Below are 115343 nucleotides of genomic sequence, written 5' to 3'. Positions count from 1 at the left end.
TGACCGCCCGGGAGACGGAGGTGCCGAGCGCCGCCGCCGACGGCCTCTCCACCATGGAGATCGGCCGACGGCTGGTCATCACCGAAGCCACCGTGAAGACCCACCTGCTGCGGCTCTCCGCCGAACTCGGCGCCGACGACCGCACCCGCGCCGACGCCACCGCCCTCGAACGCGGCCTGCCGGAGCGGTGACCGGGCGCAGCCGGGCTCAGCGGCCGGAGAACCGCCGCGTCGGCCGCCGCCTCAGAGGACGGTGGTCAGTTCGGTGCGGGAGGTGATGTTGAGCTTGGGGTAGGCCTTGTAGAGGTGGTGGGCGACGGTGCGGGGGCTGAGGAAGAGCCGGGCGGCGATGTCGCGGTTGGTGAGGCCCTGGGCGGCGAGGCGGGCGATCTGGAGTTCCTGGGGGGTGAGGGGGGACTGCGGGGTGCCGGCGGGGGCGGCCGGGGTGGGGGCCGGGGTGCCGGTGGCGGAGAGTTCGGTGCGGGCGCGGGCGGCCCAGGGGTGGGCGGCGAGGCGGTCGAAGGTCTCCAGGGCGGCGCGCAGGTGGGGGCGGGCGTCGGTGCGGCGGCGGGTGCGGCGCAGCCATTCGCCGTAGAGGAGCGCGGTGCGGGCCTGTTCGAAGGGGCGGTGGGCCGTTGCGTGCCGGGTGAGGGCGGCGCGGTAGGCGGTCTCGGCGAGTTCGTCGGGGCCGAGCAGGGCCTGGCAGCGCAGGCGGAGTGCCTCGGCCCAGGGGCGGTCGGCGGCGGCCGCCCAGCGGGCGAAGCGCTCGTAGGGTTCGGCGGCGCGTTCGGGGGTGCCGAGGCGGACGGCGGCCTCGACCAGGTCGGGGACGGCCCGGGTGGCGCTGATGTGGTGCCGGTGCGGGCCGGTGGTGAGGGTGTGCAGCCGGTCGGCGGCGTCGCCGGCGCGGCCCTGGCCGAGGTCGAGCAGGGCGAGCGCCCACTGGACCCAGGCCAGGCCGGCCGCGGGGGCGGCGGTCTGCGGCCCGGTGGTGGCGAGGGCGGTGGCGGCGAGTTCGGTGCAGCGGTCGGTTCGGCCGTCGAGTGCGGCCAGGTAGGCGAGCAGTGCGGTGAGTTGGCTGACCCACTGGTGCTGGCCGGTGTCCCGGGCGAGGCCGAGCCCCTCGGTGGCGGTGAGTTCGGCGTCGCGGTGCCGGCCGTGGAAGAGTTCGGCCTCGGCCAGGAAGAACTGCAGGGTGGGCATCACGCCGACGGTGCCCTTGGCGCGGGCCTCGGCGACCAGTTCGGCGGCGAGTTCGACGGTTTCCTCGTCGCGCCCGAGGACCAGGGTGGCGCCGCACAGCTGGATCAGGTCGACGGGGCTCCCGGCCCCGGCCCGGCGGGCGGCCGCGGCGGCCTCCCGGACGGGCGGCAGCGGCCCGGCGGGCCGGCCGAGCGCGGGCAGGACGGCCGCGGGCAGGTGGCGGGCGAGCGGGGCGAGGGGGTCGTCGTCGGGGAGCGGCAGGACAGCCAGGCGGTCCAGGACGGCGGCCACCGGCTCCTCCCCCGCGTACCAGGCGGCGTGGAAGGCCTGGAGCAGCATCCGGGCGGCGTACGTCGGGTCGATGTCGGTGCCGGCGGCGTCGAGCAGCAGCCGGTGGGCGGTCGGGTACGCGCCGCGCCAGAAGTGCGCGGCGGCCCGGACCTGGTCGAGCAGGGCGTGCGCCAGGACGTTGTCGGTACGGCCGGCGGCCTCGTCGGCGAGCGCCTCGGCGCGGTCCAACTCGCCTTCCTCGGTGGCGGATTCGGCGGCCAGGACGAGCCGGCGGGTGGCGCTGTCGCGGTCCGGGGTGAGCCTGGCGGCGCGCTCGTACGCGGCGGCGCCGCCGTGGCCGCCTCGGCGCTCGGCGCGAACGGCGGTGCGTTCCAGCGCGTCGGCGAGGACTGCGTCGGGGGCGGTGGCGGCCAGGGCGAGGTGCCAGGTGCGGCGGTCGCCGTCGGGCAGCGCCCGGGCGACGGCCTGGTGGACTGTCACCTTCTGGTGGTGCGGTGCCCGCTGGAGGATCGCGGAGCGCAGCAGCGGGTGCCGGAAGGCGATCCGGCGGTCGGCCGTGACCGCCACCAGTCCGGACTCCTCGGCGGGCGTGAGGTGCTCGGCGGTGACGCCGAGGGCGGCCGCGGCGGGCAGGACGACGTCCAGCGCCCCGCTCTCCTCGGCTGCGGCGACCAGCAGCAGCGTCTGGGTGGCCGCGGGCAGGCCGGTGACCTGGCCGTGGAAGGCGATCAGCAGCCGGCTGGTGAGCGGCAGGCCGCCCGACGCCGGCGTCTGCGGTCCGACGGCGACCGGGAGTTCGGTGAGCGCGAGCGGGTTGCCGGCCGCGTCGGCGAGCAGCCGGTCGCGGACGGCGGCGGGCAGGTCGGGGCCGACCCGCCGGGTCAGCAGCCGGGTGGCGTCGGCCTCGGACAGGCCGGCCACCTGCCGTTCGGGCAGGCCCAGCGGGCGCTCCGCCGAGCCGCCTCCGACCCCGGTCGCGCCGCCGGTGCGGGCGGCGAGCAGCAGGGCCACCCCCTCGGCCTGGAGCCGCCGGGCGGCCAGCAGCAGCGCGTCCAGTGAGGCCCGGTCCAGCCACTGCACGTCGTCCACGACGCACAACAGCGGCTGGTCGGCCGCGAGTTCGGCGAGCAGCCCGAGTGTGGCGAGCCCGACCAGCAGCCGGTCGGCGCGCCCTTCGCCGGCGGCCCGGCCGTCGTCGGAGAGCCCGAACGCCGCCTCCAGCGCGCGCCGCTGCGGCCCAGGCAGAGCGCCCAGCCGGTCCAGGCCGGGCGCGAGCAGCAGGGTCAGTCCGGCGTACGGCAGCTCGGCCTCGTACTCGACACCGGCCGCCCGGATCACCCGGAACGCCTCCCCCGCCCGCGCGACGGCGTCGTCCAGCAGCGCGGTCTTGCCGATGCCGGCCTCACCCCGGAGCAGCAGCACCTCGCTGCGGCCGGCCCGCGCCGCGCCCAACAGCCCGTCCACGGCGGCCTGTTCGCTTTCCCTCCCGTACAGCATGCCCCGACCCTACCCATCCGGGCCGCGAACCGCCGCTGACCACGGCACCGGTACACCCCTGCGGCAGGTACGTACTGCCATGCCCATACGTGACGGATTCGCCGCCGGCCGGCCGTCCATACCTTGGTGAGCACCGGGAACGACCCGGCCAACCACCCACCGGAACACCGGAGATGACGATGACCGAGATCACCACCGCCGCCCTCCAGCAGCTCGCCGAGCGCTACCTCGCGGCGTGGAACGAGACCGACCCGGCGGCCCGCCGCAAGCTGATCGACGAGGTGTGGGCCGAGGACGGCCGCTACACCGACCCGCTGGCCGCCGTCACCGGCCGGGACGCGATCGACGCGCTGCTCGGCGCCGCCCAGGCCCAGTTCCCGGGGCTGGAGTTCACCCTCGGCCCGGTCGACGCGCACCACGACATCGCCCGCTTCACCTGGAACCTCGGCCCGGCCGGCGCGGAGCCGGTGGTGATCGGCTTCGACGTGCTGACGGCCACCCCGGACGGCCGGATCGGCGCGGTGTACGGCTTCCTCGACCGCGTGCCGGGCGCCTGAGCCGCCGCCACCGACCACCCGAGGGGCGGGCCGCTCCCCACCGCGTCCCGCCCCCGGCCCCCTGGCACCGCCCCTGACACCGGCCATCCGTCCCCCTTGAGGAGAGCCCGAGATGAGCACCGCCCTGAACACCCGGCGGCCCGCCCCGGCCGCCCCGACGGCGGTCCCCAGGGGACTGCTGCCGGTCGTCCTGACCGCCACCTTCATGACCGCCCTCGACATCTTCGTCGTCAACGTCGCCCTCCCCTCCCTCCAGGGCGACCTCGGCGCCGGCCCGGCCGCCGTCCAGTGGGTGATGGCCGGCTTCAGCCTGGCCCTCGCGGCCGGCCTGGTCACCGCCGGCCGCCTCGGCGACTGCTACGGCCGCCGCCGGGTGTTCGGGCTCGGCCTGGCCCTGTTCACCCTCGCCTCCGCCGCGTGCGGCCTCGCCCCCACGGCAGCCGCGCTGGTCGGCGCCCGGGTGGCGCAGGGCCTGGCGGCGGCGCTGATGGGTCCGCAGGTGCTGGCGATCCTGCGGACCGCGTTCAACGGCGCCGCGCAGGCGCGGGCGTTCGCCCGGTACGGGCTGACCATGGGCATCGGCGCGGTGTTCGGCCAGCTGATCGGCGGGCTGCTGATCCGCGCGGACCTCTTCGGCCTCGGCTGGCGCAGCTGCTTCCTGATCAACCTGCCGATCGGCCTGGCCGCCCTCCTGCTGGTCCGCCGCAGCCTGCCGGAGTCCCGCGCCCCGCAGCGGCCCGGTCTGGACCCGGTCGGCGTGCTGCTGGTCACCACCGCGCTGACCGGCCTGGTGCTTCCGCTGATCCAGGGCCCCCAGCTGGACTGGCCGCTGTGGACCGGGCTCTGCCTGGGCGCCTCGGTCGCCCTGCTGGCCGTGTTCGCCGTGCACCAGCACCGCGCCACCTCCGCCACCGCAACCACCCCGCTGGTCGACACCCGGCTCTTCCGCAGCCGTGCCTTCAGCGCCGGCCTGCTCGCCCAACTCGCCTTCTGGCTCGGCCAGGGCTCCTTCTTCCTGGTGCTCGCCCTGCACCTCCAGTTCGGCCGCGGCCTGGACGCGCTCGGCGCCGGACTGGTCTTCACCGCGATCGGCCTCGGCTACCTGATCACCTCCAACACCACCCACCGCGTCACCGCCCGCCTGGGCGACCGCCGCACGATCGCGCTCGGCGGGCTGCTGATGGCCCTCGGTCTCGGCCTGCTGGCCCTCACCGCGTACGACGCCTCGGACGGCAGCGTCCGGTGGCTGGCGCCCGGGCTGTTCGTGGACGGCCTCGGCATGGGCCTGGTGATCGCCCCGGTGACCTCGGTGACGCTGGCCGGCGCCGAGCCGCGGCTGGCCGGCTCCGCGGCCGGGGTGGTGTCCACCGTGCAGCAGGTCGGCGGGGCGCTCGGGATCGCGCTGATCGGCCTGGTCTACTACGGCGCCGGCGACCCGACCGCCGCCTTCGGCCGCAGCGTCCTCGCCCTGGCGGTGCTGGAGCTGGTGCTCGTGGGCCTGGTCCGGTTCCTGCCGCACGGGGCACCGCGCAAGGGCTGATCCCGACGTGCTCCCGGCGGCCGGGCCGTACCCCCGCCACGCCCCCGGCAACACCCCGGCGCACAGGGCGGGTGGGCCCGAGCCCACCCGCCCGTTCCCTTCCCTCCCCCGGATCGGGTTGGATGGTCGGATGAGCGAGGAGAAGAGCGCCGTACCGGCATGGGAGCAGCGGTTCAGGGCGGCCCGGGTGTCGTTGCCCGACTGGGCCGAGGACGCCCCCGACCGGGCGCTGTACGTGTCCAACGCGACCGGCACCTACGAGGTCTACGCCTGGGACCGCGCCACCGGCGCCCACCGTCGGGTCACCGACCGCCCGAACGGCACCACCGACGCCGAGCTGTCCCCCGACGGCGACTGGGTCTGGTGGTTCGACGACCACGACGGCGACGAGTTCGGTGTCTGGCGCCGCCAGCCCTTCGCCGGAGGCCCCGACGAGGAGGCCGTGCCCGGCCTCGCGCCCTCCTACTCGGCCGGTCTGGCCCTCGGCCGCGACGGCACCGTGGTCGTCGGGCGCTCCACCGACGAGGACGGCACCACCCTGCACCTGCGCCGCCCCGGCAGCGCCGTGCCGGTCGAGATCTACCGGCACGAGGAGTACGGCGGCATCGGCGACCTCAGCCACGACAGCACGCTGCTCGCCATCGACCACACCGAGCACGGCGACGCGATGCACTCCGCGATCCGCGTGGTGCGCATCGACGGGGACGGCGGCGTCGAGACCGTCGCCGAGCTGGACGAGGTCACCGGCCGGGACGAGCCCCGCGGCGTCGCCTGTCTGGGCTTCGCCCCGGTCGAGGGCGACACCCGCCTGCTGGTCGCCCACCAGCGCACCGGCCGCTGGGAGCCGATGATCTGGGACGTCGCCACCGGCACCGAGACCGCCCTCCCGCTGCGCGACGAGCAGGGCCGCGAGCTGCCCGGCGACGTCTCCGCACAGTGGCGCCCCGGCGCCGGGGAACTGCTGGTGGAGCACGAGTACGAGGCGCGCAGCGAAGTGTTCTCGTACGCGCTCGCCGAGGGCCGGCTGACCCGCCTGGACACCCCGCGCGGCACCGTCGGCGGCGCCACCGCCCGTCCGGACGGCACCGTCGAGTACCTGTGGTCCTCCGCCGCCGAGCCCTCCGCCGTCCGCTCCACCGCCGGGACGGTCGTGCTGCGGGCGCCCGGCGCGGTGCCGCCCGGTTCGGTGCCGGTCGAGGACGTCTGGGTGGACGGGCCCGGCGGACGGGTGCACGCCCTGGTGCAGCGGCCGGCGACGCCCGCGCAGGGCCCGTACCCGACCGTGTTCGAGATCCACGGCGGCCCGACCCACCACGACAGCGACTCCTTCGCCGCCGGGCCGGCCGCCTGGCTGGACCACGGCTTCGCGGTGGTCCGGGTCAACTACCGCGGCTCGACCGGCTACGGCCAGGCCTGGACGGACGCGCTGCACGAGCGGGTCGGCCTGATCGAGCTGGAGGACATCGCGGCGGTCCGGGCCTGGGCGATCGACAGCGGCCTCGCCGACCCGGCCCGGCTGGTGCTCGCCGGCGGCAGCTGGGGCGGCTACCTGACCCTGCTCGGCCTCGGCGTCCAGCCCGACAGCTGGGCCCTCGGCGTCGCCGCCGTGCCGGTCGCGGACTACCACACCGCGTACGCCGACGAGATGGAGGCGCTCAAGTCGCTGGACCGGACGCTCTTCGGCGGCACCCCGGAGGAGGTCCCGGAGCGCTTCACCGCCTCTTCGCCGCTGACCTACGTCGAGCAGGTGCGGGTGCCGGTGTACATCAGCGCCGGCGTCAACGACCCGCGCTGCCCGATCCGGCAGATCGAGAACTACGTCGAGCGGCTGGAGCAGCTCGGCAAGCCGCACGAGGTGTACCGCTACGACGCCGGGCACGGGTCGCTGGTGGTGGAGGAGCGGATCAGGCAGCTGCGGCTGGAGATCGACTTCGTCCGGCGGCACCTGGGCACGGCCGAGCGCACCGGAGACGGGGGAACGGCGTGAGACGCCTGCTGATGCTCGCGGGGGCGGCGGCGGTCGGGGCCCTGGTGCTCACCGGCTGCTCGGGCTCGCAGCAGAACGCGGCCTCCTGCCCTCCCCCGGCCGCCCCGCCGACGCCGAGCTCCTCGGCCGTCGTCCCCACGGGCTCCGCCGTGCCGGCCGTGCCCGCCACCGGCGCGACGCCGCTCGCCACCGCGACCAAGGCGAGCGCACCGGGCACGGGGAGCGCGGCCGACAGCGGGGACGCGGCCGACAGTGGGGGCGCGGGCACGGCCGTCCTCCTGGCGGCGTACGAGCCGACCGACCAGGACGGCACCGTCACGCTCGCCAAGGGGTCGAAGGGTTCCAGCGGTTCCTCGGGCTCGAAGGGCTCCAAGGGGTCGAAGACCGGTCGCACCGTGCACCACCACATCGACCACTACGACTCCGACGACCACAACGGCAGCGGCGACGGCAACGGCAACAGCCACTGCCACAGCGACCCGACGCCGCTGCCCACCGGCTCGTCGTCCCCGACCCTGCCGCTGCTCCCGACGCCGACTCCGACACCGCCCCCGCCGGCGGTCAAGCCGACACCGGCACCGGCCCTGCCGACCAAGCGCTGAGACGGGGTCGGACCAGCGACGCCGCCGGTCAGTCCAGGACCGGGTCCAGCCCGAGGGCCCGGTCCTGCTCCGCCTCCGCCTCACGGCGCACCAGGCGGTACCACATGAAGACCACGAACCCCGCGAAGACGAACCACTCCAGGGTGTAGCCCAGGTTCTGGAACGCGCGCAGGGTGAGCCCGTCCCCGCCCTGCGGCTGCACGGTCGGCACGGGGGCCAGTCCGGCGGGCGCATCGTCGGCGGCCACCCAGCCGTCGTACCAGCCGTCGTACTCCAGCACGTTCAGCAGCGATGCCCGGTTGATCATGCCGAGCTGCCCGGCGGGCAGGCCGCCCGCCACCGCGCCGTTGCTGCCCACGGCCTCGTTGGCCTGGAGGCGCCCGGTCACGGTCACCTGTCCGTCCGGCGGCGACCCGGCGGCGACCGGGTCCCCGGCCGCCCAGCCGCGCACCACGGCGACGGCGTGTCCGTCGGCGGTGCGCAGCGGGGTGAGCACGTAGTAGCCCTGCTTGCCGTCCACCGTCCGGTTGGGGACGAGCAGTTGGTGCTCGGTGTCGTAGCTGCCGGTCACCGTGACGGTCTTGCCGACGGTCTCCGTGCTCACCTGCGGGGTCGCCTGGTTGAGCAGCGCGTCGATCGGCCGGGCGTCACTCGAAGCAGTGACCGCCTGTTTGGTCTCCTGGTGCGTGGACACCCGGTCCTCGAACCGGCCGAGCTGCCAGGAGCCCAGCCACAGGCACACCGCCACGGCCGCCACGGCCACGACGGTGCCGCCGAGCCAGCGCGGAGTCAGGAGGAACCGGTACACACCCCCACGGTAACCACTCCTCACACCTGCCCGGTCCCCCGGGCCCCGGTCCCGGCGGCCTGCGGCCCGCTGCGCCCCTCGGGCACGAGTTCGAGGACAGGCCCCGGGTCACCCCGCCGTCGGCGAGCCCGACGGCTGCGGCGCCGGGCCGCCCAGGCCCTGGACGCCGCCGCGGTAGACGGTGCCGCTGCACGACACGGGCAGGGTCGCCGCGGCGGCCGCCGGGTTGCCGGGGGCGGGGGTGTGGGCGATGGTCACGGTGGGCGGCGCGGTGGGCGGGTTGCCGGTCGGGGTCGCGGTCGGGCTGGAGGCCGTGCTGGGGCCCGCCGACGGGGACGAGGAGGCCGGCGGGTTGGCGCTGGGCGCGTTGGTGGGGACGGAGGCCGGGGCGCCGGACTCGCCGGCGGGGACGCCCGAGCGCAGGGCCGCCTGGTTGACGCCGCTCGACGGGGTGGTCAGGGCGCCGGAGCCGCTACAGGTCTGGTCGGGGACCCAGGCGAACGACACCTGGTACCCGGCCCGCGGCGCGAGCACCGGCGGCTCCCCGTCCATCGCGGGCAGGCCGGCGGCCGGGTCGCCCGGGGCATGGTCGGCGGTGCGGATGCGGCCGCGGTCGCCGCCGCTGACGGAGGTGACCGCCACCGAGCCCGGCCCGCCGAGCCGGCAGCTGCGCCCGGAGACGTTGTAGACGGTGAACGATCCGTAGATCCGCCCGTCGCCGTCGGCCGTGCCGACCTGGGTGACGCCCTCGCCGAGGTCCGTCCGGCTGCAGAGCGGGACGATGCCGCCGTCGCCCGCGCCGGAGGTCCCGGTGGACGCGACGCCGCCGTCGGTGTGCGTCAGCCCGCCGCCAGGGGTGTGCGGGGCCGTGACCGTACCGGATGGCGGCGTGACGCCGCCGGTGTCGCTCGGGTCCGCGTGCGAGGCCGTACCGGTGCCTCCGGTGCCACCGGCGGTGCCGCTGGGGGAGGTGGCGGCCGGGCTCTTGGCGCCGGCCGAGCCGGGGCCGCCGGAGAGCCCGAGGTGCTCCCCCTGGTGCAGGACGGGCAGGCCGATCGCGACGACGAAGGCGAGCGCGGCCGCCCCGGTCCAGGCGCCGCGCCGGGCGGCCCGGCGGCGGGGCACGGCCCGCCGGATCCGCGGCAGCCCGCCGGCTGCGGGCTGGATGCCGGAGACGGCGCCGTGCAGCAGCTCGCGCACCGCCTGTTCCTCGGCGGACAGGTCCAGGAGCTCCGGGGCCCCGCCCCCGGGCGCGTCCGTGCCGGGCTCCCCGGGCGGGTTCGTTCCGGGAGCCCCGTGCACCGGTCGCCGTCGGCCGCCGTCCGTCTCAGCCATGTCCGGCCTCCATCTGGACGCGGAGGGCGGCGAGTCCGCGCGAGCCGTAGGCCTTCACCGAGCCGAGCGAGATGCCCAGGGTCTCGGCGACCTGCGCCTCCGTCATGTCCACGAAGTAACGCAGCACCAGAACCTCCCGCTGACGGCGTTGCAGAGAACGCAGCGCGGCCTTCAACTGGTCGCGCTCCAGGGCATCGTAGGCACCTTCTTCTGCACTGGCCATGTCAGGCATGGGCTTCGGCAGCAGGCGCAGCCCGAGGATGCGGCGGCGCAGGGTGGAGCGGGACAGGTTGACGACCGTCTGTCGCAGGTAGGCCAGGGTCTTCTCGGGCTCGCGCACCCGGCGCCGGGCGGCGTGCACCCGGATGAACGCCTCCTGGACGACGTCCTCGCAGGTCGAGAGGTCGTCGAGGAGCAGCGCTGCGAGCCGCAGCAGCGAGCGGTAGTGCGCCTGGTAGGTCTCGGTGAGCAGGTCCTCGCTGGTACCCGCGTCGGTACCGGCGCCGGAGTCCGCCGCACCGGGTGCGGCCGCCGTCATCTGGTCTTCTTCCGGCCTACTCGCAGGCCACGGGGCGCGCGACGGGAAGGACACCGCGGCTCTCGCCGGGATGCCCGCCCTTGCCCCCACCATCACGTTCGCCACGCCCGTTGGACACTCGATCCCCTGTCATGGTTGCCCGGCCCGGGGCCCATTCTTCCGCATCGGCGGAAGAGGCCTCCAGGGGATTCCCACGGGATTCCGGACAGATTGTGTCGAGGAGCGGACACAGGTATGGACACAGCTGTGGACACGAGCGGGCACACCGGCACGCGCGGGGGCCCGGTGGCACCCGGCGGCCCTACTGCGCCGGCTCGCCCGCCGTCAGCTCCGCGGCCACCAGCTCGGCGAGCTGCACCAGGTTGAGCGCCGCCCCCTTGCGCAGGTTGTCCCCGCACAGGAAGAGGTCCAGCGCGTCCGGCTCGTCCAGCGCCCGCCGGACCCGCCCGACCCAGACCGGGTCAGTCCCGACCACGTCGTTCGGCGTGGGGAACTCGCCCGCCGCCGGGTCGTCGTAGAGGACCACGCCGGGCGCGTCCCGCAGGATCTCCTGCGCGTGCTCCTGGGTGACCTCGCGTTCGAACCGCGCGTGCACGGCCAGCGCGTGGGTGCGGACCACCGGGATGTGGACGCAGGTCGCCGAGACCTTCAGGCCGGGCAGGCCGAGCACCTTGCGGGACTCGTCGCGGATGCCCATCTCCTCGGCGGACCAGCCGCCCTCGCGCAGCCCGCCGGTCCAGGGCACCGCGTTGAGCGCGAGCGGGGCGGCGAACGGCCCCTGATCGACGATCAGCGCGCGCAGGTCGCCGGTCTGCCGGCCGACCGCGGCGCCCGCCACCAGCCCGGTCTGCGCGCGCAGTGCCGCCTCGCCGTCGCGGCCCTCGCCGTCGGCGGCCTGGTAGGAGGCGACCACGAGCTGCGCCAGCCCGTACTCGGCGTGCAGCGCCCCGACCGCGGCGATCATCGCGAGGGTGGTGCCGGCCGGACTGGCGACGATGCCGCGCGGGCGGATCCGCAGCGCGGCCGCGTTGACCTCCGGGACGACCAGCGGCACGTCCTCGGCGGTGCGGAAGGCGGCCGAGTCGTCGATCACCACGACGCCCTTGACCGCCGCGATCGGCGCCCACTGGGCGGAGACCGGGTCGGGGACGGCGAACACCGCCACGTCGATCCCGGCGAAGGCCTCCTCGGCCAGCGGGACGACCTCGACAGTCTCCCCGCGCACCACCGCCTTGCGGCCGGCCGAGCGCGGGGAGGCGACGAGCCGGATCTCGCCCCAGATGTCCTGGCGGAGGGAGAGCAGCCCGAGCAGCACCTCGCCGACCGCGCCGGTGGCGCCGACGACGGCGAGGTTCGGACGCCGGGTCATCGCCCGGCCTCCCGGCCCGGTGCCCGGGTCATCGCCCGGTGCCCCCGCTCCGCTCCCGGGTCATCGCCCGGTGCCGCCGTAGACGACGGCCTCGTCGCTCTCGCTGTCCAGGCCGAAGGCGCTGTGCACGGCGCGGACGGCCTCCGGCACGTCCTCGGCGCGGGTGACCACGGAGATGCGGATCTCCGAGGTGGAGATCAGCTCGATGTTGACGCCCGCGGCGGACAGCGCCTCGAAGAAGGTCGCGGTGACGCCGGGGTTGGAGCGCATGCCGGCGCCGACCAGCGAGATCTTGCCGATCGCGTCGTCGTAGCGCAGCGACTCGTAGCCGATGCCCTCCTTGACCCGGCCCAGCGCGTCGATGGCCTTCTGGCCCTCGGTCTTGGGCAGGGTGAAGGAGATGTCGGTCAGGCCGGTCGACGCGGCGGAGACGTTCTGCACCACCATGTCGATGTTGACCTCGGCGTCGGCGATGGCGCGGAAGATGCGCGCCGCCTCGCCCGGCTTGTCGGGCACACCGACGACGGTGACCTTGGCCTCGGAGGTGTCGTGGGCGACTCCGGAGATGATGGCCTGCTCCATCTCGCCCCCTTCGGGCTGGTTCGGGTTGTCGTTGCTGACGATCGTCCCGGGAAGACCCGAGAAGGACGAGCGTACGTGAATCGGGATGTTGTAGCGACGGGCGTACTCAACACACCGATCGAGCAACACCTTGGAACCCGACGAGGCCAGCTCCAGCATGTCCTCGTAGGCGATCCAGTCGATCTTGCGGGCCTTCTTCACCACGCGCGGGTCGGCGGTGAACACGCCGTCCACGTCGGTGTAGATCTCGCAGACCTCGGCCCTGAGCGCGGCGGCGAGCGCCACGGCGGTGGTGTCCGAGCCGCCCCGGCCCAGCGTGGTGATGTCCTTGCTGGTCTGGGAGACGCCCTGGAAGCCGGCCACGATCGCGATGTTGCCCTGGTCCAGGGCGGTACGGATGCGGCCGGGCGTCACGTCGATGATGCGCGCCTTGTTGTGGACGGAGTCGGTGATGACACCGGCCTGGCTGCCCGTGAAGGACTGCGCCTCGTGGCCCAGGGATTTGATCGCCATGGCCAGCAGGGCCATGGAGATGCGCTCTCCAGCGGTCAGCAGCATGTCGAACTCACGGCCGGCAGGCAGCGGCGACACCTGCTCCGCGAGTTCGATGAGCTCGTCCGTCGTGTCGCCCATCGCGGACACCACGACGACGACCTCATGGCCGGCCTTCTTGGCATCAACGATTCGGCGGGCCACGCGCTTGATGCCTTCGGCATCCGCAACGGATGAGCCGCCGTACTTCTGCACGACAAGGCCCACGTGCGCTCCTCGACTCGAAGTCTTTTCCGGGGGCTACGGGCCCCCGTACCCCCCAGGGGGAGAGGGGGGTGCGGTCGTCGTCAGTCTACCGAGCAGGGGTGCCCCGACCGGCTCTTTCCATATGGTGAGACGGTAGTTTCAGCACGTGAACGGCAGTGCGGACGGCTCCGCCGTCAGGTCTGCGGGCGATTCGGCACGGCTCCGAAGAATCGGCGGATCGGGCGACGGCCACCCGGCCGGATTTCTTTTCCGGCCGGGCCGCTGAGGCATTCGTCACAATCCGGAGGCGCTGTCGCGGAATACCGCCCACCGACCACGTGCCCGGCGCCCATCGCCTGCCTATCGCCCGAGACCGAGCTCGGCCGCCATCAGGTCGCCCGCCTGCTGCTCCAGCTGCTCGTCGGTGAGCCCGTCGTCGTCCGTGTCCGCGCCGTCCGGCACCGCGCCGATCGGGCTGTCCAGCCGGACGTGGGCGATCAGCGACTGCAGGGCCCGCAGCACCGCCGTGCAGGTCGTGCCCCAGTTGGAGAGGTACGAGAACTGCCACCACCACAGCGCCTCGCTGACCCGGCCCTCGCGGTAGTGGGTCAGGCCGTGCTGGAGCTCACTGACCACGCCGGCCAGGTCGTCCGAGATCCGGAAGGCGTTGGGCTTCTCCGGCGGACCGTACGGGTCGAAGACCTCGTGGTAGACGTCGATCGGCGCGAGCAGCTCGGCGAGGCGCTCGCGCAGCTGCTCGCCGTCCGGCTCGGGACCGGCGTCGGGCTCGAAGCGGTCCTCCGGGACGACGTCCTCGATCGCACCCAGTCGGCCGCCGGCCAGCAACAGCTGCGAGACCTCCAGGAGCAGCAGCGAGACGGCGCTGCCGGGCTCGTCGCCCTTGGCGACCTCGGTGACGGCGAGCACGAAGCTCTCCACCGAGTCGGCGATCTGCACGGCGAAGTCGTCCGGCTCCGAGCCGTGGCCGTGGGTGTGCGGGGTGTGCGCCCCCGGTTCCCCGTGGGACTGCTGGTGGGGGGTGTGGGGCTGCTGGTTGATCGTCCGGTCAGACATCGAGCAGTCGTCTCCCTTCGAAGGCGCGGCCGAGAGTGACCTCGTCCGCGTACTCCAGATCCCCGCCGACGGGCAGGCCGCTCGCCAGACGGGTCACCTTCAGGCCCATCGGCTTGCAGAGCCGGGCCAGATAGGTGGCGGTCGCCTCCCCCTCCAGGTTGGGGTCGGTGGCCAGGATCAGCTCGGTGACCGTGCCGTCCGCGAGGCGCGACAGCAGCTCGCGGATGCGCAGGTCGTCCGGGCCGACGCCCTCGATGGGGCTGATCGCGCCGCCCAGCACGTGGTAGCGGCCGCGGAACTCACGGGTGCGCTCGATGGCGACGACGTCCTTGGACTCCTCGACCACGCAGATGACGCCGAGGTCGCGGCGCGGGTCCAGGCAGACCCGGCACTGCTCGGCCTCCGCGACGTTGCCGCAGACCACGCAGAAGCGGACCTTGTCCTTGACCTCCAGCAACGCGTGCGCCAGCCGGCGCACATCGGTCGGGTCGGCCTGCAACACGTGGAAGGCGATCCGCTGGGCGCTCTTGGGCCCGACGCCGGGCAGCCTGCCCAGTTCGTCGATCAGGTCCTGAACCACGCCCTCGTACAACGTCGCGCCTTCCCTCGGATGGTCGGTGATACCGGATGGCCGGTGGTACCGGGTGGTCGGTGGTGCCGGATGCCGGTGGTGCTCCGGTGCCATCATCCAACGAATCGGGCGTCGGACACAGCGCCCGACGCCCGACTCCCACATAAATCACATGGGTCTGTCGTCTGAACTTCAGACCTTCTGAACTTAAGAACCCGCCGTTAGAACGGCAGGCCGGGGATGCCGCCGCCCAGGCCCTGGGTCAGCGGGCCCATGCGCTCGGCCTGCATCTTCTGCGCGGTCTGGTTGGCGTCCCGGACAGCCGCCAGGATCAGGTCGGCCAGGGTCTCGGTGTCCTCCGGGTCCACGGCCGCCGGGGCGATGGTCAGCGCCACCAGCTCACCGGCACCGGTCACCGTCGCCTCGACCAGACCGCCACCCGCCGTACCGTTCACCTTCGTCTCGGCCAGCTCCTGCTGGGCCTTCGCGAAATCCTGCTGCATCTTCTGCGCCTGCTTCAGCAGCTGCTGCATGTTGGGCTGGCCACCACCGGGGAACACGGCTCTCTCCTTGCTGTCACGGCTGTCTTGCGGTGCTTCGTCCGTCACCGCCGAGCCTACGTGCTGCCCGCAGCTCCGGGCCCCGGATCGGGCCCGGTTCAGGGTCGGCTCAGGGGCCCGACAGCCCCGGGGCGCGGGTCAGGATCCCTGGTGGTGGATCTCCTCCAGCACCGTCGCACCCAGCTCGCGGATGATCAGCTCCTGGCCGGAGAACACGTCCTCCTTGAGATCCGGGTCGTCCGCCTCCGGAATGTCGTCCTCCGGGGCCACCGACTGCACGGAACGGGCCGGCGCCGCCACGGGCTGCGGGGCCTGCACCGGTGTGGCCGGCACGGACTGCACGGGCGGGGCCTGGACGGGCGCCGGCGCGGCCCGGACCGGCGGAGCCTGCACGGGCGCCGGGGCGGGGGCGGGCATCGACGGCACGGCGGCCGCCGGACGCGCCGGGGCTCCCCAGCCCCCACCGCCCTGGGCGCTGCCACCCGGCGCACCGCCACCCGGGCCGCCGGCGCCGCCGGACGGGTCGACGATGCACTCGATCCGCCAGTCCACGCCCAGCGCGTCGGCCAGCGCGGCGCGCAGCACGTCGTCGCTGTTGCTGCCGACGAAGCTGTCCCGGGCGCCGGCGTTGATGAAGGACACCTGGAGCACGCTGCCGTCGAACCCGGCCACCTGGCCGTTCTGGCTGAGCAGGATCCAGGTGAAGCGGCGGCGGTTCTTCACCGCCTCCAGGATCTGCGGCCACAGCTGCCGCACCTGCGCGGCGCCCTGCTGCGCGGACGCCGACGGCTGCCCGCCGGGAGCCGCCGCCGGGGCGGGGGCCGGCGCGGGCACGGGAGCAGAGGCCGGGGCCGGGGCCGGCGCCTGGGCGGCCTGCGGCTGCACCGCCGGGGGCGCCGCAGGAACCGCGGCGGGAGCACCGCCGGCGGGCGGGAAGCTGCGCGGGATCGGCCAGGCCCCCGGCGCCGGCCCGGCGGGCGCGGCGGCGGGCGGCGGGGCCTGCACGGGCTGCACGGCCACGGGCGGCACCGCAGGCGCAGCCTGGGCGGGAGCGGCCTGGCCGGGCGCGGGTGCGACCGGTACCTCGGCCACCGGCGCGACCGCCATCGGGGGGGCCGCCATCGGCGCGGCGAACCCGCCCGCCGCCGCCCGTCGCTCCAGCTTGTCCAGCCGTGCCTGCAACGACAGCTCGTCGCTGTACGCACCCGGCAGCATCACCCGGGCGCAGATCAGCTCCAGCTGCAACCGCGGCGCCGCGTTGCCGCGCATCTCGGTCAGCCCGGTGTTGACGATGTCGGCGGCCCGGCTCAGCTCGGCCGCACCGAACGCGTCCGCCTGCGCCTGCATCACCGCGACCCGGTCGGCCGGGGCGTCGATCAGCCCCTTCTCCCCCGCGTCCGGCACGGTGGCCAGGATCACCAGGTCGCGCAGCCGCTCCAGCAGGTCGGTGACGAAACGGCGCGGGTCGTGCCCGCCCTCGACCACCCGGTCGATCACCTGGAACACCGTCGCCCCGTCGTGCGCGGCGAAGGCGTCCACCACCTCGTCCAGCAGCGCGGAGTCGGTGTACCCGAGCAGCGCCGTGGCCATCTGGTATGTGACGCCGCTCTCACCGGCCCCGGCCAGCAGCTGGTCCATGACCGACATCGAGTCACGCACCGACCCGGCACCCGCCCGCACCACCAGCGGGAACACGGCGTCCTCGACCTGGATCCCCTCCCGGCCGCACACCTCCGTCAGGTAGTCGCGCAGCGTGCCGGGCGGGACCAGCCGGAACGGGTAGTGGTGCGTCCGGGACCGGATCGTCCCGATCACCTTCTCCGGCTCGGTGGTCGCGAAGATGAACTTGAGGTGCTCCGGAGGCTCCTCGACCACCTTGAGCAGCGCGTTGAAGCCGGCCGAGGTCACCATGTGCGCCTCGTCCAGGATGAAGATCTTGTACCGGCTGTGCACCGGCGCGAAGAACGCCCGTTCGCGCAGCTCGCGCGCGTCGTCCACACCACCGTGCGAAGCGGCGTCGATCTCGATCACGTCGATCGACCCGGGCCCGCCGGTCGCGAGGTCCCGGCAGGACTGGCACTCCCCGCAGGGCGTCGGCGTCGGCCCCTGCTCACAGTTGAGGCAACGGGCCAGGATGCGCGCGCTCGTCGTCTTGCCACAGCCGCGCGGCCCGCTGAACAGGTACGCGTGGTTGACCCTGTTGTTGCGCAGGGCCTGCTGGAGCGGAGCGGTCACGTGCTCCTGCCCGATGACCTCCGCGAAGGTCTCGGGGCGGTAGCGGCGGTACAGGGCTAGGGACACACCACCGACGATATCGGGACGGACCGACAAACGCGTCGCCCCTCACCCCCGGCCCGGGCCCCGGGAACGCAAAGACCCCCCGTGCACCCGCCAGAGCCCTCCTACCCTTGCTGCCTTCCGGCCCTGGGGGGGTTCAGAGAGATGACGCCACACGAGGGGCTGACCCCCACACTACCGGATCCCGGCCCCGACGATCCACAGGCCACCCCCGCCCTCCTGCCTGCGGGACAGGTGGTCGCGACCACCCCAAAACATGTACTAAGCTCTCCCTCGGAGGATTCGCCTAGAGGCCTAGGGCGCACGCTTGGAAAGCGTGTTGGGGGCAACCCCTCACGAGTTCGAATCTCGTATCCTCCGCCTTCGCCCGCCAGGGCAAACGAAGGCCCGGACCGCTCAGCGGCCCGGGCCTTCGTCGTTCCCTCCGAAGCCCGCCCCGGCATCGCTGCTCCGGCCCGCCCGGACAGCCGGCATACGACCACCGCGCCGATCGGAGCCGAGTTCCTTCCTGGTGGCGGCACCGCAGACGCCGGGCCGGCGTCCCCCACCGCTGCGGGGCCCACCGGGGAGCGGGCCGCGGGTGCGCGCAGTCCGACACCTCCGAATGGGACTCCGAGGCCACGGAACGTCACCGGGCCGCACTGTTCGACCTTCTCGACCGCACCCTGCGCGGCCGACGGCCAAGCGACCGCTCCCCAGGAGGGGCCGATACGGAGGAGTAGGCGCCGCACCGGCCCCCGCCGGCACTGGCGGGGCGGCTTCGGGGCCCGCTCCGGCTCTCCTCGGGGTGTTGCGGACATGCTCAAAACGCCCCTAGCGTGAGCGGCCGTCGATCCATTCGCGTGGAGAGGACTCCCCTTGATCATTCGTCACGTCAGAACCGCGGCACGAGCATTACTCGCAGCAGGCCTGCTCATCACCGGCGCGCTCGTCGGCGCGTCGCCGGCGGCGGCCGCTGCGGCACCGACGGACCTGACCGCGTCCGAGTACACCCTCACCGCGGACTATCACAAGTTCGACACGCTCAACTCGGCCCTCGTCACGGCACTGGGGACCTCTGCCGTGCACACGGTGATGGAGCACGCGAACCACGACCGGCAGGCACTCCCCGCGTCGTTCTCCGTCGGCGGCCTGTCCACCGGCTTCCGGTTCGACGACGGCGACAACTCCGACTGCCAGAGCTACCCGCAGGGAATCACGACGAGCCGGGACGCCGTGGGGACCGCGAACAGCGGCAACTACGACGGCCATCAGCTCGTGCTGGTGAGCTGGTACACCAAGGACGGTTGCGACGGCGCCCAGCAGCGCAGCCGGATCACCCTGGTCGACTGGGACGCCACCTACCCCAACACCTACCGCAAGATCCTTCTGGTGGAGCCGACCGGCACCGCGGCGGCGCCGGACTTCAAGGACATCCCGATCCACGCCGGCGGCGTCTCCTGGTACGGCGACTACCTCTACGTCGCCGACACCGGGCGCGGCATGCGCGTCTTCGACATGCGCAAGATCCTCAACACCGACACCGGCGGCACCGCCGGCCAGATCGGCCGCCAGTCCGACACCGTCTACTACGCCCACAACTACGCCTACGTGCTGCCCCAGATCGGCACGGTCACGTCGCAGACGACGTCCGGCAGCTCCCTGGTGTGGTCGTCGGTCTCCCTCGACCGGGTCAGCAAGTCGGTCGTGATGACGGAGTACACCTGCCAGTCGGGCTGCACCAGCTACCCCAACCGCCCGCCGAGGGCCGTCCGATTCCCGTTCGCACCCGGGGCGACGACGTTCGCCGCGACGACGACCGCCAGCCAGGCCCTCCAACTGCCCTGGTACAACCTCAACGGCGTGGCTTCCCACAACGGCCGATGGTGGTTCAACTCCTCGGGGCAGAAGAAGCTCTACTACTGGACCCCGACCGCAGGCCCCTCCACCTTCGCCTGGGTGAGCGGCGGCGAGAGCCTCTCCTACTGGGAGGACGCCACCAACCCCGACCTGCTGTGGTCGCTGCAGGAGCCCGCGGGCGGACGCAACGTCTTCGCCGTCACCCAGAGCACCTACGGCGGCGGCTGAGCACCGGACCTGCGCCCGGGGTGCGCGGCCTGCCGTTCGGCGGTATCCGGCCACGGCAAGCGGTTCGCTCCGGCGCAGGCCAGGACACCTGCGAACCTCGGCGGACTCTCCCGGGGAGCGTGTGGGGGGCAACCCCTCACGAGTTCGAAGCTCGTATCCCCCCGCCTTCACGAAGGCCCGGACCGCATCACGCGGTCCGGGCCTTCGTCGTGCCGCCGGCCCCGGCCCCTGGTCGGTCGGAGTCCGGGTCCCGGTCCGGCCGTAGGCTTGTCCCCACACTCGGGAGGGGAATTGAGCGCGGTCGTCTGTGTGCACGGGGTGAGCGGGCGGCACCCGGGCGAGGACTCGGCCTGGTGTACCGCGTCGGAGGTGCGCTGATGCGCTACCTCATCGCGGCGGGCACTCGCCACTACGTGGAGGAGCCGGAGCTGCCTCTGGTGCACGAGGACGTCGACGGAGTGGTCGGGCTCTTCGCGTCGATGGGGTACCAGCGGGTACTGGCCTCCGTCTCCCGCGATCCCGCATCGGCGGACTTCGAGGACGCCCTGTCCGACTGGTGCCGGAGCCCCGGGCTCACCGCCGATGACGTACTCGTCGTGTACTACGCCGGACACGGCTCCCGGTCCGCCACCAACCAGTACCGGCTGGCGTGTGCGGACAGCACCCACGGCCGGCCCCGCTCCTGGCTGTCCCTCCCCAACCTGGCCGAGGTCGTCGCCGAATCCCCCCTGCGCAATGTGCTGTTCATCATCGACGCCTGCCACGCCGCGGCGGCCGGGGCCGGGCTCGGTGCGGTGACCGACACCGTCGTGGCCGGTCGGGGACGCGGTGACGAACTCGGCTCGGGCACCTGGCTGCTGGCCTCCGCGCGCCATCGCGACACCGCCGTGGACGGCGCCTTCGTCTCCGAACTCGCCAAGGCCTACCACCAAGGTGACGGAGCATCGCAGCGCCACCTGTCCCCGGGCACCATCGCCGACCGGGTCAACCAGTCCTTCGTGGCGTCCGGGCTCAGGCAGCGGGCCGCCTGCTCGTCCGTGGACCAGTCGGAGCCGCCGCCGTTCTTCCCGAACCCGCTGTTCGACCCGCAGGCCGAGGTCACCGGGGAAGGGTGCACCGACGCGGGTTCCGCCGACCTCGCCTCGCACTTCGAACCGCGGGGGCGCGGCGTCGAACAGGTCTACGACTCCGGGTCGTACTTCACCGGACGAGAACGCGCCCTCCGGAGGGGACGCGACCACCTCGCCGGAGAAGAGGGCTCGGGCATCCTCGTGGTGACCGCCGATCCGGGCTCCGGCAAGTCCGCCGTACTCGGGCGGCTCGTCCTGGAAGGCTGCGCCGACGCCTCCGTCAACGCCCATCACCAGACGATGGAAGCGCTGGTCGAACGGCTCGCGGCCGCTGCCGACGTACGGGCCGCCACACCGGTGGCGCTGTTCGCGGCACTGGCCGGCCGACAGCGGCCGTTCCGCGTCATCGTCGACTCGCTCGACGAGGCCGGGTCCGGCGGCGACAAGGCCGAGGCCCGCCGCATCGCCTGGGAACTGCTGCGCCCGCTCGCCGGCGTGGCCTGCGTCCGGCTCGTCGTCGGATCGCGCCGTGAGCTGCTGTCCCACATCGGGGACCGGGTGCCGGTCATCGACCTCGACGACCGCGCGTACGCCGACGACACTGACACCGCCGAGTACGTCGCGAAGATCATCTCCGACACTGGCGCACCCTACGAGCACACCCCCGGCCTCGCACGTCAGGTGGCGGACGAGGTGGCACGCCGGGCCGGCCGCTGCTTCCTGGTCGCCCGCATGACGGCGAGCGCGCTGCTGCGCGACCGGCCCGTCGACACCTCCGTGCCGGGCTGGACGGAACAGCTCCCCTCCGATGTTGGCGGCGCCTTCGAGGCGTACCTCCAGCGGCTTCCGTCCGACCGCCACGAGCCGACGATGGCGCTGCTCACCGCCCTGGCCTTCGGGGAAGGCAGCGGCCTTCCCCGAAGGATCTGGGTGCAGGCCGCCAGGAGCCTGTCGGGCATGCCGCTCACGGAGGCGCACATCGATGTCCTCCTGGAGGAGGACGGCTCCTACCTGTCCCACGCGGTGGTGGACGGGACCAGGTACTTCCGGCTGTACCACCAGGAACTGACGGACCACATGAAGACCCGGGTGCTCGCGCGCCGGGACCTCAAGGACGTCCAGGAGTGCTTCGTCGACACGCTGATGGGCCTGGTCCCGGACCGGACCTGGTCGCGGGCCCATCCCTACGTACTGGCCCATCTCGCGACCCACGCGGCCGAGTCGGGGGCACTGGACGACCTCCTGGCGGATGCCTCGTACGTCGTCGGCGCGGAGCCTTCGACCCTGCTTCCCGCACTGCGCCACACGTTGCGCGATCCCATGCTGTCCATGGCCGTCGAACGCTACTGCTACCTCCTCACGGACGGAGTCTCCGCATCGGTCGACCGGGCCGCCCTGCTGGCGTACGTCGCGGGCACCCACGGGGAGCACGAACTCGCCCGGCAGGCCGAGGAGCTCTCCGGTTCGCTGCGGCGGATCCGGGTCGAGCCCCGTGAGATCACCCCGCACCGGGTGGTGGGGCGGCACGAGGGGGACGCATACTCGGTCAGTTCGGTGAGTCTGGACTGGATGGTCAAGGACCTCGTCCTCCCGGTCGGCAGCCGGGCCGTGCTGGCGACCAGGTCCTCGGTTCCCCATGTACACGTCTGGATGCTCGACGATCCGTCTCGGTCGACGGTCCTGCCGCACCCGGCGAACGTGGTGGGGCTCGAACTGCTCACCGAACCCACCGGCCGGACCGAGGCGGTCACACTTGACGCCAAGGGCACCGTCCGCCTCTGGAACGTGCTGGACCAGACGCTCACCCGAACGATCCCCGACACCGGGTACCGCCGCCTCTTCGACGCCGGCTTCCGGTCCGACGGCACGCCGGTCGTCGTGTGCGGGGACGCGGAACAGGTGGTGGCCCTGTCGTTGCCCGGGTGGGAACCGCTGGTCACGGTGGACTGCCCTACGCCTCCGCCACGCCTCTGGGACGATCCCAAGGCCTCGGCCTGTCTCGGCCGCGATGAGGGCGGCCGCGCCCGCCTGCTCACCTGTGACGGTGTGCGGGGGCAAGTCCTCCTGCACGCATTCGATGAACACCGCGACACTGTGGTGGTACGGGAGGGCATGGTCCGCCCTACCTTGCTGGACCGCATCCATCGAGGGCGTGGCACCGTGGCTGCCGTCGCCGAGTCCCGGGTCAGCTTGAGCCTGGTTGACGTGGGGACAGGGACGATCACGAGCATGCCGTTCGAGGGGTATTCGGAATTCAAGACCGGCTTCGCTCATGGCAGTACAGCGACGCCCGTCTTCGTGACGCTGAACAAGGAGGAGCTCCTGATCGCCCGCCTCGACGCAGCGCCACAACACGTTCCCGTGAAGGGCAAAGCGGCCAACAGCACGATGATGATGGTTCCCGTCCTGCACGCCGGTCGGATGCTCGCGGTGACGGCGACCTTCGGAATCCATCCGACCGTGGTGGACTGCGAAACGGGCGACGCCATCGGTTCGCCTCTCCGCGGCCACGAGGGCGCCGTGTGCGCCGTGCGACTCCTCGACGCGCCGGAGGCCGAGGGCCCCGACATCCTCGCCATCGGCAACGATGGCACCGCCCGACTCTGGCCATGGGCTGCCCACCACAGCGAGCCGACACCGGCTGGACACGACTCGTCCGGTGTGGGGTTCTCGGCACTTCAGGTCGAATCACTGATCCCCTGGTCCGAGGATCCGTCGGCGGTCATGTCCGTGACCCGCCATCGGATCACCATGCGCGTGCAACCGGACTTCCTGAACACAGCGGTGCCCGGAGTCGGCCGTGTTCCGGTCCCCGACATCGCGCTCGGAAGCACTCCGGATGAGGGCTACCACACCGAGGACCCCGACGGCACGCTCAACCTGCTCTCGTGGAAGTACACGGGGCACGTGGAACCCGAGAACCTCGATCCGGATTCCAAGGGTTGGCCGGTCTCCATACCCGTGTCCTTCGGCATCTGGCACCGCCTGCGCCCCGGCGAGGACGTCGTGAACACGGACCTCCCCTGGCTCCACGGCGACCGGGGCAGACTACGCGGGCGGCTCCTCCCCCCGACACGTTGGACGCCCCACACCCGTGTCGTGGGGTTCGACGCACTGCGCGGACGCGTCACGCTGGTGAATGCTCCCGATGACAGCCCGGACTGGGTGTCCCTCCCCTGGAGCATCGATCCCGTCAACGACTGCGTCCACTCGACGGCGTTCACCACGCTCTCCGGAGACACGGTGCTGATGACCGGTATCAGAAAGATCCAAGGGTGGGAGACCAGCGTGGCCGGACGATCGGCCCGTCCGTACACCGACTTCTTCGACGTCGTCGAGCCGCAGGTGCCGCAGGCGGGAGTGGCGACCGTGGGCCGGGTATGGAACATCGCCACCGGCACTCCACACCAGAGCGACGGGATCGAACTCGCCCCCGATGTACGCCTCCTGGTGCCCCACCACGGCAATTCGGGCACTCGCTGGATCGCGCAACAAGGGCTCAGCGGCGCGACGTCAGTGATCGACATGACCACCAATCGGCAGTATGCGGTGAATCTGCAACCTGAAGTCGTGACCTCGGACCTCGACGCCCGCCAGGAGGTGTCGCTCCGGCCTCTTCGCGACCTCTACTGGGTCGACCTGCCGAGCGGTACCCCCGTGCTGCTCTGCATCGCCCTTGAGGGGCGAGACAATCCCCGTCCCACCACGGCGACGGTCTGGAATCCCGCGACGCCCGACATCTCCCGGTGTCTGCCCGTCCCGGCTTTCCGCATCCTGTGGACGGGCCCCGCGCCCAACGGCGAGGCCCTGGTGGCCGTGAGCGACGAGCACGGTGTGGCCCTGTGCCATCTGCCCAGCTGCGAGAAGGTGTGGTCCGCCCCGCTGCCGGCCCTCGTCACCTCGCTCACCGTCCTTCCCGGGAGCCCGTGCCTCGACCTGGCCGTCGGCACCCAGCAGGGGGTCGTCTTCCTGCGCCCCCAGCTGCCCCCGGACTGGTGCAGGCGCCTCGGCGTCGACTGATCCGCCGATGTCCGATTCGTTCAAGACCGGGCGGGTGGGGGCGCCTAGCGTGGCGGGCATGAACAGCACACCTGCACCGCAGTTCGCCTTCGTCGGGCTGGCCGTTTCGGACATGGCCGCCTCGGTCGCCTTCTACCGGCGGTTGGGGGTGGGGTTCGCCGAGGGGGCCGAGGGTGAGGCGCACGTCGAGGCCGAGTTGCCGGGCGGGCCGCTCCTGGTGCTCGACACCGAGGCCACCATCCGGTCGTTCCACCCCGCCTGGCAGCCGCCGAGCCGCGGCACGCGGGCCGCGTTGGCGTTCCGCTGCGGGAGCCCCGCGCAGGTGGACGCGCTGTACGAGGAGCTGACCGGCGCCGGGTACCACGGGGAGTTGAAGCCGTGGGACGCCTTCTGGGGGCAGCGCTACGCCGTGGTGCACGATCCGGACGGCAACGGGGTGGACCTGCTCGCGCCCCTGTAGCAGGAGCTAGCCGAGCAGCAGTGCCGTCATCGGCATGCCCGCCAACTCCCGTACGTCGCGGGCCAGGTGGGCCTGGTCCGCATAGCCGGCCAGGGCCGCCGCCTCGGCCGTCGGAACGCCGGAGCGGGCGAGCGCCAGGGCGCGCTGCATGCGCAGGATCCGCGCGAGGGTCTTGGGACCGTAGCCGAAGGCGGCCAGTGAGCGGCGGTGGAGTTGGCGCGCGCCGAGGCCGACCGTCTCGGCCGTCGCGGCGACGGACCGTCCGGCGGCGAGCGAGGCGGCCACCACGCGGATCAGCGGCTCCTCGGGCGGGGCCTCGGCCGCCAGGCGCAGGGCCAGGGCCTCCAGTGCGGCGGCCGCATCGGGGGCCGCGTCGATGAGTTCGGTGAGGCGCCGGACTTCGGCGGCCGGCCTCAGGTCGGCCAACTCGACGCGGCGGTCCCGTAGTTCGTGCGCGGGGACGCCGAGCAGGGCGGGGGCGGCACCGGGCCGGAAGCGAACGCCCGCCCACGGGCCGCGCAGCCCGGGGCCGGGGCGGAAGGCGTGGGTGTCCGGTCCGGCGACCAGGAGCCGCCCCTGCGTCCACAGCAGGTCCATGCAGCCGTCGGGCAGAACGGGCCCGGCCTGGGCGGCGTCCGTACGCCCGAGGGCCTGCTTCGTCCACACGACCGCACCGGGCAGCCGGGACGCGCGCTCCCGGTACGGCGAGGACGACTCCATGACGCGAGGCTACGCGCCGCGGGACGGGGGCGCGCGAACGCCGTCGGCCCCGGCTGCACGGGGCAACCGGGGCCGACGGGGATGTCCAGGACGTCAGGACGGACGGGCGGAGGCTCAGGCGACCGGCTCGGCCTCCGGCGCCACCGGAGCGTCGCCCCCCGCGCGGGCTGCCTTCCGGCCGTCGCGCATCAGCACCAGGGTGAGCACCGCGGCCGCGACGACCGCGATGCCGCCCACCGTGAAGGTGGTGGAGGTGGCGGTGTTGAACGCCTCCCGGGCGGCCGCGACCAGTCCGCCGTCCCCGGTGGAGCGGGCCACCGCGAGCGCGCCGGTGATGTCGTGGCGGGCGGCCTCGGGGGCGGCGTCGGGCATCGCGCCGGTGTAGGTGCTGGAGAGCACGGTGCCGAGGATGGCCACGCCGAGCGCCGCACCGGACTGCTGGATGGTGTCGTTGAGCGCGGAGCCGACACCGGCGTGCTCGCTGGGGATGGCGCCCATCAGCGCGTTGGCGGCGGCCGGCATGCCGAGGCCGGAGCCGATGCCGAGCACCAGCATGGCCAGGGCGACCTTGGTGAAGCCGTCGCCGACCGACAGGGTGGCCAGCAGCCCGAAGCCGCCCGCGATGATCAGCATGCCGATCGAGGTGAGCACCCGCGCCGGGATCTTCTTGCCGAGCACCGCGCCCACCGCGTTGAACACCAGCGAGGCAATGGCCAGCGGGATGAAGGCGAGGCCGGTGTCGGTGGGCGAGAACTCCAGCACGAACTGGAGGTGCTGGGTGAGGACCAGCATCAGCCCGCCGGTGGCGAAGGTCAGCAGGACGAGCGAGAAGCTGGCGCCGGTGAAGACCCGGTTGCGGAACAGGTTGAGCGGGACCATCGGCGAGTCGGTGCGGACCTGCCGGACGGCGAAGCCGGCCAGTGCGGCCACCGCGAGGAGGAGCGCGCCGAGGGTGCTCACGCTGGTGAAGCCGTCCCGGGGCAGCACGATGATCGACCAGACCAGCGCCGTCATGCCGATCATCGACAGCACCATGCCCGGCAGGTCGGGACGGCGCCACGGCCCCTTGGACTCGGGCATCAGCACCATCGCGGCGACGATGGCGACCGCCGCGACCGGCACGTTGAGCAGGAAGACCGCGCCCCACCAGAAGTGCGCGATCAGCGCGCCGCCCAGCACCGGACCGCCGACCAGTCCGATCATGGCCACCGCGGTCCAGGCGGCGATCGCCTTCGGGCGCTCCTCGTCGTCGAAGACGGTGATCAGGATGGAGAGCGTGCTCGGCATGACCAGCGCGCCGCCGACGCCCATCAGGACGCGCCCGGCGATCAGCTCACCGGGGCTGCCGGCGTACGCCGCGACCAGCGAGGCCGCGCCGAACAGCGCCAGTCCGACGATCATCACCTTCCGCCGTCCGAAGCGGTCGGAGAGGCTGCCCGAGGTCAACAGCAGGCCGGCGAAGACCAGGATGTACGAGTCGATGATCCACTGAATGTCCTGCGCCCCGGCCTTGAGGTCCTCCGCGATCGGCGGGACGGACACCGTGAGCACCATGTTGTCGATCACCAGCACCAGGCTGCTGAGACAGAGCACGACCAGAATGAGCCAGCGCTGCGGATGACGTTCCACGGCGTTTTCCCCCTTCGAGCTTCGGATCGGACGCGGGCTGTGGCCGCGCGGAAGTCGTCGCGGGCACACCGCCCTCCGTCCCCAGGGGGTACGGTGTGCGCCGCTCCGAACACTGTACGGACGCCGCACACTGTTCGCAACGCCGCACACTGTTCGATCTCCGTACGCTGTTCGTGGCGCCGTACACTGTTCGCAACCTGTGGCGAGCTGCGCCGGACCGGACCGGGTCCGGACGATTGGTGAGGAGGGCCCGATGGCGGCCAAATCAGAGGACGGTACGACCCCGGGCATCCCGACGCTGTGGAACCGGCCCCAGCGACGGCGGGAGCAGCCCACCCTCAGCCGCGAACAGATCGTCGCCGAGGCCTTCGCGCTGCTGGACTCCGACGGCATCGAGGCGCTGAGCATGCGCAAGCTCGCCGCCCGGCTGAACGCCGGCGCGACCTCGCTCTACACCCACGTCGCCAACAAGGACGAGCTGCTCGCCCTGGTCGTCGACCAGGTCTTCGGCACCCTCCCGCTGACCGAGGCCGAGGGCTCCGAGGACCCGGAGGTCTGGCGCGCGAAGGTCATGGAGTGCGCCGAGAGCGTGCGCGCGGCCATCATGCGCCACCCCTGGATGGTGTCCGTGATCGGCGACGTCGGGATGGTCTACCTCGGCCCCAACTGGATGCGGCTCTCCGAGGCCCAGCTGGCCGTGATGGAGACGGCCGGTTTCGAGATCGGCGAGGCGAACGACGCGATGAGCGCGGTCATGGGCTACACCATCGGAACCGCCTCCGTGGAGGCCTCCTGGGTGGCCTCGCTGGCCCGCAGCGGCCAGGACGAGGAGGAGTGGATGAACCAGCTGCTGCCCACCGTCATCGAGGCCACCAAGGAGTTCCCGCGGCTGCACCGGCTGTACACCACCGAGGTTCCGGACGAGGTCGCCGCGGGCCGGGACAGCAGCTTCGCCCGCGGCATCAACGTCATCCTGGACGGGATCGAGGCGTCCCGGGCCGCCCGCCGCGAGGGCTGAGCCCGGACGGTCGGCCCACCCGGGACGTGCTCAACTCCCGCTGAGCGCCTGCACCTCCGCGTACCCGGGCGCCGGGCCGACCGGCTCGCCCGCCGCGACGGCCGCCGCCGTGGCCACCGCCGCCGCCAGGGCCGCGCGGTACAGCAGCGAGCCCAGGCTGACCCGGGCCACCCCGAGCCCGGCCAGCTCGGCGAGGCCCGGGCCGGCCGGCGTCCAGAGGATGTTGAGCGGGACGGCGAGCGCGCCGACCAGCCGGCCGATGGCCGCCGGATCGGCCAACCCGGGGACGAACACCCCGTCCGCGCCCGCCCGCTGGTAGGCGTCCAGGCGCCGGAGCGTCTCCGCCTCGGGGGCGCCCTGACCGCACCAGTAGGTGTCGGTGCGGGCGTTCACGAACAGCTCCGGCGCGGCCGCCTTCACCGCCGCGATCTTCGCGGCGTGACGGGCGGACGGGGTCAGCGTGCCGTCCGCCCGGCCGTCCTCCAGGTTGATGCCGACCGCTCCCGCCTTCACCAACTCCACGGCCAGCTCGGCGACTTCGTCCGGGCTGTCGCTGAACCCGGACTCCGCGTCGACGCTGAGCAGGAAGCCGCCGCGTCCGAGCCGGCGCGCCAGCCGTACGGTCTCCGCGCGGGTGGCGGCGGCGCCGTCGGGCAGCCCGGCGACGGCTGCCACACCCAGGCTGGTGGTGCCGATCGCGGGGTGGCCCTGGGCGGCGAGGGCGACGGCCGAGGCGTGGTCCCAGGCGTTGGGGAGCAGCAGCGGGCGGCCGGGCCGGTGGTGCAGGGCGGCGAAGGGGGTCATCGGGTCGTCTCCATCGGCTCGTTCGTGAGGTTTCCGGTCGCGTCCACCGGGCAGCCGATCGCGTCTACCGGGCAGTCGGCCGCGCCCGCCAGGCTCCCGACCGAGTCCGCGTAGTAGTACCCGGCCTCGGAGACGTGGCAGACGATCTGCCGGAAGCTCCAGCCCGCCCCCGGCGAGTCGTCCAGCCGCCCGTCCGGCAGCGCGGCGACCCGCCGGGACCAGATCCCGGCCAGCCGGGTCAGCCGGCTGCGGGCCTCGTCCAGGTCGGCGGTGGTGAACGGGGCGAGGTCGGCCGTGGTGGTGACGTTGGAGGCGTGCCAGTGGTCGGGCTCGGTCGGCTCGCCGGCCAGCCGGGCGTCCAACTCGGCCAGGTGGTCCAGGAGATGGTCGGTGATGCGGCGAACCGCCTTGTACGGAGCGTAGGTCCGGCCGTCGGCGTTGACGATCGGGCGGCCGTCCCAGGCCGTCCAGCCGGCCGCCAGCGCGAGCACGTGGTCGACCATCTCCGGCACCAGGGCGGCGAGTTCGCCCTGGTCGAGGTCCGGCGCCGGCGGTGTCCCGGTGTCCGCCGGATCGGAGGCGCCGTACAGGATGCCCTCGGCGATGGCCATGGCCTGCGCGCGTCCCGGGCAGCTCCGGGGCGGGGCGCCGAAGGTGAGCGCGACGCCCTCCGGTGCCCCGGCCTGGGCGGCCGCGATGTCGAGCAGGACCTGCGTCCCGGCCGGCACCTCGACCCCGCCGACCGCGGTCGCCCGGGCGGCGAGCCGCCGCATCGTCCGCAGCGGCGGGTCCGTGCGCAGCACGCCGGCCGGCCCGTCCTCGTGCCGGCGGGCGCCCTCGACCAGCGCGGCGGTGGCGTCGCAGGCCTGGACGAGCAGGCCGATCCGGTTCGCGGCCGTCTCCTCGTCCCGGTCCCCCATCGCGGGCAGCAGCCGGGCCACCGCCACGTCCGCCGCCGGGTCGTCCGGTGTGTCGGCGAAGTAGGCCCGGGCCACCGTCGCGACGTCCCGCGCCACGGCCTCCGGGTCGGCGAGGCCGAGCTCCGCCGCGAGCACCCGGACCACCCGCAGCCGGACGTCGGGCTCGAAGCCGCCGGCCGCGGCCACCCGCAGCCGGGACGGGTCCAGCCGTTCCAGGTCGGCCAGCACCAGCGCCCGGCGCCGGGCGTGCGGCTCCCCCGAGCTGAACCGGGCGACGGCGGACCGCAGCCAGGCCACCGTGCCGGGGGTGGCGCCGGGCGCGGCGGGCGGCGGGACCAGCGCCGGGTCGGCCAGGGCCGCCGTGACGTCGTCGTAGCGGGAGAAGGTCGTGGTCGCGGGGCCGGAGACCACCGTGGTTTCGCTCATGCCGTCATCGTGGCCCCGGGTCGTTTCGGCGCCGGCCGAACCGTGCCGGGGCGACCCTGGAGGCATGTCCCCGGCTCCGCTCCCCCACGCGGCCCCACCGCTTCGACCGCCCCCGCCCCCGGACGCGGCCCCGCCCCCGGACGCGACCCGACCCCCGAACGCGACCCGACCCCCGAACACAGCCCTCCGCGCGCCAACGGACACGCCCACGGACACGCCGCCGTGCCCCGACCATGGAGGCATGACGCTCGCCGCCTTCGCCGCCCTGCTCGCCGACCCCACCCGCGCCGCCATCTGCACCGCGCTGCTCGACGGCCGTGCCTGGACCGCCGGTGAACTGGCCCGGCACACGCGCGTCGCGCCGTCCACGGCCAGCGAGCACCTGTCCCGGCTGATCGCCGGCGGGCTGCTGGCCGAGGAGCGGCAGGGCCGGCACCGGTACGTCCGACTGGCCACACCCGCGGTGGCCACGCTGATCGAGGACCTCACCGCCTTCGCCGAGTCCGGCCCCGGCCCCGCGACCGCGCCCCGCACCCTGGGCGAGGCCACCCGGCTGAGCGCCGAGGCCCGCGCCCGCACCTGCTACGACCACCTGGCCGGGCGCCTCGGCGTGGCCGTGTCCGACGCGCTGCTCGCCCGCGGCCTGGTCACCGAGGAGAGCGGGCTGGCCGTCACCGGGCTCGGGCGGGACTGGCTGGCCGCGCAGGCGATCGAGCTGCCGCCGCGCGCGGGCCGCCGGGGCGGGCGCCCGGTGGTGCGCGGCTGCCTGGACTGGACGGAGCGCCGCAAGCACTTGGGCGGGGCGCTGGGCGCGGCGCTCCACCGGGCCGCCCTGGACCGCGCCTGGGTGGAGCGGATCGGCTCCGGACGGGCCCTTCGGGTCACCCCGGACGGCGGCCGGGTGCTGCGCGAACTCCTCGGCGTGGAGCTGCCCTGACGGCGGTCCGACCACTGGCGGCGCCGCTCAGCCCATCGACTTCGCCCCGTCCAGCGACTCCCGGACGATGTCGGCGTGCCCGGCGTGCTGCGCGGTCTCGGCGATCAGGTGCAGCAGCACCCGCCGGACCGACCAGGCCGTGCCCGGCGGGAACCAGGGCGCGGACGGCAGCTCATGGGCGAGGTCGAGGTCGGGCAGGGTCCGGACCAGCTCGTCCGTCCCACGGGCCACCCGCTCGTACTCGGCGAGCAGCCCGGCCAGGGTGTCGCCCTCCACCATCCGGAACTGGGCCGCCCAGGCGTCCGCGTTGCCGGGGCCGTGCTGCCCGTCCCGGCCCCGCATCGCCTCCGCGCCGCCGGTCATGAACCGCCCCCAGCGTTCCTCGACCGCCGCCACGTGCTTGATCAGGCCGCCGAGGCTCAGCTCGCTGACCGTGGTGCGCCGGGCCGCCTGCTCGTCGGTGAGGTCCCGGACGGTGTGCCGCAGCAGTCCGCGGTGCTTGTCGAGCGTCTCGACGAGTTCCTCGCGCTCACCCATGGGTCACTCCCCCCGCCTGCCGGGTCGGCCGGTCTGCCGCCCGCCGTGTCATGAGACGTCCACCGTCTTCGGCCGCTCGCCGGCCGTCCGTCCGAGGTCGATCAGCCCGAAGGCCGCACCCTGCGGGTCGCCGACCGCCGCGAACCGGCCGAACGGGCTGTCCATCGGCCCGAAGTACACCGTGCCGCCGCGCGCCGTCAGCCGCCCGATCGCGGCGTCGGTGTCGTCCACCGCGAAGTAGACGCTGATGTACGAGGGCGCCTGGGGCGGCAGGACGCCCTCCGCCCCCATCCGGCCCAGCACCGGCCGGTCGCCGACCCGGAACATCTGGTAGTCGAACTCCTCGGGGTCCATCTTCCTCACGCCGTACGGGAAGACCGCGGGGAAGAAGGCGTCGGCCTTCGCGGGCTCACGGGTCACCAGCTCGGCCCAGCTGTACGCGCCGGGCCCGCCCTGCTGCTCGAAGCCCTCGTACCGGCCTGCCTGCCAGACGCCGAACACCACGCCGGCCGGGTCCCTGGCGATCACCATCGTGCCGAAGTCGCCGATCTGCGTCGGCCCCATGACCACTTCGCCGCCGTTGGCGCGGATCCGCGCCGCAGTGGCGGCCGCGTCCGGCGAGGCCAGGTACAGGCACCAGGCGGACTGAGCCTCCATGCCGGGCATCGGCGGCACGATCGCGGCGACCGCCTTGCCGCCCGAGTACGCCCGGGTGTAGTTGCCGAACTCCGACGAACTCTCACCGAAGGTCCAGCCCAGCACGTCACCGTAGAAGGCCTTCGCGCCCTCCAGATCGGCGAACATCGCGTCGGCCCAACAGGGTGTGCCCTCAGGTAGCGCAGCCATCTCTCTGCCCTCGCGTGTGGCGAAGTGCGCGCGCCGGAGGGCGCACGCCGGTCCCCGGTTCGCCAGCCTAGCCACGACGCGGCGCCCCCGCGCGGGATGGAGAAAAATGGACCCGCGCGGGGGCGCTCCGTCAGCGGCTCACTGCCGCGGCACCGTCCCGCCCGACGGCAGCCGCAACGAGGCCGTACCCAGGCCGGTCGGGCCGAGCGGCAGCACACCGGTCAGGACGGCCGGCGAGGGCTCAGGGGCCCGTTCGGGGCCGGGGACGGGCAACGGCGGCACCGCGGGGGCCGTCGGAGCCTCGGTGGCGGCCGCCGTGGCCGCCCGCCGGGCCTGCGAGGCCTCCGCCAGGTCCCGTCCCGCGCCGTAGTGCCGCTCCAGGTCGGCCGTCCCGTACCGAAGACAGCCCTCGTGCCAGCTCAGGATGCCCGCGAGCCAGTTCTCCAGTTCCCCCACGTACCCGTCGAGCAGCTCCCTGGCCGCCTGTTCCAGCCCGAAGTCCTCGTACATGACCGGGAGTTCCTTCTGCGCGACGTGCTGGAACTGGCCCAGCCGCGAGTGCATCAGGTCGTCGACGATCCGGACCGCCGACTCGTAGTCGCAGTTGAAGAAGTTCTGCACCACCAGGACGGCGTTGTGCAGCTCGCCCTCGTACTCGATCTCCTTCTGGTAGGAGAAGAGGTCGTTCATCATGCACGCGTAGTCCATCGCGGAGTTCTCCAGCGCGCGCATCGAGCCGTGGTCGTACACCTCCTGCGGCACGGTCTCCCCGTGGCCGAGCCGGGAGAGGCTCGTGGTGAGCTCGGAGCCGAAGGTGGAGCGGCGCATCTCCAGGTAGTCCACCGGGTCCGGGATGCGGTTCTGGATCTGGTTGCCCAGCTCCCAGATCCAGCTGTCCAGCATCGCCTCGACCGCCACCCGGAACCGGGTCCTGGCCTCGACGGTCATCGGGCCGGCGGTGCGCTCCCAGATGTCGGCGAGGCCGCGCTCCAGCGCGTTGACGGGTTCCGGTGCGGGGGTGCCGTCCACCGGCATGAACAGCGACAGCCGTGCGTTGGCGGCCTTGGCGCCGCCCAGGTCACGGGTGTGCCCGAAGGCCCGGGGGTAGTAGTCGTCGGCCCAGGTGCCCCAGAGCAACCAGGCCGACGCGATGTCGAGTTGGTCGGCCGTGGCGTCCGGGTGGATGCCGGCCGCGCAGAGCGGGAGGTCGTAGTCGCGCGCCGACTCGGCGTCCCAGATGCCGGACGCGGGAACGCCCGGCTCCACCGCCAGCAGTCCCATCCGCTCCGCCCACTCGACCACGCGCTCCCGGGCGCCGTCCAGGTGGGGGCTCAGCCGGAGTTCGTACGGCAGCTTGAACTCGGGCAGTCGGGAGGGCCCGACGACCTGGTACGGCACGTGGCTGTACGACCTCGCCCGCCGCCCCGCCGGGCCCGCCGCGCCCCCGGCCGCCGACGCCGCGCTCTCCACCGAGGCCGCCGAGGCCCCCGCGGCCGTGCTGCGCAGGATGTCCAGCGCCGAGGTGCCGATGCCGCCGATCGCGTACTGGTCCCACCAGTTACCGCCCCCGGACCCACCCGGCAGCCCCGGCAGCCCGGCCGGCGCGCCGCCCGAGCCGGGTGCCACCCCGCCGGAACCGCCCGAACCCGCCGCCGCCCCACCGCCGTTCATGTACCGGCTGGAGCGCAGGTGCCACTCGTGTCCGCCGGACTGCCAGTCCTGGAGGCCCTTGACGTACGCCATCACCCGGGCGCGGCCCGCCGGGTCGAGCCCGGTCTCCGCGAACAGCACGGGCAGTTCGGTGAACACGGTGTTCTCGAACTGCTGGAGCCGCGAGGTGAGCAGGTCGTTGACCGCCTCGGCGGCCTCCTGGGTGGAGCACTCCAGGAACCGCTCCAGCACCAGGATCCCGTTGCTCAGCTCGCCCTCGTCCTCCACCTCCCGCTGGTACGAGAAGATGTCGTTGCGCAGGTGCACCCCGTCGGAGAAGGCGTCCATCAGCACCCGCAGCGCCCGCGAACCCGACACCTCCTTGGGCACCTCGGCGTCGGCGGCATACTCGACCAACTGCGCGGACCAGGGCGCGCCGCCGACCTTGCGGCGCATCTCGATGTACTCGACCGGGTTGGCCACCCGGCCCTCGTTGATGTTCGCGAGCTCCCAGAGCGACTCGTTGAGCAGGTTCCGGGTGCTCTCGGCGAAGCGGACCCGCCAGTCCTCGCCCATCGCCGGCACGGTGCGCCGCCACAGGTCGGCCAGGCCCGCCTCGACCGGGTTCTCCGGCTCGGGCAGCTCGGCGGCCGGGTCGGCCGGCATGAACAGCGGCAGCCGGTCGAGGTGGGCCTTGCCCGCCTCGCGGTCGTTGGTGCGCTTGTACATGTCGAGGAAGTGGTCGTCGAAGAAGAAGACCCACACGTACCAGTCGGTGACCAGCGACAGCGCCTCGGCGGGTGCGTCGGGATGGGTGTACGCGCAGAGCAGGCCGTAGTCGTGGGCCTCCAGGTCGGCCTGATCCCAGATTCCGGAGCCCTCCAGCATCCCCATCTCCCGGGCCCAGGCGGTGGAATGGGCCCGCGCCTCGTCCAGATGGGGGTTGAGCCGCGCCGGGTGCGGCACGTAGAAGGACGGCAGTTCGAACGGCTGGGTCACGGCGGGCGGGCCTTTCTGGACGCGTCGATTGGACCAAGAATGACCCGACGTCAGCTCGCCGTACCGGCACAACAGAAACAGTCATATGAAATGACTCGCCGCCTCCGCGCAGAACCGCCCACCCGGCCGAGCGCTCCCCCACACCCCGCACGCCCCCACGCCCGCCCCCTGCACGCACCGAGGATCCGGAGGCCGCGGAGGCCGGGGTCCGGCCTCAGGACGCGAGGCCGAGGGCGAGGGAGGCGGCGACGGGGGCCAGGTAGAGGAGGGGGAAGGGGACGTGGGCGTAGGCGCGGGCGCGGACGACGGTGATGACGGCGCCGAGGAAGTAGAGGACCACGCCGACCGCGGCCGCGTAGCCGACGGCCGGGACGACGAGGCCGGCCAGCAGGCCGAGGGCGCCGGCCGCCTTGGCGACGCCGAGCCAGGTCCACCAGGCGCGCGGAACGCCGTAGTCGGCGAGGGGCTTCACGACGTACTCGGCGCCGGCGAGGACGGAGCAGGCCGAGAAGCCGACCATGAGGGCGCCGAGGACGGTGACGGCGGTGTGGGCGACGGACATTGGAGTGCTCCCCATTCGATGGCTGTTCGGTTCGACACTCCCCTGACCCGGGGCACCCGACGGATGTGACAGGCGCGGGCAAAAATTTGTCCGCAGCGACCCGTCGTCACCCCCGCCGACCCACTCCGCCAACGAACGATGCAGCTCAGACAAGGCGTTCAACAGACAAGACTTCCCCGACTACGGGCGTGTTGACCGCGTAGGCCTACGCCGCTTCCACCAGACTGGGCGCCGACCCGACGTCAACTCCGAGGAGGGCAAGCCCATGGACGCCACCGTTCGGCTAGCACAGCAGCCCGAGGCCGACGAACTGCTCGGACGGAGTGCGCTCGCCGCGCTCGTCGGCATGCTGCTGGACCAGCAGGTCCCGATGGAGTGGGCGTTCACCGGCCCGCTGACCATCGCCCAGCGCCTCGGCCACGACGATCTGGACGCCCACGAGATCGCCACCTACAACCCGGAGGAGTTCGTCGCGCTCCTCTCCGCGAAGCCCGCGGTCCACCGCTACCCGGCCGCGATGGCCAAACGGGTGCAGCAGCTCTGCCAGTTCCTCGTCGCGCAGTACGACGGCGACGCCGCCGCGCTGTGGAAGAACGTCCGCACCGGCAAGGAACTGCTCAGCCGGCTCAACGCCCTGCCCGGCTTCGGCAAGCAGAAGTCGCAGATCTTCCTGGCCCTGCTCGGCAAGCAGTACGGGGTACGGCCCGAGGGCTGGCGCGAGGCGGCCGGGGTGTACGGCGAGGAGGGCGCGCACCGCTCGGTCGCCGACATCACCGGCCCCGAATCCCTCATTCTGGTACGGGAGTTCAAGCAGGAGATGAAGCGCGCCGCGAAGGAGGCGAAGGCCGCCGCCAAGCCCCGCACCACCACCCGGACCGCCACCGCCGCGACCAGCGGAGCCCGCTGAGCCGGCGGGCGGACCCCGGCCGCGAAAACCGATTGCCCCGCCCCACCCCACCGGGTGACGCTTCCGGCATGACCGCAACCACCCCCGCCGCCCGCAGCGTGTCCGCCCTCTTCGCCCCCGACGGCCGCCTGATCGCCGTCCCCCGCAAGGCGGCCCGCCGGGAGCAGCTGCTGGCCCACCTCGCAGAGACCCTGTTCGAGCCGGGCCGCAGCTACACCGAGGCCGAGGTCAACGACACCCTGCGCACCGTGCACGACGACGTCCCGGCCCTGCGCCGCTACCTGGTCGAGGCCGGGCACCTGGCCCGCCCGAAGGACGGCAGCAGCTACCAGCGGGCCGGCACCCCCGCGTAGGCGTACCGCCCACGGACCGAGGGCCCCGGCCGCGCAGCGCGGCCAAGGCCCTCGACCACAGCAGGGACGTCAGACCAGGACAGCCTCGGACTCCCGCTCCGGTGCGGCGTCCTCGACCGCCGCCCCCCGCTTGCGCGGCAGCGCGAACATCAGCAGGAAGACCGCGAGCAGCACTCCCGCGACCCACCACATCGCGTGCACGAAGGCCCCGCCGAACGCCGCTCCGACCGCCTCCGGCGCGACCACGTCGTCCATCGCCCCGAAGAAGGCCACCGACACCAGGCCGAGCCCGAGCGCGTTGCCCACCTGCTGCACGGTGTTGATCAGCCCGGACGCCGAACCGGCGTGCTCACGCGGCACCTCCGACAGCACCGCGTCGGTGATCGGCGCGACGACCAGCCCCATCCCGAGGCCCATCACCACCAGCGGCAGTGCCATCTGCCAGGCCGTGATCGCCGTCCCGTACCGGTCCGCCTCCCAGATGTAGACGAGCACGCCCGCCGCCATCACCAGCGCGCCCGCCTGGAGCACCTTCCGTCCGAACCGCGGCACCAGCTTCTGCACCGACAGCCCGGCCGCCGTGGAGACCGCGATGGAGAACGGGATCCCGGTCGCACCGGCCTTGAGCGGGCTCCAGCCCAGCCCCACCTGCATGTAGAGGGTCCAGACCAGGAAGTAGATGCCGAGCGCCACACCGAAGGCCAGCTGCACGCAGATCCCGGCCGCGAAGGACTTCACCCGGAACAGCGCCAGCTCCACCAGCGGCGAGCCGTCCCGCCGCGTCTTGACCTTCTCGTACACCACGAACAGCGCGAACACCGGCAGGCTCCCGGCCATCGACAGGTAGCCCCACAGCGGCCAGCCGGCCTCCCGGCCGTGCGTCAGCGGGTAGATCAGCATCAGCAGCCCGAGGCTGGCCAGCGCCACGCCCGCCAGGTCCAGCTTCAGCGCCTGGTCGGCCTTCGACTCGTCGATGAAGCGGCGGCCGAGCAACAGCCCGGCGATGCCGACCGGCAGGTTGATCAGGAAGATCGGGCGCCAGGCCAGACCGAACAGGTCCCACTCGGTGAGCAGCGCACCGATCATCGGACCGGAGACCGCGCCCAGCCCGACCACCGCGCCGAACAGGCCGAACACCTTGCCGCGCTCCTCCGCCGGGAAGGTCGCGTGGATGATCGACAGCACCTGCGGCACCATCAGCGCAGCCGTCCCGCCCTGGAGCAGCCGGGTCGCGACCAGCATCTCCGGGCCGGAGGCCAGCCCGCACAGCGCCGAGGCCAGCGTGAAGCCGCCGATCCCGATCAGGAACACCCGCTTGCGGCCGTGGATGTCGCCCAGCCGACCGCCGGTGATCAGCCCGATCGCGAAGGCCAGCGCGTAGCCGCCGGTGACCCACTGGATGGCGCTGAACGAGGCGCCGGTGTCCTGTTGGATGCTCGGGATGGCGATGTTGACGATGGTGACGTCCACCAGGTCCATGAAGGAGGCGACCATCACGATCGTCAGCGCGATCCACCTCCGCCGGTCCGCTGCCGGGGTGCTCATTCCGTACTCCTCTTTCTTCTCCGCGTCCACGACGCTCTTCTCCACGTCCACGACGGTAACGGCCATGTAGGTCAGAACCTGTCCCAGTTGTTCCGGCATGCTGGGTGGCATGACCGACACCCCGGCCCGGCTGCTGAGCCTCCTGTCCCTGCTCCAGACGCCCCGCGAGTGGCCCGGCAGCGAGCTCGCCGAGCGGCTCGGCGTCAGCCCCCGCACCATCCGGCGCGACATCGACCGGCTGCGCGAGCTGGGATACCCGGTGCGGGCCAGCATGGGCGCGGTCGGCGGCTACCGGCTGGTCGCGGGCACGGCGATGCCCCCGCTGCTGCTGGACGACGAGGAGGCGGTGGCCATCGCGGTCGGGCTCCGCGCGGCGGCCGGGCACGCCGTGGTGGGCATCGAGGAGGCCTCGGTGCGGGCGCTCGGCAAGCTGCTCCAGGTGCTGCCGGGCCGGCTGCGGCAGCGGGTCGGGACGCTCAACTCCGCGACCGTGCCGCTGCTCACCGGGGACGGCCCGACCGTCGACCCGGAGGACCTCACCGTGCTCGCCAGTGCCGTCACCGCCCGGGAACGGCTGCGCTTCGGATACCGGGCGTACGACGGCGCCGAGAGCAGGCGGCAGGTCGAGCCCGAGCGGCTGGTCTCGGTCGGCCGCCGCTGGTACCTGGTCGGCTACGACCTGGACCGCGCGGACTGGCGGCTCTTCCGGGTCGACCGGCTGAGCGGTCCGGCCGCCACCGGCGTCCGCTTCACCCCGCGCCCGCTCCCCGCCGAGGACGCCGCCGCGTACGTGGCGGGCAAGCTGCGCCGCCCGTCACCGAGCGGCACCGTGGTCGCCACCGTGCACGCCCCGGCCGAGCGGGTCCGCCACGGCCTCTCCCCGGGCGACTCCGAGGTCACGCCGATCGACGCGCACAGCTGCCTCCTCCGCTCCCGCTCCGACTCCCTGGAGTGGACGGCGATGCGGCTGCTCTCGCTGGACTGCGCCTTCGAGGTGCACGAGCCGCCGGCACTGCGCGAGCACCTGCGCAGGCTCGCCGCCCGCGCCCACCACGCGGCGGGCCAGGAGGGTTAGGCCTCCACCCGGAACCAGCCGTTGCCGGACCGGAACCACAGCACGCCGTCCCGGCCGTACGCGCGCTCCCGGTCGAGGTCCCCGAGGACGCCCACCCGCTCGCGGCGCACCTCCCGCCAGCCCTTGCGGCTCTCCCGTTCGCACCGGATCAGCTCGCCGCCGGGCTGGAGGAACACGGCCCGGTCCCCGGCGATCGCGAAGCCCATCGGCTGCCGGGCCGGCAGCCGCATGACGACCGGCTTGGCCTCGGCGGGGTCGATCCCGGTGAGGTGGCTGCCGTCGCCGTACCAGGCCAGCCAGGCCCGCCGTCCCTCGGTGGCGGCGGCGAGCCCCTCCAGCGGGTGGTCGCCCAGGGTCTTGAAGTCCGGCCGCCAGACGATCCGCCCGGCGGTGTCCAGCCCGACCAGGCCGTACTGGCCGAGCGGGTTGTCGCCGTAGTTGCCCTCGTCCCCGAAGACCAGCCAGATCCGGCCGTCCCGGTCGGTGGTCAATGCCACGACGTCGTCGCCGAGTTGCAGCTCCCGGGTCAGCCGGCCGTCCGGCCCGAACACCTGGCCGTTGCGCTCCCAGCCGTCCGCCTGCTCGTCGGCCCGGCGTCCGGCCAGCAGCACCCGCCCGCCCGGCAGCAGCGCCAGGAGGTCCGGCGGGACCCCGGCCCCGGTGAGCGGAATCCGCCACTCGCCCTGCGGGTCGTGCACCACCACCTCGCCGTCGAACGGCAGCCGGGCGGGCGGCCACGAACCGGCCGGTGCCACGTACTGCTCCGGCACCACCAGGACGGCCAGCTCCCCGTCCGGCCCAACCGTCCAGGTCAGGGCCCGGCGACCGGCCTTCCACTCCCCTTCGGGCAGCCGCCAGACCTCGACCGGACGATCGGACACCGGCATTGCTCAGACCCCGTACTCGGCGGTCAGCAGCGCCCGGCCCAGAGCGTGGAAGGTGAGGTTGAAGCCCACCTGGGCCGGCGGGGTGTCGGCGGCGACGTCCAGCTTCTCCACGTCCAGCGCGTGCACCGCGAAGACGTAGCGGTGCGGGGCGCCGGGCGGCGGGGCGGCACCGTCGTACTGGTTGCCCGGGAAGTCGTTGCGGCCGTGGAAGGAGTCCTCGCCGGGCAGGCCGGCGTCCGAGGAGCCGGCGCCGCGCGGCAGTCCGGTGGTGTCGGCGGGCAGGTTGAGGGCGAGCCAGTGCCACCAGCCGGAGCCGGTCGGCGCGTCCGGGTCGTAACAGGTGACCGCGATGCTCCGGGTGCCCTCCGGCAGGCCCGACCAGGCCAGCTGCGGCGACAGGTTGCCGCCGGCGTGGATGTACTCCTGGCCCAGCTTGCCGCCTTCGGTGATGTCCTGGCTGCTCAGCGGGAAGGACGGCACCTGCGGCAGGAACTCGTACGGCAGCGGCGCGCGCTCACTCATGGGGTTGCCACCTCTCACGGTCGGAATGACACGGGTCACTGTAGTGGGGTGCACATCCGGTCCCGCCGCACGGTGACAGGCCCTACAGTCGAGACATGGCCGCCAAATTCGCCCAACTGTTCGCCGACTCCCGCCGCGCACTGGTCGCCATGCTCGGCATCCAGGCCGTCATCTGGTCCGTACAGGTGGTCAACTGGCTGGACGACTACGGGCTTTCGCGGGAGTTCGGCCTGCGCTCGGAGCAGGTCGGCGACCTGCCCGAGATGTTCACCATGCCGTTCCTGCACTTCAGTTGGAGCCACATCGAGGCCAACTCCTGGCCGCTGTTCGTGCTCGGCTTCCTGTCCGCCTACCGCGGCATGAAGAAGTTCCTGCTGGCCAGCCTGGTGATCCTGGTGTCCGGCGGGCTGCTGGTCTGGCTGCTGGAGAGCCCGAACACCGTGACGGCCGGTGCGAGCGGCATGGTCTACGGCTACCTCGGCTACGTGGTGCTGCGCGGGGTCCTGGACCGCAACGTGCTGGACGCGGTGGTCGGCCTCGTCATCGCGGTGGTCTACTCGACCATCCTGCTCGGGGTGCTGCCGCTCACCCCGGGCGTCAGCTGGCTGGGCCACCTCGGCGGGCTGATCGGCGGACTGGCCGCCGCCGCCCTGCTGCGCAACCGGCCGGCCGCGCAGCAGCCCCCGCAGCAGGCGAGCACCCCGAACAGCCCCGGCTCCGCCCTGCTCAAGCAGCTGGACGAGCTCGGCCTGTGAGGCCGACGCGCCGCCCGGGGCATCAGGTATAGACCAATCCCGCCCCTGCGGCTAGCGTGGGCCGCTCCCCCTCCCCCAGCCCCGGAGCCGCACCGTGGAGTCGTCCGTCCTCGCCTTCGCCACCGACCTGCTCGACGAGGGCGCCGACACCTTCTTCGGCAACCTCACCGACCGCGCCGGGGTCGGCGGCGTCACCCTCGCCTCCGTCTACCACGAGGCCCGCGACGTCTTCCCGCACAACCCCCGCCGGGTGGTCCGCTACCTGGAACCGGGCGCGGCGTACTTCCGCCCCGACCCGGCCGCCTGGCAGGGCCGTCGGCTGGCCCCGGCGCCGTCCACCGCGATCGGCGACCGCGACCCCTTCGCCGAGGCCGCCGCCGAGGCCCGCCGCCGAGGCCTGAAGCTGCATGCCTGGACGGTCTTCTGCCACAACGACCGGCTCGGCTTCGCCCACCCCGACTGCGCCCCGGCCAACGCCTTCGGCGACCGCCACCTCACCGAGCTCTGCCCGGCGAACCCGGAGGTCCGGGAGTACGCCCTGACCCTGGTCGCCGAACTGGCCCGGTACGGCGTGGACGCGATCCGCGCCGAGTCCCTGCACTTCCACGGGCTGCGCCACGGCTACCACCACGAGCGCTACTTCGAGGAGCTGGGCCCGACCGCCGAGGCCCTGCTCGGAGTCTGCTTCTGCCCGCACTGCCGCGCCGCCGCCTCCGGTGCCGGAGTCCCGGCCGAGGAGGTGGCCGAGGCGGTCCGCACCGAGCTGCGCCGCCGGCTGGCCGACGAGTCCGCCGCCGCCGAGCCCGCCGACCTGAGCGCCCTCGCCGACGGCGCCTTCGCCGCCTACGTGGACGCCTCCGCCGCCACCGTCACCTCCCTGGCCGCCGAGCTCTCCGAGCAGGCCCGCCGGCACGGCATGCGGCTGAGCTTCTTGGACGGCGGCGGCCCGGGCACGGGCTGGCTCTCCGGCATCGACCTGCCCGCCCTCGCCAGGGCCGCCGACCAGATCGAGACCCTCGGCTACGCGAAGACCCCGGAGGCGGTCCGGGAGAAGATCGCCGCCTTCGCTCTGCACGGCGTCCGCCCGCAGTCCATGGCGGTGATCCTGCGCCCGATGTCCTCCGACTGCGACGGCCCGGAGAATCTCTCCACCAAGATCATCACCCTTCGCGAACTCGGCGTCCCCGAGGTGGAGTTCTACCACTACGGCCTGATGCGGCTGTCCTCCCTGGACCGGATCGGTGCCGCGCTCTCCGGCTGACCGGTCAGCGCCGCCGCTCGGACGTCCCGAACGGGCAGCGGGAGCCCTCCTGCCCGAGCCGCCGCCCGCTTTGGTCCTGCCGTACCCCTCGGCGGCCTCCCGGACGGCCGAGGGGTGAGATCGGAGGACGGCGGCGCACTCTCCTGAGCGGATCGGAACGCTTCGGAACGCTTCGGCATCGGCGGAACCCGATCGGCGCCGGGGCGATGTTCGCGACATTTCCCATCAAACTGCCGTATTCGTCCACCCGCAGTTCACACCGGCGCGCGTGGCGGGGCCGTGGCTGCTGCGCCATCCGCCGCCCAAACGGTAGGCTTTCCGTGTGATCTTCAAGCGCATCGGCAATGGGCGGCCGTACCCGGATCACGGCCGGACGAGCACCCGCCAGTGGGCTGACGTCGCCCCACGCCCGGTGCGACTCGACCAGCTGGTGACCACCAAGGGGCAACTCGACCTCGAAACCCTTCTGGCCGAGGACTCGACGTTCTACGGGGACCTCTTCGCCCACGTGGTGAAGTGGCACGGCGACCTCTACCTGGAGGACGGCCTGCACCGGGCCGTCCGGGCCGCGTTGCAGCAGCGCCAGGTGCTGCACGCCCGCGTCCTCGAGATGGAGTGACGGGCCCCCGTCACAGGAACCGCCGGACCACCACGGGCTTTCCGGACCGCCCCCTCGCCATCCGGCGGAGGGCGGTCCGCACGTACCCCGGTACCCCCGTTCGGGTACCGGGGTACGCCAGATGATGATCGTTTAGTACCTTCGAAGCCGTACGGCACTACGCTGCTGACTACGGCCGCGACCAGGGGATTCCGCCCGCACCGGGGGAGGTCCCCACCCGGCCGATCCGTCATCCCGACCCCGCCCTGGCACGAGGGGGAGACAAACCGTGAGCATGTTGACTCCCCAAGGCCTCAAGGGGAAGCAGTACCGGGTCACCGGCAATACCTACCCGCGGTTGGGCCGGCCTCCGAAGAAGAGCCGCAAGGTGATCGGCGCGCTCGCCGGCCTGCTCGCCCTGGCCCTGATCACGCTCGGCGGCCTGCAGTTGTACGGCATCTTCAGCGGCAGGAACAAGGACGCCTCGGCGCAGGCCTGCGCGACCGCGTCCGGCAAGCCGCTGGCCGCCCCCGGCGACTCCGGTGCGCCCGCCGCCGCGCAGGACGACCCGCACGCGGTCCCGCAGCCCGCCGCGGTCACCGTGAACGTCTACAACGCCACCAGCAAGGCCGGTCTGGCCGGCCGGACGGCCGAGGAGCTCAAGAAGCGCGGCTTCGTCATCGGCAAGGTCGGCAACGCCCCGGCCGAGCTGGACAAGAAGGTGCCCGGCACCGCCCAGGTGATCGCCGGTCCGGCCGGCGCCGGCGCGGGCACCCTGGTCGGCTCGCAGATCGCCGGCGCCGCCGTCACCGCCGACGCCCGCACCGACGGCAGCGTGGACTTCGTGATCGGCGACAGCTACAACGCCCTGCTGGACGAGACCCAGGCGGCCGCGGCCCTCGCGCTGGCCACCAAGCCGACCCCGGCGCCGACCGCCACCAGCAGCTGCTGAGACCAGCTGCTGGGACACCGAACACCGAGAGCCCCCCGGCAGACGCAGTGCCGGGGGGCTCTCGGTGTTCGGTGGGTCGGGTGGGGAGGCTCAGCCGGCCGTGCCGTACAGCCGGTCGCCCGCGTCGCCGAGGCCGGGGACGATGTAGCCGTTCTCGTTGAGCCGCTCGTCCAGGGCGGCGGTGACCACGGTGACCGGCAGGTCCGCCAGCTCCCGCTGCATCACCTCGACGCCCTCGGGGGCGGCCAGCAGCACCACGGCGGTGACGTCGGTGGCACCGCGTTCGATCAGCATCTTGATCGCGGCGACCAGAGTGCCGCCGGTGGCCAGCATCGGGTCGAGCACGTAGACCTGGCGGCCGGAGAGGTCATCCGGCATCCGGGTGGCGTAGGTGGAGGCCTCCAGGGTCTCCTCGTTGCGGACCATGCCGAGGAAGCCCACCTCGGCGGTCGGCAGCAGTCGGGTCATCCCGTCCAGCATGCCGAGGCCGGCCCGCAGGATCGGGACCACCAGCGGGCGCGGGTAGCTGAGCCGGGTACCCAGCGTGACCGCCACGGGCGTGGTGATCTCCACCTCGTCGGTGCGGACGTCCCGGGTGGCCTCGTAGGCGAGGAGGGTCACCAGTTCGTCGGTCAGGCGACGGAAGGTCGGCGAGTCGGTGCGCTCGTCGCGCAGGGTGGAGAGCTTGTGGGCGACCAGGGGGTGGTCGACGACGTGGAGACGCATGTACCGAGGTTAGCCCGGTCCTGGACGGGTGTACGACTCGCCGTGCCCCACCGGGCGCCGGTCCGGGTGACGCCCTCGTGACACGGCGCGCCCCTTCGCGGATGTCCGGACGGATGTGCCCCCTGTGGTATCAACCGGGCCGTTCTGGGAATGTCACCTCTTGTGACGAGCAACCCGAACGCCGGGGACGGCTCGATGGACGAGCCCGTCGACGGGGCGGGCCCCAGCCCGGGCCCGCCGTACGACCACCCGGAGACCGAGGCGGAGCGCCGCAAGCGGCGGGCCGTCTTCCTGCGCGAGCTCACCGAGGCCCGCGAGCTGCGGGAGCGGGTCCAGCCCCGGCGGACCAAGGAGCGGCGGATGCGCGAGGCGATGCGGATGCGGACCTTCCGGATCTGACACGACCCGGAGCGGCCCGCACCACCCCGACGCGATCGCGGCACGCCTCCGGCGCGGCCCCCGGGCGAACCCGGGAAGGGGCCCGCGGCGGCCCCGGCGGGCGTTCGGAGCAAATTTCGACCGGCTTCGGACCGTCCGACACGGCTTTGCCGTCCGCCACCCGGTCCTTCCGACACGACCTGCAAAGACGCGCTGCCGAACACCCCCCGCGAGGGCGGCCTTTCTGTCACGATTCCGATGGGACGGTCCGAACAAGCGGACCGCCTCTGGCGCGGGGGCGGCCAGATTTTCGCGTTGCCCGTGCGCGCCGACAGCCGAGACCGACGATCTTGGGAGTGTCCCTGGTGGCGTACTTCGCTGCAGTGCTTGCTCGCACCGAGGACGGGTGGGATGTGAGCGAGACGGAGCTCGACGACGTCGAAACCCTGGCCGATCTGGCCGATCTGGCCCGCGACTCCACCCAGGACGACGACAGCGTCCTGATCTTCATCGAACAGGAGGACGCCTGGTTCGCCATCGTCCGTGTGGACGGGGAGGAGGACCCGCGGATCTTCGTGTCGGACGGCGCCGCCGCCGCCCGCAGCTCCTACGGCTCCGTCCTCACCGACGAGTTGGTCGACCAGGCCGGCGAGAGCGAGTTCGGCGACCTGGACCACCTGCTGGACGAGGCCGAGGAGGCGGAGGAGCAGGACGAGGAGGAGGCCGAAGCCCGCGGCGGCGTCCCGGTCGGCCCGCTCGGCGACGCCCACCTCCTCACCGAGTTCGGCCTCGCCTCCGACGAGCTGCTCGCACTCAGCGGCGAGGGCGCGGTGCCGGGCGACGCCCTGGAGGAGATCGCCGAGGCCCTGGGCTGCGGCGAGGTCCTGGAGGCCGTCCGGTAGCGCCGTCGGTCGTACCGGTGTCCACCACCGGATGCCCGACACTGGATGCCATGCAGCCCGCATCCACCTCGCTGACCGTCCCGCACGTCCCCTCGCTGCCCGCCCCCGTCCGCCCCGACCCGGTCCGCGACCGCTGGGCGGCGCCGATGCGCCTCGCCATGGCCGAGGCCGCGCTGGCGCCGGCCACCGGGGACGTACCGGTCGGGGCGCTCGTCCTGGGCCCGGACGGCGAGGTGATCGGACGCGGCCACAACGAGCGTGAGGCGGTCGGCGACCCGACCGCGCACGCCGAGGTGGTCGCGATCCGGCAGGCGGCCCGGAAGGCCGGGGAGTGGCGCCTGAGCGGCTGCACGCTGGTCGTCACGCTGGAGCCGTGCACCATGTGCGCCGGCGCCATCGTGCTGTCCCGGATCGACCGGGTGGTCTACGGCGCCCTCGACGAGAAGGCCGGCGCGGCCGGCTCGCTCTTCGACGTGATGCGCGACCGCCGGCTCAACCACCGCCCCGAGGTGATCTGGGGCGTCCTCGCCGAGGAGTGCGGCGAGCAGCTGCGCGCCTTCTTCGACACCCACCGCTGAGGGCCCGCCGACCGCCGCGGCGATACGGATTTCGTGACTGCGCCACCCCTCCGGTAGAGTTCCTCTCGGTAGCGTGTCCGAGCGGCCAAAGGAGCACGCCTCGAAAGCGTGTGTGGGGGCAACTCCACCGTGGGTTCGAATCCCACCGCTACCGCTCGAAAGCCCGAGGGCCCGTCCGATCCGGACGGGCCCTCGGCGTTTGTCCCACCGGCGTTCGTCCCTCCGCCGCGCACGAGGCCGGCGCGGGCACGGAAAAGGGCTCCGCACGCCGGGCCGGTGACCACCGGTGCCCGGTCCATGCGGAGCCTGGAGGGGGGAGCGGCTCGGGGGGACTGACCGCTCCCCCTGCGGAGTCCCACAACCGGTGCCGCACCGGGGGAAGCCGCGGCGACCGGTCCCACAGCGGGGAGCTCCGGATCCACGTACCGGGGATTCCTGCCAGATCCTCGGCACGTCTTCCATCCTGCCGCCCGGCCCGGGACCGGGAACCCGGAGAAAGGCCCCACTCGCGGGGACCTTCGTCCCGCCGGCCGAACGCGTCGCACACTTGATAGCCCGTCCGGGTGGATAAGCTGCCCCCTGCAGGCCGCTCGGGGACCGGATGACGGCGGCCCACAGCTGGGAGAAAGGTCACCCGATGGCGCAGGCGAAGAAGATCGGCATGGTCCTCCTGCTCGTCTTCGTGCTCTACTCGATCATCACCTCGCCCTCCCGGTCCGCCCAGCTGGTCCAGCTCGGGTTCGAGGGGATTTCGAACGCGGCCAAGGCGGTCGGCACCTTCATGACCGGTCTGATCAAGTGACGGGCGGTCCACGGCCGGGCCCCGCGCACCGGCTACGGTGAGCGGGACCCTCTGTCCCCGTCCGCGAGGAGCGGCAATCGTGATCCGGCACCTGGTCCTGTTCAAGCTCAACGAAGGCGTCAGCAAGGACGAAGAGCGCGTGCTCGCCGGCGCCAAGGCCTTCGACGCGCTCGGCTCGGCGATCCCCGAGCTGCGCGAGTGGGAGTGCGGCTGGAACACCACCGAGCGCGACATCGCGTACGACTACGCGATCAACAGCCTGGTCGAGGACCGGGACGCCCTCCGGGCCTACCTGACCCACCCGGACCACCAGGCCGCGGCCGGCCTCTGGCGCGAGTTCGCCACCTGGGTGATCGCCGACATCGAGGTCTGAGCACCCATCCGGCCCGAGCCCGTCCCGGGCCCTTCCCCCGGACGGACCGCGGCGCCCCGTCCGGCCTCCGGGCGGGGCGCCCTGCTCCGTTCCGGAGCGATCCTTGCCGCGCTTCGCAGGCCGGCCCGGGAAGGTTGAACACCCCACCAACACACCTCCGCCGGGTGCTTGCCCGACCTGTGCCCACCTTGTGATGCTATGACCGGTTTTGCCGGACATGGCGAGGTGGTGAACCAGCCGTGACACCCGCTCCGCAGGGCCCGCCGTTGACGACTTTGGGAGGGGTGAGGTGTCCGTGGACGAAGTGCTGGCTGCGATCACCAGCCCGGCCGGCGAGCTCCGCCCGGACCGGCTGCGCGGCCCCGGCGGCCGCCCCGTCGTGGACGTCCGGACGCTGACCCGGGTGCTGTTCGAGCGGCTCGCCGAGCTGCCCCCCGGCACTCCCGAGCGGGACCGGGTCCGGGCCGCCCTGATCGAGGTGAACATCCCGCTGGTCCGCTACGCGGCCACCCGCTTCCGCAGCCGCAGCGAGCCGATGGAGGACGTCGTCCAGGTCGGCACCATCGGCCTGATCAACGCGATCGACCGCTTCGACCCCGGCCGCGGCGTCCAGTTCCCCACCTACGCACTGCCGACGATCCTGGGCGAGATCAAGCGCTACTTCCGCGACAACGTCCGCACCATGCACGTCCCGCGCCGGCTCCAGGAGCTGTGGGTCCAGGTCAGCGGCGCCATGGAGGAGCTGACGGTGCTGCACGGACGGGCGCCCAAGGTGCCCGAGATCGCCGCCAGCCTGCGGATCCCCGAGGAGGACGTGCGGGCCTGCCTGGATGCCGGACGGGCCTACAACGCGGCCTCCCTGGAGGCCGCGCAGGAGCACGAGGGCGGGCTCGCCCTGCTCGACCGGCTCGGCTACGAGGACTCCGCGCTGGCCGAGGTCGAGCACCGGGACATGGTCCGCCACCTGCTGGTCCAGCTCCCCGAGCGGGAGCGACGGATCGTGATGCTGCGGTTCTTCGCCAATCTGACCCAGTCCCAGATCAGCACCGAGCTGGGGATGTCCCAGATGCACGTGTCCCGGCTGCTCTCACGGATCCTGACCAGGCTTCGGACCGGCAACTCCTGGGAAGAGTGAGATTGCAGCGAGTTACCCCGGCGTGACATCTTGCGACGTTCGGGTTTGCCGTGGACCGTGTTCCGGTATGGAGGGGGAAGGCCCTCGCCGGGAACCTCCGCGCGACGGCCCCCGTTCAACCGACAGTCACAAGGGGGTGGGTGCATGTCCGGAGAGCTGGGCACTGCGGAGATCCACGCTGGCCAGGCCAACGGCACGGCCGTCGTCGAGGACCTGGTTCCGCGGCAGCGGGTCGAACCGGCCCGGCCGCCCGGCCCCGACGCGGGACCCGAGACGCCGCCCGGCTCCGGGCTGGACACCCGGACGCTCTCCCGCTCGCTGTTCCTGCGGCTGGCCGCGCTGGACCCCGGCAGCGCCGAGCACACCTACGTCCGCGACACCCTGATCGAGCTCAACCTGCCGCTGGTCCGGTACGCCTCGGCGCGCTTCCGCAGCCGCAACGAGCCGATGGAGGACATCGTCCAGGTCGGCACCATCGGCCTGATCAAGGCGATCGACCGGTTCGACCCGGAGCGCGGGGTGGAGTTCCCGACCTTCGCGATGCCCACCGTGGTCGGCGAGATCAAGCGCTTCTTCCGGGACACCAGCTGGTCGGTGCGGGTGCCGCGGCGGCTCCAGGAGCTGCGGCTGGCGCTCACCAAGGCCGGCGACGAGCTCTCCCAGCGCCTGGACCGCTCCCCCACCGTCGCCGAGCTGGCGGCCTGCCTCGGGGTCAGCGAGGAGGACGTGGTCGAGGGCCTCGCGGTCGGCAACGCGTACACCGCCAGCTCGCTCGACTCCGGCGCCGGCGAGGAGGACAGCGACGGACCGCTGGCCGACCGGCTCGGCTACGAGGACCTCGCGCTGGAGGGCGTGGAGTACCGGGAGTCGCTCAAGCCACTGCTGGCCAAACTGCCGCCGCGCGAGCGCCGGATCATCATGCTGCGGTTCTTCGGCAACCTCACCCAGTCGCAGATCGGCGAGGAGATCGGGATCTCCCAGATGCACGTCTCCCGGCTGCTCACCCGGACGCTGACCCAGCTGCGCGAGGGGCTGATCAACGAGGGCTGAGCCGGCCGCCCGGGGCCGGGCCGCTGCGCTCGGCACCCGGGCCGTCCAGCAGGTTGGCCCGCAGCCCGGCGAGCACCTCGTCGTCCAGCCCGAGCCCGTCCCGCCAGTACGCGTCGAAGCCGCCCCAGCCGGCCTCGACCTCCGCGAAGGCCGCGCCCAGGTAGCCGTCGTCGGCCCGGAGGACCGGCAGGAGCAGGTCGGGCTCGCGCATCAGGCCGCGGGTGCCGAAGTCGTCCAGCACCCGCCGCACCACCGGGGCGGAGCGCTCGTTGGTGAGCAGGTAGTCGGCCAGGACGGTCCCGCGGTCCACCCCGAGGGCAGTCAGCAGGAGCGCGGCGGCCCAACCGGTGCGGTCCTTGCCCGCGGAGCAGTGGAACAGCAGTGGCGGCCCCTCCGGGGCGGCCAGCAGGCGCAGCAGGGTCGCGAAGCGCTCGCGCGCCACCGGCTCCGTGACGAACCAGCGGTAGAGGCCGGTCATCAGGGCGGCCGCCCGACCGTCGCCGAGCAGCGCCCGCTGGCGCTGCGGGCTGTGATCGGCCAGCGCGTCGCGGATCAGCAGGAAGATGTCGAAGTCGGCCGCCAGCAGCGGCAGGTGATGGAGCGTCACACCTCCGGGCAGGCGGTCCAGACCGGCTTCGCGGACCTCGTCCATGCTCCGCAGGTCCACCACGCTGCGCAGGCCGAGCGCGCCGAGCGGGCCGAGGTCCTCGGCGGTGACATGGTTCAGGCCATCGCTGCGCAGCGCCACCCCGCACCGGAGAATCCGCCCGTCAGCCGCCCGGTACCCGCCCAGATCCCGGGCATTCAGCGCGCCCCGCAAACCGAGACTGCGCCCGACCAGCGGCGTTCCGTCCGGCCCCGGTGACGCATTCCGCACGCCCCGGAATCCCCCGGCCTCGGTATGCTGATCGACCACGCGAGCGCCTCCATTGCATATTCGGACTGTCACATGGCACAACGGCGCCCGATATTGCATGAACCTGCCCAACGGGGCGGCGGGATGTGCAAGAGTGTCATGCGCAACAACGACAGTGTAGGTCTCCCGCCCGCCCCACCGAGCGGCACCGTCGGTAACCACGTGTAGCGCTCGGCTTCCGGTTTTTCATTTTCAATTCATTATTTGCGCCGACGGTGCGGTTCCGGTCACAATCAGCGCCTTCATGGCATCGCCATGAACGTTGGTAACAGGTTCGCTGCACTCTCGCCCAATTGGTCCCTCGCACCGCCGTCCCTCGACCAGGATGGGCCCGGGCAGCCTGCTGCCCGCGAACAGCTACACGGGCAGGCGAGCGCCGAGCAGCGCCGCCCGCCCCAAGGGGAGGATCACCATGGGTCGAGCGACCCGAAGAGTCGCCGCGTGCGCGGCGGCAGTCCTGCTGGCCAGCGGCTTGCAGACCACCCTGGCCCACGGCGACACCACGCCGCCCAGGATCGACCTCACCATCCTGGTCGTCGACGACGGCGGCCCGTCCGTCGCGGCCATCACCGCCGAGCTGAAGAGCCAGGGCACGCCCCACAAGGTCATCAGCCTCAATGACCCCAACCGTCCCGTCATCAACTCCGCTTTCCTGAGTGACACGGTGAACGGCCAGCCCCGGGGGAAGTTCCAGGGCATCGTGCTGCCCAACGAAAACCCCTTCCCCAACAGTGCCGCCGAGATGACCGCGATCGCGAGCTACGAAGCCGCATTCAACGTCCGCCAGATCGACGCGTACACGTGGGCCAATCCGGCGGTCGGCCTGAACTACGCCCAGAATCCCGGATTCGTGGGCACGCTGGACGGATTCCAGGGCGCCACCACCGCAGCCGGAACTTCGGGCCCGTTCGGGTACCTCAAGGGCAGCGTCCCGTTCGAGGACAACGACCCGAACGTCAGCGAGAGCTACGGCTACCTGGCCACTCCGCTCGCCAGCCTGCCGGCCGGCGCCTCGTTCGTCCCGCTGGTCGACGCGCCGATACCCAACACGACCGCGCGCGGTTCACTGGTCGGCGAGTACACCCACGACGGCCGCAAGGAACTGGTCGTCACGTTCGTCTACAACCAGTACCAGCAGCAGTACCGCCTGCTGGCCCGCGGCATGGTCGACTGGATCACCCAGGGCGTCCACCTCGGCTACGACCGCAACTACTTCGCCACCCACGTGGACGACGTCTTCCTGGCCGACGACCGCTGGGACACCGTGCTCAAGTGCACCCCCGGTGACGTCACCTGTCCGCCCGGCACCCCGGACACCGCCAACCCGATCCGGATGACCGTCGACGACGCCAACCACCTCAAGCAGTGGCAGGCCGCCAACAACTTCACCCTGGACATGGTGTTCAACGGTGGCGGCAGCGAGGACTGGAAGGCCGACCACCAGACCACGGTGGACCCCACGGCGAACCAGATGATCGCCGACCAGAACAGCTACCGGTGGGTCAACCACACCTACACCCACCCGTACCTGGGCTGCGAGCAGAACGTCACCGTGGTGCCGTGGGTCTGCGCCAAGAACGCCGCGGGCGCCACCGTCTGGGTCGACCAGAACACCATCTCCTCCCAGATCAAGAACAACGCCGACTGGGCCACTGCGAACGGCCTGGGCTTCGACCCGCAGTCCCTGGTCACCGGCGAGCACTCCGGCCTGCTGACCGCCCCGCAGGAGACCAGCGACAACCCGAACCTGGCGCCGGCGCTGGCCGCCAACGGCATCAGGTTCACCGCCAGCGACGCCTCCCGCGAGACCGGCCAGCGGCCCGTCGGCACGTCCACCCTGACCGTGCCGCGGTACCCGATGAACGTCTTCTACAACGCCGGTACGGCGAAGGAGGAGGCCGACGAGTACAACTGGATCTACACCAGCAAGGCCAACGGCGGCAGCGGCGTCTGCGAGAACAACGCCAACTCCACCTGCCTGCCCCAGCCGCTGGACACCACCACCGGCTACCAGTCGTACATCGTGCCGCTGGAGGCGCGGATCGACCTCGGCCACGTGCTGAACAACGACCCCCGGCCGCACTTCGTGCACCAGTCGAACCTGTCCGAGGACCGCATCCTGTACCCGGTGCTGGAGAAGATCCTCGGCACCTACCGCTCGCTGCACGCGGACAACGCCCCGATCGTGAACCTGAGCCAGCGCGAGATCGGCCAGGAGTTCCAGCGCCGCGCGGCCTGGAACACCGCCCTCGCCTCCGGCCAGGTCACCGCCTACCGGGTCGGCAGCACCATCACGGTGAACGCTCCGTCCGGCGTTCAGGTCCAGGCCACCATGCCGACCGGAACTGCTCAGAAGCTGGCCATCGGAACGACCGGGTTCGGTTCGTCCTACGCCGGTAGCCTCTCGGGTTGGGTGTCCCCGGGCGCGCTGCAGAGCAGCATCACCCTGCAGCTGCCGTCCGCGCCGACCGCCCCGGCCGCCGTCGCGCCGAGCGTCGCGGCCAAGTCCGTCCCGGCCCCGGTGCCGGCGGACAAGAAGGTCGTGCCGCAGGGCGTCGCCACCCCGGTTCCGGTGGGCCCGAGCGACACCACCCGCAAGCCCGCTCCGTCCCTCGTCCCGGGTAGCGGAACCCCGGTGCCAGGGAAGGACGTCACCGCTGGCAACATCGGTCAGGGCGGAAACGGCCACGGCGACAAGGCTGCGACGAAGAACGGCAAGGCCTCTGGGGGGACGGCCACGCCGAGCAGCACCACCGGACGCTCCGGCAACCGGTAACCGGCACCACCCGCTGATGGGGTCGGGCCGGTCGCCCGGCCCGGCCCCACCACGGCTCCCGTTCCGGTCATCCAGGCCGGAACCGACGCAAGAACAGGAGGGGGGACAGGAATGCGCGTCACCCTGCTCACCGAGGGGACGTATCCGCACCAGCACGGCGGCGTGAGCGTCTGGTGCGACCAGCTCGTTCAAGGCATGCCTGACGTCGAGTTCGACGTCATCGCCGTCACCGGAACCGGCCACGAACCACTGGCCTGGGAGCTGCCCGCCAACGTGCGGTCGGTCACCACCGCACCGCTGTGGGGGGCGGCCTCGGAAGGCCGGCCACCCCGCGGCAAGGAGATGCGGCGCTTCCTCAACGCGTACGAGCGCTTCCTGCACTCCATCCTCGATCCGGTCTACACCACCCACTTCGGCACCGAGCTGTACAACTTCGCCGACCTCGCCCGGCACGGGCTGCTCGGCCCGGCGCTGCGCAGCGAGCGAGCGCTGCGCACCCTCCAGCACGTGTGGACCCGCGACTACCTGCCGACCGCCGTGTCCCGGCCCACCCTGCACGACGCCCTGAACGCCACCGACCTGCTGGAGCACGCCCTGCGGCCGCTCTCGGTCGAGCCGCCCAAGGACGGCGTCGCGCACGCGGCCAGCGGCGGGCTCGCCACCCTGCCGGGCCTGATCGCCGCCCAGCAGTACGGCGTACCGTTTCTGCTCACCGAGCACGGCATCTACCTGCGCGAGCGCTACCTCGGCTACCGCACCGGCCCGTACCGCTGGCCGGTCAAGGCGCTGCTGCTCGGCTTCTACCGGATGCTCGCCGAGGAGAGCTACCGGCAGGCCGCGCTGGTCACCCCCGGCAACCGGTACAACCGGCGCTGGGAGGAGCGCGGCGGCACGCCGTCCTCGCACATCCGCACCGTCTACAACGGGGTGGACCCGGCGGCCTTCCCGCCGGCCGGCCCCGAGCCCGAGACGCCGACCCTCAGCTGGGCCGGCCGGGTCGACCCGATCAAGGACCTGGAGACGCTGATCCAGGCCTTCGCCATCGTCCAACGCGAGATCCCCGAGGCGCGGCTGCGGCTCTTCGGCGGCACTCCCAAGGGCGGCGAGGCGTACCGGGACCGCTGCATAGCCCTGGCCGCCGAGCTCGGCATAGCCGAGTCGGTGGCCTTCGAAGGCCGCGTCGCCGACATCACCGACGCGTACGCGGCGGGCAACGTGGTCATGCTCTCCAGCATCAGCGAGGGCTTCCCGTTCACCCTGATCGAGGCGATGTCCTGCGGCCGCGCGACCGTCTCCACCGACGTCGGCGGGGTCCGCGAGGCCGTCGGCGACACCGGGCTGGTCGTCCCACCGCGCGAGCCCGAGCCGATGGCGGCCGCCGCGATCGAGCTGCTGCGCGACGCCGAACGGCGTGCCCGGCTCGGCGAGGGCGCCCGGCTGCGAGTGATCGAGCAGTTCACCCTCCGCCAGAACATCGACGGCTTCCGCGGCATCTACACCGAACTCCTGGGCACCGCCCGCTGGATGCCCGGCGGCATGGTCGCCGTCACCGACCAGGTCCCCAGCCCCGACTGGGACCAGCAGCTGGCCGCCGCCCGACCCGAGCCGAGCGAGGTGGGCGCGTGAACGAGCGCAGCAAGAGAACGATCAAGAGGTGCGCGTCCCGCGAAGCGGCCGCCGAGCGCAGCGAGGTGGGTGCATGAACGAGCGCAGCAAGAGAACGATCAAGAGGTGCGCGTCCCGCGAAGCGGCCGCCGAGCGCAGCGAGGTGGGTGCATGAGCGGCCCCCTGCGCCTGGTGCCGGGCGAAGCCGGCCCCGAGCCCACCATGCAGCTGCGCACGCTGCCGCTCAAGCGCCGTCGCCCCGCCCCGCCGGAGCCGGAGCCCGAGGAGTCGCTCTACCTCTCCGCGGACCCGCTGGACGAACTCGCCGAGCGCCTGCGCGACGTCTGCGCCGACGCCGTCCACCCGTACGAGATCGCGGCCTTCCTGGAGTCCGACGGCCTCTCGGACGAGCAGGCCGCCCTGCTGTACGGCCGCCCCGACGCGTTCACCGTCGCCGAGGAGCTGTTCGAGAAGGTCGAACGCCGCTACCCCGGCCCGAGTTCCGAGTTCGCCAACCCCTGGCGGGCCGACCCCTGGCGCTGCGTGGTGCGCGGCCTGGTCTTCGCCCTGCCCGGGCTCGGCTACCTGTTGGGCGCCAACCTGTTCGCGACCACCCGGATGCGTTTCGGCCTGCCCTCGGGCATGCTCGCGCTGTCCGTCGCCACGCTGGTCAGCTGGGGCTTCAACCAGGCACTGGCGCACCGCTCCTACCGCTGGCTGGGCCGGCTGCGCCGCCGCGAGGCCGCGGTCTGCCTGGCCGTCGGCGCCCCGGTCGGCGCACTGGTCGCGGCGGCCGCCGCGTACGCGGTCGGCGGGCCGCTCGGCGCGCTGTGCTTCGCCGCCGGGCAGTCCTGCTACCTGGGCGCGGCCACCGTGCTGCTGGTGCTCGGGCGGGAGAAGTTCCTGCTGCTGGCGCTGGCCCCGGCCTCGGTCGGCGCCGGCGTGGTGCTGGCGGTGGACGTCCCGCAGCTGGTCCGTACGATCGTGCTGCTCGCCTCGCTGCTGCTGGCGGTCGGGCTGGCCGTCCGGGAGCTGCTGGTCTGCATCCGCGGCAGCGAACGCGAGTCCGTCGAGCTGAAGCTGCCGGTCCGCCAGGAGGTCCCGCACCTGCTGTTCGGCCTGGCCTGCGGCGCGCTCACGCTGATCGCCGGCCTCGGCGGGACCATCCACCAGGCCGTGCAGACCGGCGGCCACCCCGCGCAGGAGACGTCGACCACCCCGACCGGCCCGGCCATGATCGCGCTGACGCTCAGCCTGGGCCTCGCCGAGTGGCTGCTCTTCCGCTACCGGGCGCTGGCGGTGGCCGCGCTGCGCACCAGCCACACCAGCGGCCAGTTCTCCCGCCGCACCGGCGCGATCCTGCTCGGCTGCCTGTTCATCTACCTCACCACCGTGGCCGCGCTGGACGCAGCCGCGACCGTGCTGTGGCCCGGCGCCCCCGCGCTCGGTGTGCCGCAGCTCGGCGCGATGCTGCTCCTCGGCGGCTCGCTCTGGCTGGCGCTGCTGCTGAACGCCTTCGGGTTCAGCTGGAGCACCGCCCTCGTCTGTCTGGCCGCCGCGGTCGCCGAGAGCGCCGGGCTGCTGGCAGGTGCGGACCCGATCGTCCTGCAGCTGATCGGCTGCGGGGCGGCCGCCTTCGTCCTCACCGCACTCGCCGGGCCCGCGCTCGGCCGCACCACCCAGCACCGCTGACACATCGAATATCCCGCACGCCTCCATTCACGTGCACCGTCGTACCCGCTTCACCTGAGACACCCATCGGGCCACGGCGGTCGGCCGCCGCAGAGCGGCGGACCGCCCCGGCAGATCGAGAAAGCGAAATCCGTATGAGCAGCGTCGCGGTTACCGGAGCCGAGGGCTTCATCGGCTCCCACCTCGTCGAGACCCTGGTCGCCGACGGGCACCACGTCCGCGCGATGGTCCAGTACAACTCGTTCTCGTCCTTCGGCTGGCTGGAGACCCTGTCCCAGGAGGTGCTGGACTCGGTCGAGATCATCCTCGGCGACGTCCGGGACCCGGGCTCGGTCAACGGCCTGGTCAAGGGCACCGAGGCGGTCTACCACCTGGCCGCCCTGATCGCGATCCCGTACTCCTACCGCGCCCCCCACTCGTACGTGGACACCAACGTCACCGGCACCCTGAACGTGCTGGAGGCGGTGCGCCACCTGGAGATCCCCCGACTGGTGCACACCTCCACCAGCGAGACCTACGGCACCGCGCAGACCGTCCCGATCACCGAGGACCACCCGATCAACACCCAGTCCCCGTACGCCGCCTCCAAGGCCGGCGGGGACCGGCTGGCCGACAGCTACCACGCCAGCTTCGAGACCCCGGTCGTCACCCTGCGCCCGTTCAACACCTTCGGCCCGCGCCAGTCGATGCGCGCCGTCATCCCGACCGTGATCGCCCAGGTCGCGGCCGGCCAGACCGAGATCACCCTCGGCGACCTGCGCCCGACCCGCGACTTCATGTTCGTCAAGGACACCGCCAACGCCTTCCGCACGGTGGGCACCGCGCCCGCCGAGACGGTGGTCGGCCGGACCTTCAACGCCGGCACCGGCGGCGAGATCTCGGTCGGCGACCTGGTCACCCTGGTCGGCAAGCTGATGGGGGTGGACCTGGTGGTGAAGGAGGACGAGCAGCGCATCCGTCCGACCAACTCCGAGGTCATGCGCCTGGTGGCGGACGCGACCCGGCTGCGCGAGGCCACCGGCTGGGCGCCCGGCTTCAGCCTGGAGCAGGGCCTGGAGCAGACCATCGAGTTCTTCCGCGACCCGGCCAACCTGGCCCGCTACAAGACCGACATCTACAACGTCTGACCCGCCGTAACCGATCTTGCTCGTCCTGGTAACCAAGGTTCGTGTCCTGCACATCCTTTCCGTGGGGGAAACACCATGCACGCAGTGATCCTGGCCGGCGGTAAGGGCGTCCGTCTCCGCCCGTACACCACCGCGCTTCCCAAGCCGCTCGTTCCGATCGGCGACCAGCACGCGATCCTGGAGATCGTGATGCGCCAGCTCGCCGCCGCGGGCTTCCAGAGCGTCACCCTGGCCATCGGCCACCTCGGCCACATCATCCGCGCCTACGTCGGCAACGGCTCCCAGTGGGGCCTGCGGGTCGGCTACGCCGTCGAGGACAGCCCGCTCGGCACCATGGGCCCGCTGCTCACCATGCAGGAGCGCCTGCCCGAGCACTTCCTGGTGATGAACGGCGACATCCTGACCGACCTGGACTTCGCCGGGGTGCTCAAGCACCACGAGGCGTCCGGCGCGCCACTGACCATCGCCACCTACGCCCGCCAGGTCAAGATCGACTTCGGCGTGCTGACCGCCGACGAGGGCACCATCACCGGCTTCCAGGAGAAGCCCAGCATCGACTATCGCGTCTCGATGGGCGTGTACGGCGTCTCCCGCTCGGCGCTCGCCAAGTACACCCCCGGCCTGCCGCTGGGCTTCGACGAGCTGGTGCTGGACCTGCTGGCCGCCGGGACCCCGCCCTCCGCGTACGAGTTCGGCGGCTACTGGCTGGACATCGGCCGGCCCGACGACTACGACCGGGCCAACGCCGAGTTCTCCACCATCCGCCCGGCCCTGATGCCCTTCGAGTCGACCGGCGTCACGCCGGGCGTCGCGGAGCTGCCGATCCCGGCCGCCCGCACCGCCCCTGACGACGCGCCCGCCGAGCCCGCCGCCGCGGGCGTCGAGAGTGACGGACGGGCCGCGTGAGAATCCTGCTCCTCGGCGGCGACGGCTTCCTCGGCCGTCACGCCACAGCCGTCCTGCGGTCACTGCCCGGCACCATCGTGCTGACCGCGGGCCGGCGGCCCGACCACGACCTCCGGCTGGACCTGGCCACCGCCCAGGCCGGCCCGCTCGGCGAGGAACTGTCCGCGCTGGCCCCCGACACGGTGGTCAACTTCGCCGGCGCGGTGGCCGGCAGCGCGGTCAAGCTCGCCGAGGTGAACGCCCGCGGCCCGGCGGTGCTCTGCGAGGCGCTCTCCCTCGGCGCCCCGAAGGCCCGCCTGGTGCACATCGGTTCGGCCGGCGAGTACGGCGTCTGCGCGCAGGGCGAGTCGCTGTCCGAGGACGCCGACGCCCGCCCCGTCGGCGTGTACGGCGCGACCAAGCTGGCCGGCTCCCTCGCGGTGGCCGGCTCGCCGCTGGACGCCGTGGTGCTGCGGGTGTTCAACCCGGTCGGCCCCGGCGCCCCGGCGGGCTCGCTGCCCGGGCGGCTGGCCGCCGAACTGCGCCGGGTGGCGCCCGAGGGCGCCGACGGCGTGATCACGGTCGGCGACCTCTCCGCCTACCGCGACTTCGTCGACGCCCGGGACGTGGCGAAGGCGGTCGGCCTGGCCGTCACCGCCGACCGTCCGCTCCCCCGGGTGCTCAACCTGGCCTCCGGGCACGCCCGGCAGGTCCGGGCGATCGCCGACGGGCTGGTCGCCGCGGCCGGCTTCACCGGCCGGATCGACGAGAGCGGGGCGGGCTCCGAGCGCTCGGCCGCGGTCTCCTGGCAGCAGGCCGACGTGGCGGCCGCCGCCCGGGAACTCGGCTGGCGGCCGGAGACGGACCTCGCCGACACCCTGCGCGACCTGTGGCTCGGCACCGCCGGGCCCACGCCCGACCCGGTGGTCGCATGATCACCGGGCCCACCCCCGACGGCCGCCTGCTGGTGCCGCTGTACGTCCACCCCGCGGTGGACCCGGCGGCCTGGCAGGCGGTCGCCGCCGCCGACCCCGCCCGGATCGCCGCCGTCGTGCTCAACCTCGCCGACGGACCGGGCGAGGTCCCGGACAACGTCTTCGCCGAGGCGGCCGACGAACTCCGCGCCGCGGGCCTGCCGTTGGTCGGCTACACCGACACCGACTACGGTCGCCGGCCACACGCGGCCGTGGTGGCGGACATCCTGACGTACCGCCAGCGACACGGCATCACCGGTGTCTACCTCGACCAGGTGACCACCCACCCGGGCGCTCTGCCGCACTACCGGCGGCTGGCCACGGCCGCCCGCGCGGCCGGCTGCGGCACCGTGGTGTTCGGCCACGGCGAGCACCCGGACCCGGGCTACGCCGAGGTCGGCCTGGCCGACCTGCTGGTCACCTTCGAGGGCGACTGGGACGCCTACCGCGCCATGACGCTGCCGCTGTGGACCGGCCGGCACGCGGCGTCGCGCTTCTGCCACCTGGTCTACGACGTCCCCGTCGAGCACGCCCAGGACGCCGCCGCCCTGATCGCCGCCCGGCGAGCCGGCGTCGGCTGCGCCGTACCGGGAGCCGGGGAGAACCCCTGGCGCACCCTGCCGTACGGCCTGAACGCCGCTGAACTGACCTGACCCGATCCGGAGTCCGACTACCGTGAACCGTCGCAACCGGCTGCTTCCGGCCGCCCTGGCCCTCGCCACCGCCACCGCCCTGCTGGTCAGCTCGTGCAGCAGCTCGGGATCGGAGGACGACCAGGACTCGGCCGACGGCACCCCGAGCAACTCCCCCGCGGCCACCGCGCCGAGCACCCCCGGCACCCCCGACCCGACCACCACCGCCCCGGGCACCCCGGACACCCCCGGCACCACCGGACCGGCCCCGGGCACACCCGGCGGCAACACGCCGCCGGCCACCCCACCGGGGCCCGGCACCCCGCCGGGCAACCCCGCCCCGCAACCCGCCGGCGCCCGCTGGCAGCCCACGCCCGGCCTGGCCTGGCAGTGGCAGCTCGGCGGCGGTGTGGACCAGTCGGTGGACGTCCCGGTCTACGACATCGACGGCTTCGAGAACGACGCCTCGGTGGTGGCCGCGCTGCACGCCAAGGGCCGCAAGGTGATCTGCTACATCAACGCCGGATCCTGGGAGGACTTCCGCCCCGACTCCGCCGCCTTCGCCAAGACCCTCCAGGGCTCGGACACCGGCTGGAAGGGCGAGAAGTGGTTCGACATCCGCAAGCTCGACCAGCTCAGGCCGCTGATGGCCGCCCGCTTCGACATGTGCAAGAGCAAGGGCTTCGACGCCATCGAGCCGGACACCATCGAGGCCTACAACCAGAACAGCGGCTTCCCGCTGACCCCGGACGACCAGCTCAAGTACAACCGGATGCTGGCGCAGCTCGCCCACGAACGCGGCCTGGCCATCGGCCTGAAGAACGACCTGGACCAGATCCCGGCGCTCCTCCCGGACTTCGACTTCGCCGTCAACGAGGAGTGCGCGCAGTTCGACGAGTGCGACCGGGTCGCCCCCTTCGTCAAGGCGGGCAAGGCGGTCTTCCACGTCGAGTACAAACTCGACACGGGCCAGTTCTGCGGCAGGACCAAGTCGCTGGGCTTCAGCTCGATGCAGAAGAAGCTCGAACTGAACGCCTGGCGCAAGCCCTGCTGAGGCGTTCCCCTGCCGTCGCGCGGGTGACCCGGACGAGGGTCACCCGCGCGAGGGTCACTTGACCGCCAGCCAGATGACGCCGCCCAGGACGACCAGTGCGACGACGGCGATCAGCGCGATCACGCCGGTGCGGCTGCCGCTCTTGGTGCTGCCGTAGGTGGAAACGTTGCCGGGGGCCTGGGGCGCCGGGCTCTCGTCGACGAACGCCCGGAACATCTGGGTGCTGCCGGCGGGGTCGTAGTCGTTGTCAGCCATGGCACGGACTCTAACGAATCGGCCCACCTCAGGCACACCCCGGACCCCCGTCGTACGGGCCACACCACCCCCACGTGCGACAGCGGCGCGACGGGCTCGTGAAGACCGGGCGTTTCGCGGAATTCCCCACCCGCCATCCGGTTCACTGGGATCATGACCGGAACCCACAGCCGGGTGAGCCTCGGCACCTCCGACCTGTCCGTCTTCCCGCTCGCCCTCGGCGGCAACGTCTTCGGCTGGACGGCCGACGAGCAGCAGTCCTTCGCCGTCCTGGACGCCTACGCGGCGGCCGGCGGCAACTTCGTCGACACCGCCGACGTCTACTCCGCCTGGGCCCCGGGCAACACCGGCGGCGAGTCCGAGACCGTCATCGGCAACTGGCTGCGCAGCCGCGGCAACCGCGAGGACATCGTGATCGCCACCAAGGTCGGCATGCACGCCGAGCGCAAGGGTCTGGGCGCCGCCACCATCAAGGCCGCGGCCGAGGACTCGCTGCGCCGCCTGGGCATCGAGCGGATCGACCTCTACTACACCCACCGGGACGACGACACCCCGGTCGAGGAGTTCGTCACCGCGCTGGACGAGCTGGTCCGCGAGGGCAAGGTCCGGGCGGTCGCCGCCTCCAACATCTCCGCCGAGCGGCTCGCCGAGGCGCTGGCCTTCGCCGAGCGCGAGGGCCTGGCGAAGTACGTCGCCGTCCAGCCGCACTACAACCTGGTCTCGCGCAGCACCTTCGAGGGCCCGCTGGCCGACGTGGTCGCCGAGCACGGTCTGGCCACCGTCCCGTACTACGCGCTGGCCTCCGGCTTCCTGACCGGCAAGTACCGTCCGGGCGGCGCGGGAGTGGACAGCGCCCGCGCCGAGGGCGCCGCCCGCTACCTGGCCGAGCCGCGCGGCCCCAAGGTGCTGGAGGCGCTGGACGCCGTCGCCGCCGAGCAGGGGGTGGAGCCCGCCTCCGTCGCCCTGGCCTGGCTCGCCGCCCGTCCGACGGTCGCCGCCCCGATCGCCAGTGCCCGCACCGTCGAGCAGCTCCCGCCGCTGCTGGCCGGCGCCGCCCTGAAGCTCACCCCGGCGCAGACCGCCCTGCTGGACGCCGCCTCCGCCTGAGCCCGCCCGGCACCACCCCGGCCCCGCAGGCCGCGAACCCGCCCCGCCCTGGGCGCAGTTCGCGGCCTGCGGCGTTCCGGGAGGCATCCGGCACCGTCGACGGGATCAAGGGCAACTCCCGCACCGTCGACGAGAACGCCCGGGAGAAGGAGGCCCTGCGCACCTTCGCCGCCCGCTCCGCCCAGCGCCACGGCTGCTCCGCCCCGCAGCTGCCCTGAACGCGGTCCGGGCCCCGGCCGCGGCGCGCCGTCGGGGCCCGGCACGGCTTCGCGGCTACGGCCGCCCGAAGTGGGTCGGGTAGTAGCCCGAGCTGAGGGTCGAGATCCGGACGGTCGTGCCCGGCCGCGGCGCTTCCACGAACTTGCCACCGCCCAGGTATATCCCCACGTGGTGGATCCCCGAGGCCCGGCCGCTGTCGGACCAGAACACCAGGTCGCCGCGGCGCAGCTGCCCGGCGCTGATCGGCGTGGTCGCCGCGTACTGGTCGTCGGCCACCCGCGGCAGGGTTGTCCCCGCGCGCCGGTAGGCCTGCTGGACCAGCCCGGAGCAGTCGTAGCCGGACGGGCCGTTGCCGCCCCAGACGTACGGCTTGCCCAGCTGGGCGAGCGCGTAGTCGATGGCCGATTCCGTGCTCCCGGAGGCCGGCGCGGGGCTGGCCGCCGAACGGCTCGCGGGGAGCGCGGGGGCCGGGGCCGGACCGCCGCCGGACTGCCCGGTGCGGCTCGCGTAGACGTCGTAGTGGCTGGTCCAACGCCACTCGCCGCTGCCGTTCTTGAACCAGTACTTCGACCCGTCCCAGCCCTGGCGCATCCCGGTGGAGGAGGCCGGGCCGTTGGAGACGGCCCGGGCGGTGGGGCCGGCCGAGCCGCCGGACTGCCCGGCGCGGCTCGCGTAGACGTCGTAGTGGCTGGTCCAACGCCACTCGCCGGAGCCGTTCTTGAACCAGTACTTCGACCCGTCCCAGCCCTGCTTCCCGGCCGCGGCGTGCGCGGATCCGGCGCCGGCCGTCAGACCGACGACGCCGGCGCCCGCCAGCACGGTGGTGGCCAGGCAGGTGCTTCGCACGGCCCGGTGTATTCGGCCGCCGCCGGCCGCCACCGCGGAGCGGGCGGTGCGCGGCCGGACGGCGCAGTTCGGGCAGTCGCAGCCCGCGATCGCGGGGATGCTGCCGAGGCGTTCCTCGAAACCGATCAGACCGGGATCACCGTCGGGGCCGCCTGAGCCGATGGTGATGGCGGGTTCGGCGTACGCGCCGGTGGCTATCCTCATGCGGGTCGTCCTTCCTTCCGCCCGGCCCGGGAGGCCGGGGACGGTACCGAGGCGGCCACTCCGGCCGGGGCGACGAAGGCGACCAGCAGCTGTTCCATCAGCGCGCTGCGAGCGGCCTCGTCCAGTTCGTGCGCGGTGGCCCGCTCCAGACGGCGGACGGCGAGCGCCGCCGCCTCCACCGCGTCGTCCACCAGCACCGTGCGCAGGCCCGCGTCCAGGTCGGCCAGCCGGCGCCGGCGCATCGACTCGGCCACCTCGGGTGCGTAGTCCAGGGCCAGCGGTTGCACCGAGTAGACCTCCAGGCCGGCCGGGGCGACCTCGGCGGCCAGCGCTCTGGTCAACTCGTCGGCGAACCACTGCCCGTCGCGCAGCGCGGGGCCGGGCGCCGCGTTGCTGTCGCAGGGCAGGATGGACGCGGTGCGGGTGAGCACCGCCTGGACCTGCTCGCGCAGGTAGCTCTCGTGGTCCTCGATCGCCAGCAGCGCCCGAGCTGTGTCCTTGACCCGCCAGACGATCAGCAGCCGGACCACGATCGGCGTGCCGGTGCGGTCCACCACCCTGACCGACTCGCTGCGCCAGTGCCGCAGCCGCACGTCCACCCGCCGGCGGCGCAGCAGCGGGTTGACCCAGACCAGGCCGGTCCGGCGGACGGTGCCCCGGTAGCGGCCCCAGCGGGTCAGCACCCGGGTCTCGCCGCCCGCGTTGGCCAGCAGACCGGCGAGCGTCAACACCACCAGCAGGCCGGCCGCGGCCGCCGCGGCGATCGACTGCGCGTCCACCTCCACCCGGCCGCTCTCCTGCGCGGCGCTGTCGCGCAGGTCGGGCAGTACGTCCCAGTGCGGGAGGACACCGGTGCGCAGCAGCACGAGCAGCACGCCGGCCACGCCGATCAGCACCGCCAGCAGGGCGATCCAGCCGGGCAGCGCGGTGGCGCGGTGCTCCCGCAGTGTCTGGTCGGCGCGCGGCGGGCGCCGGGTGGTGGTGGCGGCGGTCGGGGCCCCGGCCACAGTGGTGCCCAGGAGTGCGACGGTCTCCGGCGCGGCTGTCTCCAGCGGGTCGCGCAGGTCCACCGGTTCGGCCGGCGACGGGCTCGGGACGACGGCCAGCGGGGTGGTCGCCGGGCCGCCGTCGGCCGGTCCGCCCTGCTTGACGGTCTTGACGGCCGTGGCGCTGGCCAGCGGGCCGGGACCGGAGACGGAACGTTCCGGCAGGGCTGGCGGGAGCGTCTTGGGCAGGTTGTCGGGTCGCAGCGAAGAATCGCGGGTGACGTCCATGCACGGATCCTCTGGGTCGGTGTGTCGCGCAACGGGCGGCCCGGATCTGACGGGCAGTGCCATGGTCAGGCTAAGTTCATACGTCATCAAATGCGACATTTGAACCGAGGTGTGTCGACATTTACTGACGAATCATCCAAAGCCGACCTGACGCGCAGACACATGAATGGATGGTCGGACGGTTCGGCGCAGGTCAGCGCCGAGGAACACCGGCCCTGCGGGCGAACACCCGACGGGTGATCAGTCCGAGGCCGGTGAGCACCAGCAGGACTCCGGCGAGTCCACCGCGCCGGCCGGCTCCCCCGGGGCGGCCGGCCGTGCCGACGGCTCCCACCGGCGATGGCGCGGACTCCACCGCGGCGACGGCTGTCGGCAAGGCGCCGAAGCCGATGGCCGGGGCCGGGGCCGGGGCCGGGGCCGGGGAAACGGTCGCAGTGATCGACGGAGTCGGGACGACGGGCCCGGTGGGAGCGGCGGGCGCGGTGATCACGGCGGTCGCCGCCGAAGCCGACCCACTCGGGCCCGGGTCGGCGGGGATCGACGACACCGCCGACACACCGGACGCCGGCTCGGCGATCTCCGGCCGGGCGGCGCCGACGACCAGCTCGATCCGCCGGTCACCGACCGCGGCCGGGGCGGTGCGCCGGTGGAAGCGGCCGATCTCGGCCTCGGCGGGGAAGGCGATCGACGGGTCGGCGCCCCGGTACTCGCCGCGGCCGGGCTGGGGCCTGGGCCGCGGGCCGGCGAACGGGCCGCGCAGGCCCGCCCCGCAATCGAGCCGGACCAGCGGCCCGTCGTCCGGCCCGGCGGTGACGCCCGTTCCCGGGGCGGCGTCGAAATCGACCCGGGCCGAAAGCCCTGAGGGCAGCGCCGCCCGCCTGGCGGACCGGGTGCCGGGGGATTGCCGGGCCACCGAGAGCGGGGCACTCCACGTGGTCGGCAGCCCGCTCGCGAGGACGGCCAGGGCGACAGCCGTACGGGGAAACTGTCGGCTCATCCGGCTCTCCTTCGCGGTCGGCTGCCGGGGCGGTGGGCAGTCTGCACAAGATCCGACGAAAAGGAATCACGATCCTGGGCCGGTCATACTGCGACACCTGTGCTTTTGGCCGTGTCCCACCCGTTTGGCGGTCATCCGGGCGACAGGACGGGATGTACCCGAAACGACTGCATTTCATCCATTAGGCGACAATCGACACCACCCGAACGGACGCGGGAATGGGACGTCCGGGCCCATCCGGTGGCCACCACCCTCCTGGGCGGGACCATCCACCGGGAAACCCTGTTCGAATCGTCCGCCGGGAACCCCGGAGAAACGGGAGAAGCCCCCGGCCGGTGGCCGGGGGCTTCTCGATGGTGCGCTCAGCAGGATTCGAACCTGCAACCTCTTGATCCGTAGTCAAGTGCTCTATCCGTTGAGCTATGAGCGCAAGGAACGGGCGAACCCGATCTTGCGGTGGTTGGTGCGCTCAGCAGGATTCGAACCTGCAACCTCTTGATCCGTAGTCAAGTGCTCTATCCGTTGAGCTATGAGCGCTCGCCCTGGTGAACGGTGCCTCCGGGGCGTTGCGGGGACAACATTACATGACCTGCGGCGCAGGACGAAATCGATTGCCCCGACCCCCGCCCGACCCCGCCCGGCCCCCTCCGGCGCCGCCGCGCCCCGGACCACTCCGGGAACGCGAAGAGCCCCCGCCGACAAGATCGTCGACGGGGGCTCCCGACTGGCGGAGGCTGAGGGATTTGAACCCTCGATCAGGAATAACCCCGAAACCGCATTAGCAGTGCGGCGCCATAGACCGGACTAGGCGAAGCCTCCCCACATGGAGCGTACCCGCGTGAGCGGACCCGTTCCGTGTGTCAGTGATGATGCCACAACCGTGGGGCTCGGCACCAACCACCGCCAACGTTACTAGGCGGGTCGTCCCCGCCGCAAAGAAGAATGAGATACTGCCGTCTCCGGAGGAGCTGCCCCGAGCCGAGGAGACCTGTCGACGTGAGCAGCAGGCCGATCCGAGGCGCTGCTCGCCTCGCCGCCATACTCGACGCCCTGCCCGACGCGTTGCTGCTGGTGAACAGCAACGGCACCGTCGTGGACGCCAACAGCGCGGCGGTCCAGGCGTTGCAGGCGCCGGGCACCTCACTGGTCGGCATGGGCGTGCTGGGTCTGCTGCCCGAGTTCGACCCCAGCCGCATCCCCGGCTCGATGCGCCCGGCCACCCGCGACGGCGACGCCCTCGACCGCCCGGTCCGGATGACCGCCCACCGCACCGACGGCACCACCTTCCCGGTCGAGGTCTCCGGCAACGACTTCGCCGACGACGGCGACGGCCGCGGCTACGCGCGCTCCCCGTACGACTCGTACCGCGAGAACTCGCCCTCCTCCTCCGACCTGCTCCTGCTGCTGGTCCGCGACCTCTCGGGCCGGCTCGGCGTCGAGGCCGAGCTGCGCCGCCAGCACAAGCAGACCGAGATGATCCTGCGCGCCGCCGCCGAGGGCGTGCTCGGCGTGGACCTCGAAGGCCGCTGCGTGCTGGTCAACCCGGCCGCCGCGCACATCCTGGAGTACCGGGCGAGCGAGCTGGGCGGGCGCGAGCTGCACCCGCTGATCCAGCACTCCCGGGCCGACGGCACCCCGCTGGCGCTGGAGGAGTCGGCGCTGATGGACACCCTGACCTCCGGGCGCAAGCACCGGGTGCGCGGCACCGTGCTGTGGCGCAAGGACGGCCGGCCGGTCACCGTCGACCTCACCACCGCCCCGGTCCGGGACGGCGACCAGCTGGTCGGCGCGGTGATGACCTTCACCGACCGCAGCCGCGAACTCGCCCTGGTCGCCCGCAACGAGCACCTCACCGCCGTCCTGGAGAGCGAGCTGGGCGGCGCGCTGAACGCGCTGAACCAGCGGCTCGACGCGCTCGCCGCCGACCCGGCCGGCCAGCTCTGGCCGGAGGCGAACTGGACGCTGCGCCGACTGGCCGCCGAGTGCCGCCGGTTCGGGAAGCTGATCGACGGGGTGCTCGACCACCAGCGCTGCGAGGCCGGCGAGAGCAGCGGCACCGAGGCCAAGGACGGCAAGGAACCCAAGGCCGGCAAGGACGGCAAGGACGGGCGGAAGGCCGCGTCCCGGGTGCCGGTGGGCCTGGACAAGGTGATCCGGCGGGCCGTCGAGGAGGCCGGCGAGCTGGTCGGCCCCGGCCGGGTGCGGTTCTCGGTGCACGCCGCCGCGGTCGAGGTGATCGCCGACGAGCGGCGGCTGGCCCAGGCGCTGGCCCACCTGGTCGCCGACGTCAGCGGCGTCGTGCTGGCCCTGGACGACCCGGTCGCTCCCTCCCCCGGCCTGGCCGTGCCCGGGCTGAACGGCGCCGCCGCGCCCACGCTGACGCCCGCCCCCGAGCCGCCGACCGTCGTGCTGGCCGCCGCCCAGCGCAGCGAGGTCGCCCGGGTCGAGATCCGCGGACCCGGGGTCGGTGGCAGCCCCGTCCACCTGCCGATAGCCCGCGCGGTGGTCGAGCGCCACGGCGGCGTGCTCCAGCCGCACGAGCTGCCCGGCAAGGCCGGCACCACGTACGTCGTCGAGCTGCCGCTGGACCCGGCCGCCGCGAAGGCCGCCGCCGAGCGCGCCGCCGCCGAAGGCCGCTCCGACCGGCCCAAGGAGAGCGACAGCGCCGTCCTGCCCGAGCTTCCGGGCATTCCCCAGCTGCCCAGCAGTGGCGAGACCGCCGAGCCCACGGCCGCCGGGGAGCAGCCAGTCCCCGAGGCCCCCGCCGCGGAGCAGGCGCCCGCCGAGGAGCCCCCCGCCGAGCGGCGCGGCCGCCGAGGCCGCCCGGCCGCCGAGACCCCGGAGTCCGGCACCCCCGGCGACCCCGACATTCCGGCCGACCAGTGGCCGAACGCCCCCGCCCGGGTCGAGCGGGCCGTCCCCGAGCAGTGGAACGGCACCGGCAACGACCCCGCGTACGGCCGCCAGGGCCTGGCCGGACCGGACGGCGCCCAGAGCGACCCGTGGGGCAAGGACGACGGCCGCTCCGGCCCCGCCTACGCCGTACCCGTCGAGGGCAACCGGCCCCAGCCGAACCGCCCCGGCGGACGCGAGCCGCTCGCGATCGGCCCGGCCCCCGCGCCCGCCGCCCCGGACGGCACCCCGCCCGGCGGCACCCCGACCGCCGAGGCCGCCCAGGAGCAGGCCCCGGGTGAGACCAAGCACCGGCGCCGCCGCGCGCTGCCCTCGGCCGAGGAGCCCTCCGGCGGCTTCGCCCTGCCCGGGGCGGCCGACGCCCCGGTCTACCCCGGTCTGGAACACGCCCTGCCGGCCGGCCCCGCGCCCGCGCTGCCCGAACCGGCCGCCGCCGCGCCGACCGGGCGCCGCCGCCGGCTGGCCGTCCCGCCGGGGCCCGGCCCGGACGCCCTGGTGAACGCCTCCGGCCCGGCCGTCCCGGCCCAGCCCTCCCCCGGCACCGCGCTGGCGCCCGCCCGGGCCGCGCTGCCCGCGGCCGAGGAGCCGTCCGGCCCGCGCCCGGTCGGCACCGGCCTGGGCGAGCTCGCCCCGCCGCGCCCGCTCGGCCCGGCACCGGTGCCCGCCGCCGCGCCGCAGCCGCCCGTCCCGGCCGACGCCGCCCGCACCGCGCCGCGCCCGATGGCCGAGCTCCCGGCCGCCGACCACCGGCCCGCCGCCGAGCAGCCGTCGGCCCCGGCCGGCGAGCTGGCCAACACCCGCCGGCTGCTGGTCTGGCCCGAGCCCGACCCGGCCACCAAGCAGGCCCTCCAGGCGCGCGGCTACCTGCCGGTGATCGTCCGCTCCCGCGAGGAGGTGGACGCCCAGGTCCCCGGCTTCCCCGCCGCCCTCTTCGTCGACCCGCTGACCGGACCGATCACCCGCACCGCGCTCCAGTCGCTGCGTACCGCGGCGCTCAACCGCCGGGTCCCGGTGCTGGTCACCGCCGGCCTCGGCCAGGCCACCCGGGACGCCGCGTACGGGGCCGACCCGGCCGTCCTGCTGCGCGCCCTCGCCCCGCGCGACGGCGAGCACCACGCCCCGCGGGTGCTGCTGGTCGAGGGCGACCCGGACATCGCCGCCGCCATGATCAGCAGCCTGGAACGGCGCGGCATGCACGTCGAGCACGCGGTGGACGAGAACGACGCGGTCGCCCGGGCCAGCAGCGTGCAGCCCAACCTGGTGGTGATGGACCTGCTGCAGATCCGCCGCCGCCGGGTCGGCCTGCTGGACTGGCTGCGCGCCAACGACCGGCTGCACCGCACCCCGCTGGTGGTCTACACCTCGGTGGACCTCGACCCGCGCGAACTGCCCCGGCTGCGCACCGGCGAGACGGTGCTGTTCCTCGCCGAGCGCTCGACCAGCGAGGACGTCCAGTCCCGGATCGTCGACCTGCTCGGGCGGATCGGCGCGATGGGCGAGGCGGGCGTCGCCGCCGCGGGCTGACGCACGTGGCAGGGCCGGCCGCCCCCGTTCCGTACGGGAGCGGCCGGCCCTCTCCGCGGTCTCACTCCTTGCCGAGCACCGTCACGTCCAGTTCCTGCGCCGCGTAGCCGGCCCGGATCACCTTCTTGTCGAACTTGCCGACCGAGGTCTTCGGCACCGACTCCACGATCGACCAGCGCTCCGGCAGCTGCCAGGAGGCTATCCGCTCGCCCAGGAAGGCCCGCAGCTCCTTCAGCCCGGCGGTCGCGCCCGGGCGCAGCACCACGGTGGCCAGCGGGCGTTCGCCCCACTTCTCGTCCGGGACGGCGACCACGGCGGCCTCCGCCACGTCGGGGTGGGCCATCAGGGCGTTCTCCAGCTCGACCGAGGAGATCCACTCGCCGCCGGACTTGATGACGTCCTTGGCCCGGTCGGTGAGGGTCAGGTAGCCGTCGGCGGTGATGGTGCCGACGTCGCCGGTGCGCAGCCAGCCGTCCTCGGAGAACTTGTCGTCCGGGCGGACCGGGTCCTGGCCGGCGCCGCCGTAGTACGCCCCGGCGATCCACGGGCCGCGCACCTCCAGCTCGCCCGCCGAGACGCCGTCGTGCGGCATCCGCTCGCCGCCGGGGCCGATCAGCCGGGCCTGGACCGAAGCCGGGAAGAGGCCCTGGGTGATCCGGTACGGCCACCCCTGCTCGGGGGTCAGGCCGCCCGGCGGCTGGGCGAAGGAGCCGAGCGGGGAGGTCTCGGTCATGCCCCAGGCGTGCAGCACCCGGATGCCGTGGCGCTCCTCGTAGGCCTTCATCAGCGACGGCGGGCAGGCGCTGCCGCCGATGACCACCATCCGCAGGCTGGAGGTGTCGTAGTCACCCGCGTCGAGCTCGTCCAGCAGACCGGCCCAGATGGTGGGGACCGCGGCGCTGACGGTCGGGCGGACGGCGGCGATCATCTCGGCCATCGGCTTCGGCTGGAGGAAACGATCCGGCATGAGCAGGTTGGCGCCGGACATGAAGGCCGCGTGCGGGATGCCCCAGGCCTGGACGTGGAACATCGGCACCACCGGCAGCGCGGTGTCGCGCGGGGTGAAGGCGAAGTTGTCGCCGGTGTTGACCTGGAGGCAGTGCAGGTAGACCGAGCGGTGGCTGTAGAGCACGCCCTTCGGGTCCCCGGTGGTACCGGAGGTGTAGCAGAGCACGGCGGCCTGCCGCTCGTCCATGTCGTGCTGCCACGGGTACTCGGCGGGCCGGCCGGCGATCAGCTCCTCGTAGTCGTGCACGCCGCCCGCGAAGCCGGCCAGCACCGAGCGGTCGCCGGGGCCGCTCACCACGATGTGCCTGAGGGTCGGTGCGAGGTCCGGGAGGACGGCGGCGAGCAGCGGCAGGACGGTGCCGTTGACGATGATCACGCGGTCGGCGGCGTGGTTGATGATGAACGACAGCTGCTGGGCGGGCAGGCGCAGGTTCAGCGTGTGCAGCACGGATCCCATCGAGGGGACCGCGAGGTACGCCTCCAGGTGCTCGGTGTTGTTCCACATCAGGGTGGCGACCCGGTCGTCCCCGCTCACCCCCAGCTCGTCGCGCAGCGCGCAGGCGAGCTGCGCGGCCCGTGCGCCGACCTCGGCGTAACTGCGGACGACCGGCCCGGTGCCGTCCCAGGTGGTCACGGTCGAGCGGCCGTGGATCGTGGACCCGTGCTCCAGGATTCGGGCGACGGTGAGCGGTACGTCCTGCATCGTGCTGAACACGGGTCCTCCTTGACCTGGCGGCACTGGCGGCTGCGCCTGCGGCACCTACCGGGCGGTAATGCGCGCGGACGTGCCCGATTGTGCCGCCCCCACCCCCCGCTGTCAGTATCCCGGCCCCGTTGCACTGATCACGGATTCGTCCCGGTTCGGCCCTCCAGCCCCTCCCGAAGCCAGAGGGGCAGCGCGGCCCGCACGTCCGCCGGAACGCCCGAATACTCCGCGACGGCCAGGGTCCGGCTCCGCCACACCCCGCCGGCACCCGCCTCGACCACCCGCACCGCGGCCACGCGTCCACCCGTCCACCCCGCCGCATCGCCCTCAACCCGCTAGGCATCGGGCACTGTCGGCGTCGGCCCCGGGGAAGGGGGCCGCACCGGCGCACCGGCCTTCGCCACCGGCCCGCGGCCGAAGGCCTCCCCAATCCTGTTCGACAACCCGATCCCCCCGATCCCGGATCCGCTCCGCCCGACGAACATATACGGGGCGTCACCAGTGGACCGGCGGATCGCCAGACGGGCTGTCAGGTTCTGATACTCCCCGTCGGAAGGCGGCAATGGGGCACTCGGTGGGGACGGCCGCAGCTCAGGGGCGGCCGGGGCGGCAGAGGCGGAGGGAGTTGGCCGGGTCGGGGGTGTAGGCGGGGTCGAGGGTCCAGCCCTGTTCGGCGGCGATGCGGAGGGCCTGGTGGGCGCCGGCGCCGCGGTAGGTGGCGCGGTTGAGCCGGATGCGGTGCACGAGGGTGCCGTCGGGGGTGCGGGCGGCGGTGTCGGTGGTGGTGCGCTTGGTGTCGCGCTGGAGGATGCGGCGGATGTGGCGGTCCCAGGCGGCGGGACTGTTGGTGAACTCGGCGCGGAAGGCGCGCGGGCCGACGGTCCAGCGGGCGCCCCAGCGGTCCCAGTGGTCGGGTTCGGGGTGGTTCACCCAGAAGGTGAGCAGACCGTACACCGGGACGTAGACGATCTGGAGCAGGAAGACGAACGGCAGCAGCGGCGCAAAGCGGACCGGCTGCGGGCCCCACGGGGTGCCGGGGGCGGCGGGCGGGTCCTGCGGGGAGGGGGCGTTCAGGGTGGCCGGGGCGGGGAAGTGGCGGGCGAGCCGGACGTGCCCGGCGTCGGTCCCGGACGCCACGCCGTACCAGCCGTGCTTCTCGGCGAGCTGCACCACACCGGCCGCGCCGAGGCCGCGGTAGAGCCGCAGCGCGAGCCCGGTCTGCACCACCCGGCCGAGGTCGGCCTGCACCTCGCCGCCGCCGGCCGCGTGCGTCGCCTCGGCGGCGGCGATCCGGCGCGCCAGGATCGGGGCGACGTAGCGCTCCCAGTGCTCCGGCCGGCCGGTGAGCTCGGCCCGCAGTCGGCGCGGCGGAATGAAGCTGCGGTTGACCTTCAGCCAGCCGTCCGAACTGGGGCCTCCCCCGCTGTAGTCCGCGAAGATCAGGACGATGAAGAGGAGCACCAGGCCGAGGATCCAGAGCGGCGCGTAGATCCACTGGAGGAGGAACTGGACCAGTACGGCCACGCGGTTGCGGCGCGGCGCGGGGCCGGGGAAGCCGCCGGGGCGGCCGACTCCGCACTGCGGGGTGGCTCCGAACCCGGCGGCGGCGTGGGGCTGTTGGGGATCGGGGTGAGCCTGCCGCGGCGGGACGGGCTGCGGCTGCCGGGGCGGGTAGAGCTGCTGCGGCGGGTACGGCTGCTGCTGTGGCGGCACCGGCTGCGCGTACGGGTTCTGGGCGTAGGGGTTCTGCGCGTACGGCGCCTGCCCGTACGGGTTCTGGGGCGGCGGCCCGCCGTACCCGTCGGTGCCGCCGCGCCCCTGGCCGTTCACCATGCCGTTCCCCCCGTGCTCGATCGGGGGCCACCCTATCTGCGGGTCTCAGTCGGCGGTCGGGCCGTCCACGTGGTTGCGGTCGACGGTGAGGGTCGCGCCGCCGAAGGTCTCCTGGACGTTGCCGTGGTACTGGTGGACGCGCTGGTGGAGGCTCCAGAGGTCGGGGGCGATACCGCCGGAGCCGGTCGTGTCGGCCTGGTCGTCCCAGCGGGCGTACCAGAGCGCGTCGGGCATCGGGGAGCTGCCGGCCCGGGCGGCGGCGGCGAGGTCCGCGATGCCGGAGTCGAGGCTGGAGTAGAAGCCGGATCGGTAGTCGGCGGCGTGCAGGCCGGCCGTCCAGCCGAGGGTGAAGTCGACCACGGCCTGGCCGCAGGCCGGGTCGCGCATCGGGTAGGCCTCGATGTCCAGGTAGACCGGGCTGCCCTGGGCCAGCCCGAGCGAACGCAGGGCCTGGGCGGCCTCACCCGCCTCCTCCAGGCCCTGCTCGACGGCCCTCGCCGGGTCGATCCGCTTGGGCTTGTGGCTCAGGTCGGCGCACGGCGCCTGCAACCCGACGTGCACCGGCAGGAACCGCCAGCCCAGCTCCCTCGCCTGGCGCACCCACTCGGCGGTGAGCCTCGACTGGCTGCAGCCGCGCTGGGAGCCACTGGTGTAGATGCCGACCGCCCCGTACGGGGAGGTGCCGCGCCAGGCCCGCAGGGTGTCGAGCGGCGGTGCGGTGCAGGCGTCGAAGGCGGGACCGTTCCAGGTGTCACGGAGCCGGGGCGGGCCGGATCGGTCGGGCAGCGTGACGGCCCGGATGCGGGGGACGGCGACGGCGGCCGGGACGGCGGCTTCGGCGCGCACGCCCGTCCCGCCGGTGGCCAGCGGGAGAACGAGGGCGGCGGCGAGGAGGGCGACGGAGCGGAGATGGCGCACCCCGCCTTGATACTGACGAGCCGTCGGACGATCGCGGCAACCACGCCGCAAGCCCCGCGCGGGCCCACCCTTTCGGACGCACCCGTCCGCATCCGTCCCGATTTTTGTAACGAGCTTGCCGGTTTGTCACTCCTTACGGCAAACTCACGGATATGCCCACCTCCCATACCAGCGAAACCCCCGCAGCCTCGTCGTCGGCCGCCGCCGTCGCCGAGGCCCTTGCCATGCCGCCCGCCCCCAAGGGCGAGCCTGCCGGCGAGCGGGGAAGCTGGCGACGAGGTGGGGCGTCCGGCCCCGCGGCGCCACCCGAAGTCCACCCCGGTCGGTCCACCGGCCGGTTCGGCAAGGTCCTGCGGCGCCCGGAGAGGATCCCGGCGCCGCTTCTCTGTCTGACCGCGATGTTCCTGGTGCAGACCGGCATCGCGCTGTCCAAGCCCCTGTTCGGCCCGCTCGGCGTCAGCGGCACGACCTTCCTGCGGCTCGGCTTCGCCGCCGTCATCCTGCTCGCCGTCACCCGGCCGAAGCTGCGCGACAAGCGCCCGCGCGACCTCGCCGCGGCCGCGCTGCTCGGCATGGCCTCGGCCGGGATGACCTTCCTGTTCGCCGGGGCGATCGACCGGCTGCCGATGGGCACCGCCGCGACCATCGAGTTCCTCGGCCCGCTCGCGGTCGCGCTGGTCTTCGCCCGGCGCGCCAGCCACCTGCTCTGGGCGCTGCTCGCGGCCGCGGGCGTGGTGCTGCTGACCCTGCTCGGCAAGGGGGACGGCGGCGGGTCGCTCGACCCGGTCGGCCTGCTGTACGCGTTCGGGGCGGCCGCCTGCTACGCCGCGTACATCCTGTTCACCGACAAGGTCGGCGCGGCCTTCCAGGGGTTCCAGGGCCTGGCGGTGTCGATGACGGTCGGCGCACTGACGCTGGCACCGTTCGGGCTCGGCCAGGCCTGGCACGGGCTCACCGCGCCCGGCGCCTCACCGACGGCGCTGCTCGCCGCGGTGGCCGGGGTGTCGCTGCTGCTGCCGGTGATCCCGTACGCGCTGGAGATGACCGCGCTGCGACGGATGCCGCAGCGGGTGTTCAGCGTGCTGGTCAGCCTGGAGCCGGCGGTCAGCGCTCTGGTCGGGCTGGTGGTGCTGGGCCAGTTGCTGGGCGTACCGCAGCTGGCCGGGATCGGCTGCGTGGTCGCGGCCAGCGTGGGCGCCACGCTGACCGGCCGGCGGTGACGGGCCTGTCGGTCCACGGGCCCGTGAGCCGCCCGGCCGCCCACGGCTCAGCGACTCACGGCTCAGCGGCTCAGCGGCTCAGCGGCTCAGCGGCTCACGGCCAGATCAGGGTGCGTGACCACTCCGGGGAGCTGACCGGGCCGGTGCGGGTATAGCGCAGCCGGATGTGCCGGCGCTGGGCGTCGCCCTGCCAGAACTCCACCTCGTGCGCCCACAGGGTGTAGACCGCGTGCCCGGGCGGGACCGCGTCCGGGTGCGCCTCCAGCCGACGACGGGCGACCGCCACCGCCTCGTCGTACTCGGCGAACGAGCCCAGCGGCTCGCTCTGCTGTCCGACCAGCGCGTGGACCCGGGCGGCGGGCGAGCGGGTGGCGAACTCGGCGGCGGCGACCAGGTCGGCGGCCCGTTCGACGGTGCCGCGCACCCGGACCTGGCGGCCCAGCTGCGGCCAGTAGACGGTCAGCGCGGCGGCGGGGTGGCCGGCGAGCTGACGGCCCTTGGGGCTGTCGGCGTCCGCGGAGAAGTTCCAGCCGGTGCCGGCCGCGTCGACGTCCCGCAGCACCAGCACCCGGGCGTCCGGCATGCCGTCGGCGTCCACGGTCGAGAGGGTGAAGGCCTGCGGGTCCAGCACACCGGCGTGCAGCGCGGTGGCGAGCCAGTCCACGAACAGCGGGCCGGGCTCGGCGGGGGCGGCCTCATGGTCGAAGGACGGCAGCGGGCGGGCCATCGGCGGGCGGCCGAGCAGCAGTTCGGGGACGGACCTGGGCCCGGACCGGTGCTCGTGGACCGGATCGGCCGTCGGCTCCGGGCGCGCCTCCGCCGCCGGTTCCGACCCGGGCTCCGGTGCGGGCCTGGCCTCGTCGGGGCCGATCAGGCCCTCCTCCTCCGCCGCCATCGCGCACCCTTCCTTCCGATTGCCGCGGTCGCCACCCCGGCCGGGCCGGTCCTTCCGGGCCCCGGCACCTGGGTGCGCTGTCGGAGCGCAACCGTACCGCCGTACGCCGACGGCTCCGGGCGCGGGCCCTCGGTGGACGGATCCGGGCCGGTCGGCGGGGGATTCCGGTCCGGTCGGGCGGGGAGTCCGGGTGCCCCGGACACACTCGTGGGCGGTGCCGATGGCGGCACCGCCCACGAGGCCGGTTTCGCGGTGACCCTTTCCGCCGGCCGGTCGAATGCGCTGTTCCCTCTGGTGTGATGCGTTGGTACCTCGGTGTCCGTTCCGGCCGTTCCGTTCCGGTCCGGGCCCGTCCGCGGCTGCTCAGCTCACCCGCGGCCACCCACGTCCGGCGCCCCCGCCTTCCGTGGTGCCCGGTGCCGTCACTCGGCCAGGCGGTCGGTCAGCCGATGGTGTCGGAGAACACACCGGCACCGGCACCGGCACCGGCACAGGCCGGCAGCAGGCCGGCGGCGAGCGGGCCGGCGCGCAGGATTTCGGCCACCCGACGGGTGTGGATGCGAGCCATGAATGCCTCCGAGAAGCTGTTAATCGTGCAATGGTCGATCAAGGTGCGCAAGGTTCGCCGGTCAGACGAACACCTGCGGGCTGCGACGCCGGAAGACAGCCTTCCGCAACAAATCGACAAAGCACTAGCCCGCAACGCGGATTTCGCCCGTTAGCGTGATATCCACCCGACCCGCGCATAACGGCTGGGAAAGCGGACAGCGCGCCGACGCACCCCGGCCGACCTGGGAGGTCACCCGGGCAGACGCCGACGGAGGCGCCCCGGAGGGCGGCGCAGCAGCATCACGCGATCCGCTGGGCGCGCCACCCCGGCGCACACGAACCACAAACGCGCCCCTAAAAAGTTCGGTCACCCTCCCATGTCGACTTTCCCAGCCATTCACAGACCGTCGGAAAGTCACACCATGGCGGCGGGGGTGCGGCCACAGAAGATCCGTCCAGGTGCGCGGACATCAGATCATCTTGCCGGGATTCAGAATGCCCAGCGGATCGAAGACCGCCTTCAACTGCCGCTGCAGGTCCAACGCCACCGGGCCCAGCTCACGGGCCAGCCAGTCCCGCTTCAGCAGCCCCACTCCGTGCTCCCCGGTGATCGTGCCGCCCAATTCCAGCCCGAGCGCCATGATCTCGTCGAAGGAGCGCTGGGCGCGGGCCGTCTGCTCCCCGTCCGAGGCGTCGAAGATGACGATCGGGTGGGTGTTGCCGTCCCCGGCGTGACTGACCACCCCGATGGTCAGCCCGTGCCGCTCCGCGATCGCCGCGACACCGTTCAGCATCTCCGCCAGCCGGGAACGCGGCACCGCCACGTCGTCGATCATCGTGGTGCCCAGCCGGTCCAGCGCGGGCAGCGCCATCCGCCGGGCGGCCAGCAGCAGATCGGACTCCGCCTGGTCCTCGGCCGGCACCACCTCGGTCGCCCCGGCCTCCCGGCACAGCTGCGCGACCCGCGCCAGCTCGGCCACCCGGTCCGGCCCGTCGAAGGCCACCAGCAGCAGCGCCTGGGTGGACTCGGGCAGCCCCATCCGCCCCAACTCGTTGACGGCCCGCACCGAGACCGCGTCCATCAGCTCCATCAGCGACGGCGTCAGACCGCGCGCCATCACCTCGCAGACCGCCGCCCCGGCCGCGTCCGCGCTCGGGAACTCCGCCGCCAACGCCAGCTGCGGGGCCGGCGCCGGCCGCAGCGCCAGCACCGCCCGGACCACCACGCCGAGCGTCCCCTCCGAGCCGACGAACAGCCTGGTCAGGTCGTACCCGGCCACGCCCTTCGCCGTCCGGCGTCCGGTGGACAGCAGCCGCCCGTCCGCCAGCACCACGTCCAGTCCGAGCACGTACTCACTGGTGACGCCGTACTTCACGCAGCAGAGACCGCCCGCACCGGTGCCGATGTTGCCGCCGATCGTGCAGGACTCCCAGCTGGACGGGTCCGGCGGGTAGGAGAGACCCGACTCCTCGGCAGCGCGGGAGAGTTCGGCGTTCACCACGCCGGGCTCGACCACCGCGATCCGGTTCACCGGGTCGATCTCCAGGATCCGGTTCAGCTTCACCAGCGACAGCACGACGCAGCCGTCCACCGCGTTCGCCGCACCCGACAGCCCGGTCCGGGCGCCCTGCGGCACCACGGGGACGCGCAGCTCGGCCGCGGTCCGCAGCACGTGCTGCACCTGCTCGACCGTCTCCGGGAACACCACCACGGCGGGCTGCCCGGCCGCGCAGAAGCCCGCCATGTCGTGGCGGTACGCGGCGGTCACGTCCGGGTCCACCACCAGGGCCCCGTCCGGGAGGCCCTGTGCCAGTCGGTCCGTCAGATCACTCATCGCCGCCTCCGCTCGCCGCCCGCCCGCCCCCACCTCCGCACTCTGCCCGGACGGCAGGGGCCGGGCAAGTGGGCAGCGGAGCGGTCGGGCAGGCAGTCGCGACGCGAAGCCTCCGGACGTGGGCGGCGGCCCGGGGTGCCGACCGGAAGGGCGACCGCGCGACTCAGGCCCGGCGGAGGGTCGGGGTGGCCAGGGCGGTGAGGCCGGCGGCAGCCGTGGCGAGGGCGCAGAGGACGGTCGGCAGGGCGGCACCCACCGCGTCCGAGAGCAGGCCCAGCAGGGCGTTCGAGAGCACCAGGGCCAGGCTCTGCACGAGCGTCAGCAGGGCCTGGACGCGCGAGAGATGGGTCTGCGGCGCGCCGGTCAGCACCAGCGGGCCGACGTGGCAGGCGAAGAGCCCCGAGCCGAGGCCCGCCACCGTACTGCCGGCCACCGCCGCCACCGGTCCCGCGGCCAGTGCGAGCAGCGCGACCCCCGCCGACGCCGTACAGAGCCCGGCCGCCGTCCCCACCCCGGCCCGGGGAAGCGTGCCCCGCCGGGCGGCCAGGCCGGCCACCGCCAGCACCCCGGCCGCCTGCCCGGCGCTCACCAGTCCCGCCGTTCCGGCCGCCCAGCCGTGCGCCCGGGCGAGCAGCGGACCGAGCAGTGACACCACCGGCAGCAGTGCCCCGGCCGCCACCGCGGTGAGCAGCAGCGCGGCCCGCAGCAGCGGGTCCGCCAGGGCGAACCGGACGCCGGACGCCGCGTCGCGCAGCAGGCCGGCCCGTGGACCGGACGGCCCGTCCGCCCGGGGGCGCACCCGCCGCAGGACCAGCAGCACGACCCCGAAGCTCGCCGCGTCCGCCAGCGCCACGCCGAACAGTCCGCCGCCCGCGACCAGCAGGCCGCCCAGCGGTGCCCCGAGCAGGACGGCGGTCTGCCCGCCGGCCTGCCGCAGGGCGAGTGCCCGGGGCAGCCGGTCGGCGGGTACCAGCCGGCGCGGCATCGATCCGCTCGCCGGGAGGTGGAAGGCGTCGACCGTCCCGATCACGGCGGCCGCCGCGACCAGCAGCCACAGCGGCGTCCCCCGGTCGGCCGTCACCAGCGCCAGCGCGACGGTCGCGGCCAGCATCACCGTGTCCCCGACGACCATCACCCGACGGGCGCCGAACCGGTCCGCGACCGCGCCGCCCAGCAGGACCAGCGCGGTGCGCGGCACCGTGATCGCCGTCAGGACCAGCCCGGCCGCTCCGCCGCCGTGCGCGGAGGCGGCCCAGCCGAGGCCGAAGTACAGCGCGGCGTCGCCCAGCAGTCCGGCCTGGACACCGGCCAGCCAGAGCAGGTACGTCCGGGGCAGCGCAGCCCGCGGCGACGGGCCGGAACCGGTGCCGGCGGTGGAGGCGGTGGTCATGCCGGGCGACGCTAGGGCCCTCGACCTGGTCGAGGGCAAACGCCGCTACCGGCGGACCACCGGTTCCTGGAGCTCGGTGACCCATCCGGCCCGGTCCTCCGGGCACTCCAGGTACAGCTCCCGGGCGTAGCCGGCCGAGCGGTAGCCGTTCTCCTCGATGAAGCGGGCCAGTTCCTGGCCCGTGCCCAGCACCTCGTCCATCGGACCGCGGTGCACGATCGTCGCCGCCTCCTCGATCGGCGGCAGGTCGAGCACCTCGAAGTCGTGCGCGTCCGGCCGCACCGACGGGCCGACCGGGACGGCGACCAGGACCAGCACCGAGCCGTTGCCCTCCGGCGCGTCCTGGTAGCGGGCGACGGACGGGCCGGTCGCCTCGATCCCGGCCCCGGCCAGCCGCCGGCACAGCTCGGCGAACAGCGGCCCGATCACCGGTCCGATGTCCTCCGGCTCGTAACTCTGGGCCACACCGGCCAGTTGGGCCACCCGGACGGACGGCACCTGCTTCACCACGACATCGTGCGTGGACATGGTCCCCTCGCTCTCGATCGTCCGGAGCCTCGCCTCCACCCGGGCCATCCGCAGCTCGTCGGCCGCGATCGCCGCGGCGAGCTGGGCCCGCCGCAACCGCAGCATCCCGCGCAGTTCGGCCGCGTCCACCTGCTCGTCCAGGACGGCGCGCACCTGCTGCAACGTGAAGCCGAGCTCCTTGAGCGCGATCACCCGGTTGAGCCGGGCGAGTTGGGACGCCTCGTAGAAGCGGTACCCGCTGACCGGGTCCACCCGGGCGGGCCGCAGCAGCCCGATCGCGTCGTAGTGGCGCAGCATCCGCACCGACACCCGGCCGTGGCTGGCGAAGTCTCCGATGTTCAACATGATGCGACCACTCCACCCCCTGCCACCGTGTCAGGGTCAATCCGGCCGCCCGCATCCGTTCCCCGGCCGCTCCGCAGCCGGCGCCGCGGCCGCCGGGGAAGCACCGAGGGCGGGTGCCGAGTGGTCTCGGCACCCGCCCTGAGCAGGTGGTTCTCCTACCGGCGGAGAGCGTGGGATTCGAACCCACGGTGACGGGTCACGCCACGACAGTTTTCAAGACTGTTCCCTTAGGCCGCTCGGGCAGCTCTCCAGGCGGAGGTCAGCCTAACGGGTCCGGCGGGGTTCGGCGCACACCTTTCGGCGCGGGCGGGGGTCACTGGTCGCCCTCGCGCTGGCCGAGGGTGACCTTGGTGTTGAAGGTCTGGCCGTTGCGGGTGTACTCGACGTCGACGGTCTCACCGGGCTTGTGCGTCCAGATCCGGCTGACCAGGGCGGGGCCGTTGTCGATCGGGACGCCGCCGAGCTTGGTGATGACGTCGCCCGGCTTGAGGCCGGCCTTGTCGGCCGCACCGCCGGGGGTGACGGCGGGCTGGCCCTGGATGTCCTTGGTCTGGATCTGCGCGCCGTCGCCCTTGTAGTCGTCGTTGCGCAGCACGTCGAGCTTGGCGTAGACCGGCTTGCCGGTCTTGATCAGGGTGTCCGCGACCCACTTGGCCTGGTTGATCGGGATGGCGAAGCCCAGGCCGATGCTGCCGGCCCGGCCGTTGGCGGAAGCGTTGGACTGGATCGCCGAGTTGATGCCGATCACCGCGCCGCCGGAGTCGAGCAGCGGGCCGCCGGAGTTGCCGGGGTTGATCGAGGCGTCGGTCTGGAGGGCGTTCATGTACGAGGCCTGCGAGCCGGTCTCGTCGCCGGAGGCCACCGGGCGGTCCTTGGCGCTGATGATGCCGCTGGTGACGGTGGACTCCAGGCCGTACGGCGCACCGATCGCGATGGTGGCGTCGCCGACGTTGACCTTGTCGGAGTCGGCCAGCGGCAGCGGGGCCAGCTTGCTCTTGGGCGGGTTGTCGATCTTGACCACGGCGACGTCGTAACCCTCGGCGTGGCCCAGCACCGAGGCGCTGTAGGAGGTGCCGTCGGCGAACTTGACGGTCAGTTTGCCGCCGTTGAGGGTCGGCGCCACCACGTGGTTGTTGGTGAGGATGTGGCCCTCGGTGTCGAAGACGAAGCCGGTGCCGGTGCCCGACTCGCCGTTGCCCTGCGCCTTGATGGTGACGACGCTGGGCAGCGCCTTCTGCGCGATGGCGGCGATCGAGCCGGGGGCGGGCTCGTTCTTCTGGGTGTCGCTGGCCTGGACGGTGGTGCTGCGGTGGTCGTTCGGGGAGCTGCTGCTGTCGGCGCGGTTGGCGACGGTCACGCCGAGCGTGCCGCCGGCCACACCGGCGACCAGCGCGACGGCCGCGATCAGGGCGACCAGGCCGCCGCGCTTCTTGCGCACGCCGGGGCCGGCCGGACCGCCGGGGTAGTCCACCGGGTAGCCGAGCGGGCCCGCCGGGCCGCCGGGGTGGCCCGCGCCGCCGGAGGTGGAGTCGTGGGTGGGGCCCCAGCCACCGAGCGGCTGGCCGGCCCCGAAGGGGTGGTGGCCGTGCGCGGCGGGGGCGGCGGGAACAGCCGGAGCGGCGCCGTACCCCTCGTGCGCGCCGGCGGCGGGGACGCCGTGGGTCGGGGTGGCGTACGGGTTGCCGGCCGGCGGCAGGGCCGGGGCGGCCGGGGCCTGCGGGGCGGGCGGCAGGACGGGCGGCGGCGCGTCGATGTAGCCGGTGGCCGGGTCGACGGCAGGCTCCGCGGCGGCGGGCGCCACGGGCGCGGCGGGGGCCTCCGGTGCGGGCACCTTGGTGAAGGCGACGGTCGGCTTGTGCCCGCCCTCGGCCGCAGTGGCGTCGACCGGGCCCTGCGCGGCCTCGACGGTGCCGGTCTCGACGGCAGCGGCCTCCGGCTCGGGCACCCGCCGGAAGGCCATCGTCGGCTGGTGCCCGCCCTGAGCGGGGCCCTCGGAAGCGGACTCGGCCACTCCCTGGCCGGCGGGCTGCTCCCCCTGCGGCCCGGTGGGCCCAACCTCGCGCTCGGTGCTCACGGACGACCTCCATAGCTGGCAGAACCAAGGACCATAGTTTTTCGCACTGTCGATTCGATTGCCGTAAGGACCCCTCTGAAGAACTCATAAGAATCCTTAGCCGGCACCGACGCCGGTACCGACGGCCGAGGCTCCCCTCCCCCGCCGGACGTCCCGCGATGGACCGCGACTCCCTCGGCCTTGGGCGTTCGCCCCCGTGCCGGTTAGCCTGTCGCTCCAAACTGACACGCGGGAGCTTGGACCCACCAGGCTGAGAGTGCGCATGTCGACCGTACGCCACACCAGTGGCGGACGTTCGAGGGGGCGCTGACCGCCGGAACCTGTCCGGGTAATGCCGGCGTAGGGAGTATCGGCCATGCCGCCTGCTTCGCCATCCTCTTCTTCGGGCGCGAACGCCCCCTCTTCGAGTGCGACCGCCGTCCTGGAGCGCCCCGAGGCCCCCCTGGTCCTGGACACCGAGCCGCCGCGCACGCTGCGCTTCCGGGACCACTTCGCGCTCTGGATGAACCTGGGTGTCAGCCTGATCGGCTTCTCCACCGCCGCCACCGTGCTCGGCGCCCCCGGCAGTGAGCTGTCGCTGGCCGCCGCGGTGACCGCGATCGCGATCGGTACGGCGGTCGGCACCGCGATGCTCGGCGTGGCCGCACTGATCGGCGCCCGCACCGGCGCCCCCGCGATGGCGAACCTGCGCGGGCTGTTCGGCACCCGGCTGTCCTACCTGCCGACGGTGCTGAACATCGTGCAGTGCATCGGCTGGGGCGTGTTCGAGCTGCTGACCATCTCGGCGGGCGCGCAGACCGTCGCGCACACCACCGGCTACCGCTGGCTGTTCGTCCTGCTCGCCGGCGCGCTGACCACCGCGCTGACCATCTGGCCGCTGGGCTCGATCGCGGTGCTGCGCCGCTTCGTGGCCGGGGCGGTCGCGGTGGCGATGGTGTACTTCACCGTCCAGCTGGGCCGCCAGGGCGTGCCGGACCCGGGCGCGGGCAACTGGCACGGCTTCCTGGGCGCCACCGACGCGATGATCGCGGTGTCGGTCTCCTTCGTCCCGCTGGCCGCCGACTACACCCGGCACTCGCGCACCCCGCGCTCGGCGTTCTGGGGCAGCTTCTCCGGCTACACGATCGCCCAGGTCTGGTGCTACGTGCTCGGCCTGATGGCACTGCTGCAGTCGGACGGCGACCCGAACCGGATCTTCGACTCCTTCCTCGGGGTCTGGGCGGGCTGGCTGTTCCTGCTGGTGCTGGTGCTGCGCGAGACCGACCAGTCCTTCGCCAACGTGTACTCGACCGCGATGTCGGTGCAGAACCTGCTGCCGAAGGTGGACCGCAGGGTGCTCTCCGGCGCGATCGGCGCGCTGACCACCGTGCTGGCGCTGCAGATCGACGAGTTCACCGACACCTACTACGGCTTCCTCGGCCTGATCGGCTCGGTGTTCGTGCCGCTGCTGGCGGTGCTCGCGGTGGACTACTTCCTCGGCGCCGGCCGGCACGGCTGGAACCTCTCCGCCGACGCACCGTCCCGCTGGCCGATGCTGCTGCCGTGGGCGCTGGGCTTCGCGGTCTACCAGTTCATCGCGCCGACCAAGGTGGCCGGCTGGTGGACGGACTTCTGGACCTCCGCCCAGGAGGCGCTGCACTTCACCCCGCAGGAGTGGACCTCCGCCTCGCTGTTCGCCTTCCTGGTGCCCGCCCTGGCCACCTGGGCGCTCACCCCGCTCGGCCGCCGCGCCGGCCGCCGCTGAGGAAGCCGGGGAAGCGCGGGCGCAGACGGCCCCACGGGTTGAGGCCGTCTTTGTCCGCGCTTCACTTCCGCCGCCTATCGTTGGCCCTGTGACCAGCCCAGACCTGTCCTCGACGACGGCGCGCACCGTGCCCTCCGTCCAGGTGATCGCCCACCGCGGTTCCTCCCACGCCCTGCCCGAGCACACCCTCGCGGCCTACCGGCGCGCGCTCGACGAGGGCGCGGACGCGCTGGAGTGCGACGTCCGGGTCACCGCCGACGGCGCGCTGGTCTGCGTGCACGACCGCCGGATCGGCCGGGTCTCCGACGGCCGCGGCACCGTCTCGGCCATGACCCTCGCCGAGCTGGAGGCGTACGACTTCGGCGCCTGGAAGACCGGCCGTCCCAGCACCGACCCGGAGCTGCGCGGAGTGCTGCGGCTGGAGCGGCTGCTGGAGCTGGTGGTGGAGTGCGGCCGCCCGGTGGACCTGGCGATCGAGACCAAGCACCCGGTGCGCTTCCGGGGCCGGGTGGAGGCCGAGCTGCTGCGGACGCTGGAGCGGTTCGAGATCGGCGCGACCCGGGAGGGCGACCGCCCGTCCGCCCGGATCATGAGCTTCTCCTCGCTCGCGCTGAACCGGGTGGCCGCCGCCGCGCCGGAGTACCGGCAGGTCTTCCTGTTCGAGCGGACCCTGCCGCTGCTCGGCCGCCTGCGCGCCGGCTCGCCGCTGCCGGGCGGGGCGCGGATCGCCGGCCCGGGCATCGAGCTGGTGCGGGCCCGCCCGCAGCTGGTGACCCGGCTGCGCGAGCTGGGTCACGAGGTGCACGTGTGGACGGTGGACGAGCCGGCCGACGTCGAGCTCTGCCTGGAGCTCGGAGTGTCGGCGATCATCACCAACCGGCCCGCGGAGGTGCTGGCGCAGCTCGGACGGTGATCCGCCGACGCACCGAAGGCCATACCGTCCGATCCGATCACGCTGGTCGGCAGTCAAACCTTCCTTGCACGAAATTGCCGGAATTCTTGCATCCGGGCGACAGAGGGTGAGCACGGAATGACCTGATGTCCACCCTCGGTCGCCGCACTCGAAATGGGCTCGCGGGATCGTCCGGTGCTCGTTTCCGACGCATTACCAAGGGGCATCTCTCCCTCGGCATACGCTGAAGGAGGTCCGGGGGTGGCGTTGATGGTGGCGCGTACTGTGCCCACAGGAGTTGGGCCGACCTCATCGACCATGGCAGTGCCGCACGGCCCAGCGAGTGTCGGGGTCGCACGGCGCCGACTGCGTCGAGATCTGGGTGACCGGCAGATACCGGAACCGGTCATCGATGATGCTGTTCTGATCCTTTCCGAGCTGTTGAGCAATGCCTGTCGGTACGCCCGTCCGCTCGGCCCGCTGCCGGCGCTGGGCCGCAGCGCCCGGGCCGAGGTGCTCGGGCAGGTGCTGGTCGGCCTCCCGTCCGGGGCGCACTCCGCGCAGGGCCGGGAGTCCGCCGAGGGCTCGGACGAACCGCACGGCGGGGTGCTGATCCGCTGGCAGATGCACGCCGACGGGGTGCTCACCCTGGAGGTCACGGACGGCGGGGCGGCCACCCGGCCGCTGCCCGCGAGTCCCTCGCTGACCTCCCGCGGCGGCCGCGGCCTGAGCATCGTGGACCAGCTGGCCAGCGACTGGGGCGTGCGCGACGCCCCGGGCGAGGTCACGGTCTGGGCGGCGCTGCCCGCCCGGGCCCGGCACGCCCGGCACACCGGGGGCGATGCCCGTAGCGCGTGAGCCGGGCCCGGGGAATGTGTCGTTAGGCTTCCCGGAACACAGAACCACCGTTCCCGGGAGAGCCGCAGCATGGGCAAGAAGGCCGCCAAGAAGGCGCCGCAGCGCCAGTCCACCACCGCCGTCACGGGCGAGATCCCCGTGGTCGGGGCCCGCGAGGACTGCCCCTGCGGCTCGGGCCGCCGGTACAAGGCGTGTCACGGTCGGGAGGCCTCGCACGCGGTGCAGGAGCTGGTGCACCGCCCGTTCGAGGGCCTGCCGGGCGAGGCCGACTGGGTGGCGCTGCGCGAGCTGGTGCCCGCTGCCACGGTGCCGCTGACGCTGGCCGCCGAGGTGGCCGAGGGCGCGACCGGCGACGTCCCGTCGGTGACCCTGGCCACCGTGCTGCCGCTGGCCTGGCCGGCCCTGCGCCGCCAGGACGGCTCGATCCTGCTCGGTCTGCAGACCCAGTCCTCCTCCGGCGACCTCAGCCGCGACCTCGCGGACGCCCTGGAGCTGGCCCTGGCCACCGAGCCGGGCAGCCCGGTGCCGGCCCGCCGGACCGTCCCGGGCGGGCGCCGCCTGCAGGACCTGCTGGACACCACCGCCGCGTTCACGCCCACCGTGCACACCGGCTTCGAGTTCTGGCTGGAGGACGCCGAGTCCGCCACCGGCGAGGTCGCCGCCTCCCTGGAGCGCGCCAACGCCTCGGCCATCCCGACCGAGAAGCTCGCCGGCGTGGACTCCGCCTACTGGTGCGGCACCCCGGACAAGAACCACCTGCGCTGGGTGATGACCGTGCCCGAGGAGCAGCTGCTGGACGCACTGGCCCGGCTGAACGCGGCCGGCGAGGCCTCGCTCGGCGCGGACACCCGTCTGGTCGGCTCCTTCCGCGCGCACGGCCTGACCGTCCCGGTGTGGGACCTCCCGCTCGCGATGTCCGCCGCCGACTGCGAGAAGCCGGCCGCCGAGTTCGCCGAGCGGCTCGCCGCCGTGCTCGCCGACGCGACCCCGCTGACCGCCGAGGAGCGGCGTGCCCGTGCGAACCTGGTGAACCGTCAGGTCACCTTGAACTAAAGCGCACCGGGATCCGCGTGATACGCGTCACATTGTCACGGTGAACGCGCAATTTCCGGGCGTGGAGGGCGTCTTGGAAATTGGCGCGGGCGCGGATCCTTGTTACTGTCTAAAGAGTCCGGCCGCTGGTGCATCCCCCGTCGCCAGCGGCCGGATCTTTTGTTTTTCCGGAACGCCCCGGCGGACGGCCCCGATGCCCCGCCCGGCCCCGGTGATCCTCAGTAGGCCGAACGTCCGCTGTCCAGCCGGACCGTCGCCTCCACCAACTCCCCCAGCAGCGGCCCGACCTGCGGCAGCCAGACCCCGCCGCCGACACCCCGTCGCGGCGCGAGCACCCAGCGCACCCTCCCCCGGCCTCCGGCCGGGGGGACCCCCACGGCCGCGCCGCCGGGCGGCAGCGGCAGGAAGCCGCCCGGCCCGTGATAGCGCAACGATCCCGGCACCCAGGGGAGTTGGGCGAGCATCTCACCGAGCACGTCCAGCGAGTACGGTGCCACCAGCAGCGCGTAGCGGCCCGGCATCGCCAGCACCGGTCCGAGCGGCAGCCGCAGCGCGCCCAGGTAGGCCAGCGCCCGGGCGCCGGCCGCCGCGGGCAGGCTGACCGCCGAGACCGTGGAGCCGGTCGCGGCCAGCACCGGCGCGTCCGGGCTCTGCCACTCCCACCACCAGCGCACCATCCGGGCGTCCGTGGTCGCGGCCAGCAGCGAGGGGTCGTGCGGGTGTGCGCCGGGAACGGTGCAGTCCAGGTCGCCGCAGGAGCAGCAGCCGTCGCGCAGCACGGCGCCCGGCACCACGGGCCAGCGGTGGTCGACGGCGGCCGTCAGGGCCGCGGCCAGTCGGGCGGCACGCTCCTCCGACCGGCCCTTCGGGTTCTCACGCATGGCGCTCGTTCCTTTCCCTGACCGCTCGGTTCGCTCCGCCCCGCCGGCGTCCGTCGGGATCCTCCGCGCGGGCCGGCCGCGGCACGGCCCGGGCGGCACTGAGCGGGGCGGGCGGCAACGAGGACGGCGCGGCTACGACGTGGAGCGGGTGTGGAGCACGACATGAAGGGCCGCGCACCGGCACAGCCCTTGGAACGAGAATCCCGTACGCGACCGGATGGACGCCGCCCGGGCGCGCTTGGTTCCACCGTACGAGTGAGAGAGTTCCGGCCAGCCCGGCTCGCGGGCGGCGCGGACATACGATCCGGACGGCCGCCCGGGCCGTCCTCCCGGTTCTGCCCGTTCGCGGCCCGCTCCATGCCTCCGGTCCGCCCGGCGCGCACGCGAGCCCTGCGCGCCCCCGACCGGGTCGCGATGGATGTGGAACCTGCCACCGCGTCGTCCTGGATCTGGACATGCCCCGAATGGCCTGTGTAGAAGTGGTGGCATTGCTGTCGATCAATGACGAGTAGTAGCGAATCGAGGCGAAACACGCCCATTGGCCGTGCTCGCTCCACATTGGCCGTACCTGGGGGTTTCGCATGGCACGTAGCACCGCGTCAGGAGTGGCGGCATGAACGAGTCCCACCCGTCGACGGCCCTCCCGTCGACGACGACCGCCGAGCCGGGCGAACCCGGCTGCGCAGGCGGGCTCACCGTCCTCGACCCGCCGGACCTGCCCGGCCAGGTCGACGTCCCGGACGGCACGGCGGACGACCGCACGGCGCCGTCCGTTGCGGTGCAGGACCGTTTGGCCGGACGCCTGTCCGATATCACCAGCCTGCACGAACACACCGAGCGGCTCGCCCGCACCCGGGGCCTGGCCGCCACCCTGGACACCGTCCTCGCCTCCGGAGCCGCCCTGCTCGGCGCCCGGCGCGGCGTGCTGGTCACCAGGCTGCCCGGCGGCGGACCCGGCCAGCCCGTCGGCTTCGGCCTCGACCGCGCCAGCCTCGGCGCCCTGGAGACCGTCCCGACCGAGCAGAGCCTGCTGGCCAGGCTGCTGCGCGAACGGGACCGGCCCGCGCAGCTGCACTCCCGCGACCTCGCCGAGGACCCGGCCATCGGCGACCGGCTGCGCGAACTCGCCGTCCACCTCGGCCTCGGCGGCGCCTTCGGCCTGCCGCTCGCCACCCCCGAGGACGGACCGCTCGCCGCCGCCGTCTGGTTCTGGGACGAGCCCGCCGAACCGACCGGATGCCGGCGCGAACTGGCCCGCCACTACTGCGAGATCGCCGCCCCGCTGCTCGCCAAGCAGCTGGAGTCGGACCGGATCTCGCGCACCACCGAGGCACTGCGCCGCGGCCTGCTGCCGGACCGGCTCCCCCAGGCCGCCGGACTGCGGCTGGCCGCCCGGCTCGTCCCGGCCGGGCTGGAGCGCTCCTGCGGCAGCGACTGGTACGACGCGATCCCGCTGCCGGACGGCACCATCGGCCTCACCGTCGGCTCCGTCTCCGGCGACGGCCCCGGTGCGGGCCCGGGCTCCGCCCCCGGCGCGGCCGCCGCGATGGGCCGGGTCCGGTCCGCGCTGCGGGCCTACGCGGTGCTGGAGGGCGAGGACCCGGTCTCCGTCCTGGGGGACCTGGAGCTGCTGCTCAAGACCACCGAGCCGGCCCGCACCGCCACCGCCGTCTACGCCTGGGTCGAGCCCGAGGAGCGCCGGATCACCCTGGCCGGCGCCGGGCACTGCCCACCGGTCCTGGTCGGCCGGCACGGCGCCGAGTTCGTGGAGACCTCGCTCTCCGCCCCGCTCGGCATGCTGGCCTGCTGGGAGGCCCCCGGGGTGGAGTTCACCGCGGAGCGCGGCGACACCCTGCTGCTCTACACCGAAGGGCTGGCCCGCCGCTGCGGCCCGACCCTGCACGCCGGGCAGGCCAACCTGCGCCGGGCCGCCGCCGACGCCCCGCGCGACGTGCGGACCGACCCGGACCGGCTCTGCGCCCATCTGCTGGCCGTCTGCCCGGACCCGGAGGCCGCGAGCACGGCCACCGACGACCTGATGCTGCTGGCGGCCCGCTTCGAGTAATCGAGAAACGGTTCGGGTCCTGGGGGTCCCCCGGCCGAAGGCTGGGGGAGGGCGGGCGGCCGTACGTCCGTACCATGGACGCACGGCCGCCCGCGCGTGTCGCGATCCGACACCTCCCCCGAGGGGCGGCGGTACCACCCCCAAGGAGGCGTTGCACGTGACCGAGGACCGCACCCCCGCGGTGGCCGAGAACCCCGAGGCCGAGGGCGGCGAGGAGCCGGAGCAGCACAAGGGCCGCAAGAACGGCCTCTACGGCGAGGTCTCCGACGAGCTGGCCGCCTCGATGAAGTCCGGCTGGGCCGACACCGAGCTGCACGGCCTCGCCCCCGTCGCCCAGGCCCCGTACGCGGCCGAGCGCCGCGCCAAGCTGTCCGCCGCCTTCCCCGGCGAGCGCCTGGTCGTCCCGGCCGGCAACCTGCGGGTGCGCTCCAACGACACCGACTACGCGTTCCGCGCCTCCAGCGAGTACGTCCACCTCACCGGTGACCAGACCGAGGACGCGGTGCTGGTCGGCGAGCCGACCGGCGCGGCCGGCCACGAGTTCGTGCTCTACCTGCTGCCCCGCTCGAACCGCGAGAACGGCGAGTTCTGGCTGGACGGCTACGGCGAGCTGTGGGTCGGCCGCCGGCACAGCCTGAGCGAGCAGGAGCAGCTGCTCGGCCTGCCCGCCCGCGACGTGCGCAAGGCCGCCGAGGAGCTGGCCGCGAAGGCCAAGGACTCCGCCGTGCCGACCCGGATCGTCCGCGGCTACGACGCCGGCCTGGAGGCCGCGCTCGCCGACGCCCTGGACGCCGACAAGGACGCCGGGTTCAAGGAGTTCCTGAGCGGCCTGCGGCTGGTCAAGGACGAGTGGGAGATCGGCGAGCTGCGCGCCGCCTGCGACGCCACCGTCAAGGGCTTCACCGACGTGGTCCGCGAGCTGGGCCAGGCCGTCGCCACCTCGGAGCGCTGGATCGAGGGCACCTTCTGGCGCCGCGCCCGGGTCGAGGGCAACGACGTCGGCTACGGCACCATCGCCGCGGCCGGCCCGCACGCCACCACCCTGCACTGGGTGCGCAACGACGGCGACGTGCGCCCCGGCGAGCTGCTGCTGCTGGACGCCGGCGTGGAGACCAGCACCCTCTACACCGCCGACGTCACCCGCAGCCTGCCGATCAACGGCCGCTTCACCGAGCTCCAGCGCCGGATCTACGACGCCGTGTACGACGCCCAGGAGGCCGGCATCGCCGCGGTGAAGCCCGGCGCCCGGTTCCGCGACTTCCACGAGGCCTCGCAGCGCGTCCTCGCCGAGCGACTGCTCGCCTGGGGCCTGCTGGACGCCTCGGTGTACGACGTCGAGAAGGTCCTGGAGCTCGGCCTCCAGCGCCGCTGGACCCTGCACGGCACCGGCCACATGCTCGGCCTGGACGTCCACGACTGCGCCCACTCGCGCCGCGAGGAGCACGTCGACGCGCTGCTGGTGCCCGGCATGGTGCTGACCGTCGAGCCCGGCCTGTACTTCCAGCAGGACGACCTGACCGTGCCGGAGGAGTACCGCGGCATCGGCGTCCGGATCGAGGACGACATCCTGGTCACCGCCGACGGCAACGAGAACCTCTCGGCCGGCCTGCCCCGCCGCGCCGACGAGGTCGAGGGCTGGATGGACTCCCTGGCCTGAGCCCCCGCGCTCCGCGTGCCGGAGGGCCCGGCCCCCGTTGGTGGGGGCCGGGCCCTCCGGCACGGAGCGGTCAGTTGCGCCCGAAGACGGACCGCAGGGCGGCCTGGTGGCCGTAGGACTCCGCGCCCACCCGGATGTCCACGTCACCGCCGTCCTTCGGGGTCTTCTTGAACGTGACCCGGAGGGTGTACTCGACCGCGTCCCCGTCCCGCACGCCCGGCGTGCCCGTGGCGACCGCGACCGGGCCGTCGCAGCCCTCCCGCACGTCGACCGGCTTCCACTCCTCGCCGACCTTCGCCTCCACCGTGAAGTCGTCGGCGGTCACGTTGTCGCGGGGGTCCGTCACGGTCACCAGGGGGCGCAGGTCCGCGGTGCCGTCCGGCGAGGAGACCCGGTAGCCGAACGTCATCGGGAACGTCCCGATGACACCCTTGGCCGGCGGCATCACCGAGAGCACCTCCGGGCTGTGGCGGTCGACCACCGAGACGTGCACCACGGCCTTCGCCATGTCCCCGAAGTCCGTGGAGTTCGGCACGGGTGCGTCCGCCTCGATCGCCAGCCGGCCCGGACGGTTGGCCGAGGACAGCCGCATCCGGTACTCGATGGTCCGGCTCTCACCGGGGGCGAGCGTGAAGGCCGCGTCGTTCCGGCCCGTCGCGTAGTCCATCCCGGTGCCCTGGCTGAGCCCCGGCAGGGTCTTCCAGCCCGAGGCGTCCTTGCGCTCCAGAGTGCCTTCCGCCATCGCGACGACCCGCCCGCACAGCGCGCCCTCGTACTGCTGCGTCGCCACCACCGGGGCCACGCTGCGGGTGCCGGTGGCGTCGTTGTTCTTCCAGGTGACGGAGAAGGACACCAGGTCGTTCAGCTCGATCCGCCCGCCCTCGTCCAGGCCGCCGAAGGTGATGTCGATCCCGCTTCCGCCGGACTGGGCGGGGGCTGCCTTCGGGGCGACGGGCTTGGCGGGAGCCGCCTTGGCCGGGGCCTTCGCGGCGGGCTTGGCCCCGCTCTTGGCGGCCGCGGCCGCGGGGGTCCCGGCGGCGGGCGGCGCCGACTCGCTGATCGGCGCGGCCGGGGCGGCGGCGGCCGGCGTGGTGGGGGCCGGTGTGAGGGGGGCCGGAACGGCGCCCGCGCCGGGCGTGGCCGACGAGGCGACCGCGGGGGTGGAGGCGGGAGCAGAGGCGGCGACGGACGCCCCGCCGTTCGTCGGGCCACAGGCCGCGACACCGACGGCGGCGACGACGGCCAGCGGAACGATCTTCGCAATACGGGCGATAACGGACGCGTTCATGTGACAGTCCCCCCGAAGGACATGGTGATGGTGGTGATCGGATGAACGGGCGCCCACTGTCGCGCCCTGAGGAGCCGGCCCGAGGAGCCGGCCCGAGCCCCGGCCCCGCCGGCTCGCTCTCCCCGCCTCTCACCCTGATAGACGTCCATCCCGCCGGGGGGTTGCAGCCGGGTCCGAAGTTTTTCCGTGGGTTCTCCCCCGAACACCGAAAGGCGCCGTGACCAGGGGAAACCCCGGCCACGGCGCCTCGCCGGCCCGCGCGGGACGACTACTTCACGACCGTCACCGGGACGGTCTGCTCGTTCAGGACGGTCAGCGGCGAGCCGCCGGTGTACGGCATCGTCGCCTGGACGGCCACCGGCATCGTCCCGGGCCCGTCCGCCGGGCCCAGGGCCATCCGGTAGGTCACCTTCTTGGACTCACCCGGCGCGAGCGAGAACCAGGCCTTCTCGTTCACCATCGCGTAGTCCATGCCGGTCCCCATCGAGAGCGGGATCTGCACCCAGACGCCGCCGTCCTGGCGCTCCAGTGTGCCCGCGTTGATCAGGAGCCCATCGCTCGGCGGCGTCCCGGCGTAATCCTTCGTGTACACCAGTGGCTGGACCTTCTCGAAGCTCTTCTGGCCGGTGTTCCGGTAGGTCACCGTGAACGTCACCGGGGTGCCGCCGGTGGACACCTTCTGCCCGGCGCCGATGCCGCCGTCGACCGTGACGGCGATGTCCTTGCCGTTCGGCACGGTCGAGCCCGGCGGCTTGTGGCCGCTCACGTCCAGGCTGTTGACGATCGACGTCAGGCCCGCCTGGTAGTCGCTCTTGAGCCCGTTCGCCACCACGAAGACCTGGTCCGAACTCATGCCCCACATCTGGCCGGTGAAGGTGTCCCCGGGCTTGCAGGTGACGGTCCACTGGGTCTTGTCGATCGTCTTGCCGGCCACGGTGGGCTTGGTCCGCACGGGGGCGCCGACCGAGGAGTATCCGTTTCCGGGGAAGTAGGGCCGGCCCCAGATCGGGCAGTTCGGTTGGTGGCCCCAGCCGCTGTCGGCGGCGAGGTCGGCCATCGTCGGCCAGGCGCCGCCGTCGATCTCGTCCGGGGTGTTGTAGGCCACGACCAAAACGCCGTACGGCTCGCACATCGCCGCCGCCCAGTCCTGCTGCGTGTCCGTCGGCGCGCCCGGGCTCAGCACGCAGACCCGGTCGGCCGAGACCGGCACGGCCTTCCAGCCCGCCGGAACCTTGAACCTGACGCCCCGGAGGGTGTACGAACTCGCTACGCCGGTCACGGTGTTGGTGGTGGAGGCGGTGGAGGCGGCGGAGGACGGGGTGCCGTCGGCGAGCGGGGCCTCGGTCTCGGCCCCGCCCGTGGGGGTGCCCGGGTCGGTGGGAGCGGCCGTCGGGCTGGGGGCGTCGGTCGGGTCGGGCGTCGGGCTCGGCGCGCTGGTCAGGGTGGCGGCCGGGGGCGGGGCCTCGTCCTGGGCGACCGGCTCGCCGTGGAAGGTGAGCACGCCGATCGCCATGGCGGCGGCCAGGCCGAGCGGCAGGGTGACGGCGTACACCGGGCGCAGTCGGCGGATCCGGCTCTTCGGGGGCGCTGCCGGGCGCAGGCCGGCCGCCGTGACCATGGAGGCCCGGGCCGTCATCGCCTCGCGGAGCAGCCGTTCCGTCGGGGTCTCGGCCGGCCCGTCGCCGTCGCCGCCGGTGCGGCGGGGGAGTTTGTCGGTCATCGAACCTTCTCCAGGTGCTTTTCCAAGGCGTCCAGAGCGCGGCTGGCGGTGGACTTCACGGCACCCCGGGACAGTCCCAGGGTCTCGGCAATCTGCGCCTCCGACAGGTCGGACCAGTAGCGCAGCACCAGCACCTCACGCTGGCGGGGAGTCAACTCCTGCAGGGCCACCAGCACCCGGCGGTGCTCGTCGTTGAGCACCGCGTGGTCCTCGGCGGACGGGGCGTCGGCCACGTGCGGCGGCACGTACTCGCGGGCGGTCCTGCGGCGGCGCAGCATCGAGCGGGCGCCGTTGACCACCGAGGTGCGCAGGTAGCCGAGCGCGTTGTCGAGGTCGTCCAGTTCCTCGCCGTAGCGCTGGTAGAGCTGGGTGAAGGCGTCCTGGACGACGTCCTCGGCCAGGTCCTGGTGGTCGACCAGCAGGATCGCCGTCCGGACCAGACCGAGCCGGTGGGCGTGGTACAGGTCGGTCAGGGTGGGCCGGTCCTCGGCCGGCTTGCGGCCGCCCCGCAGCAGCCGGAAGCCGGAACGGCGCTGCTTCGCCTCCTGCTCGGTGCCGACGCCGGCGAGCGGCTCGCCGGCCTCCTGCGCACCGAACAGCGCGGTGACCACCCCTCGGATGGAGAAGCCGCGCCCCCCTGCCTGCACGGCGGTCGGCCCGATGGCCATGGACATGTGCGATTCCGCTTTCCCCCGGGACGGTGACGGCGCCGGCCGTTCCGTCAGGTCACCTGATCAAGATCGTGATCGGGGGAATCGTTCCAGCCGCCCTCTGCCGGGATCCCTCCGCCCCCGCACCAAAGGACGTGTGGCGGAGGTGAAGGTTGCAGGTGGGTTCGAAGAGAATTCCGAAGGGGCCGGGACGGCTACACTCACCGGCATTCCGCCACCCGTGAGCAGGGGGTTCGCATGGCCGAGCAGAACGTCGACGGCCCGGTCGGTGCCGGAACCGGTACGGCTGCGGAGAGTGCTGCGGCCGTCGATCCGGCCGTGGGTACGGCTGCGGTCACCGGGACCGCCGTCGGGTCACGGCCGGTGGCCGTCACCATCGGCCGGTGCCCGGAGCCCGTGCACGACGTCGCGGTGTACGCCTTTCCGGGCATGGCGCCGTTCGAGCTCGGCGTGGTGGTCGAGGTGTTCGGGCTGGCGCGGCCCGAGCTGATCGGCCTGCTGGCGGCGCCCTGGTACGGGCTGAAGGTGTGCGCCGACCGCCCAGGGACGCCGCTGGACGCGGTGGGCGGCTTCGCGCTGACCGCCCGGCACGGGCTGGACGAGCTGGCGGCGGCCGACACCGTGGTGGTCCCCGGGGTGCCGAACGTGTTCGGCGGCGTGGGGGCTCCTCCCGGCCGCCAGGCTGGGGACGTCTCCCCCGCCCTGGTCGAGGCGCTGCGCACCGCGCACGGGCGTGGCGCCCGGATCGTGTCGATCTGCTCGGGCGCCTTCGCACTGGCCGCCGCCGGGCTGCTGGACGGCCGGAAGGCGACCACCCACTGGCGGTACGCCGAGCTGCTCCAGCAGCGGTACCCGGCGGTGCGGGTCGACCCGGACGTGCTGTACGTGGACAACGGCGACGTGCTGACCAGCGCGGGCAGCGCGGCCGGCATCGACCTCTGCCTCCACCTGGTCCGCCGGGACCACGGCGCCAAGGTCGCCAACACGGTGGCCCGCCGCTTCGTGGTGGCACCGCACCGGGACGGCGGGCAGGCCCAGCTCGTCGAGGCGGCCGTCCGCCCGGTCGAGGCCGAGGACGACGGGATCGCCCGCAGCATGCAGTGGGCGCTGGACCACCTGTCGTCTCCGCTGGCCGTCTCGCAGCTGGCCCGCGCCGCCCGGATGTCGGACCGCTCGTACCTGCGGCACTTCACCGCCCGCAACGGGACCAGCCCGATGCGCTGGGTCGTCACCCAGCGCATCGCGGCCAGTCTGGCGCTGCTGGAGTCCCCGGAGGGGACGGTGGAGGAGATCGCCGCGGCGGTCGGCTTCGAGAACGCCGCGGCCTTCCGCCACCACTTCGGCCGGGTGATGCGCACCTCCCCGACCGCCTACCGGCGCTCCTTCGGGCGCGGAGTGGCCTGAGCGCGCGGCCTACTCCCCGTCGTGCTTCTCCTCGCGTCGGTCCGCGTTGACGAGCATGGCGTCGTGCAGCCACTGCGCCAGGCCCGGCACGATCTTCTCGTAGGCATCGGTCCAGCGCGGGTCGGAGACGTACAGCCCGGCCAGGCCTCGGTGGATGGTGTACGTGCAGTCGTAGAAGTTCCGGCAGATGTGCTGCCGGTGCTCCTCGGCGAGGTCCGTGGCCACCGTGCCGTCGGCGGGCTCGCCGGCGGTGATCGCCTCGGCCAGGCGGTTGTTGAGTTCGGTCATCTCGGCCTGGATGCGCTGCCAGTCGGCCTTGGAGTAGCCGCCGGTGCGGCGCTGCGACTCGGCCCAGGCCTCGGTGTCGCCCCAGCGCTGCTCGGCCTCCTGCTCCCACTCCTCCTGGTAGCCCTCGCCGAAGATCTCGAACTTCTCCTCCGGGGTCAGCTGAATGCCCATTCTCCGTGCCTCCATGGCGTGTTCGACGGCTGTGGCGAGCTCCTGGAGGTGACTGATCCGGTCGGTGAGCAGCCGGTGCTGCCGCCGGAGGTGTTCGGTCGGGCTGACCGATTCGTCGTCCAGGATCGCCGCGATCTCCTCCAGGGGGAACCCGAGTTCTCGGTAGAAGAGGATCTGCTGCAGCCGGTCGAGGTCGGCGTCCGCGTACCGGCGGTAGCCGGACCGGGTACGGCCGGCCGGGGACAGCAGGCCGATCTCGTCGTAGTGGTGCAGGGTGCGGACGGTCACCTTGGCGAGCTTCGCCACGGCGCCGACCGAGTAGCCCTCACTGGTCATCGGAGTCCCTCCCTGGTGCTGACCACCACCCTCGGCTCTCACGTCGCGTGAGGGTCAAGCGGTGGGACCGGCGCGGGCGCGCCGGCCCGCTTCAGACCCCGGCGCCGGCCAGCGCCCGCTCGCGCCGTCGGCCGCCCCGGCGGCCGTGGCCGCCGGCCCCGCCGTCGCCGTCACCCGGTGCGCCGGGCCGCCGCCGACGGGACTGCTGGGTGGGCCAGAACAGCACGTACGCGGCGGAGACCACCACGAAGGCGAGCCGGACGAAGCCGCGGGCCGCGTCGGACGGCAGGAGCAGCGTGCCGCCGTACAGCGCGGCCAGCGCGATCCAGCTCCACCACGGGACGAGCCGCTTCTGCCCGACCGCGTCCCAGAGCAGGGTGCCGAGCAGGATCGAGGCCGTGTAGTACGTGTAGACGCTCGGGTCGAGCAGGATGCGGGCGTCCGCGCCCAGCAGCACCACGGCCGGCCAGCGCCCGCGCCAGACGGCGACGCAGCCGAGCCCGATGCCGAGCGCGAACTGGGTCGGGCGGTCCCACCAGGGGGTGGACGGGTCGGTGACCCCGAACCAGCGCAGTGCGGAGGCGGGCTGGTTCGGGATGGTGAACTTGGCGGCCGCCATGGTGTCCAGGTTGCCCAGGTAGAACGGCAGCCAGGCGATCGCCACCAGGGCGCAGAACCAGAGCGCGGTGCGCAGCCAGGCGGGCCGGGGCAGCGCCAGGATCAGCGGGGCGAAGGCGATCGCCCAGGGCTTGGAGTCCACCGCCAGCGCCAGGAAGACCGCGACCTGGGTGGGCTTGCCGCGGGCCAGGGCGTGCGCGGCGAGGGTGGTGAAGAACAGCGCGAGGACGTCGTCCAGGTGCGCGAAGCGGACGGAGACCTCGACCCACATCGGGATGAACGCCAGCCCGGCGATCAGCAGCCGCTGCTGGAGCCGCCGGTGGTTGGTCCCGGTGCCGAGGTAGTACAGGGCGGCGGTGCGGCCGACCACGACCAGCATCACCAGGCCCAGCCCGGCGCTCACCGCCTCGGCGATCAGCTCGCCGGTGTGCGGTGCGAACGGGGCGGTGAGGCGGGCCGCGGCCAGGCTGACCGGGCCGATCTGGAGCTCCGGGTGGCGGGCGTAGAGCGACAGGCCGCCGTCGGGCTGACCACTGAAGAGCAGCTGCTCGCCCTGGCGCAGGTAGTGCCAGGAGAAGCCACCGCTGGGCTCGACCAGGAAGAACCAGAGCACCGTCCAGGCTGTCAGCAGGACGTGGTGTTTCCGGAGCGGCAGTCCGGCGATCCGCCCGGTCGCCGCTTCGTAGTCGGTCGTGGCCCGTGCCGTGCGTGCTTCCCGCACCTGTCCTCTCCCGCCGTTCCGCCCCCTCCGGCCGGACATCCTATGTGACGGATGAGAACCGCCGGTGCCGCTCGCACATCCGTCCGACGGGACGGTGCGGGCGGTACGGGGCGATCCGGGAGCGACGCGGGGGCCGGGCCGGCATCAGCCGTGGCCCGGCCCCCGCGGGGAGCGCCCTCCAGGTCGGCGCGCTTCGGCTCAGCGCGCTCCGGGTCAGCCCTGCTGGGCGGCCTTGCGGCGGCGCAGCACCACGAGGGTGCCGACACCGGCCACCAGGACGGCGCCGCCGGTGGCCGCGATGGCGGTGGTGTGGTCACCGCCACCGGTCTGGGCCAGGGCCTTGTCGTTGCCGTCCGCGGCGGCCTTGGCCTTGTCGACGGCGGCCGGGGTCAGCGGCGGCGGGGTGATCACCGGGGGCTCCACCGGGAAGTCGATCGGGCCCGAGGTGTCGCCGCTGCTCTCGGCCGGGGCCGGGGCGGTGGCCGAGCCGGAGGGCTCACCGGTGGCCGGGGTGGTCGGCTTCTCGGTGGGCTTCTCGGTCGGGGTCTCGGTGGGCTTCTCGGTCGGGGTCTCGGTGGGCTTCTCGGTCGGCTTCTCCGTCGGCGTGGCGGTCGCGGTGGCCGACGGGGAACCGCTCGCGGTCGGGCTGGGCTTGCCCGTCTGGGTCGGGGTCGGCGTCGGGCTGGGCTTGCCGGTGTGCGACGAGGTGGGCGTCGGCTTGCCGCCGGGCGCCTTGATGACGAAGCCCACGCCGCCGTCGCAGCTGAGGTGGCCGTTGTCGACCGGCTGGTGGCTGGAGTCGTCGAGCTGGGCGGCGAAGACGACCGGGACGACGCCGGCCCGGCCGAGCGGGGCACCGTCGGCGAAGGAGGCCCGGACCTTGATCGGGACGTTCTTGCCGCGGTTCACCCCGAGCAGGTCGTCGGCGACCGGGTTGCCGTCCGGGCCGAGGGTGCCGAGCAGCATCAGGACGGAGTCGTTCTTCTCCCCGCTCTTGTCGGGGGCGGCCACGGCGGTCTGCCACTCGCCCCCGGGGAGCCGGTACTGGACCTTGAGGTCCTTCGCCTGGAGCGAGCCCGCCTTGTTCTTGAACTTGAGCAGCGGGATGAAGACGAAGTCGTGCTTCGTCCGGTTGTCGATCTTGAAGGTGAACTCGCGGGCGTCACCGCCGGCGATGAAGGTGCCGGGCACGCCGTTCAGCGAGAGGTCGAGGCTCGCGTGCGACGCCTTGTCGGCCTGCGGCGCGACGGCGGACGGGGTGCCGGGGGTGCCGGGGGTGCCGACGGCCATGGCGCCCTGGGCGCCGGCCAGCACGAGCGAGGACGCGAGCGCGGCGGCGCCGGCAAGGGCAAGACTGCGACGTATGGACAAGGAAGACCTCACGGAAGTGTCCGGGCGAGGCCCGGGCGCGAGGGGGCGGCCGCAGACGCCGCGTAACCCCCCGCGAAGCTGAAAGTCCGACGGAGAGTACCGAACGACCCGACCGGTCCGGAAGTCGGGTGGCACGCTACGGTCCGGGCTCGGGGAAGTGATGCCCGAATCATCCAACTCTGGACATCCGTAAGGCTTTTGTACCGCGCTGAGGAATGACCGCCAGGTGACGGGTACACGTCCGAAGGGCGGTGCCGCACGGCCCCCGGCGTCGGCCCGGAGAGATCGGCCCCCGGCGTCGGCCCGGGGAGATCAGCCCGCGGGGTCGGCCCGGAAGATCAGCCCGCGAAGAAGGACTTGGCCGCGATCACCGCCCGCTCGTCGCCCAGCACGTCGCCCGGGCGGGTCCCATTGCCGAGCAGCACCCCGCCCCAGCGCATCCCCATGTACTCGGCGGTCAGCCGGAGGGTGCCGATCAGCGGCTCCGCCTTGTCGTCCTCGGTGGCGAGGGCGGTGACGCCCCAGAGCGTGCCGCCGCCCAGCCGGGCGCGGAAGTCCGCCCCGGGCACCCGCATCCAGGCCGACCAGCGGTCGAGGTAGAGCTTGGCGCTGGCCGGCAGCGAGTACCAGTACAGCGGCGCGACGAAGACCAGGTCGGTGGCCGCCAGGGTGGCGTCCAGCAGCGTCCGCTCGTGGCCGGCCGGCTCGGGGTAGCTGCCGTCGCCGGTGTGCCGTAGGTCCCGGAAGGGCGGCAGCGGGTGCTCGTCCAGCCGCAGCCAGCGCTGCTCGGCGCCGGCCGGCAGGCTCGACTCGGCGGCCAGCCGGGCGAGTCGGGCCGAGTTGCCGTCGGCCCGCGCGCTGGCGTCGAGGAACAGGAACCGGCGCGGTGCCTCGGCGCCGGGCTGCTGATCGGCCATCAGGACTCCTCCGTCGTGCGTACGGTGCGGACGCACGAGGGAACAGCCGTCGAACGCCGGTTGTTCCGTGCCCGGGCCGGCCCCCGGACCGGAATCCGGGGGCGGCCGGCCGACGGTCAGTCGGGCAGTCCGGCCCGGCGGCGGGCGACGGCGGCGACCGCCGCCCAGTCCTTGTCCCCGTCGCCGTGGGCCAGCGCGTCCAGGAAGGCGTCCCGCAGGATGCTGCCGAACGGCAGCGGGACGTTGCGCGCGGCCCCCGCCTCCAGCGCGAGGCCGACGTCCTTGAGCCCGAGCGGCAGCCTGAACCCGGCCGGCTCGTAGCGGCGCTCGGCCACCATCGCGCCGTAGCCGGTGTGGATCGGCCCGGGGAAGAGCGTGCCGGTGAGCATCTCGACCAGGTCGGTCGGCCGGACGCCGTGCGCCTCGGCCAGGCTGCACGCCTCGGCCATCGACTCGATCGCGCAGGCGATCAGGAAGTTGGCGCTGATCTTGGCCGTGTTGGCCTGCCGGGGGCTCTCGCCGAAGTGCCAGGTGCGCTCGCCCATCGCGGCGAACAGCGGCTCGGCCCGCTCCAGCAGCCCGGGCTCGCCCGCGACCAGGATGTTCAGCCGCCCCGCCGCCGCGACCGGCGGCCGGCCGAGGACGGGGGCGGCGACGTAGCCGATGCCGTGCTCGGCGTGCAGTGCCTCGGCCCGCTCGGCGAGGGCGAGCGAGACGGTGGCCATGTTGACGTGCAGGGTCGCCGCGGCGCCGGCCAGCAGCGCGGGGTCGAGCAGCAGCTGCTCGACCGCCGTGTCGTTGGCGAGCATGGAGACCACCGTGTCGGCGGCGAAGACCTCGGCGAGCGAGTCGGCCGCCTCCGCGCCCTCGGCCACCATGGCGGCCACCGGCTCGGGCGAGCGGTTCCAGACCCGTACGGTGTGGCCGGCCCGCAACAGGCTGCCGGCCATGCCGCGCCCCATCGCCCCCAGCCCCACGAAACCGATCGTCTGCCCGGGCATCCGCGCACTCCTCTCGCCGCCACTGCTCGTGTGCGACCGACTGTACGTCAGGAGGCCTGCGGACAGGCCTGCGGACCCGCGGCCGGGCGGCGGCTCACGCGCAGGCGGGCAGCCGGGTGCGGTCGGCGGCCGAGCCGCGCTCCAGCTCTGCGGCCACCCGGCTGCGCAGCAGCTCGTACTGGGCCTGGAGCCGGCCGGGACGGGCCGGGCGGGCGACCGGACGGCCGGGGCCGACCAACTCGTCCGGCCCGAACTGCTCGCGGGTGAGGTCGATCTCGAAGCCGGTGGCGAAACGGTTCCACCAGTGGAGGTCCGTCCGCACCCCGTCGACGTACACCTCGCCCATCATGAGCTCGCCGCCGAGCAGGTCGTGCACCACCATCGCCGTCACCCCGCACTGGCCGCGGGCGGGATTGTCGGGACGCCAGTGGGCCAGATCCTCGGGCGCACAGGTGTCGACGCCCCAGGAGGAGCGGATCGCACGTTCGATGTCGTTGAGGGTCCACGCCGTCATACCGGGAAGCCTGCCACGCGCCACTGACAGTGGCACCGGCTTTTCGAAGGGTCATCCCGTGTTCTGCGGCGACCCTCCCGGCGTTCACCCGAAGGAGGCAATGGCCCGGCCGGCCCGGCCCTTGCGCGGGGCGGGCCGGCCGGGCTGCCGTCACTCCGCCCGGGCGGCGGTGCGGCGGAAAGACGTCCGGGAAGACGTCCGGGAAGCTGTCCCGGGAGACGCCCCGGGGGGTGTCACTTCGCCAGCTCGGCGACACCGGCCTGCGCGAACTGCTCGTCCAGGTCACCGCTGGGAGCACCCGCGACACCGACGGCCGCGATCGGAGCGCCCTTGGACTGGATCGGGGCACCGCCGGCCAGGAACAGGGTGCCCGGGATGTCCTTCAGGTTCGGGGCCTGGGCCAGGCGCTTGGCCAGCTCCGAGGTCGGGGCGTTCCAGGACACCGCGGTGAAGGCCTTGCGCTCGGCCGAGACCGGGGCCTGCGGGCCCGCGCCGTCGCCCTTCAGCAGCACCCGGGTGACGCCGTCACGGTCGACGACCGCGACCGACACGTGCTGGCCGGCCTTGGTGGCGGCGTCCAGGGCGGCCTGGGCAGCGCGGGTGGCGGCGTCGATGGTCAGACCGCTGCTCGCGGCCAGGTTCTTGTTCTGGGTGTCGGCCTTCGCCGCGGCCGGGACGGCCGGGGTGTCGGTGGACTCGGCGCTGGCCGAGACGGCGCCCACGGTGGCGGCGGCGAGCGCGGCGGCGACGACGGTGCCGGTCAGCACCCGGGTGCGCACGGAGGTCTTCTTCATGGTGCGGCTCCTCAGCGGATCTGCGGGGTGGACTGGGGTGGGGGTCGGGAGCCGCCGGACCGTTGGGGGGATCGCCCGGCGGCGTGCTCCGATCCTCCGCCCGGGGACGGGGCCGCCACATCGACGGTCCGGCGCGGGCGTCCGGGAATGACGGTGGACGGCGGCGTCAACCGATCGGCTGATGCGGACCCGGGCCGGACGGGTCACCATCGAGGGATCGATGCAGGTCGGTGCGGATCGGGACGGACCGGGACCGGCACCGACCGTGCACGCACCACCCGTTCAGCCAGGAGCCACCCGTGCAGCAGCCCCGCCCGACCGCCGGCCGCGCTGCGGACCGTACCGGTGCCGGCCCTCGCGGCGTCCTCGGCCACGACGCCGGCGATCCGGACGCGGGCCGGCTGGCGCTGCTGCTGGACTCCGCCTTCCTGCTGCTGCTCGCCGCCTCGCTCAACCGCTACCTCACCCACCACTCCGGCAGTGCGCAGGCGCCCTGGGTGATCGGGCTGAGCGCGGCCCTCGCGGTCGCCCAGCCGGCCGGCTCCTGGCTCGACCACCACCGTCCGCCCGCCCCGGGCCGGCGCCGCCGGTGGCCGTCGGCCCTGGTCGTGGTGCTCTGGGTGGTGCTGGTGCTGCTCGCGCCGAGCTTCGCCTGGTGCGCCGTCCCGCTGATCTACACCGCGCTGCGGGCACTGCCCGCGAAGGCGGCCATCCCGCTGGTCGGCGCGCTGACCCTGCTGGTGGTGATCGCCGAGATCCGGCTGCCCGGCGGCGTCGACGCCACGCTCGTCCTGCTGCCGCCCGCGGTGGCCGGGCTCGCCACCGGCGTCTTCCTGTTCATGGCCCGGCAGGCCGCCCGGCAGCGCGCGCTGATCGCCGACCTGGTCCGCACCCGGCGCGAACTCGCCGCCACCGAGCGGCGGGAGGGCACCCTGGCCGAGCGCGAGCGGCTGGCGATGGAGATCCACGACACCCTGGCGCAAGGCCTGTCCAGCCAGCAGATGCTGCTCCAGGCCGCCGAGCGCACCTGGGACACCCACCCGGCGACCGCCCGCACCCACGTCCGCACCGCCGCCGAGGTGGCCGCCCGGAACCTGGCCGAGGCCCGCCGCTTCGTCCACGACCTCGCCCCGGTGGAGCTCTCCGACGGCCGCACCCTCGACCGGGCGCTGCGGGCGCTGGCCGAGCGGGAGTCCGCCGAGAGCGGGCTGCCGGTCCGCTTCCACCTGGACGGCACGCCGGCGCCGCTGCCCGCCGCCGCACAGTCCGCGCTGCTGCGGATCGCCCAGGGCGCGCTGGCCAACGTCCGCGAGCACGCCGGGGCGTCGGCCGCCGCGATCACGCTCTCGTTCCTCGGCGACCAAGCCGTGCTGGACATCGCCGACGACGGACAGGGCTTCGACCCGGACGCGGCCGGCACCGGGGGCGGGCGCGGGTACGGTCTGCCGGCGATGCGGGCCCGGCTGCGGCAGCTGGGTGGCAGGCTGACCGTGGAGAGCACGCCCGGCGAGGGCACCGTCGTCTCCGCCGCAATCCCCCTGGGGCACCGATGAGCCTGGAGCAGTGATGAGCACGACCCCCGCCCGCACGACTCCCGCCCCGACGGCTCCCGTCCGGCTGCTGGTCTGCGACGACCACGCCGTGGTGCGGGCCGGACTGCTCGCGCTGCTGGCGAGCGCCGGCGACATCGAGGTGGTCGGCGAGGCGAGCACCGGGGAGGAGGCCGTCGCGCTGGCGGCCCGGCTGGCGCCGCAGGTCGTGCTGATGGACCTCCAGCTCGGCGACGGCATGGACGGGGTGGAGGCCACCCGGCGGATCACCGCCGTCCCGGGCGGGCCACACGTCCTGGTGCTCACCACCTACGACACCGACGCCGACATCACCCGGGCCATCGCCGCCGGCGCCACCGGCTACCTGCTGAAGGCCGAACGGCCGGAGGAGCTGTTCGCCGCCGTGCACGCGGCCGCGCAGGGCCGGACGGTGCTCTCGCCGCCGGTCGCCTCCAGGGTGATGGCGCACATGCGGGCGCCCGCGCCGCAGCTCACCGAGCGCGAGCAGGACATCCTCGGACAGTTGGCGCAGGGGCTGGGCAACCGGGAGATCGCCCGGGCACTGTTCATCAGCGAGGCCACGGTGAAGACGCACCTCGGCCGGATCTACGACAAGTTGGGCGTGGACACCCGGGCGGGCGCGGTCGCGGTGGCGAAGGAACGCCGGCTGCTGCGCTGAGCCCGTCCGTCCTCCTCCCCGGCTGCGCTCGGCGCTCGACCGGTGTCACTGCGTGCTGCCATGATGCTCGGAATGTCGGATTCCGGGCCGGTGCCCGCCTCCGCCCGCCCTCGCCCGGCGCGGGCGGCTCGGCGAGCGGTCACCCTGACGGTGCCACAAATCCCTGGTCGGTGGCCTTTCGGGCACTTCGGGAGCGCCCGTCACAATGTGGATGTTTCGTGGATTTCGCTATTGACAAACCAACCACGCGGTTTGTTAGTTTGAGATCAACGACGTCCCCGGAGGTGGGGGCTCGCCGGGGCCTGTGCGGACCGCTCTCGCCGGAGGGTGTGGCCAGGGGGGAACGGCGGGTTTGCCGGGGTGTCGGGGGGAGCGGCAGCGCCGAAGCCGCGCGACGAGGCGGCGTGGAGCGAGTCCGGGGGGACTCGCTCCACGCCTCCCCCGGTCCTCCCCCGCGCCAGGCCTTCGACTACGCCAGCGCGCTCCAGTACGGACAGCACACGTACGGCAGCGGCGGCGCGCAGCGGTCGACGCTTCCGGACAGCACCGGGCCCCGCTCCGAGCGGGCCACTCCGGGTGAGCCCGCGGTCAGTCCGGCCTCACCCGACTCGCCGAAGCTCAGCGCCAGCCGGTAGCCGTCCGGGGTGGCCGCGGCGACGCCCGGGCGGTCCCGGTCGACGTTCAGCGAGGTGATCGTCCAGCCGCGCCGCCGCCAGTGCCGCTCCACCACGTCCACCAGCACCGCCCGCCGGGGCAGCGAGATGACGGTGAGGAGGTCCCGGCCCCGGGTGACGTACCAGAGCAGATCCGACCCACGCCCCGGCAGCGGCAGCCGCGCCCCCGCCCGCGCGGGCGCCCCCTGCCAGGCCGGCGCCGGACGGACGGCGTCCAGGGTGTCCTGGAGCAGCGTCTCGCAGCGTTCGGCGGCGTCCAGTTGATCGACCGCCACTCCCGAACCCGACCCGGACCCCGGCCGCCGGACCGGCGCGACCCGCGCACCTCCGGGGCCGCCCGGGCATCCGACGTTCAGTTCGGCACCACCTGACTGCACAGGGCCCTCCGTACTCCTCCCGGCGTTCAACCCGGGCAGGCATTCCGTCACTGCTTGGACGGCGGGCGGGTACGGGCAGTTCCCCTCCCGGCCCCGCCCCTCACCGTTCCCACACTTCCACATTGCACTGCACGGTGTAGTTGAATCACTGATCTGCACTGTGTAGTTTACTTCCCATGCCGGCCGGCCGCGCCGGACCCACCGGCCGGCCGCCCCCAGCACGCCTTCTGACCCACCGTCGAGAGGATCCGCCATGCCCGTCATCACCGTCGGCACCGCCCGCATCCCGTACCGCATGGTCGGCGAGGGCCCCGACACGCTCGTCCTGGTGCACGGCACCGGCCCCGGCTCCGCCATGTGGGACGGCCTGCTGGATTCCTTCACCGACCGCTACACCGTGCTGCTGCCCGACCTCTCCGGCAGCGAGGCCGCCGAGGACGACGGCGCTCCGCTCACCCTGGAGGCCATGGCCGCCCAGGTCGCCGCCGTGATCGACGACACCGGCCGCGGCCCCGCCGACGTCCTCGGCTTCTCGCTCGGCGCCGTCGTCGCCACCGCGACCGCCGCCCTGCACCCCGAACGGGTCCGCCGCCTGGTCGCCGCCGCCGGCTGGATCAGCGCGGAACAGGACGAGTACCTGCGGCTCTCCATGGCCACCTGGCTCTCGCTCGCCGACCGCCCCGCCGCGTTCGGCGGCTACGCCACCCTCACCGCCTTCAGCCGCGACTTCCTCAACCGGATCGGGCGCGCCGCCGTCCAGGCCAACACCGCCTACATGCAGCCGACTCCGGGCACCCTGCGGCACATCGCCCTCGACCTCGGCCTGGATCTCGGCCCGCTGCTCCCGCACGTCCAGGCCCCCGCCCTGGTGATCGGCTGCACCCAGGACGCCACCGTCCCGGTGGAGAACACCCGCCGGCTGCACGCCGCCCTGCCCGGCAGCACCTACGCCGAGTTCGACACCGGCCACATCGTGCTCGCCGAGCAGACCGAGGCGTTCACCGCCACCGTCCGGGACTTCCTCCTTGCCGCCGCCTGACCTCGGCCGCGGCGCGTAGAGCACACCGCCGCCCGGGAGGCAAGCCCCGCTCCAGAAAGGCTGATTACCGCGCATGGTGACCCAAATCAAATTGACTGAACGTCAACTCTAAAGGTGAGACTGCCTTGTTGGCGACATTCGCAAGGAGACGACCATGCGCATACTTTTCACCGGCCCCGCCGCGGCCGGTCACCTCTACCCGATGGTGCCCACCGCTCAGGCGCTGCGCGCCGCCGGGCACGAGGTCCTGTTCGCCACCGGGCAGCCGGTCGACCTGATCCGGCCCGCGGGCTTCCCGGTCGTCGAGATCGGTGACGGCCGGGGCCTGCGGGAGATCATCGAGGAGCGCCTCGGCGGCAAGGTCCAGTACGTCAACCACGACAGGACCCAGGAAGAGATCTTCGACATGGCGGCCGCGATGTTCGCGCACGCCTCCCGTACCGGCGTGGACGGCCTGCTGGCGGCCGCCACCGACTGGGGCGCCGACCTGCTCGTCCACGACTCCTTCCACGCCGCTCCCCCGCTGGTCGCCGCCCGGCTCAAGATCCCGTCGGTGGTGCACAACTTCGGCGCCAGCCCCGGCCGTTCCATGACCGAGCTGGTGGCCTCGCACGTATCGGACCTGTACGAGGAGTGGGGCCTGTCCGGCCCGGTCGTCACCGCTGCGCTCAACGTCGGCCCGCTCGGCGGCGACCCGGACGGCCTGGCGATGCGCTACGTCCCGTACAACGGCGGCGGCATCGTCCCGACCGAGTTCCTCCGCAAGCCCGAGCGCCCCCGGGCGGTCGTCACCCTGGGCACCGTGCTCGCCGAACTCGACGGCGTCCGCGCGGTGGTCCGCCTGGTCGAGGCGGCTGCCGAGGTCGACGCCGACTTCCTGCTTGCGGTCGGCGGCGCCGACCTCGCCCCGCTCGGCACCCTGCCCGCCAACGTCCGCGGCCTGCCCTGGGTCCCGCTCAACGAACTGCTCGGCCGCGCCGACGCGCTGATCCACCACGGCGGCTCGGGCACCATGCTGACCGCTCTCCAGGCCGGCCTGCCCCAGCTGCTGCTCCCGCAGGGCGCGGACCACTTCGTCAACGCCGACGCCCTCACCGCCACCGGCGCCGCCCTGAGCTCCGCCTCCGACGCCGTCGACGCCCCGCTGCTCACCCGCCTCCTCACCGACACCGCGCTGCACGACGCCGCCCACCGTCTGCGGGCCGACAACACCGCTCTGCCCACCCCGACCGCCCTGGTCCCCGCCCTGGAGGACCTCGCCGCCCGCCGCTGATCCCCACCGCCGCCTCGGGCACAGCGGACGACCCGCGACAGCCGCAGGCCGGCCGGCCTGCGGCTGTCGGCGGTACGGGCGACGACGGGCGCTCCTCATGACGTCGAGGCCCGGAGCAGGGCGCGCAGCCCGGCGGTGTCGACGACGTGGGCCCGGGACGGGAGGACCCGGTGGAGCAGGACGTCGTGGACTCCGGGGTCCGGGTCGGCGACGCCGTCGGACAGGACGTGGAGCCGGTAGTCACGGTCGGCCGCGTCGACGACGGTGGACAGGACCGCGCCGCTGGTGCTGAGGCCGGAGACGACCAGGGTGGTGATGCCGCGCTCGCGCAGCTGCCGGTCGAGGTCGGTGGTGGACATGGCGCCGTAGCGGGTCTTGCGCACGACGATGTCCCCGTCCCGGGGCGCCAGACGCTCGTGGACGGCGGCGGCGGGGTCCTCGTGGTGCATGGCGCGGTGCCGGGCCAGCGGGGCGAAGGACCTGTTGGCGGCCGGGACCGCGTCCCAGTCGGCCTCGGTGAAGCCGACGCGCACGTGGGCGATGGTGCCGCCCTCGGCGCGGACGTCGGCGATGGCGCCTGCCAGGCGGCCGAGCAGGGCCTCGCGGTCCCCGTCCTCGGGCAGCGCGGCCAGGATCGCGGGCTGGCAGTCCAGGACGAGAAGAGCGGTGTGCGCGGGGTCGAGGGCAGGGCCGAGTGCGGGATGGGTGCTCATGCGGATGTCCTCCGTGCTGATGACGTACCTGGTACGGCGTCCGGTCGCGTTCGGTCGGGCCGCGTCCGGGCGGATCGCGTCCGGACGGTTCGGGGAAGCAGGAGCGGGGTGGCCAGGATGAGCAACCCCGCGACCGTGATGGCGGTGCGCGGACCGGTGGCGTCGGCGAGCAGCCCGCCGAGCGCGGTGCAGACGGCGATGGACGCCTGCTGCCCGATCGACCAGGCCGACAGGGTGCGCGCGACCAGGTGCTTGGGCGTGCGTTCGAGCCGGTAGGTGGAGAGCACCGGGTTGAACAGGCTCATGTTGACGATGATCGCCAGCTCGACGGCCATCACGGTGACGAGGCCGACCACGCCGGGGCGGACGAAGGCCAGGCCGATCAGCCAGACGGCGCGCAGGGTGCCGACGGTCCGGAAGACCCGGTCCCGGCCGTAGCGCGCCACGACCCGCCGGGCCAGCCGGGAGCCGATGAGTCCGCCCAGGCAGGGGGCGGCGAAGGCGAGGCCGTACTGCCAAGGGGCAAAGCCGAGTTGGCGCAGCAGGAGGACGGCGAGCATCGGCTCGGTGGCCATGATCAGGCCGGACACGAGCATGTTGTTGAGGTAGAGCGCCCGCAGACCTGGGTCGCCCATGATGTGGCGCCAGCCGTCGAGCACCGCGCCGGCCCGGACCGGGTTACCGCCGGAAGGCCGCGGGGCCTCCTCCCGGCCGCGGATCGCGACGATGCAGAGCGCGGAGAGCAGGTAGCTGAGCGCGTCGGCCACCACGGTGGTGACCGGCCCGAACCGGCCGATCGCCGCCCCGCCCAGCGGCGGCCCGACCGCGATGGAGCTCCAGTTCGTGGACTCGAACCGCGCGTTGGCCACGAGCAGGTCCTCCGGCCGGACGAGGGCCTTGAGGTAGGCACCGCTGGCCGCGCCGAACGCGATCTTGGCCGCGGCGACCACGACCGAGACCACGAGCAGCTGGACGAAACCGAGCCATCCGAAGACGTAGGCGACCGGGATCGTCGCCATGGCCGCGAACCGGATCAGATCCATCGCGACCATGACCGGACGCTTGCGCCGGAACTCCACCCACGGCGCGAGCGGCACTGCGACCAGCGCGCCCACCGCGGGCCCCACCGCGGACAGCGCGGACACCTCGACGGGGCCGGCGTCCAGCGCCAGCACGGCGATCAGCGGCAGCGCCCCGAACCCCAGCCCGGACCCGTACGCGCTCACCGCGTACGCCGCCCACAGCCAGCCGAACCGCCTGCCCAACTGTTTCCTGCCCACCATGCCCGGTGCGCTCCCCTCGACGTCCCGATCCCGACCGAACAAACCGAAGTTGACCGGTGCGAGCTAACCGGGCGGCGCAACAGCCGGTCAAACAACCGATTCGCCCACCAGACACAACCACGGGTTGTTCACTAGGGTGGATCAGCGTGGATCTCGAAGCAGTTCGCACCTTCGCCGCCATCGCGGAGGCCGGCCAGTTCCAGAAGGCCGCCGTCGACCTGGCGATCACCCAACAGGCCGTCTCCAAGCGCGTCGCCGCACTGGAGCGCGACCTCGGCGTACGGCTGTTCACCCGCACCCCGCGCGGCGCCGAACTCACCATCGACGGGCAGGCGTTCCTGCCCCACGCCCGCGAGCTGCTGCGCGCCGCCGAGCGCGCGGTCGCGTCCGTGCGCACCGGCCGCCGCCCGCTGCGCGTCGACGTGATCGCCTCGCGCGGCGCGGCCTCGGGCCTGATGCGCGGCTTCCACCACGCCCACCCCGAGATCGACCTCGACGTGCTGATGCTGCTCGAGATCGAGACCGCCGTCGCCGCCATCCGCTCCGGCACGATCGACGCGTCCTTCCGCGCCGTCGCCATGCCCGGCCGGCCACTGCCCGAGGACATCGAGTCCGTCCGGGTGCTCGACGAACCGCTCCAACTCCTCACCGGCCCCGCCCACGCACTGGCGGGCGCCAAGTCGGTGACCGTCGCCGAGCTGGTCGGCCACCGGATCTGGATGCCCGGCATCATCCCCGGCAGCGAATGGGGTGCCTACTACGACGACCTCGTCGCCGAGTTCGGCCTCACCATCGAGGCCACCGGCCCCAACTTCGGCTCCGACGCGCTCCTCGACACCGTCGCCGACACCCCGGCCCTGGCCACCTTCATGAGCGAGCAGACCCGCCTCGTCTGGCCCGCCGGCCACGGCCTGCGCCGCATCCCGGTGACCGACCCGACGCCCGTCTACCCCCACTCACTCCTCTGGCACCGCGACAACCCCCACCCCGCCCTGCCCACCCTCCGCGCCCACCTCGCCACCACCGCGCCCACCCCCGGCACCCCCGGAACCTGGGCACCCGCCTGGACCCTCCCCCGCTGACCAACCCCACGGTGCGCCTCAGGGCCGGGCTGACGTGACCGGCAGTGGGCACGATGGCACGACGCAGCTGGACCGCGTCGGCGAGGAGGGCTTCCTGCCGGAGAACATCCGGCCCCCTCACGCTCCAAGATCACCCGCGCACTCGACAGCTGAGCACGCCGCAGCTGCCGTGGGACGACCCTCACCTCCTGCGGCAGGGCCGGGGAGCAGCGAGCGGGGAGGTCCCCGAATCAGAGGGTGGGCGTCGGCGCCGAGGCAGGAACGGCGCTCCTCCCCTCGGTGACTGCCTGGACGACCCGCGGGCCCGCCGGATGACCGGCGGGCCGCCGCGCTCACCCGGCAGGTAGCGCTGGGCGATCCGGACGCCGTGCGACTGCGGCAGGCGCAGCGGCAGC

Annotated in this window: 97 protein-coding genes, 6 tRNA genes, 1 other RNA gene, 1 pseudogene and 1 riboswitch (1 of these 106 running past the window's edge); of the genes and pseudogenes, 50 read left to right on the top strand and 55 right to left on the bottom strand. The window is 73.5% G+C overall.

Translation table 11 applies throughout. From position 1 onward, the window contains the following. Positions 1–191 carry the 3' portion of a response regulator transcription factor gene (locus tag AB0O11_RS00525; protein WP_363380154.1) on the top strand. It extends 391 nt beyond the left edge of the window, so 191 of the gene's 582 nt are visible here — the last part of the coding sequence; its start codon lies beyond the left edge, outside the window; it ends in the stop codon at positions 189–191. A 51-nt stretch (positions 192–242) separates the two neighbouring features. On the opposite strand, the gene AB0O11_RS00520 is transcribed toward AB0O11_RS00525, so the two are convergent. Next, positions 243–2990, bottom strand: a complete 2748-nt coding sequence (locus AB0O11_RS00520) for an AAA family ATPase (RefSeq protein ID WP_363380152.1) — start codon at positions 2988–2990, stop codon at positions 243–245. Between the two features lie 179 nt (positions 2991–3169). Between AB0O11_RS00520 and AB0O11_RS00515 the strand changes: the two genes are divergently transcribed. The 4 genes from AB0O11_RS00515 to AB0O11_RS00500 all read left to right on the top strand — a co-directional run bounded on the left by AB0O11_RS00515 (position 3170) and on the right by AB0O11_RS00500 (position 7676). Then, positions 3170–3547, top strand: a complete 378-nt coding sequence (locus AB0O11_RS00515) for a nuclear transport factor 2 family protein (protein ID WP_363380149.1) — start codon at positions 3170–3172, stop codon at positions 3545–3547. Between the two features lie 112 nt (positions 3548–3659). Beyond that, positions 3660–5087, top strand: coding sequence for an MFS transporter (locus AB0O11_RS00510; protein ID WP_363380147.1), 1428 nt, complete (start codon positions 3660–3662; stop codon positions 5085–5087). A 130-nt stretch (positions 5088–5217) separates the two neighbouring features. Further along, the gene (locus AB0O11_RS00505) at positions 5218–7074 is read left to right on the top strand and encodes a prolyl oligopeptidase family serine peptidase (RefSeq protein WP_363380145.1); all 1857 of its coding nucleotides are present in this window, start codon (positions 5218–5220) and stop codon (positions 7072–7074) included. Continuing rightward, positions 7071–7676, top strand: a complete 606-nt coding sequence (locus AB0O11_RS00500) for a hypothetical protein (RefSeq protein ID WP_363380143.1) — start codon at positions 7071–7073, stop codon at positions 7674–7676. The genes AB0O11_RS00505 and AB0O11_RS00500 overlap by 4 nt, the downstream gene beginning before the upstream one ends. Before the next feature lie 28 nt (positions 7677–7704). Here the strand turns inward: AB0O11_RS00500 and AB0O11_RS00495 are convergent, their stop codons facing one another. From AB0O11_RS00495 to ffs, 10 genes are all read right to left on the bottom strand, one after another. Further along, entirely contained in the window at positions 7705–8484 is a 780-nt protein-coding gene (locus AB0O11_RS00495) for an SURF1 family protein (protein WP_363380141.1), read from the bottom strand. 108 nt (positions 8485–8592) lie between these two features. Continuing rightward, the gene (locus tag AB0O11_RS00490) at positions 8593–9819 is read right to left on the bottom strand and encodes a hypothetical protein (RefSeq protein ID WP_363380139.1); all 1227 of its coding nucleotides are present in this window, start codon (positions 9817–9819) and stop codon (positions 8593–8595) included. Then, positions 9812–10357 (bottom strand): SigE family RNA polymerase sigma factor, encoded by a 546-nt coding sequence (locus AB0O11_RS00485; protein WP_224284012.1) that lies wholly within the window; start codon positions 10355–10357, stop codon positions 9812–9814. The genes AB0O11_RS00490 and AB0O11_RS00485 overlap by 8 nt, the downstream gene beginning before the upstream one ends. Positions 10358–10658: 301 nt before the next feature. Beyond that, a complete protein-coding gene (locus AB0O11_RS00480) occupies positions 10659–11726 on the bottom strand; it encodes an aspartate-semialdehyde dehydrogenase (protein ID WP_363380136.1) in 1068 nt (355 codons plus the stop codon). A gap of 60 nt (positions 11727–11786) precedes the next feature. Next, complete coding sequence (locus AB0O11_RS00475) at positions 11787–13067, bottom strand: aspartate kinase (RefSeq protein WP_363380134.1); 1281 nt, start codon at positions 13065–13067, stop codon at positions 11787–11789. Between the two features lie 339 nt (positions 13068–13406). Then, positions 13407–14120 (bottom strand): DUF5063 domain-containing protein, encoded by a 714-nt coding sequence (locus AB0O11_RS00470; protein ID WP_363380132.1) that lies wholly within the window; start codon positions 14118–14120, stop codon positions 13407–13409. Continuing rightward, the gene (gene recR / locus AB0O11_RS00465; RefSeq protein ID WP_224284008.1) at positions 14113–14712 is read right to left on the bottom strand and encodes a recombination mediator RecR; all 600 of its coding nucleotides are present in this window, start codon (positions 14710–14712) and stop codon (positions 14113–14115) included. Before recR ends, AB0O11_RS00470 begins: the two co-directional genes overlap by 8 nt. A 200-nt stretch (positions 14713–14912) precedes the next feature. After that, a complete protein-coding gene (locus AB0O11_RS00460) occupies positions 14913–15251 on the bottom strand; it encodes a YbaB/EbfC family nucleoid-associated protein (RefSeq protein WP_224284007.1) in 339 nt (112 codons plus the stop codon). A gap of 138 nt (positions 15252–15389) precedes the next feature. After that, complete coding sequence (locus AB0O11_RS00455; RefSeq protein ID WP_363380128.1) at positions 15390–17552, bottom strand: DNA polymerase III subunit gamma and tau; 2163 nt, start codon at positions 17550–17552, stop codon at positions 15390–15392. Positions 17553–17622: 70 nt separating this feature from the next. Further along, an RNA gene (ffs, locus tag AB0O11_RS00450) (signal recognition particle sRNA small type) lies at positions 17623–17713 on the bottom strand. A gap of 111 nt (positions 17714–17824) precedes the next feature. Between ffs and AB0O11_RS00445 the strand changes: the two genes are divergently transcribed. The 4 genes from AB0O11_RS00445 to AB0O11_RS00430 all read left to right on the top strand — a co-directional run bounded on the left by AB0O11_RS00445 (position 17825) and on the right by AB0O11_RS00430 (position 25166). Further along, a tRNA-Ser gene (locus AB0O11_RS00445) sits at positions 17825–17909 on the top strand. Positions 17910–18407: 498 nt separating this feature from the next. Continuing rightward, on the top strand, positions 18408–19616 hold the full coding sequence (locus AB0O11_RS00440; protein ID WP_363380125.1) for a hypothetical protein: 1209 nt from the start codon (positions 18408–18410) through the stop codon (positions 19614–19616). Positions 19617–19969: 353 nt separating this feature from the next. After that, positions 19970–24706, top strand: coding sequence for a caspase family protein (locus AB0O11_RS00435; protein ID WP_363380123.1), 4737 nt, complete (start codon positions 19970–19972; stop codon positions 24704–24706). Positions 24707–24764: 58 nt separating this feature from the next. Next, positions 24765–25166: a VOC family protein gene (locus tag AB0O11_RS00430; RefSeq protein WP_363380122.1), complete on the top strand. Its 402-nt coding sequence runs from the start codon at positions 24765–24767 to the stop codon at positions 25164–25166. A 6-nt stretch (positions 25167–25172) separates the two neighbouring features. On the opposite strand, the gene AB0O11_RS00425 is transcribed toward AB0O11_RS00430, so the two are convergent. Then, positions 25173–25886, bottom strand: a complete 714-nt coding sequence (locus AB0O11_RS00425; protein WP_363380119.1) for a helix-turn-helix domain-containing protein — start codon at positions 25884–25886, stop codon at positions 25173–25175. A gap of 114 nt (positions 25887–26000) precedes the next feature. Next, positions 26001–27515: an MFS transporter gene (locus AB0O11_RS00420; RefSeq protein WP_363380116.1), complete on the bottom strand. Its 1515-nt coding sequence runs from the start codon at positions 27513–27515 to the stop codon at positions 26001–26003. A 253-nt stretch (positions 27516–27768) separates the two neighbouring features. Between AB0O11_RS00420 and AB0O11_RS00415 the strand changes: the two genes are divergently transcribed. Then, on the top strand, positions 27769–28533 hold the full coding sequence (locus tag AB0O11_RS00415; protein ID WP_363380113.1) for a TetR/AcrR family transcriptional regulator C-terminal domain-containing protein: 765 nt from the start codon (positions 27769–27771) through the stop codon (positions 28531–28533). 30 nt (positions 28534–28563) lie between these two features. Here the strand turns inward: AB0O11_RS00415 and AB0O11_RS00410 are convergent, their stop codons facing one another. Next, positions 28564–29337: an isocitrate lyase/phosphoenolpyruvate mutase family protein gene (locus AB0O11_RS00410; RefSeq protein ID WP_363380111.1), complete on the bottom strand. Its 774-nt coding sequence runs from the start codon at positions 29335–29337 to the stop codon at positions 28564–28566. Next, positions 29334–30683, bottom strand: coding sequence for a hypothetical protein (locus tag AB0O11_RS00405; RefSeq protein ID WP_363380108.1), 1350 nt, complete (start codon positions 30681–30683; stop codon positions 29334–29336). Before AB0O11_RS00405 ends, AB0O11_RS00410 begins: the two co-directional genes overlap by 4 nt. 241 nt (positions 30684–30924) lie before the next feature. Between AB0O11_RS00405 and AB0O11_RS00400 the strand changes: the two genes are divergently transcribed. Continuing rightward, a complete protein-coding gene (locus AB0O11_RS00400) occupies positions 30925–31620 on the top strand; it encodes a winged helix-turn-helix domain-containing protein (RefSeq protein WP_363380106.1) in 696 nt (231 codons plus the stop codon). Positions 31621–31647: 27 nt separating this feature from the next. On the opposite strand, the gene AB0O11_RS00395 is transcribed toward AB0O11_RS00400, so the two are convergent. The 4 genes from AB0O11_RS00395 to AB0O11_RS00380 all read right to left on the bottom strand — a co-directional run bounded on the left by AB0O11_RS00395 (position 31648) and on the right by AB0O11_RS00380 (position 36214). After that, complete coding sequence (locus tag AB0O11_RS00395) at positions 31648–32157, bottom strand: DinB family protein (RefSeq protein WP_363380103.1); 510 nt, start codon at positions 32155–32157, stop codon at positions 31648–31650. Between the two features lie 48 nt (positions 32158–32205). Then, positions 32206–33003: a VOC family protein gene (locus AB0O11_RS00390; protein WP_363380100.1), complete on the bottom strand. Its 798-nt coding sequence runs from the start codon at positions 33001–33003 to the stop codon at positions 32206–32208. A gap of 138 nt (positions 33004–33141) precedes the next feature. Further along, positions 33142–35652 carry a terpene synthase family protein gene (locus AB0O11_RS00385; protein WP_363380097.1) on the bottom strand — a complete coding sequence of 837 codons (2511 nt, stop codon included), beginning with the start codon at positions 35650–35652 and terminating at the stop codon, positions 33142–33144. 214 nt (positions 35653–35866) lie between these two features. Continuing rightward, entirely contained in the window at positions 35867–36214 is a 348-nt protein-coding gene (locus tag AB0O11_RS00380; RefSeq protein ID WP_363380095.1) for a DoxX family protein, read from the bottom strand. A 265-nt stretch (positions 36215–36479) separates the two neighbouring features. Here AB0O11_RS00380 and AB0O11_RS00375 point away from each other — a divergent pair, with 265 nt between their 5' ends. Together AB0O11_RS00375 and AB0O11_RS00370 are read left to right on the top strand one after the other, a co-directional pair. Further along, positions 36480–37121 (top strand): HhH-GPD-type base excision DNA repair protein, encoded by a 642-nt coding sequence (locus AB0O11_RS00375; protein WP_363380093.1) that lies wholly within the window; start codon positions 36480–36482, stop codon positions 37119–37121. Between the two features lie 68 nt (positions 37122–37189). Beyond that, positions 37190–37474: a DUF2087 domain-containing protein gene (locus tag AB0O11_RS00370; RefSeq protein ID WP_363380090.1), complete on the top strand. Its 285-nt coding sequence runs from the start codon at positions 37190–37192 to the stop codon at positions 37472–37474. Between the two features lie 69 nt (positions 37475–37543). Here AB0O11_RS00370 and AB0O11_RS00365 read toward each other — a convergent pair whose 3' ends face one another. Beyond that, the gene (locus AB0O11_RS00365; RefSeq protein ID WP_363381238.1) at positions 37544–39019 is read right to left on the bottom strand and encodes an MFS transporter; all 1476 of its coding nucleotides are present in this window, start codon (positions 39017–39019) and stop codon (positions 37544–37546) included. Positions 39020–39128: 109 nt separating this feature from the next. Between AB0O11_RS00365 and AB0O11_RS00360 the strand changes: the two genes are divergently transcribed. After that, positions 39129–40094, top strand: a complete 966-nt coding sequence (locus tag AB0O11_RS00360; protein ID WP_363380088.1) for a YafY family protein — start codon at positions 39129–39131, stop codon at positions 40092–40094. Here the strand turns inward: AB0O11_RS00360 and AB0O11_RS00355 are convergent. Together AB0O11_RS00355 and AB0O11_RS00350 are read right to left on the bottom strand one after the other, a co-directional pair. Further along, positions 40091–40975, bottom strand: a complete 885-nt coding sequence (locus AB0O11_RS00355; protein WP_363380086.1) for a hypothetical protein — start codon at positions 40973–40975, stop codon at positions 40091–40093. The genes AB0O11_RS00360 and AB0O11_RS00355 overlap by 4 nt on opposite strands. A gap of 9 nt (positions 40976–40984) precedes the next feature. Further along, on the bottom strand, positions 40985–41503 hold the full coding sequence (locus tag AB0O11_RS00350; protein ID WP_363380083.1) for a YbhB/YbcL family Raf kinase inhibitor-like protein: 519 nt from the start codon (positions 41501–41503) through the stop codon (positions 40985–40987). A 95-nt stretch (positions 41504–41598) separates the two neighbouring features. On the opposite strand from AB0O11_RS00350, the gene AB0O11_RS00345 reads away from it, so the two are divergent. The 4 genes from AB0O11_RS00345 to AB0O11_RS00330 all read left to right on the top strand — a co-directional run bounded on the left by AB0O11_RS00345 (position 41599) and on the right by AB0O11_RS00330 (position 45069). Then, positions 41599–42258: a rhomboid family intramembrane serine protease gene (locus AB0O11_RS00345; RefSeq protein WP_363380081.1), complete on the top strand. Its 660-nt coding sequence runs from the start codon at positions 41599–41601 to the stop codon at positions 42256–42258. Between the two features lie 94 nt (positions 42259–42352). Next, complete coding sequence (locus tag AB0O11_RS00340; RefSeq protein ID WP_363380080.1) at positions 42353–43519, top strand: hypothetical protein; 1167 nt, start codon at positions 42353–42355, stop codon at positions 43517–43519. 322 nt (positions 43520–43841) lie between these two features. Next, positions 43842–44138, top strand: coding sequence for a type II toxin-antitoxin system VapB family antitoxin (locus AB0O11_RS00335; RefSeq protein WP_030061387.1), 297 nt, complete (start codon positions 43842–43844; stop codon positions 44136–44138). A 274-nt stretch (positions 44139–44412) separates the two neighbouring features. Beyond that, on the top strand, positions 44413–45069 hold the full coding sequence (locus AB0O11_RS00330; RefSeq protein WP_363381236.1) for a LytR C-terminal domain-containing protein: 657 nt from the start codon (positions 44413–44415) through the stop codon (positions 45067–45069). Positions 45070–45159: 90 nt separating this feature from the next. Here the strand turns inward: AB0O11_RS00330 and upp are convergent, their stop codons facing one another. Beyond that, the gene (upp, locus tag AB0O11_RS00325) at positions 45160–45795 is read right to left on the bottom strand and encodes a uracil phosphoribosyltransferase (RefSeq protein ID WP_224276860.1); all 636 of its coding nucleotides are present in this window, start codon (positions 45793–45795) and stop codon (positions 45160–45162) included. Positions 45796–45990: 195 nt separating this feature from the next. Between upp and AB0O11_RS00320 the strand changes: the two genes are divergently transcribed. The 8 genes from AB0O11_RS00320 (at position 45991) to AB0O11_RS00285 (ending at position 51013) form a co-directional block, all read left to right on the top strand. Further along, positions 45991–46194, top strand: coding sequence for a hypothetical protein (locus tag AB0O11_RS00320; RefSeq protein WP_363381234.1), 204 nt, complete (start codon positions 45991–45993; stop codon positions 46192–46194). 344 nt (positions 46195–46538) lie between these two features. Beyond that, positions 46539–47075, top strand: a complete 537-nt coding sequence (locus AB0O11_RS00315) for a tRNA adenosine deaminase-associated protein (RefSeq protein WP_363380077.1) — start codon at positions 46539–46541, stop codon at positions 47073–47075. Positions 47076–47125: 50 nt separating this feature from the next. Beyond that, positions 47126–47653, top strand: coding sequence for a tRNA adenosine(34) deaminase TadA (gene tadA / locus AB0O11_RS00310; protein ID WP_363380074.1), 528 nt, complete (start codon positions 47126–47128; stop codon positions 47651–47653). 67 nt (positions 47654–47720) lie between these two features. Beyond that, positions 47721–47807 (top strand) — tRNA-Ser (locus AB0O11_RS00305). A gap of 483 nt (positions 47808–48290) precedes the next feature. After that, positions 48291–48455, top strand: coding sequence for a hypothetical protein (locus tag AB0O11_RS00300; protein ID WP_224276854.1), 165 nt, complete (start codon positions 48291–48293; stop codon positions 48453–48455). A gap of 79 nt (positions 48456–48534) precedes the next feature. Further along, complete coding sequence (locus tag AB0O11_RS00295; RefSeq protein ID WP_363380071.1) at positions 48535–48828, top strand: Dabb family protein; 294 nt, start codon at positions 48535–48537, stop codon at positions 48826–48828. A 352-nt stretch (positions 48829–49180) separates the two neighbouring features. Next, positions 49181–49963: an RNA polymerase sigma factor SigF gene (locus AB0O11_RS00290; protein WP_363381231.1), complete on the top strand. Its 783-nt coding sequence runs from the start codon at positions 49181–49183 to the stop codon at positions 49961–49963. Positions 49964–50107: 144 nt separating this feature from the next. Next, entirely contained in the window at positions 50108–51013 is a 906-nt protein-coding gene (locus tag AB0O11_RS00285) for an RNA polymerase sigma factor SigF (RefSeq protein WP_363380068.1), read from the top strand. On the opposite strand, the gene AB0O11_RS00280 is transcribed toward AB0O11_RS00285, so the two are convergent. Further along, positions 51000–51989: a tyrosine-protein phosphatase gene (locus AB0O11_RS00280; protein ID WP_363380066.1), complete on the bottom strand. Its 990-nt coding sequence runs from the start codon at positions 51987–51989 to the stop codon at positions 51000–51002. The genes AB0O11_RS00285 and AB0O11_RS00280 overlap by 14 nt on opposite strands. A 352-nt stretch (positions 51990–52341) precedes the next feature. On the opposite strand from AB0O11_RS00280, the gene AB0O11_RS00275 reads away from it, so the two are divergent. The 8 genes and pseudogenes from AB0O11_RS00275 to AB0O11_RS00240 all read left to right on the top strand — a co-directional run bounded on the left by AB0O11_RS00275 (position 52342) and on the right by AB0O11_RS00240 (position 62674). Then, positions 52342–54705: a hypothetical protein gene (locus AB0O11_RS00275; protein WP_363380064.1), complete on the top strand. Its 2364-nt coding sequence runs from the start codon at positions 52342–52344 to the stop codon at positions 54703–54705. A gap of 111 nt (positions 54706–54816) precedes the next feature. Beyond that, the gene (pelF, locus tag AB0O11_RS00270) at positions 54817–56331 is read left to right on the top strand and encodes a GT4 family glycosyltransferase PelF (RefSeq protein ID WP_363380062.1); all 1515 of its coding nucleotides are present in this window, start codon (positions 54817–54819) and stop codon (positions 56329–56331) included. 150 nt (positions 56332–56481) lie between these two features. After that, positions 56482–58002 carry a hypothetical protein gene (locus AB0O11_RS00265; protein WP_363380059.1) on the top strand — a complete coding sequence of 507 codons (1521 nt, stop codon included), beginning with the start codon at positions 56482–56484 and terminating at the stop codon, positions 58000–58002. Positions 58003–58136: 134 nt separating this feature from the next. Next, positions 58137–59129: an SDR family NAD(P)-dependent oxidoreductase gene (locus AB0O11_RS00260; RefSeq protein WP_363380056.1), complete on the top strand. Its 993-nt coding sequence runs from the start codon at positions 58137–58139 to the stop codon at positions 59127–59129. Positions 59130–59204: 75 nt separating this feature from the next. Continuing rightward, a pseudogene (locus AB0O11_RS00255) lies at positions 59205–59888 on the top strand (sugar phosphate nucleotidyltransferase); the annotation flags it as partial. A 143-nt stretch (positions 59889–60031) separates the two neighbouring features. Next, positions 60032–60949 (top strand): NAD-dependent epimerase/dehydratase family protein, encoded by a 918-nt coding sequence (locus AB0O11_RS00250; protein ID WP_363380054.1) that lies wholly within the window; start codon positions 60032–60034, stop codon positions 60947–60949. Next, positions 60946–61641, top strand: a complete 696-nt coding sequence (locus AB0O11_RS00245; protein WP_363380052.1) for a spherulation-specific family 4 protein — start codon at positions 60946–60948, stop codon at positions 61639–61641. The genes AB0O11_RS00250 and AB0O11_RS00245 overlap by 4 nt, the downstream gene beginning before the upstream one ends. Before the next feature lie 22 nt (positions 61642–61663). Then, on the top strand, positions 61664–62674 hold the full coding sequence (locus AB0O11_RS00240) for an endo alpha-1,4 polygalactosaminidase (protein ID WP_363380050.1): 1011 nt from the start codon (positions 61664–61666) through the stop codon (positions 62672–62674). A 54-nt stretch (positions 62675–62728) separates the two neighbouring features. Here the strand turns inward: AB0O11_RS00240 and AB0O11_RS00235 are convergent, their stop codons facing one another. Continuing rightward, a complete protein-coding gene (locus tag AB0O11_RS00235) occupies positions 62729–62929 on the bottom strand; it encodes a hypothetical protein (RefSeq protein ID WP_363380048.1) in 201 nt (66 codons plus the stop codon). A gap of 153 nt (positions 62930–63082) precedes the next feature. Here AB0O11_RS00235 and AB0O11_RS00230 point away from each other — a divergent pair, with 153 nt between their 5' ends. After that, positions 63083–64036, top strand: coding sequence for an aldo/keto reductase (locus AB0O11_RS00230; protein ID WP_363380047.1), 954 nt, complete (start codon positions 63083–63085; stop codon positions 64034–64036). Positions 64037–64309: 273 nt separating this feature from the next. On the opposite strand, the gene AB0O11_RS00225 is transcribed toward AB0O11_RS00230, so the two are convergent. The 6 genes from AB0O11_RS00225 to AB0O11_RS00200 all read right to left on the bottom strand — a co-directional run bounded on the left by AB0O11_RS00225 (position 64310) and on the right by AB0O11_RS00200 (position 68395). Then, on the bottom strand, positions 64310–65305 hold the full coding sequence (locus tag AB0O11_RS00225; RefSeq protein ID WP_363380045.1) for a C40 family peptidase: 996 nt from the start codon (positions 65303–65305) through the stop codon (positions 64310–64312). Further along, on the bottom strand, positions 65302–66579 hold the full coding sequence (locus AB0O11_RS00220) for an SPFH domain-containing protein (RefSeq protein ID WP_363380043.1): 1278 nt from the start codon (positions 66577–66579) through the stop codon (positions 65302–65304). The genes AB0O11_RS00225 and AB0O11_RS00220 overlap by 4 nt, the downstream gene beginning before the upstream one ends. A gap of 193 nt (positions 66580–66772) precedes the next feature. Then, a complete protein-coding gene (locus AB0O11_RS00215; RefSeq protein ID WP_363380040.1) occupies positions 66773–67576 on the bottom strand; it encodes a hypothetical protein in 804 nt (267 codons plus the stop codon). Between the two features lie 354 nt (positions 67577–67930). Next, positions 67931–68006 (bottom strand) — tRNA-Arg (locus AB0O11_RS00210). A 31-nt stretch (positions 68007–68037) separates the two neighbouring features. Continuing rightward, positions 68038–68113: transfer RNA gene (locus AB0O11_RS00205), tRNA-Arg, on the bottom strand. A 188-nt stretch (positions 68114–68301) separates the two neighbouring features. After that, positions 68302–68395: transfer RNA gene (locus AB0O11_RS00200), tRNA-Ser, on the bottom strand. Positions 68396–68572: 177 nt separating this feature from the next. Here AB0O11_RS00200 and AB0O11_RS00195 point away from each other — a divergent pair. After that, a complete protein-coding gene (locus AB0O11_RS00195; RefSeq protein ID WP_363380037.1) occupies positions 68573–72013 on the top strand; it encodes a PAS domain-containing protein in 3441 nt (1146 codons plus the stop codon). 61 nt (positions 72014–72074) lie between these two features. On the opposite strand, the gene AB0O11_RS00190 is transcribed toward AB0O11_RS00195, so the two are convergent. The 3 genes from AB0O11_RS00190 to AB0O11_RS00180 form a co-directional block, all read right to left on the bottom strand. After that, the gene (locus tag AB0O11_RS00190) at positions 72075–73736 is read right to left on the bottom strand and encodes a long-chain fatty acid--CoA ligase (RefSeq protein ID WP_363380034.1); all 1662 of its coding nucleotides are present in this window, start codon (positions 73734–73736) and stop codon (positions 72075–72077) included. A gap of 582 nt (positions 73737–74318) precedes the next feature. Further along, positions 74319–75560, bottom strand: coding sequence for a hypothetical protein (locus AB0O11_RS00185; RefSeq protein WP_363380031.1), 1242 nt, complete (start codon positions 75558–75560; stop codon positions 74319–74321). A gap of 45 nt (positions 75561–75605) precedes the next feature. Beyond that, positions 75606–76478 (bottom strand): DUF1906 domain-containing protein, encoded by an 873-nt coding sequence (locus tag AB0O11_RS00180; RefSeq protein WP_363380028.1) that lies wholly within the window; start codon positions 76476–76478, stop codon positions 75606–75608. A 152-nt stretch (positions 76479–76630) separates the two neighbouring features. Here AB0O11_RS00180 and AB0O11_RS00175 point away from each other — a divergent pair, with 152 nt between their 5' ends. Then, entirely contained in the window at positions 76631–77698 is a 1068-nt protein-coding gene (locus AB0O11_RS00175) for an EamA family transporter (protein WP_363380026.1), read from the top strand. 94 nt (positions 77699–77792) lie between these two features. On the opposite strand, the gene AB0O11_RS00170 is transcribed toward AB0O11_RS00175, so the two are convergent. Beyond that, complete coding sequence (locus tag AB0O11_RS00170) at positions 77793–78593, bottom strand: pyridoxal 5'-phosphate synthase (RefSeq protein WP_363380024.1); 801 nt, start codon at positions 78591–78593, stop codon at positions 77793–77795. A gap of 442 nt (positions 78594–79035) precedes the next feature. Next, positions 79036–79161, bottom strand: coding sequence for a hypothetical protein (locus AB0O11_RS00165; protein ID WP_363380022.1), 126 nt, complete (start codon positions 79159–79161; stop codon positions 79036–79038). Here AB0O11_RS00165 and AB0O11_RS00160 point away from each other — a divergent pair. Beyond that, the gene (locus tag AB0O11_RS00160; RefSeq protein ID WP_363380020.1) at positions 79160–79315 is read left to right on the top strand and encodes a hypothetical protein; all 156 of its coding nucleotides are present in this window, start codon (positions 79160–79162) and stop codon (positions 79313–79315) included. The two genes, AB0O11_RS00165 and AB0O11_RS00160, sit on opposite strands and share 2 nt — an antisense overlap. A 297-nt stretch (positions 79316–79612) precedes the next feature. Here AB0O11_RS00160 and AB0O11_RS00155 read toward each other — a convergent pair whose 3' ends face one another. The 5 genes from AB0O11_RS00155 to AB0O11_RS00135 form a co-directional block, all read right to left on the bottom strand. Beyond that, positions 79613–80977 carry an FAD-linked oxidase C-terminal domain-containing protein gene (locus AB0O11_RS00155; protein WP_363380018.1) on the bottom strand — a complete coding sequence of 455 codons (1365 nt, stop codon included), beginning with the start codon at positions 80975–80977 and terminating at the stop codon, positions 79613–79615. A 163-nt stretch (positions 80978–81140) separates the two neighbouring features. Next, entirely contained in the window at positions 81141–82367 is a 1227-nt protein-coding gene (locus AB0O11_RS00150; RefSeq protein ID WP_363380017.1) for an MFS transporter, read from the bottom strand. A gap of 45 nt (positions 82368–82412) precedes the next feature. Further along, a complete protein-coding gene (locus AB0O11_RS00145; protein ID WP_363380015.1) occupies positions 82413–83240 on the bottom strand; it encodes a MerR family transcriptional regulator in 828 nt (275 codons plus the stop codon). A gap of 162 nt (positions 83241–83402) precedes the next feature. Further along, positions 83403–83490, bottom strand: a tRNA-Ser gene (locus tag AB0O11_RS00140). A gap of 63 nt (positions 83491–83553) precedes the next feature. Further along, complete coding sequence (locus AB0O11_RS00135) at positions 83554–85314, bottom strand: trypsin-like peptidase domain-containing protein (RefSeq protein WP_363380013.1); 1761 nt, start codon at positions 85312–85314, stop codon at positions 83554–83556. 218 nt (positions 85315–85532) lie between these two features. Next, positions 85533–85677: riboswitch (TPP riboswitch) on the top strand. Between AB0O11_RS00135 and AB0O11_RS00130 the strand changes: the two genes are divergently transcribed. From AB0O11_RS00130 to AB0O11_RS00115, 4 genes are all read left to right on the top strand, one after another. Further along, positions 85670–87058 carry a cytosine permease gene (locus tag AB0O11_RS00130; protein ID WP_363380011.1) on the top strand — a complete coding sequence of 463 codons (1389 nt, stop codon included), beginning with the start codon at positions 85670–85672 and terminating at the stop codon, positions 87056–87058. Its footprint overlaps the riboswitch before it by 8 nt. An 88-nt stretch (positions 87059–87146) precedes the next feature. Next, positions 87147–87971: a glycerophosphodiester phosphodiesterase family protein gene (locus AB0O11_RS00125; RefSeq protein ID WP_363380009.1), complete on the top strand. Its 825-nt coding sequence runs from the start codon at positions 87147–87149 to the stop codon at positions 87969–87971. A 240-nt stretch (positions 87972–88211) separates the two neighbouring features. Continuing rightward, on the top strand, positions 88212–88808 hold the full coding sequence (locus AB0O11_RS00120; protein WP_363380006.1) for an ATP-binding protein: 597 nt from the start codon (positions 88212–88214) through the stop codon (positions 88806–88808). A gap of 69 nt (positions 88809–88877) precedes the next feature. Next, positions 88878–89861 carry a DUF5926 family protein gene (locus tag AB0O11_RS00115; protein ID WP_363380004.1) on the top strand — a complete coding sequence of 328 codons (984 nt, stop codon included), beginning with the start codon at positions 88878–88880 and terminating at the stop codon, positions 89859–89861. A gap of 218 nt (positions 89862–90079) precedes the next feature. On the opposite strand, the gene AB0O11_RS00110 is transcribed toward AB0O11_RS00115, so the two are convergent. Next, positions 90080–90742: a bifunctional DNA primase/polymerase gene (locus AB0O11_RS00110; protein WP_363380002.1), complete on the bottom strand. Its 663-nt coding sequence runs from the start codon at positions 90740–90742 to the stop codon at positions 90080–90082. A 613-nt stretch (positions 90743–91355) separates the two neighbouring features. Here AB0O11_RS00110 and AB0O11_RS00105 point away from each other — a divergent pair. Together AB0O11_RS00105 and AB0O11_RS00100 are read left to right on the top strand one after the other, a co-directional pair. After that, positions 91356–92807, top strand: coding sequence for a PP2C family protein-serine/threonine phosphatase (locus AB0O11_RS00105; RefSeq protein WP_363379999.1), 1452 nt, complete (start codon positions 91356–91358; stop codon positions 92805–92807). A 181-nt stretch (positions 92808–92988) separates the two neighbouring features. After that, positions 92989–94464 carry an aminopeptidase P family protein gene (locus tag AB0O11_RS00100; RefSeq protein WP_363381229.1) on the top strand — a complete coding sequence of 492 codons (1476 nt, stop codon included), beginning with the start codon at positions 92989–92991 and terminating at the stop codon, positions 94462–94464. 70 nt (positions 94465–94534) lie between these two features. Here the strand turns inward: AB0O11_RS00100 and AB0O11_RS00095 are convergent, their stop codons facing one another. From AB0O11_RS00095 to AB0O11_RS00085, 3 genes are all read right to left on the bottom strand, one after another. Next, positions 94535–95752 carry a hypothetical protein gene (locus AB0O11_RS00095; RefSeq protein ID WP_363379997.1) on the bottom strand — a complete coding sequence of 406 codons (1218 nt, stop codon included), beginning with the start codon at positions 95750–95752 and terminating at the stop codon, positions 94535–94537. Between the two features lie 268 nt (positions 95753–96020). Further along, positions 96021–97472, bottom strand: coding sequence for a hypothetical protein (locus AB0O11_RS00090; protein WP_363379994.1), 1452 nt, complete (start codon positions 97470–97472; stop codon positions 96021–96023). Further along, complete coding sequence (locus AB0O11_RS00085; protein WP_363379991.1) at positions 97469–98146, bottom strand: SigE family RNA polymerase sigma factor; 678 nt, start codon at positions 98144–98146, stop codon at positions 97469–97471. Before AB0O11_RS00085 ends, AB0O11_RS00090 begins: the two co-directional genes overlap by 4 nt. A gap of 234 nt (positions 98147–98380) precedes the next feature. Between AB0O11_RS00085 and AB0O11_RS00080 the strand changes: the two genes are divergently transcribed. Continuing rightward, complete coding sequence (locus tag AB0O11_RS00080; protein WP_363379988.1) at positions 98381–99547, top strand: helix-turn-helix domain-containing protein; 1167 nt, start codon at positions 98381–98383, stop codon at positions 99545–99547. A gap of 9 nt (positions 99548–99556) precedes the next feature. Here AB0O11_RS00080 and AB0O11_RS00075 read toward each other — a convergent pair whose 3' ends face one another. From AB0O11_RS00075 to AB0O11_RS00045, 7 genes are all read right to left on the bottom strand, one after another. Beyond that, positions 99557–100342 (bottom strand): MerR family transcriptional regulator, encoded by a 786-nt coding sequence (locus tag AB0O11_RS00075; protein WP_363379985.1) that lies wholly within the window; start codon positions 100340–100342, stop codon positions 99557–99559. A gap of 91 nt (positions 100343–100433) precedes the next feature. Then, positions 100434–101681, bottom strand: a complete 1248-nt coding sequence (locus tag AB0O11_RS00070) for a hypothetical protein (protein WP_363379983.1) — start codon at positions 101679–101681, stop codon at positions 100434–100436. 213 nt (positions 101682–101894) lie between these two features. Continuing rightward, the gene (locus AB0O11_RS00065) at positions 101895–103052 is read right to left on the bottom strand and encodes an LPXTG cell wall anchor domain-containing protein (RefSeq protein ID WP_363379981.1); all 1158 of its coding nucleotides are present in this window, start codon (positions 103050–103052) and stop codon (positions 101895–101897) included. A gap of 338 nt (positions 103053–103390) precedes the next feature. Continuing rightward, the gene (locus AB0O11_RS00060) at positions 103391–103969 is read right to left on the bottom strand and encodes an NAD(P)H-dependent oxidoreductase (protein ID WP_363379978.1); all 579 of its coding nucleotides are present in this window, start codon (positions 103967–103969) and stop codon (positions 103391–103393) included. A 116-nt stretch (positions 103970–104085) separates the two neighbouring features. Then, positions 104086–105021: an NAD(P)-dependent oxidoreductase gene (locus tag AB0O11_RS00055; protein WP_363381227.1), complete on the bottom strand. Its 936-nt coding sequence runs from the start codon at positions 105019–105021 to the stop codon at positions 104086–104088. A gap of 43 nt (positions 105022–105064) precedes the next feature. Beyond that, on the bottom strand, positions 105065–105484 hold the full coding sequence (locus AB0O11_RS00050; protein WP_363379975.1) for a hypothetical protein: 420 nt from the start codon (positions 105482–105484) through the stop codon (positions 105065–105067). Between the two features lie 233 nt (positions 105485–105717). Next, positions 105718–106278 carry a heme-binding protein gene (locus AB0O11_RS00045; protein WP_224281307.1) on the bottom strand — a complete coding sequence of 187 codons (561 nt, stop codon included), beginning with the start codon at positions 106276–106278 and terminating at the stop codon, positions 105718–105720. Positions 106279–106679: 401 nt separating this feature from the next. Here AB0O11_RS00045 and AB0O11_RS00040 point away from each other — a divergent pair, with 401 nt between their 5' ends. After that, on the top strand, positions 106680–107831 hold the full coding sequence (locus tag AB0O11_RS00040; RefSeq protein WP_363381225.1) for a sensor histidine kinase: 1152 nt from the start codon (positions 106680–106682) through the stop codon (positions 107829–107831). A gap of 13 nt (positions 107832–107844) precedes the next feature. Continuing rightward, the gene (locus AB0O11_RS00035) at positions 107845–108507 is read left to right on the top strand and encodes a response regulator transcription factor (RefSeq protein WP_363379973.1); all 663 of its coding nucleotides are present in this window, start codon (positions 107845–107847) and stop codon (positions 108505–108507) included. A gap of 469 nt (positions 108508–108976) precedes the next feature. On the opposite strand, the gene AB0O11_RS00030 is transcribed toward AB0O11_RS00035, so the two are convergent. Beyond that, the gene (locus tag AB0O11_RS00030; protein ID WP_363379970.1) at positions 108977–109456 is read right to left on the bottom strand and encodes a hypothetical protein; all 480 of its coding nucleotides are present in this window, start codon (positions 109454–109456) and stop codon (positions 108977–108979) included. Between the two features lie 355 nt (positions 109457–109811). On the opposite strand from AB0O11_RS00030, the gene AB0O11_RS00025 reads away from it, so the two are divergent. Both AB0O11_RS00025 and AB0O11_RS00020 read left to right on the top strand, forming a co-directional pair. Next, positions 109812–110597: an alpha/beta hydrolase gene (locus tag AB0O11_RS00025; RefSeq protein WP_363379967.1), complete on the top strand. Its 786-nt coding sequence runs from the start codon at positions 109812–109814 to the stop codon at positions 110595–110597. Between the two features lie 154 nt (positions 110598–110751). After that, a complete protein-coding gene (locus tag AB0O11_RS00020) occupies positions 110752–111870 on the top strand; it encodes a nucleotide disphospho-sugar-binding domain-containing protein (protein WP_363379964.1) in 1119 nt (372 codons plus the stop codon). A 95-nt stretch (positions 111871–111965) separates the two neighbouring features. Here AB0O11_RS00020 and AB0O11_RS00015 read toward each other — a convergent pair whose 3' ends face one another. Together AB0O11_RS00015 and AB0O11_RS00010 are read right to left on the bottom strand one after the other, a co-directional pair. Next, on the bottom strand, positions 111966–112583 hold the full coding sequence (locus tag AB0O11_RS00015; protein ID WP_363379961.1) for a cysteine hydrolase: 618 nt from the start codon (positions 112581–112583) through the stop codon (positions 111966–111968). Further along, positions 112580–113866, bottom strand: coding sequence for an MFS transporter (locus AB0O11_RS00010; RefSeq protein WP_363379958.1), 1287 nt, complete (start codon positions 113864–113866; stop codon positions 112580–112582). Before AB0O11_RS00010 ends, AB0O11_RS00015 begins: the two co-directional genes overlap by 4 nt. A gap of 146 nt (positions 113867–114012) precedes the next feature. Between AB0O11_RS00010 and AB0O11_RS00005 the strand changes: the two genes are divergently transcribed. Further along, a complete protein-coding gene (locus AB0O11_RS00005) occupies positions 114013–114948 on the top strand; it encodes a LysR family transcriptional regulator (protein ID WP_363379955.1) in 936 nt (311 codons plus the stop codon). The last annotated feature ends 395 nt before the right edge of the window (positions 114949–115343 follow it).

Source organism: Kitasatospora sp. NPDC093102, assembly GCF_040683915.1.
Taxonomy (GTDB): Bacteria; Actinomycetota; Actinomycetes; order Streptomycetales; family Streptomycetaceae; genus Kitasatospora.
This window is presented reverse-complemented; position numbering and strand designations above follow the sequence as displayed.

Coding starts and splice junctions, on each gene's coding strand:
- AB0O11_RS00520 (WP_363380152.1), bottom strand. CDS start 2,990: ATGCTGTACGGGAGGGAAAGCGAACAGGCCGCCGTGGACGGGCTGTTG.
- AB0O11_RS00515 (WP_363380149.1), top strand. CDS start 3,170: ATGACCGAGATCACCACCGCCGCCCTCCAGCAGCTCGCCGAGCGCTAC.
- AB0O11_RS00510 (WP_363380147.1), top strand. CDS start 3,660: ATGAGCACCGCCCTGAACACCCGGCGGCCCGCCCCGGCCGCCCCGACG.
- AB0O11_RS00505 (WP_363380145.1), top strand. CDS start 5,218: ATGAGCGAGGAGAAGAGCGCCGTACCGGCATGGGAGCAGCGGTTCAGG.
- AB0O11_RS00490 (WP_363380139.1), bottom strand. CDS start 9,819: ATGGCTGAGACGGACGGCGGCCGACGGCGACCGGTGCACGGGGCTCCC.
- AB0O11_RS00485 (WP_224284012.1), bottom strand. CDS start 10,357: ATGACGGCGGCCGCACCCGGTGCGGCGGACTCCGGCGCCGGTACCGAC.
- AB0O11_RS00480 (WP_363380136.1), bottom strand. CDS start 11,726: ATGACCCGGCGTCCGAACCTCGCCGTCGTCGGCGCCACCGGCGCGGTC.
- AB0O11_RS00470 (WP_363380132.1), bottom strand. CDS start 14,120: ATGTCTGACCGGACGATCAACCAGCAGCCCCACACCCCCCACCAGCAG.
- AB0O11_RS00430 (WP_363380122.1), top strand. CDS start 24,765: ATGAACAGCACACCTGCACCGCAGTTCGCCTTCGTCGGGCTGGCCGTT.
- AB0O11_RS00425 (WP_363380119.1), bottom strand. CDS start 25,886: ATGGAGTCGTCCTCGCCGTACCGGGAGCGCGCGTCCCGGCTGCCCGGT.
- AB0O11_RS00415 (WP_363380113.1), top strand. CDS start 27,769: ATGGCGGCCAAATCAGAGGACGGTACGACCCCGGGCATCCCGACGCTG.
- AB0O11_RS00410 (WP_363380111.1), bottom strand. CDS start 29,337: ATGACCCCCTTCGCCGCCCTGCACCACCGGCCCGGCCGCCCGCTGCTG.
- AB0O11_RS00405 (WP_363380108.1), bottom strand. CDS start 30,683: ATGAGCGAAACCACGGTGGTCTCCGGCCCCGCGACCACGACCTTCTCC.
- AB0O11_RS00400 (WP_363380106.1), top strand. CDS start 30,925: ATGACGCTCGCCGCCTTCGCCGCCCTGCTCGCCGACCCCACCCGCGCC.
- AB0O11_RS00395 (WP_363380103.1), bottom strand. CDS start 32,157: ATGGGTGAGCGCGAGGAACTCGTCGAGACGCTCGACAAGCACCGCGGA.
- AB0O11_RS00390 (WP_363380100.1), bottom strand. CDS start 33,003: ATGGCTGCGCTACCTGAGGGCACACCCTGTTGGGCCGACGCGATGTTC.
- AB0O11_RS00380 (WP_363380095.1), bottom strand. CDS start 36,214: ATGTCCGTCGCCCACACCGCCGTCACCGTCCTCGGCGCCCTCATGGTC.
- AB0O11_RS00375 (WP_363380093.1), top strand. CDS start 36,480: ATGGACGCCACCGTTCGGCTAGCACAGCAGCCCGAGGCCGACGAACTG.
- AB0O11_RS00370 (WP_363380090.1), top strand. CDS start 37,190: ATGACCGCAACCACCCCCGCCGCCCGCAGCGTGTCCGCCCTCTTCGCC.
- AB0O11_RS00365 (WP_363381238.1), bottom strand. CDS start 39,019: ATGAGCACCCCGGCAGCGGACCGGCGGAGGTGGATCGCGCTGACGATC.
- AB0O11_RS00360 (WP_363380088.1), top strand. CDS start 39,129: ATGACCGACACCCCGGCCCGGCTGCTGAGCCTCCTGTCCCTGCTCCAG.
- AB0O11_RS00350 (WP_363380083.1), bottom strand. CDS start 41,503: ATGAGTGAGCGCGCGCCGCTGCCGTACGAGTTCCTGCCGCAGGTGCCG.
- AB0O11_RS00345 (WP_363380081.1), top strand. CDS start 41,599: ATGGCCGCCAAATTCGCCCAACTGTTCGCCGACTCCCGCCGCGCACTG.
- AB0O11_RS00330 (WP_363381236.1), top strand. CDS start 44,413: ATGTTGACTCCCCAAGGCCTCAAGGGGAAGCAGTACCGGGTCACCGGC.
- upp (WP_224276860.1), bottom strand. CDS start 45,795: ATGCGTCTCCACGTCGTCGACCACCCCCTGGTCGCCCACAAGCTCTCC.
- AB0O11_RS00320 (WP_363381234.1), top strand. CDS start 45,991: ATGGACGAGCCCGTCGACGGGGCGGGCCCCAGCCCGGGCCCGCCGTAC.
- tadA (WP_363380074.1), top strand. CDS start 47,126: ATGCAGCCCGCATCCACCTCGCTGACCGTCCCGCACGTCCCCTCGCTG.
- AB0O11_RS00300 (WP_224276854.1), top strand. CDS start 48,291: ATGGCGCAGGCGAAGAAGATCGGCATGGTCCTCCTGCTCGTCTTCGTG.
- AB0O11_RS00285 (WP_363380068.1), top strand. CDS start 50,108: ATGTCCGGAGAGCTGGGCACTGCGGAGATCCACGCTGGCCAGGCCAAC.
- AB0O11_RS00280 (WP_363380066.1), bottom strand. CDS start 51,989: ATGCAATATCGGGCGCCGTTGTGCCATGTGACAGTCCGAATATGCAAT.
- AB0O11_RS00275 (WP_363380064.1), top strand. CDS start 52,342: ATGGGTCGAGCGACCCGAAGAGTCGCCGCGTGCGCGGCGGCAGTCCTG.
- pelF (WP_363380062.1), top strand. CDS start 54,817: ATGCGCGTCACCCTGCTCACCGAGGGGACGTATCCGCACCAGCACGGC.
- AB0O11_RS00265 (WP_363380059.1), top strand. CDS start 56,482: ATGAGCGGCCCCCTGCGCCTGGTGCCGGGCGAAGCCGGCCCCGAGCCC.
- AB0O11_RS00260 (WP_363380056.1), top strand. CDS start 58,137: ATGAGCAGCGTCGCGGTTACCGGAGCCGAGGGCTTCATCGGCTCCCAC.
- AB0O11_RS00245 (WP_363380052.1), top strand. CDS start 60,946: ATGATCACCGGGCCCACCCCCGACGGCCGCCTGCTGGTGCCGCTGTAC.
- AB0O11_RS00235 (WP_363380048.1), bottom strand. CDS start 62,929: ATGGCTGACAACGACTACGACCCCGCCGGCAGCACCCAGATGTTCCGG.
- AB0O11_RS00230 (WP_363380047.1), top strand. CDS start 63,083: ATGACCGGAACCCACAGCCGGGTGAGCCTCGGCACCTCCGACCTGTCC.
- AB0O11_RS00225 (WP_363380045.1), bottom strand. CDS start 65,305: ATGAGGATAGCCACCGGCGCGTACGCCGAACCCGCCATCACCATCGGC.
- AB0O11_RS00220 (WP_363380043.1), bottom strand. CDS start 66,579: ATGGACGTCACCCGCGATTCTTCGCTGCGACCCGACAACCTGCCCAAG.
- AB0O11_RS00215 (WP_363380040.1), bottom strand. CDS start 67,576: ATGAGCCGACAGTTTCCCCGTACGGCTGTCGCCCTGGCCGTCCTCGCG.
- AB0O11_RS00185 (WP_363380031.1), bottom strand. CDS start 75,560: ATGGTGAACGGCCAGGGGCGCGGCGGCACCGACGGGTACGGCGGGCCG.
- AB0O11_RS00175 (WP_363380026.1), top strand. CDS start 76,631: ATGCCCACCTCCCATACCAGCGAAACCCCCGCAGCCTCGTCGTCGGCC.
- AB0O11_RS00170 (WP_363380024.1), bottom strand. CDS start 78,593: ATGGCGGCGGAGGAGGAGGGCCTGATCGGCCCCGACGAGGCCAGGCCC.
- AB0O11_RS00160 (WP_363380020.1), top strand. CDS start 79,160: ATGAATGCCTCCGAGAAGCTGTTAATCGTGCAATGGTCGATCAAGGTG.
- AB0O11_RS00165 (WP_363380022.1), bottom strand. CDS start 79,161: ATGGCTCGCATCCACACCCGTCGGGTGGCCGAAATCCTGCGCGCCGGC.
- AB0O11_RS00155 (WP_363380018.1), bottom strand. CDS start 80,977: ATGAGTGATCTGACGGACCGACTGGCACAGGGCCTCCCGGACGGGGCC.
- AB0O11_RS00150 (WP_363380017.1), bottom strand. CDS start 82,367: ATGACCACCGCCTCCACCGCCGGCACCGGTTCCGGCCCGTCGCCGCGG.
- AB0O11_RS00145 (WP_363380015.1), bottom strand. CDS start 83,240: ATGTTGAACATCGGAGACTTCGCCAGCCACGGCCGGGTGTCGGTGCGG.
- AB0O11_RS00130 (WP_363380011.1), top strand. CDS start 85,670: ATGCCGCCTGCTTCGCCATCCTCTTCTTCGGGCGCGAACGCCCCCTCT.
- AB0O11_RS00115 (WP_363380004.1), top strand. CDS start 88,878: ATGGGCAAGAAGGCCGCCAAGAAGGCGCCGCAGCGCCAGTCCACCACC.
- AB0O11_RS00110 (WP_363380002.1), bottom strand. CDS start 90,742: ATGCGTGAGAACCCGAAGGGCCGGTCGGAGGAGCGTGCCGCCCGACTG.
- AB0O11_RS00105 (WP_363379999.1), top strand. CDS start 91,356: ATGAACGAGTCCCACCCGTCGACGGCCCTCCCGTCGACGACGACCGCC.
- AB0O11_RS00095 (WP_363379997.1), bottom strand. CDS start 95,752: ATGAACGCGTCCGTTATCGCCCGTATTGCGAAGATCGTTCCGCTGGCC.
- AB0O11_RS00090 (WP_363379994.1), bottom strand. CDS start 97,472: ATGACCGACAAACTCCCCCGCCGCACCGGCGGCGACGGCGACGGGCCG.
- AB0O11_RS00085 (WP_363379991.1), bottom strand. CDS start 98,146: ATGTCCATGGCCATCGGGCCGACCGCCGTGCAGGCAGGGGGGCGCGGC.
- AB0O11_RS00080 (WP_363379988.1), top strand. CDS start 98,381: ATGGCCGAGCAGAACGTCGACGGCCCGGTCGGTGCCGGAACCGGTACG.
- AB0O11_RS00075 (WP_363379985.1), bottom strand. CDS start 100,342: ATGACCAGTGAGGGCTACTCGGTCGGCGCCGTGGCGAAGCTCGCCAAG.
- AB0O11_RS00060 (WP_363379978.1), bottom strand. CDS start 103,969: ATGGCCGATCAGCAGCCCGGCGCCGAGGCACCGCGCCGGTTCCTGTTC.
- AB0O11_RS00050 (WP_363379975.1), bottom strand. CDS start 105,484: ATGACGGCGTGGACCCTCAACGACATCGAACGTGCGATCCGCTCCTCC.
- AB0O11_RS00045 (WP_224281307.1), bottom strand. CDS start 106,278: ATGAAGAAGACCTCCGTGCGCACCCGGGTGCTGACCGGCACCGTCGTC.
- AB0O11_RS00035 (WP_363379973.1), top strand. CDS start 107,845: ATGAGCACGACCCCCGCCCGCACGACTCCCGCCCCGACGGCTCCCGTC.
- AB0O11_RS00025 (WP_363379967.1), top strand. CDS start 109,812: ATGCCCGTCATCACCGTCGGCACCGCCCGCATCCCGTACCGCATGGTC.
- AB0O11_RS00020 (WP_363379964.1), top strand. CDS start 110,752: ATGCGCATACTTTTCACCGGCCCCGCCGCGGCCGGTCACCTCTACCCG.
- AB0O11_RS00015 (WP_363379961.1), bottom strand. CDS start 112,583: ATGAGCACCCATCCCGCACTCGGCCCTGCCCTCGACCCCGCGCACACC.
- AB0O11_RS00010 (WP_363379958.1), bottom strand. CDS start 113,866: ATGGTGGGCAGGAAACAGTTGGGCAGGCGGTTCGGCTGGCTGTGGGCG.